Origin of the sequence: Mycobacterium sp. NPDC050041 (genome assembly GCF_049541695.1) — a bacterium.
Lineage (GTDB): Bacteria > Actinomycetota > Actinomycetes > Mycobacteriales > Mycobacteriaceae > Mycobacterium.
The window spans coordinates 729339-843491 of sequence record NZ_JBMVDG010000001.1; the positions used below are offsets into that span (position 1 = coordinate 729339).

Consider the following 114153-nt stretch of genomic DNA (forward strand, 5'->3'; position numbering starts at 1 on the left):
GTGGATCTTGTGACCATCGAAGGTGTCCAGTCCGCGGATGTCCGGCAGGCTCGCATTCGCCAGCGGCCCACTGGCCATCACTGCGGTGCGCGCCGTGAACTGCGAGCCGTCAGCTGTCTGCGCCGTCCACAGTGCGCTTTCCTCGTCGAACTCCAGACCGGTGACGTTCACTCCGAACCGGATGAAACGCGACAGCGAGTATTTGTCCACCATCGCCTTGATGTAGCCGAGGATCTCGGCGCTGCCCGAATAGGCGCGGGACCAGTCCGGATTCTGCTCGAACCCGTAGGAATAGAGCAGCGACGGGATGTCGCACGCCGCGCCGGGATAGGTGTTGTCCCGCCAGGTACCACCCACCTCGTCGGCACGTTCAAGGACAACGAAATCGTCAATACCCTGTTTTAGCAACTGGATTGCGGTTCCCAGGCCGGCGAAACCCGCACCGACGATCAAGACGGTCGTGGTGTCGCTCATCTGGCTACCGGTTCGTAGGTCAGCTCTTCTGTCCACGTCGGTGACTTACCGAGCACCTCGGTGGGGAAGTGGTCGATGGCGGTACCCAGCCGCTGCGAAATGAAATGCAATGGCTGAGAACGCTTGATGCTGGCGGACATGTGAGCCTTCAAGATGTGGTAACCCGGAACGCGGCGCGTGAACTCACTACGATCTCCGACGTTCTCGTACCGCATCACCGCGTTGTACAGCTTCTCCTCCGACAATCCCATGGCGTTGAGATTGGTCAACATCCTGGTGAGCAACGGCACGTAGAGTACGCCGCCGAGAAGGATTCTCGGGTCGATGAGCGCCCCCATCGTCTGAATCGCATGAATGCGCATGGGGCTGGCGCCGAGGTCGTTCAGAACTTGGAATCCGACTGCCAAGTGCCGCGATTCGTCGTTGTTGACCTTGTTGAAGACCTCGGCGCAGAGCGGATCCTGCACCTCGTCGAGAAGGAACTTGAGCAATGCTCCGTCGAGCGCAGTCTCCAAGGCGGGGATCGCCGCTCCGATCACCGTCAGCGGGAGGGCCTCGGCGTATCGGTCGATCCACTCGATGACCAGTCGAATGTTCTTGTTCGGCACCGGGATTTCCCCTTCCTCGAGCATCCCCCACCGCTGCATGAGCGCCAGCTCCGCGTTGGCGTGCCGCTGCTCCTCGGCATGGAAATACCGGTAGATTTCACCTAGAGCCTCGAACGGCGCTTTCGGCGCCATGGCGGCGAACGCGCGTGCACCGACGTGTTCTATCCACACCACGTCAGCCATGAACTGCTTCAGTTCGGGCCGCTGCTCATCAGTGATTTTATCGGCGCCCGGCGCATCCCAATCGATGTCGGCCAGCGCCCACTGCCGGTTCTTGATCGTCTCGAGCATATCGCTGTATTTGAATGCCATTGGAGTCTCCTTTGTCCTTGTCTTTTATGACTTAGCGTGCAATTCGCTCGACTAAACCGAGCGCACGGGTATATGTGGCAGGCACTGCCCGCTTGAATAACCAGAGAATCTTCGCGTCGACTTGGGGTAGGACGTGCAACTGACCGCGATCGTTCGCGTCCAACGTTTTGCGCGCCACCGATTCCGCCGACACGCCCGTCCACTTCATCAAATTCGTTGCCAGCTTGGCGGCCGACTCCTCAATACCAGGGTTATCGACGATGTTGGTCTTGACGAATGTCGGGCACAGCACTGTCACCCCCACACCGGTACCACTCAGTTCGGCCGCCAAAGTCTCGGATAGCGAGAGCACGCCGGCCTTGCTGACGTTGTAGGCACCCATCCGGGGCGCCGCCCCGAAACTTGCAGCCGATGCGACGTTGATTATTCCCCCGCTGCCCTTCGCGCGAAGTCGCGGTACGAAGATCTCGCAGCCGTAGATCACTCCCCACAAGTTGATCGAGAGCGTCGTCTCCCAGTCCCGCTTGGGCGTCGCGCCGATGACATTGCCACCGATTCCGATGCCCGCGTTGTTGATCACCAGGCTGGCTGCCGCGCCGAACCACTTCTCGGCGCTGTCGGCGAGTTCGCGGACCTGCTCTTCGTCCGAGACATCGCATGCGATGTCGAGCCCCTCGCCGCCGGCTTGGACGACGAGCCCGACCGTCTCCTTGGCACGCACGGGGTCGATGTCGGCGCATACCACCCGTCCCGATCTGCGGGCGAGCTCTACCGCAAAAGCGCGACCAATTCCGCTGCCAGCCCCTGTAACAACCGCGTTCGCGCGGTCACTTCTGCGAGGCGACTTGCCCCACCACAAGAAATCCATCAGTACTGAGCCCTTTGCAAATTGGACCATGCTGAACCGGTGAACCAAGCCAATCTGCTGCCGCTTGGTGGCAGTGAACACAATTGTGGTCGCATGCCACCAGTTTGGCGGGGGTGGTAAGTCTTTGTCAAGATGTATGCGTGCGGACGAAGGCAGCAAGGTGGGGCGGGCGTACAGGCGCCGAACGGCGGGCTGACCGGCGGCAGCGCCTAGTCGCCGCGGCAACAGATATCTGGACGGAGAGCGGATGGGCTGCGGTTACCATGCGTGGGGTCTGCTCCAGAGCCGCGTTGAACGATCGCTATTATTACGAGGAGTTCAAGACCCGCGATGAGCTGCTGGTGGCGGCGTGGGACGGTGTCCGAAACGAGATGCTCGGCGAGGTTTCAGCAACATTTGCCGAACGTGTCGGTCAACCACCTGTCGAGATAATTCGCGCCGCGATCTCGATCGTCGTCCTCCGCATTTCGCAGGATGCTGGCCGAGCCCAGATACTGCTGACGCAACACGTCGGCAGTTCAACATTGCAAGATCGTCGTGCGGCGGCCTTGCAGGAAGCCACCCAGCTCGTCATGGCGGCCAGCCGACCACATCTGAGGCCTGACGCAGACGAAATGGCTTTGCGCATGGACACTTTCGTAGCGGTCGGCGGTTTCGTCGAACTTATCAGCGCCTGGCAAGCAGGACTTCTGGTCGATGTAAGTCAGGTCGACATCGTCGAACATACGAGCAGACTTGCTGAAACGCTGGCTCGCCGCTACGTGGTTGATATGTCTGGCTAGATGGCACTTGGGCGGAATTTCCCATTCGCAAAGGCTGCATTCGCCGCAGCGGTTCGTGACACACGTTGACTTACCTTGGAAACGGTGGAAGGTCCGTCTCGTCGACCTGCCAAGCCGACGCTCCTGCTGTCGAATGGCGGCTTCACTCAGAGGCCAATCCGCTTGGCGATGATCTCCTTCATGATTTCGGTGGTGCCGCCCCCGATACCCAGGATGCGCGAATCGCGATAGTGCCTTTCGACCTCGGTCTCGCGTAGGTAGCCCATGCCACCGTATAATTGGACGGCGGTGTCAACGGCGAGCGCGCAGGCCTCTACGGCTTGTTCTTGGCCATCGAGACCATCCGCACGTCGGTGTCTCCGGCGACTATGCGGTCCACAGCGGCACGGGTGTACGTACGGGCCACGTCGACGGCCGTCGCGATATCGACGATCTTGTGCCGCACCACCTGTCGGGTGGATAGCGGTCGACCGAAGGTTTCGCGCTTCTTCACCCAATCCAGCGTCAGGTCGAGGCAGCGCTGGGCCGTGGCGTAACACTGGACGGCGATGAAAGCACGTTCGACCTGGAACTGTTGCATGATCTGCAGAAATCCGCTGCCTTCGGGGCCAACCAGATTAACTACCGGCACGCGCACGTCGGTGAATCCGAGTTCGGCAGTGTCGGAGCACAGCCAGCCCATCTTCATCAGTGCCCGCGAGACCGAGAAACCCGTGGCGCCACGCTCCACCACGAGCAGAGAAATCCCCGATGGGCCCGGGCCGCCGGTACGCACGGCGGTGGTCACGAAATCGGCGCGGGCACCCGAGGTGATGAAGAGCTTCGCACCATTGACCACGTAGTGGTCCCCGTCGCGCCGTGCGGTAGTGCGGATGCCGGCGACGTCAGAACCGGTGTCGGGTTCGGTGATGCCAAGGCTGCCGATCTTCTCCCCGGCCAGGGTCGGCGCCACGAAGCTGCGGATCTGCTCGGGATCGCCCTGCGCGGCCATATGGGGCACTGCGATGTGATGCGTAAGTAGGCTGGCCAGTAAGCCCGACGAGCCGCCGGCCTCCATCACGGCCTCGGTGAGCAGCACCAGGTCGCGCAGGTCACCGCCGGAGCCGCCGATCTCTTCGGCGAACCCGATGCCCAGCAACCCCGCTGCGGCTGCTCGGCGGTGGAGTTCTCTAGGGAGCTCTCCGGCGTCCTCCCAGAATTGCAAGTGAGGAACGATCTCCTTCTGGGTGAACGACATGGCGAGGTTGCGCAACGAGATGCGCTCGGGCGTCATCCACGGGTCGGCTGCGGCCGCCTCCGCTTCCCGCTGATCCGGCTGTTTCATGTGAGTTGCTCCTGCCGTGATCGCGGGGACGGGACGATCGCCCCGTCGACCCCATTGTCGTCGAATGTTAATGACCGATAACGTAGCCTGTCAGGAGATCGACGTTGATGTCACCTGGAGGAAAAGTTGGTTGACGTCCTGCCCGACCGGGTCGACACCCGCGCGCCGGTATACCTCGAGAATCGCGAGGGACTCATCGCGCAGCTCCATGGGCTCGCCGAACAGCTAGCGCTGGCCAACGGTGGCGGCGGCGAGAAATACGTCGCCCGGCACCGTAGCCGCGGTAAGACGCTGGCCCGCGAGCGTGTCGAGCTGCTCATCGACCCCGACACGGCCTTCCTGGAACTCTGCCCGTTCGCGGCGTGGGGCACGGAGTTTCCGGTGGGCGGCAGCGTTGTGGTCGGCATCGGCATCGTCGAAGGCGTCGAGTCGATGATCATCGCGCACGACCCGACCGTGCGCGGCGGAGCCTCGAACCCCTACACCTTCCGAAAAGTGTTCCGGGGCATGGCAGTCGCCCGCGAGAACCGGCTGCCCATCATCAACGTCGTCGAGTCGGGCGGGGCGGACCTGCCCACGCAGGCCGAGATCTTCGTGCCCGGGGGCCAGCTATTCCACGACCTCACCCAGCACAGCGCGCTGGGGCTGCCGACGCTCGCACTGGTATTCGGCAACTCGACGGCAGGCGGCGCCTACATCCCCGGCATGTGTGATTACGTGGTGATGGTCCGCAACCGGTCCAAGGTCTTCCTCGGCGGTCCGCCGCTGGTGAAGATGGCGACCGGCGAAGTGTCCGACGATGAGTCGCTCGGCGGCGCCGACATGCACGCCCGCACCTCCGGGCTGGCCGACTACATGGCCGAGGACGAGCAGGACGCCATCCGGATCGGGCGGCGCATCATGGCCAGACTGAACTGGCGCAAGCTCGGGCCGGGCCCGACACAGTCGCCGGCCCCCCCGCTGCGAGACCCCGACCAGCTCCTCGGGATCGCTTCGGTGGACCCCAAGGTTCCCTTCGACCCACGTGATGTCATCGCCCGCATCGTGGACGGATCGGCCTTCGACGAGTTCAAGCCGCTTTACGGCACCTCGCTGGTCACCGGTTGGGCCTCGATCCACGGATACCCGGTAGGGATCCTGGCCAACGCGCGCGGAATCCTGTTCAGTGAGGATGCGGAGAAGGCCGCCCAGTTCATCCAGCTGGCGAACCAGATCGACACGCCGCTGGTGTTCCTGCAGAACACCACCGGCTACATGGTCGGCGCGGAGTACGAGCAGGGTGGCATCATCAAGGACGGCGCGAAGATGATCAACGCAGTATCCAACAGCGCTGTCCCGCACCTGACGATTGTGATGGGCGCGTCCTACGGTGCGGGCAATTACGGGATGTGCGGGCGGTCCTACTCTCCCCGGTTCCTGTTCACCTGGCCCAACTCGCGTTCGGCCGTCATGGGCCCGGCCCAGCTCGCGGGCGTGCTGTCGATCGTGGCGCGGGAGTCGGCCGCCGACCGGGGCCTTCCGTTCGACGAGGAGGCCGACACCCAGATGCGCGCTGCCGTCGAGAGCCAGATCGAGCGTGAGTCGTTGGCGCTGGCAAACAGCGGCAGGCTCTACGACGACGGGATAATCGACCCGCGCGACACCCGTACCGTTCTCGGGTTCTGCCTGTCCGTGGTCCACAACAGCGAGATCCGTGGCCAGCGTGGCTACGGCGTGTTCCGGATGTGATGGCGATGCCCGTGATCAAGAAGCTGCTGGTGGCCAACCGGGGAGAGATCGCCCGGCGCGTGTTTCGCACCTGTCGCGAACTCGGCATCGCCACCGTCGCCGTGTACTCCGACGCCGACGCCGACGCCTGGCACGTCGACGACGCCGACGAGGCCGTCCGGCTGCCGGGTTCCTCGCCGGCGGAGACCTACCTCGACGGTGACCGGGTGATCGCCGCCGCCCTGCTCACCGGCGCCGACGCCGTGCATCCCGGCTACGGCTTCATGTCGGAGAACGCCGGCTTCGCGCGGGCCTGCGCCGACGCCGGGCTCGTGTTCGTCGGCCCACCGCCGGATGCCATCGATGCGATGGGTTCCAAGCTGACGGCCAAGGCGATGATGGCCGATGCGGGCGTGCCGGTTCTCCCGGGCGGCGACGCCACCGGCCTGGACCCCGACAAGCTGCGCAAGCTCGGCGCCGAGATCGGCTACCCGCTGCTGGTCAAGGCGAGCGCGGGTGGCGGCGGGCGCGGCATGCGGGTTGTCGAGTCGGCCGACGACCTCGACGGAGCCGTGGCCTCGGCGTCGCGCGAGGCGATGTCGGCGTTCTCGGACGGCACGGTGTTCCTCGAGCGGTACGTGCAGCGTCCCCGCCACGTTGAGATCCAGCTGATGGCCGACATGCACGGCACGGTTGTCTCGCTGTTCGAGCGGGAGTGCTCGGTGCAGCGCCGCCACCAGAAGGTCATCGAGGAGGCGCCCTCCCCCGTCGTCGACGACGACCTGCGCGCCCGGATGGGCGCGGCGGCGGTCGCGGCGGCACAGGCCGTGGGTTACGTCGGGGCCGGAACGGTCGAGTTCGTCCTCGATGCGAACGGCGGCGATGACGACGGGACGTTCGCCTTCCTGGAGATGAACACCCGGCTGCAGGTCGAGCACCCGGTCACCGAACTCGTCACCGGGCTCGACCTCGTGCGCCTGCAGCTGCTGGTGGCGATGGGTCGGCCACTGCCCGCCGAGGTGAGCGAGCCGCGGATCACCGGCCACGCGGTCGAGGCCCGGCTCTACGCCGAGGACCCCACGAAGGGATACCTGCCGCAGACCGGGACGCTGCGCACGATGCAGATCCCCGACCACGTCGGGGTCCGGGTGGACTCCGGCGTGCGCGACGGCTCGGTGGTCAGCCACCACTATGACGCCATGCTGGCCAAGGTGATCGCCTGGGCGCCCACCCGGGCCGAGGCGCTCGGCGCGCTGTCCGCCGCGCTCGCCGGCGCCCGGATCCACGGACTCACCACCAACCGGGATCTGCTGGTTCGCGTTCTGCGCCACGACGAGTTCGCCGGACGCGGCACCGACACCGGGTTCCTCGACCGCCACGACGTGGCCGGCCTCGGCGCAGCCCTCATCGACAGCGACGGGGAGGGCTTGCACGCCATCGCGGCGACATTCGCCCAGGTCGCGGGACGCCGCGCGGCGGCCCCCGTCCAGCCGACGCTGCCTGCCGGGTGGCGCAACAACCCGTCCCAGCTGCAGTCCACCGGATGGCTGACCGCCGACGGCCGGGAGCGACGGGTGAGCTATGCGCTGCTCCGCGACGGCGTCGAGGTGGAAGTCGACGGCAAGCCGGTCGAGGACGTCAGCGTGCTCGTGCAGCGGCCGAACCGGGTGGTCCTGGAGACCGGCGGGGTACGGCGCGGCTACGACGTCGTCCTCGACGCCGACATCGCCTATGTTGACAGCCCTGCCGGGTCCACTGCGTTTACGCAGGTACCACGGTTCCTGGACCCGAGCGCGCTAAAGCCGGCGGGCTCGCTGACGGCGCCTATGCCGGGTTCGGTGATCCGGCTGCCCGTCGCCGCGGGCGACGTCGTGACGGCCGGGCAGGCGCTGGTCGTGGTGGAGGCGATGAAGATGGAACACACCATCGTCAGCCCGATCGACGGGATCGTCGCCGAGCTTTCGGTCGAGGTGGGTCAGCAGGTGTCCACCGGCGATGCCCTCGCGGTGGTCGGAGCGGCCGCCGGTGCAGACCAGGATTGAGCACCACCCGACCTGTCACCGGCCCGGTGGCCGGTGACTTCAAAGTAGGAGAGCGGTATGGAGCTGCATGAGACCGAGGAGCGGCGAGCGCTGCGCAAGGCCGTGTCCGAGATCGCCAAGGACTTCGGGCACGACTACTACGTGGCCAAGTCGCTCGGCGGGGAAAAGAGCTCGGAACTCTGGCACGCCGTCGGGAAACAGGGGTTCCTCGGGGTCAACATCGCCGAGCAGTACGGCGGCGGTGGCGGCGGCATCTACGACATGCAGATCGTCGGTGAGGAACTGGCCGCGGCCGGCTGCCCGCTGCTGATGACGGTGGTGTCCCCCACCATCTGCGGCACGATCATCGAGGCTTTCGGCAGCGACGAACTCAAGTCGCGCTGGCTGCCGGGCATCGCCAGCGGCGAGGTCATCATGGCGTTCGCGATCACCGAGCCGGATGCGGGCTCGAACTCTCACAACATCTCCACCCACGCCAAGCGCGTCGGTGGGGATTGGGTGCTCAACGGCACCAAGTATTACATTTCCGGCGTCGACGAGGCGGAGGCCATCCTGGTCGTCACCCGCACCGCGACCGACGACCGCGGACGCGGACGGCTGAGCCTGCTCGTGGTCCCGACCGACGCGCCCGGGCTGACCAAAACCCTCATCCCGGTCCAAGCCGTGACGCCGGAGAAGCAGTTCACTCTGTTCTTCGACGACGTGCGAGTGCCGGCCGAGAACCTGATCGGTGCGGAGAACGACGGCCTGCGCCAGGTGTTCATGGGCCTCAACCCCGAACGCATCATGGGCGCCGCACTGGGCAACGGCATCGGCCGCTATGCGCTGGACAAGGCATCCGCCTATGCGCGCGAGCGCACGGTCTGGGACGTGCCGATCGGAGCCCACCAGGGCCTGTCGCACCCACTCGCGCACGCTAAAATCCAGCTGGAGCTGGCCCGACTGATGACTCAACGGGCGGCCTCACTGCACGACGCCGGAGACCCCGGCTCGGGCGAGGCATCGAACATGGCCAAATACGCTGCGGCCGAGGCCGGCATCCTGGCCCTCGACCAGGCGATCCAGACGCACGGCGGCAACGGGATGGCCACCGAGTACGGGCTGGCCACTCTCTGGGGCCCGGCACGGCTGATGCGCACCGCGCCGATCAGCCGCGAGATGATCCTCAACTACGTGGCACAGCACAGCCTCAACCTGCCCCGCTCATACTGAGCATCCTTCATCCGTTCGTGTCCGCTTCGGTCTACAAGACGGACGGTGGTGATCGGTCGCCCGCCGGGGCCGGGTCCTGCCTTAACGAGCATTTGTCAACCAAAACTGCCGAGGAGGCAAATCAACATGGATCGCGGTATCGGTCAGTGGGTCACCAAACGGGCCTTCCTCAACGGGCAGCGCACGGCGTTCGTCTGCGGTGACACCAGCTTCACGTACTCCGACTTCGATCGGCGCACCAACCAGGTCGCTTCGAACCTGTTGCGTCTCGGCGTCCGCAAGGGGGACCGGGTGGCCATACTGCTGGTGAACTCGGTCGAGTTCATGGAGGTCCTCCTCGGCTGCGCGAAGATCAGCGCCATCACCATCCCGATCAACGTCCGACTCGCAGGCCCGGAGATCGGCTACATCCTCGCCGACGCCGGCGCCGACGTGTTCGTGTTCCACGAGCCGCTAGCAGCGGCGGCGGTCAGCGCGCTGGCCGAGCCGGGGGTCCGGGTCCGCCACACGGTCCGCGCCGGGGGCGCCCCGGCCGACGGTGAGATCGCCTACCCAGACCTCCTCTCCGACGGTGCGCCCGCGCCACTCGACAGCGACGTCGAGGGCCGCGACGCCGCGTTCATCATGTACACCTCGGGCACCACCGGCCGCCCGAAGGGCGCCATCCTCACCCACGACAACCTACTGTGGAACGCCATCAACGTGCTGGGCGCCGAACAAGGCCTGACCGGCAGTGACGTGACTGTCGCAGTCGCCCCTATGTTCCACATCGGCGGGCTCGGGGTACATACGTTGCCGTTGCTCTACGTCGGCGGGACCAGCGTGATCCTGCCGTCGTTCGACCCGGTGGGCACGCTCAAGGCGATGGCCGAAAGCCGTGCCACCGTCCAGTTCATGGTGCCGGCGATGTGGTCAGCGCTGACTCAGGTGCCCGACTTCGACTCCTACGACCTCTCCGCGCTGCGTCTGGCCATGGGCGGCGGCGCGCCGATGCCGCTGACCGTCATCGACTTCATGCAGCAACGCGGCGTCCCCTTCACCGAGGGATTCGGGATGACCGAGACTGCACCCATGGTCTCGGTCTTGGATGCCGCCAACATCACGACGCGGGCCGGATCAATCGGCCGGGTCGCTATGCACGTCGATGCCCGCATCGTGGACGCCGACGACCGGGACGTCCCGATCGACACCGTCGGCGAACTCCTGGTGCGCGGACCCAACGTGTTCGTCGGGTACTGGATGAAGCCGGCGACCACCGCCGAGGCCTTCAGGGGCGGCTGGTTCCACACCGGCGACCTCGGCCGGATCGACGCCGACGGCTACATCACGCTGGTCGACCGCAAGAAGGACATGATCATCTCGGGCGGGGAGAATGTCTACCCGATCGAGGTCGAGCAGGTGCTGTTCCGCCACCCCGGTGTGCTCGACGCGGCGGTAGTCGGCGGTCCCGACGAGAAGTGGGGTGAACGCGTCGTCGCCGTGGTGATGGCCGACCCCGCCGCCGAACAGGAACCCGGCGCCGACGAACTGATCGCCTGGTGCCGCGAGCGGCTGGCGCATTTCAAGTGTCCGCGCGAAGTGCACCTCATTGCCGAGCTGCCCCGCAACGCCACCGGCAAGCTCCTCAAGACCGAGCTGCGCAAGCGATTCACCGGCGTCGAGGGCGGCGTCGTCCAGCGCTGAGGCACGACACCGGAGGCGGAGCGCGGGTTTGGGAAGTGTTGTCGCGACGAGTAGCCACGGTCACGCTGCAAATAGCTGAAGATGTTATTTATCGCTAACGTTTAGAGGCGCAGGTTGGGACCTGTCGGCCGAGACAACCGGGAGGTATACGACATCCGGCAAATGTTGCGGGTGGGTCTTGCCATGCGCTCGCCTGTCACCTTGCGCGATAGGTGCTTGAGCGTCCCTGACGCCGATGAGCTTCCGCGAAAGGGGTGCTTCAGTGTCGTACGGCGGCGACCGACCACTCCACCCGATCAGCCTTCCCGCAGTAGAGCCCCGTGGCAGCGTCGAAACATGAATCGAACTCGGACCACGAGGCCCGAGACATCTGGATCGCCGTCGGTCACCACACCCATCCGTCCGACATCATCGGTGTTACTACGCTGCGAGGATTACCGCGGTCGACTGCGGCCAAGCCCACGCTCTGGCGTGGCGCACCCAGCTGAGATCCACCGTCACCGATTACGCGTTGATTCACGCATCGGTTTCTCGGACAGTTTTCGTTCATCACCGCGCGGGTGTCAGCCGAATCGGCAGGTACGTGGTGCCCCGAAGTGAGCTGTTGGTTGACCAGGTGGCCGAACCGGCCGCTGCGATGGCCGAGGCTTGGGAAGTGAGTTCGCGGAGCACCGCCTGGCCCTCCATGCGACTGAGGGTTGCTCCGATGCACATGTGAACGCCGTAGCCGAATGCGATGTGGTTGCGCGGATTTCGGTCAGCGCGGTAGGTATCGGGATCCTCGAAGACCTCAGGGTCGCGATTGGCCGCGCCGAATGCCAACAAGAGGCGCGACCCGCTCGGGATAGTCACCTCACCGACCCTGTAGTCGGTGCGAGTGTAGCGGTACAGGTTTTGGATGGGCGTCGAGTACCGCAGCTGTTCCTCTACAGCGCTGGGGATCAGGTCGGGATCGTCTCGGATCATGGCGAACTGATCGGGGGCGTGGGCAAGAGTGTCGAACATCCCGCCGATGAGGTTGGTGGTGGTTTCATTCCCAGCGAATAACAGTAGCATCGCGATGAAGAAGAGCTCGTCGTCGGAGAGCTTGCCGTCCTCGTTGTTATCGACGAGCCGACCCAGTACGGTATCTGACCCCTTGAGCTTGCCCGAGGCCAACTGATCCTTGAAGTACCGGCGCAGTGCCGCGATCGCCCGAACCCCCTTGAACCCCTGCCGCAGCCCGGCGGGGCTCACGCCGGCATTGATGACGCCGACACCGTCTTCGGACCATGATCGAAAGTTCTGGACATCTTCGGGCGGAATCCCGATTATGTGCGCGATCATTCGGATGGGCAAAGGCACGGCGAGGTGCGCCATCACGTCGCAACCGGGGTTGGCGACGACGTCGGCGACGAGTTCTTTGGCGAGTTGGTCTGCCATCCCCTGCCAGTCGCTCATCGCTCCCTTGGTGAATCCGGGTTGAACCTGTTTGCGAAGCCGAATGTGGTCATCGCCGTCGGTGAGCACCAAGATCGGTGCCGAGATCTTCATTCGGGTGACGCCCTGGCTACTTGTGACGGCCTCGGTGTCGCGTAGGGCTGCTCGGATGTCTTCGTGTCGGCCCAGAATGAAGGTCGCACGTTTGGGGTTGTAGTGCACCCGCCCTCCGGCGTGCAGCGCGCGATAGGCGTCGAATGGCTGCGCCGCGGTCGCTGGATCGAGTGGATCGTAATCGGTGTTTACCGCGCCGGTCCATCCTGCATAGCCACGGCGCCGGACGCGCACGGCCGCAGCGATGTTCATTCCGATGGCCCCCACCACCGGTTTCCCGATTTGCCGCACCGCGCTATCCGAGCGCAATCTACTCACCGGTAGTCCCCGCTAACGTCGCCGGACGGTTTGTGCCTGAGCGCGCTGCGCAGTAAGTCATGGAATCAAGACTGGCCAACGGCGATCCACCGCGTCAATTGTGCGGCAACAGTTGATGGGAAATCGTCTGCCCTCGGCGGGTCTGGATTATCACTATAGAGCTGTGAAATGCTAATACTGCGGTTGGGAGAGTCTATTGATTCTCATACCGAGAAATCTCCCAAGCCGACCACGGGTGTCGAACATCGGAAGGCCTTGGAAGTGACAGGCAACGACTGGCTACTCGAGCAGCCCAGAGCGGCCGCCGCGACTGAAAGGATTCTCCAGGCGGCCGCGAGTTTGATCGGACGCCGAGGCTTCGATGATTTCTCCATCCACGAACTCGCCGCGTCGGTCCACTGTTCGCCGGCAACGATCTACCGTCACGCGGGTGGGAAAGCCGCGATTTGCGAAGCGGTCGTGGTGAGGCTGTCGTCGCGCATCGTAAACGCCGTGGACGACACAATCTGCGATTTGACAGGGCATGAGCGGATCGTCGTCGCCGTCAGCGTGGCCCTACACCACCTCCGCACGGAACACATTGTCCAACAACTGCTTCGGTCATCCAATCCGAAGACCCGGCGATGGATCGAGACCTCGCCGATCGTCACCGGCATCGCGACAAGCATGATCGGCTCAGATCGTCACGACGAGGCCGCCGCCCAGTGGTTCGTGCGCGCAGTGCTTGCGCTGTGGCACTGGCCGGAAAGCGTTCCTGGCACAGAACGTGAGATCATTGAGCGGTTCCTCGGGCCAGCTTTGAGCGCCTAAAGAGCGTGCCACTGAGCCCAGCAAGGCCTTCGCCTTCGTCTCCCCAAGCCGATCTCATTGTCGATGTTGACGACGGTTGAAAACCCGGCCAGTTGCGACGTTGATAGAACTCATCCCGGAACTACCTCCTCACCTTTTGACCGGAAATGACAGCGGGCCCTGCTGGAGGTGTGGAAGTAGAAGCTCATCTTCGTCGGTCTGGCCGTTGCCGGTCTGGCGTTGTCAGTATTTTTCGATTGGCATCGAGGCCTTCGTACCCGCGGATGTGCAACCCGCCCGAGGAATGCGTTCACGGAAGTGGTTCGTGAGGCCATGACAACCTGACGTCCGGGCCGCGGCCATCGCAGGGCCCTGAAAGACACTCAGTCCGACGAGTCGTTCAGCGTGCGGTCGAGAAAATCTGCGACTGCCAAGGTGAAAGCGTCGTTGTCGTCGCCCGCAACCATATGACCCGTACCCGAAACGTCGACAGCCTCGGCGTGCGGTACGACTTCGAGGAACTCCTCGACCGACTTCTGCGACGTCACGTCGGACTGAACGCCGCGAACGAGAAGCGTTGGTGCTCGCACGCGGCGGGCCCCTTCGATGAGAAGTTCGCTTATGGCGCCGAATTGTTCGGCACCAGTTGCTGGGTCGCCCTGCAGGAACTCGAAGTTGGAAGCTATGAACGCCGGGTCCCATCGCCAGATCCACCGACCGTCATCGCGCTGCTGCAAGACCTTTCGGAGGCCGTCCAAATTCTTGGGCCGAGCGCGATGCTTGTTGTACTCGGCAATGACGTCCGCTGCCGCGTCGAGCGTGTCGAATCCGTCGGGGTGGGCGCCCATGAACGACACGACGCGGCGTGCTCCGTGAAACTCCATTCGCGGAGTTATGTCGACCAGTACGACGGCTCCCCACAGATCGGCGGGCGCCACCAGATGCGTTCCCAACACCGTCATGCCGCCCAAGGATGCGCCAACGACCGCCGGCGGGCGGCCATCGCTGGCATATCGGCGAATGGATAGGAGGTCGGATGCGAGTCGGTCGAGATCGTATCGGCCATCGGGGTCCCACTCGCTGTCGCCGTGACCGCGAGCGTCGTAAGCGACGACGGTATACCCGCGCGCGTGTAAGCGACGCGCCGTAGTCGCCCAGGCGTGGCGGTTCTGCCCTCCGCCGTGCAGCAATATGACGACTGCACGGGCGGATTCGTGTCGGTAGACATCGGCGGCAAGGTCGGTTCCGTCTTCGTTCCGGACACGCTCGAACGTAGGGGTCATTTGGTGTGCTCGATGGTCATCTTGGGCTGCGTCTCGTTCCACGACCCGATCACGAGGCGCTCTGGCCGACGACGGTCACTGTTCCCTGTGCGGCGCATACTGGGCGCCCCATGTTAGTGATGTCGATCCTGGCGACGCCGCTACGCTTACCCAGCGCGATGATGTCGGTGACCGCAACGCAGACTCCACTGGACACCGGACGCAGGAGGTTCAGTTTGAATTCGGTTGTGGCGACCCAGGACCCAGTAGGGATGACCGGATAGAACACCACGCCCAAGCAGTGGTCCACCATCGCTGACAGACATCCGCCATGCAGAGTGCCGAAGGGAGTCAACAAATCGGCTCGGGCGTCCATTTCCACTACCAGTCTCCCGGCGGAGAACTCGATGTGGCGGAAGTCCAAGTACTTGGCGAGCCCTCCCGAGGTTCCTCCCGCTTGCTGGAGCTCCTCGGCTATTTGCATGTTGAACTGGGGGAAGTCCATGGTCAGCGCCTCGTTTCGTTCAGCGATACCGATGCCATCGTTGAGACACTACTCCGCAGTTGTCGCAGTAATGCAACTGTGAGTGTCGGCCATTAGCGCGGGAAGCAGGAATCGGCGCAAGAAAGCGTCGATTCCTTCGGGGCTGCGGTGCCGGGGGCCGCGAACCGAGAGCAAGCTGAGGATGATGCGCAGAATCCATTCGGCGGCGTCATCGACCGAAACGCCGGCTTCGAGTTGATGCCAATGTGCGGCGAACACGGGTCGCAGAAACTCGGCGACGAGTTCGAACAGCGCCACCGACGTTCCCTCGGCCAGTCCCACGCCGGCGAGTTCATCGTCGCTGGCGAAGAGCATGCCGATTATCGGTTCGCGGCGTGCCGCGCGCACCGTGACTGCAACGAAGTCCAATATGGCAGAGCCCAAGTCGGTGTGCGCCAAGATCCGTCCGCTGGTGCGGTGCAGGTAGCGTTCCGCTGCGCGGACGATGACACCGGATACGACGGATTCGCGACTCGCGAAGTAGCGATAGACCGTGGCGCGCGATACGCCCGCTTGCCTGGCGATATCCTCCATCGTGGTGCCCGACAGCCCCTTGCCTTGCAGGCACGTTTCGGCGGCGTCGAGTAGGCGATCGCGCGCCATATCGCGGTTTCGCCCAGGAGTCGCGTCGCCCCGCCGCAACGATCTCTTCGTCACGGGTACGAGTATGCCCTGTCGAGGGACTCGCTCTGTCGAACACCCGCGGTTGTCGCATGGAAACGGATGTGACAATATCGCAGTCGTGTCGCATAGAAGACCTCGACGATGAGCGTGATCTGACCGTTGGCCATCCCACCACGCACTCCGGTTGTCGTCGGCGTCGGTGAACTCACACATCGCGGTGAAGGCACCGTCGATCCCATCGATTTGGCCGCCGAGGCCGCGCGTCGAGCACTGCATGATGCTTCGGCCGCGATCGGGCATCGCATCGATACCGTGGCGACGCCCGGAATCTTGATGATCCCACGCGACGACCCCGCGTCGAGGATTGCCGAAGCGACTGGGCTGACGCCGAATCATCGCATCAGTTGTCCGGTCGGCGGCAACACCCCCCAGTATCTGGTCGAGGTCCTCGGCCGCCGCATTTGGCGCGGCGTCAGCGACGCGGCTCTGATCGTCGGAGCGGAAAGCGGCGCGTCAGCACGCAAAGTCGCATCCGGTAGCGCGCTTTTGGAGCCCAAACCCATCGCAGCACAGGACGAGTCACTCGGTGACACCCGCCCGGGACTGAGCGAAGCCGAGATGGGCGCCGGGTTACATTGGCCGCACGAGGTGTACCCGATCTTCGAATCCGCGATCGCGGCCCGATCAGGCCGCACATTCGACGAACAGCGCCGCTGGCTGGGTGACTTGATGGCTCCGTTCACGGTTGAGGCGTCCCGACATCCCGAGCAGGCCTGGTTTCCGCGTGCCCGTAGCGCAGACGAGCTCAGCACGGTCTCCCCGGCTAACCGGATGGTGTGCGAGCCGTATCCGAAGCTGCTCAACAGCATCATCGCCGTGGATATGGCTGCCGCTTTCGTGATCATGGCCGCCGAAGTCGCCGAGGAACTCGGAGTGCCCAGTGATCGTTGGGTCTTCCCGTGGTCGTCGGCCACATGCAACGACGTGTATTTCCCGGTTCAGCGGCCTGATCTGGGTCGTTCCGCCGGAATAAGGGCCGCCGGCAAGGCGATATTGGCGGCCAGTGGACTTCACATCGACGACATCAGATGGTTTGATTTCTACTCTTGCTTTCCTTCCGCGGTCGAGGCGGCGATCGACGCCTTGGATCTCGCCCCGGCGGATGACCGCGGGTTCACGGTGACCGGCGGACTGCCCTACCACGGAGGGCCGGGTAACAACTATGTCAGCCATTCGATCGTCGAGATGGTGCGACGCTGCAGGAGCGACCCGGACGCCGTCGGGCTCGTGTCCGGACTGGGCTGGTACATCACAAAGCACTCGCTGGGTCTGTGGTCGGCGACCCCACCGCCAACGGGATGGCAGACTCCGGACATGGCCGATGCGCAGTCTGCGATCGACGGTACCTCCCTGCCGGTCGCTTCTCCCGCCGACGCATCCGGAGAGGCGACCATAGATGGATACACCGTCGTGCACGACCGTGACCAAGGCCCCTCCTGGGTGCCCATTTTCGCGCGCATGACCGACGGCCGCCGCGTCGCGGCGCGCAGTGACGATGCCGAGGTGGCGGTGGCAATGTCACGAGACATGTGCGTCGGACACCAAGTCGCCGTGCGGCAGGCGGACGGACACGTCGAATTCGAACTGTCGTGAACGCCGACGCGCTCGTGCTGACCAAGCCGCGCACCCTTGAACGGCGGCATCTTCCGGTGCCGCGCATCGACGACGAGTCCGGTCTCCTGCGGATCGAGGCGTGCGGGCTCTGCGGAACCGACCACGAGCAGTTCAGCGGACACCTGCCGACAGGGTTCGCCTTCATCCCCGGACACGAGATCATCGGCGTCATCGAGGGAATCGGTGACGCCGCGCGCGAGCGTTGGGGCGTCTCGGCGGGTCAGCGAGTCGCCGTCGAGGTGTTCCGATCGTGTCGGGAGTGCGACTCGTGCGGCCGCGGCGAGTATCGCAGGTGCTCGAGCAACGGCCTCGCCACCATGTTCGGCTTCGTCGACGTGAACATCCCGCCCGGCCTGTGGGGAGGCTACGCAACCCACCTGCATCTGCCGTTCGATTCCATGTTGTTGCCGGTCCCGGACGGACTCGACCCGATCGTCGCGACGTTGTTCAATCCGCTTGGCGCAGGGATCAAATGGGCTGCCATGTTGCCCAAGACAAGCCCGGGCGACGTCGTCGCGGTCCTCGGACCAGGGATCCGCGGGATTTGTGCTGCCGTAGCCGCCAAGGAGGCCGGAGCGGCATTCGTCGCGATGACCGGGGTCGGCCCTCGCGACCGAACTCGGCTAGCCGCAGCCCACCAGTTCGGCGTGGACCTGACCATCGACGTCACCGAAGACGACCCGGCGCAGGCCCTGCAAAAGGCGACCGGCCGGCTCGCAGATGTCGTCGTCGACGTCACCGCGAAGGCGCCAGCCGCATTCGCGGACGCCGTCGCACTCGCGCAGCCCGGCGGACGCGTGGTGGTCGCGGGCACACGCGGCGGCGGAGGAGCGCCGGGCTTCGAGCCAGACCTGCTCGTATTCAAAGAACTACGCATCTTCGGTTCGTTGGGGGTCGACTACCCCGCCTACCAAAGCGCCATCGAGCTGCTGGTCTCTAGGCGTTGGCCCTTCGAAGAATTGCACCGCGAGATCACCGGTTTCGCCGGCCTGCCCGGGCTGCTCGACCTTCTGGCCGGCAACGAGCCGGACCGGGTTCCCGCTCTGCACAACGTCTTTGTGCCGATCGCCTGACAGCGCCAACTAGCGCCCAACCGGAAGGATCCACCGTGAGCAGCCAAAGCCGGGTTGACATGCTTGCCCTGCCAGATGCCCGCGAGCGCGCCGCTCAATGCGGGATTCCGGACGCCATGGCTGAACTGTCTGTTTTCAGGATCGCGCTTCATCAGCCCCCTGTGGCCGTCGCATTGCATGGAATGCTGGAGGCGTTGCTGTGGAAAGGCGCGCTGGATGCGCGTCTACGGGAGCTGATCATCATGCGAATCGGCTGGGTCACTGATTCGGTCTATGAATGGACGCAACACTGGAGGGTTGCCCGCTTGCTCGATGTGCCCGAACGCGACCTGCTCGCGGTGCGCGACTGGCAGAACGCCGGCCACTTCGGCGAAGCCGAGCGGGCGGTACTGGCGGCGACAGACGAGACGTTGCGTGACGGCACCATCTCGGATGAAACCTGGGCTGAGTGTCACCGCGCGTTGCAGGGGGACCCGGCCGTCCTCGTCGAACTCGTCGCCGCGATCGGGAATTGGAGATTGTTCTCAGCGCTGCTGCGGTCCTTGCACGTGCCGCTAGAAGACGGCCTCGAAGCATGGCCCCCTGACGGAGTTCGACCCTCCGTTGACTGAACGGTGATCGGCTCGCCATGTCGACTCCGTGCTATGACTCTGCCCCTAGCACCTGTTGGTCAGGATCTGACGATGTCGAACGGTCGGGCGGTTGCATGCAGACGGCGATTCCACCACCGAGGATTGCGCCGGGCCTGAAGACTGAGCCGGCGGAATTCCATCCGCTGCAGTCGAAGGAGAACTGGGACACCCACCAGCGGGACGATCGCACCACGGACCGCACCTCGGCGACCATTCTCCAGCAATCCGGCTACAGCACTGAGTCCCAAAATATAGAGGATAACGTTGTAAGGCAACAGGATTGGGCCGCATAGTCCTTCGCACTCGGACAGGCTTGGCACACCAAATCTCCAGCGCTTCGGCCAGTGTATGAAGTGAGCCAACACGGTCGTCAGGAACAGGCCGTTCACAACACCGAGGACAGCCTCGTGACGCTTATCGGCACGTTCCGCCATGCGAAGTACTACTGCGGTGCTCATGCCCCAACCCGTCGCTGCCGGCACCGGACCAATCACCGACGCGAACGGCATCGCAACTCCGGACAGCAATTCGTAGAAGACATGCGCGCCCGCTGACACGGCGCCAACTTGTGTCCAGATCTGCCGAGACGTCTTCGGACGCTGACGGGACGGCGGTAATGGCCCTTCCGCCCCGCATCAGCGGAATGCCTGAACGCGTGATGCGGCCACGGCGCAACGCACTTTCGTCGTGAAGAGGTCGTTCCATATGGCGGCTTTCACCACAAAAGTACTTGTCGACTACACATTACTCCGTAGCTGTTGGCCGCCATCGGCGTCGAAGAGTTCCTTGGTCCAACGTTCGAGGATTTCTGCGCTATCCCAGTCGTCGGGATGGAACCCGGCGTGGGTGTAGGAACGGAAGCGCTCAATCGCTGCTCGGCTGAACAGCGGGTTATGACGGAAGGCTCGAAGGCTGCGCAGCAACCGCACCGGGTTGTAGGCGGCACGATCGCCGGCCAGAGAGCGGGTGGTCTGGATGACCAACTCGGTGAACAATAGGAGACTGGCGATCCGCATTCCCCAGACCCTGGTGCGTTCGCTTCCACCGACCGTCTCGTAGACATCGAAAGCGACGGCCTTGTGCTCGCATTCCTCCAGTGCGTGCCAAAGCAGAATCGGCCGCACCTCGGTGTAGCCGATCAGTTCTTGAGCTTCGTCGCTGGTGAGAATGATCTCGGCGAATGTCGCCGTGTAGTGCTCGAGGGCTGCCGTCACAGCCAGGCGCATCTTGGGAGAAAAACGCTTCTCGAGTCGGCCAACCAACTTCTTGATATGCCGATCGATCCCCTCGGTGGGATAGCCCATCGCTTGAAGGCGATCGTTGAGCAGCCGATGCTGGTGCCGGTGGGTGGCCTCTTGAGCGATGAATCCCTTGACCGCCTCCTTCAGGTCAGCGTCGCTGATGTGGTCCCGGTACTCGCGGACTGACCGGATGAAGAAGTCTTCGCCTTCGGGGAACGTGGCCGACAAAGTGGACACAAAGTGGCTCATCACCAAGTCGCCATCGACGAAGTGCTGCCGACTGGTCCCAGCAGGCATGTCGAATCGGACACGGCGGGGCTTCGGGACGACCCGCGTGGTGGGCCGTGTGGACGAATCGTCGCTCATGTTGTTCTCCTGTTGTCATGGGCACTGGTTATCTGACTTTACGCCTAGTCAGAATTAGATGGCAAGCTATGCGTTGTGCGATCGGTGCGGGTGTACAGCGGGATGTCCGCCGAGGAGCGTCACCGGAACAGGCGCACGCGTCTCATCGAGGCCGCGATGGAGTTGATCGGCACGCACGGCGTTGCCGCCGCCACGGTGACTGCCGTATGCGCTGAGTCCGGTGTGACGTCACGTTACTTCTATCAGCATTTCCCTGACAGAGACGCCCTCTTGCGAGCTGTCTACCAGCAGCTCTACGCAACCTTCCAGGAGGTGATAGTTAACGCGATCCTTGATGCCGGCGCCCCACCCGAGGTGCTCGCGTACGCGCCGATCCGCGGGCTGGTCAGCATGATCGAAAACGATCCTCGACTGGGTCGGATCTTGTTCGTGGAATCTGCAACGGAGCCGCTGCTTCGGGAGTTACGCAGCGACATGATGACCGGTTTCACCGACCTCGTATTGCGTGAGGCCAGACTTCACCTTGACATCGCCGACTCCGCAGTGGGCGTTGCCCATTTGGCCTCGACATTGGGCGTGGGTGGGTTATTCGAAGTCTTGCGCCGCTGGCTCGACGGAGAACTCGAGTTCACCACCGATGAACTCGTTCAGCACTGCGCAGGTTTCCTGGGCAGCCTCGGCAGCTATGTGCTGCTGCAGAACGCAGTCGAGTCGGCCACGACCAAAGCTAAACCTCAGAGTTAGCTTCTGGCGCCTCCCGGCCGCGCTTCGCGAATGTCGAGGTGCCTCCGCTTGCTTCATTCCGGACTGAACACGTGAACGCCGCTGTACAACATTAGAGGCCAGCGTCGTCGACCAAATAACGTTCGGCGAGCGTCTCGGCAAGCCGACTCGTGTGCTCCACGATCTCCCCCTGGATGTTGTCAAGCAAACCTGCATGCCATGCGGTGATCAATTCGACGAAGCCACCAACGGCCACCAGTGTGTCCATCCGAAGGGCGGTTTCATCGGCTTCCGGCCTCAGGTGTGGCTCACTGGCTGCGATCATCAGGTGTGTCGCCTCCTGCAGTGCGACAGCGCGCCGATCCTGAAGCGGGGAACTGCCCACGTGTTGAGCCAGTAGAATTTTCGCCCTGCCCGGATCCTCTGCAATCCGGTCGACCACCGCGGCGATGGTCACGCGGATGGTCTCCATCGGCGGCTGCCCGATGCTTTCTGCGAGCGTCGCAGAAACCTCACCGAGCATCTCGTTGCGCACGCCGTCCCATGCAGCGACAAGTAACTCGTCGCGGGTCTTGAAGTCTTCGTAGAAGTAACGGTCGTTCAGGCCGGTTTTGGCGCACACTCCTCTCATCGTGACTGCTGCCCAACCGCTCTCACTCCAGATTTCCGTCGCGGCATCAATGAGGCGCTGACGGCGCTCCGCCCGGCGTTCAGCACCGGTACGCCCGCCCCATCTCTTCGACCGCGTCCGCACATGTCCACCCTGGCAACCCACAGTAGGTCGCAACAATCTGGTGGCATCCGCCCCCAGTGGTGGCGCGTGCCACCTTAGGACTTCGCGGACTACAGCGATTGACGATCAGAACGCTCGGACTTCGAGTTCTCAGAGACGTGGCAGCGGCTGTCGTCATTCCTGCCCCCAGCAGTGATCGTGCGGCATTGGCGAGGGTGGCGGTAGGAGGCGCCCTGCACGCCGTGCAGGTATTCGTGGCCGACTGGCCCGCTGCAATCCCGTGGGGAGTCGACTCATGACGCTCTTGAGCGAGGCCACCCCCGGCGCCTACGACGAGGTCACCACTTGCACTACGTGCGGTAGCGTACCGATACCGGCAGTATCGCTACCAGTGGAGGCCAAGTGACCGACGGCAGTGCAGATGCCCCAAGCCAGGCCAAGCGGCCTGGTCGGCGCGCCAACGGATCCACCGACCCGGCCGACACTCGCGAGTACAGCGAACGGTTGGCGACCCTGGCCCGGTTCACCCTCCGACACAAAGCGCTCGTCATTGGGGTATGGCTGGGCGCCGCGGTGGTTCTCGCGCTGCTGTTCCCACAGCTGGAAACCGTGGTTCGCCAACAGTCGGTGGACCTCATTCCTCGCGACGCCCCGTCCTTGCAGACGGTTGACCGCATGAGCGCCGCGTTCGGCGAAGAAGGCTCGAAAACCATGGTGTTCGTCGCCATGGAAGACCCCACTGGCTTGACTCCAACTGCACGGCAGCGCTACGGCGAACTCGTGCGCCGGTTGCAGGCCGAGGGCGACCACGTCCTGCTGGTGCAGGACCTGCTGGCCGATCCGATTACCGAAGCTCAGGCAGTCAGCGCCGACCGCAAAGCCTGGTATCTGCCCGTCGGTGTCACCGGCACCCTCGGAGACCCCACGGCAGCCGAATCCTTGAACGCGGTGCGCGACATCGCCGCGGAGGTGTTCACCGGATCGACCACGACCGTCCAAGTGACGGGACCACCGGCGACCTTCAGCGACATGATCGCCTCCGCCGAGCACGACCTGCTGCTGATCTCAATCGCTACCGCCGGCGTGATCGCCCTGATCTTGCTGATCGTCTACCGGTCAGTGTTCACCGCGCTGTTGCCACTGCTGGTAATTGGGTTGAGCCTGGCGGTTGGGCGCGGCGTGCTATCCGCCCTCGGCGAGATGGGCATGCCGGTCTCCCAGTTCACCGTCGCATTCATGACGGCGATCCTGCTCGGCGCCGGAACTGATTACACAGTTTTTCTGATCAGCCGGTACCACGAGCAGCGCCGCGCCCAAGTACCCGCCGATCAGGCGATCATCCACGCCACCGCCAGCATCGGGCGCGTCATCCTGGCGTCCGCCGCCACCGTGGCACTCGCGTTCTTGGCCATGGTCTTCGCGCGGCTCAGCGTCTTCGCCGCCCTGGGCCCCGCGTGTGCCATCGCCGTGCTGTTCGGATTTCTGGCGACCGTCACCCTGCTGCCACCCGTGCTGTCGCTAGCCGCCAAACGCGGCATCGGTGAACCCAAATCCGATCGCACCCGCCGCTACTGGAACAGCGTCGCCGTCGCCGTGGTCCGCCGTCCGGTGCCACTGCTGATCGTCAGCCTGGCCATCCTGCTCGCCCTATCGGCAGCCGCTGCGACCATCAAAATCAGCTACGACGACCGCAAGGGACAACCAGACACCACGGCCAGCAACCAGGGCTACCAACTTCTGGACCGCCACTTCCGCAAGGACGTCGTCATCAACGAGTTCCTCGTCGTAGAGAACCCGACCGACATGCGGACCGGGAGGGGGCTGGCCGATCTCGACGAGATGGCCTCTCGCGTCTCCCAGATCCCTGGCGTCACCAGGGTCTCCGGAGCCACCCGCCCCACCGGGGAGCGCCTCGACCAAGCCGAACTGGCCTGGCAGAACGGCCAGATCGGCGACAAAATGGCCGGCGCGGTCGCCGAGGGCAACTCACGCAAAGACGACCTCGCCAAACTCACCGGCGGCGCCGACCAGCTCGCCGACGGCCTCGCCCAACTCGATGGCACAGTGCGCACCGCCCTCGCGCCACTGGCCGGAATCCTCACCCAAGCTCAATCCGCGGGAACTCAGGTCGACCAGTTCCGCCCACTGCTGCAACAACTTTCCGCCACTGCCCCCGCCGTCGACCAAGCCATCCAATCCGGCCCAGGACTGCGACCGCTGGCCAACCAGGCGCAGAACGCGATCACCCAGCTCGATCCACTCGTGGGCGCGCTCAACACCTCACCGTGGTGTGCCGCCACCCCGCAGTGCGCCCAAATTCGTGACCAGGTGAAGATTTTGGTCAGCCTGCGCGACAGCGGATTCTTCGACCAGATCGCCGACCTCGGGGACCGCTACGATCCCGCGACCAATGCCACCGTTGGTGGCACCCTCGCCAACGCCCAGAACGCAGTCGCCTCGCTGGACAAGGCATTCGGAGCCCTGGGTGATCCCGACGACCTGGCCACCAATCTCCGCCGACTACAGGAGGGAATCGGACAGCTGGCCTCCGGCGCTCAAGCACTCGCGACCGGTGTCCGCACCCTGGCCGACAGCAACATCGAAATGCTGTCCGGCATGAGCCAGATCGCCACCCAACTACAGAATTCCTCACGCGCAGCGGCGGACTCCGACTCCTCGAGCGGTTTCTACTTGCCCGCTAATGCATTCGAGAACCGGCAATTCACCGACGTTGCCAAGCAATTCCTCTCACCGGACGGCAAGACCGCGCGGTTCATGATCGAAAGCAGCCACGACCCCTACAGCGTCGAAGCCATGGAGCTCGCCAGCCGCATCACCGACACCGCCAACACCGCACGACCCAACACGTCGCTCGCCGACGCCACCGTATCCGTCGCCGGCTTCCCCGCCGTCAACTCCGATATCCAACGATTCCTATGGGCCGACTTCGCACAACTGGCCGTCGCCACCATAATCATCGTCGGCGTCATCCTGGTCCTACTGCTGCGCGCACTCCTGGCACCGCTCTACCTACTAGGCACCGTCGTGCTCAACTACCTCGCTTCGCTCGGCATCGGCGTTGTGGTATTCCAATGGGGACTGGGCTACGAAATCGCTTGGCCCGTACCATTACTGGCATTCATCATCCTCGTCGCCGTCGGCGCCGACTACAACATGCTGCTCGTCTCACGGCTCCGCGAAGAATCCGGGACCAACATCCGCGTCGGCGTCCTGCGCACCGTGGCAAACACCGGAGCCGTCATCACCTCAGCTGGCCTGATATTCGCCGCCAGCATGTTCGGCCTCATCGTCGGCTCAGTCGCCATCATGATCCAAGCCGGCCTCATCATCGGCTTCGGATTGCTGCTCGACACCTTCCTCGTGCGCACCCTCACCGTGCCCGCCATCGCCACACTGTTACGCGAAGCCAGCTGGTGGCCCACCAAAGCAACAGCCCCGCGACGTGGAGACCCCAAGCAGAAAGCATGAACGACGAGACTCACACTGACCCCGGATCGGTAGGAACGAGCACCGAGACGTCGAAATCCGCCATCAACAGCGACGACAGTTCCAACCGTGACTCGTAGATCACATGGTTGTCCTCGGTGGCGGCCCAATAGCAACACGAGTAATGACGCTGCCCTTTGTACCAAAAAAACGTACGCCACGGAATCGCGCCGAGCAGTGCTGCCTCCGACACCTCGGCCGCCGCGAAACGCTCAATTTCACCGTTTGCGAGAGGCAGATCGATGATCGCCGTCGTGATATCCACCTCTACGGAACCGGGCATTTTCCAGTGTTGCGGGGTCAGTCCGTCTGTCGACGACTGCTCAGGGGCCGTGGCTGCGATAGCTGCACCGTCCCACGCCAACATTTGATTGCTCCGCCACCAGGGCGTTCAAGCAGCCTGCGCCTCGAAGCCGGGGACAAAGCAAGAGGCAACAAGGATTCCGGCCGCACAGCCCTGCCTCGCCGCCGCACTCGCAGGCTCAAAAGCCATACGATTGCCATACAGATGGCGGATCCGCCAACTCCCGCCATCTCAAATGGCAAGCCGCCATCGAGAATGGCAATTTACCAAGAACGGCGGCACACTGTAGGTTGCCAAACTTCCCGTCATATGGCGATGGCCCTGCTTGCGGGTGGCCTGTCTTGCCACTGAGAGGACCATGACGAGCATCTCGGTGAACGCATTTGCTGGCGTTCCCGCGTTTTGAGCTACCATTAACGGGATGAACTTTGTCATGTCATCGATGTGAACACCGTTGCGGTCCACCCTTTTGACTGGAGCTGCGTGATCGTCGATTTCAACTGTTCGAATTCGGTGGCGGCGAACATGTTCGAATCTCTTCGTCCGAATCGGAACCCGACGCAGTTCGCTCGGCGAACTCGCGTGGGAGGTTCCGATTGTTGGCGTCGATGGACGATGCACTCTTTTCGCTGGGCGTACACGAAGTCGCAGATCTTTTTGTTCTGCCCTTTCTTTGCCCAAGCGGCTTTCATTGCGGGATGATCGATGATCTCCGCGCCACCAAAACCGGGTCTCGCGCTGGGCGATTCTTGCGAGTACCTCTCCGACGCGGTGTTCGAAGATGTCGTTCATGGCGGCCTTGAAGCGTGAAGCCCTTCCCGTGTCGAATGCCTTAACCGCGTCGCGAAGCTTCAAAGCCAGAGGTCGCCGAATACCCGCTGTACGGCGTACTGCAGCCTGAGCATGACGAAGCTGCGTCGCTAAGTTCCACGAACGGCGTGTTCCGCAGCGTGTAGCGCATCCAAGTCTTTGAGATCTCGCTTGTTCGTTCGGCGACGATCTCGCCTCGAAGCGCTCCCAGAGGGACAGTGCACGTCTCGACGAAGAGGTCGACGACCTTCCCATTCGGTACAGTGTCCACCAGCGCATCTCGAGTGAAGCTGACACCGCCACCACCACGAACCTGTGCCCACAATGCCCAGCCGAACGCTAGAAAGTCGTCGAGATCGACGCCGTAGGTCGCCGCAAACAGGTCGGCGGGCCCACCACCAAGACCCTGTACTGTCCCCGCTCCGGTTCGCGGGCTCCAACCGCGGCGCCACGTTTCGTCGGCAGAACCTGCCCCAGGAAGGCCTGGTATCTCGTTGGCGCGGTCCTGGTGCTCCTCGGCCTCGTCGGGGTTGCGGTGGGGCCCCCGGGTTCTATCCGCCGCCGCCGGGCAAGCGCCCGCCGCCACGACCAGTGCCGCAAGGGCGATCACCGTCGCCACCGTCACCAGGGTCAGCGTCGCCCCCACCACCGCTCCCCCGCACATCGTCAACACCACCGTGTACCGCAGCTTCTCCCGCTCACCGGTGCCACCGGCCAGTCTGCTGTCGAAGCCGAGCCCGACGATCGTCGACGTCAGCACCGTGGTGCTGAGTTCCTGGATACCGAACAGCCGGGCGGTGGCGTTCTGGCTGCCGAACACCACCCCGAGGCCGGCGATCAGGACGAGTTTCCCGCCGTCGTGATACTCGAGGACACCGGCCCGGCGAGCACCGAGAGAATGAGCAGAGCAACGACTTCCACGCCGAGCGCCACCGTCAGCCAGCGACGCACCGCACTGTCGAGGTGACGCGCCAGCCGGCCACCGACGACGGTGCCCGCCACGAAGCTCACGAACGCCACGATCGCCGCGGTCAGGTCCACCCCGGAATCGGGGACGAACCAGAAGCCCAGGAAGATGACGTTCCCGGTCATGTTGGCGACGAACACATGGCCGAGCACCAGGACGCTGACCGCGTCGACCAGTCCGGTGGCGAACGTCAACAACAGGAGCGCGGCGACCGTCGCCCGCTGCGAGACAGGTGACGCGACGGCCATGACGCCCAACCTCTGTCGGGCTAGATCTGAGGTGTCAGATCCAGCTTGGTGACGGCGTTCATCCGGGTGATCATCCAGTGCGCATCCTGGCGCTCCAGGGTGAGCCGGTAGGACAGGTACCGCAGCGAGGGGATGTTCTTGCTCACCGGACTCGTCGACACCGAGTTGGTGTACACGAGCGCGGTCGCCTCCGTCGGGGTCAGCGTCTCCACCGCCGCGCCCATCACCTCGGTGGTGTTGGTGACCTGCGCCTGCTTGTTGGTGGCCACGATGGCGTCGATGTAGCGGCGGTACTCCGACGCGAATTCACCTGTGAGGTAACGCGACGACCGGTCCGGCAACGTCTCCATGTCGTCCGGCGTGTAGGTCCACAGCGTGGTGACCGCCTCGGTCGCGGTGCGGGCGATGTCGACCTTGACGTCCACCGACGCACGGTCGGCCAGATAGGGCTGCAGCTGCGATGCCGCGAAGGCCGTGGCGCCGACGAACAGTACGCCGGCTGCGGCGGCCGCCGCGATCAGCCGCCGCCCGGCCGGCCGGTGCGGCGCCAGGATCGGTTCAGGCTCGGGTTCCTCGAGTGCCTCGTCCGCATCGCCGGCCGCTGCCTCGTCGGCGAACTCGTCAGCGTCCTCGTCACGCTCCTCGTCAGCGTCGTCGTCGGACACACCGGCGGCCTCCTCGGCGGCCTTCTCGTCCGGCTCGACGGGGTCGACCGGGTTCGTGGCGGCCGGTTCGCCGGTCACGACGGCCGGTTCGGCCGGCGGCGCGTCGGGCTCGGCGGCCACCCGCGTGCGCCGCGACTTCCCGACCGGCGTGCGCGGCACGGCGGTATCTTCGGATTCCGTTGTCTCGACGACAGTTTCGTCGCTGGACGGGTCCGTCTTGCGGCCACGGCCGAACGGCCACCACCGTCGTCGTCCTGCGGGCCCGGTGTCCGCCACGGTCTGCGTGCCGGTGTCGACGTCGCCGTCCCGGTCGGGATCCGTGGTCAGATCACCTGGATCAGGTTGCTGATCTTCCACTCTTGTCCTTCCTGGGATGCGGTCGCCACCCACCGGCTGCCGCTCTCGATCGTGGACTTGCCGTCCGGCGACTTGGTGCTGATCTTGGTGGCCACGAGGACGTCGGCGCTGCCGTCGGTGTTCCAGCGTTGCACGCCGGCCTCCAGCACCGTGCCCGTCGTCGGTTCACCGCGGGCGACCTGGATGACGATCTCGTTGAGCTTCTCGCGGAACGTCTTGGCGAACTCGCCGGTGCCCTGGGCAAGGATGCGGTCCGCGTAGGCGTTGGCGTTGAACGGATCGAGCGTCGTGTACGACGTCATGAAGCTGCGCACGTAGCCGAGCGCCGCGGCGTCATCGGTCTGCGCGCGGTGGCTCCGCTCATGGCTGACCAGCATCAGCGTGCTCGCCGTGATCGCGGTCGCGACGAGGAGCGTGGCGATCGCCGCCACGATCGGCAGCCCCCACCGGATCGGCGGCTTCGGTTCGATGCGGAAGAAGTAGTCGGGCTCCCCCGACTCCACCCTGCGCCGGGGGCTCACTGGGTGGCCCCGTTGATGAGTGGCCGTTTGAGCACCGCGAGGTTGGACACCCGCCACTGGTCGCCGGACTTCTCGAAGTCGACCCGCAGGGTGGCGGTGATGAACTTCAGGTCCTTCGGGTCGGTGCCCCGCTGGCCCTGCATCGCGAGCAGCATCGCCGCCCGGTCCTTGGTCACGCCGGGCAGCACCGCGCTGCTGACGGCCCAGTACTCGTTGGTGCTGGCACCGGACTTCTTTGCCGCATCCTGCTGCTCGGTGAGCTGCGCGCGGTACGAGTCGGTGGCCAGGCCCTGCGCCCTGGCGAAGTCGTCGGCCATGGTGTCCAGGCCGTAGCTCAGCATCTGCTCGACGATCCGCGGGCCCTGCTCGGCGATCTGCTGGTGCGCCTGGTCGACGGCCCGCTCCTGGCGGTACACCACGAGGTAGCTCAGTCCGACGGCGAGTGCGCAGACCACCACGGCGGCCAGCAGCACCTTGCCCGCGGTGCGGCGGACGTCGCGTTCGGGGCGATCGGACACCCGGACCTCGGTGCCCGTCAGCAGGTCGGCGAAGGTGCGGTTCCTGCCGTCCCACAGCGGCCACAACCAGCCGACCAGCAGTGCGGCCGTGTCCAGCAGGTGCGCGAGGTCGCGCACCAGCAGCCGCCACACCCCCGCGGCGGTCCCGTCCCGGCGTACGACGCGGATACCTGCCACCGCGCGCCCGACCGACCAACCCGTCGTCGCGGGCAGCAGCCAGCGGTTGGCCATCGTCGCCAGCACCGCCGCGGCTCCGGCGACGGTGAATACCCAGAACAGCCATCCCGTCTCGAGTGCGGTGAACGCGCACAGCGCCATCGTCGCCGCCACCGCGACCCCCGGCAGCACGTCCAGCGCGATCGCCGCCGCCCGCGCCTGCCACGACGCCGGCCGGCCGTCGGGAGTGCCGGCGGCGGTCGCTTCGTGCGGTGGGGCGTCGAGGACAGCCGTCACGATGCGACCGTGTCGAGCTTGGCCACCTTGTACGTGCCGTCGTCGGGGGCCATCTGCACACGCAGCCGGTAACCCTGCTCCTGATCGGAGGCCTCTGAGTTGGTCACCTTGGTCCGCACCGCGACGAGCACGTTGATCGAACCGTCGTCGTTGTGCTTCTCCACCGCGGCCCGGATGTCGGACACCTGCACTGCAACGTTCGCCGCCCGGTAGGCGTCGACGAGCATCCCGCCGTAGAGGCCCGCCTGCACGGCGAAGTCACCGGTCGAGCACTCCAGGATCTTCGCCTGACTTGCGCTCATCGCGGCGGCGTCGGGCGCATGGGTGGCCGCCACGCACTCCTTGGCCGACTGCAGCGCGATGGCCTCGTTGCGCGCCAGCGTCTGGCTCTCGTCGTTCGACCGAAGCGTGAGGTATCCGCCGACGCCCGCGCCGACCGCGAGCACCACCAGCGTCGCGCAGATCCCGCCCACCCAGCCGCGGCCGAGCCGCGTCGGGCGACGATCATCCACGGGAGTGGGCGGTGCCGTTTCCACATCGACGGCTCCCTGCTCAGGGCCGTCCGCGGTGGTGTCTTCGTTGGGTTCTTCGGTTGTCGTCTCGGTTGATACTGCTAACGACTGTTCCGGCGTTTGGTCAGCATCGGTGGGGTTCAGCTGGCGGGTGCCAGCATCTCCTTCCATCCGTCGTCTCCTGGGTTATTCGAGTTGCTGACGTTGTACCTGACGCCGTCAGGTCCGACCACCTCACCGCTGGACGGGTTGTACACCGCGGCACCGGGAGGTCCTGCTGCCGGAGTGTAGACGCAGGGGTTGGGCTGCTGTCCACTGCACTCGACGCGCCCCTGTCCGGGCGGGCTGATCGGATCGCTGATCGGCGCAGGTGGCGACGGCAGTTGGTCGGCGGGCAGCGGGTTCATGCCGTTGTTGATCGACGGCGCCGGGATGACGCCGGGGCGGCCCGGATGCACGGGCTGGTCGCATCGAGCGGCAGGCGCCGGGCAGCTGAGGATCTGGTTCGGGTCGCCGTACCACGGGTTGGTGCCCAGCGGCACGTACGGTTCGTCGCTGCGGCACTCCCGAGGCGTCGCGGCTCGCTTGCCCGGGACGTCGGCACACGGATAATTACGTGCGCCACGAACGGCGTTGGCCTGGAAGTCCTTCGGGATCTTGCAGTACGTGCCCGACGGCAGCGGCGCTGTCGACGTGTCGGCAGGCGATCGCCACTCCGAAGCCGGCAGGAAGCCGGTCAGACACCCCGGTGGCTGGTTGATCGACAGGCCGAAGTGCAGCAGGGCCTCACCCTCGAGGATGGTGCCTGCCTGGGCAATCGCCGCGCCCTGAGGCAGCACCACCAGCCCCTGCTCCAGGCCTTTGTTGTAGCGCTTGAGCATGTCGATGACGACGGCGAGGTTCGCGAGCGTCTGCGGCAGGGACTCGCGGACGTCGCCGAACACCGACTCGAGCTGCTGGGCGGTCGGCGCCGCCTGCTGCAGGCCGCTGCGCAGCGCCGCGTCCTGCTCAGCCGACTGCGCGGCCAGAGTGTTCAGGTTGCGCGACCACTGGGCGATGTTGTCTCGGGACTGCGCCTGGCTCTCCAGGATCGGCGCCGAGTTGGCGATGATGTCGTTCACCGGGTCGAGGTTGTCCTTGAAGCCCTGGGCGATGTTCGTCGTCGAGTCGACCAACCGTTGCAGCGCCGGGCCGAGTCCACCGACCGCCTCCGACGTCTCCGTCAGCAGCGAGTCGATCTTCTCTTTGGGCAGCACCTGAAGGCCGTTGTTCGCGGCGTCCAGGGCGGGGCCGACCTCACTGGGAACCGTGCTGTCGGTGATGGTCTGACCGTCGGCGAAGAACTGGTTCGACTCCCCTGCGGGCACCAGGTCCAGGTACTGCTCGCCGATCGCCGAGACCGAGTGCACGTTGGCCACTGTGTCGCGCGGGATTTTGTACCGGTTGTCGATGCTCATCGTCGCCCTGGCGCCGTCCTCGGTGGGCTCGACGGCGGTCACCTTGCCGATCGTGGTGCCGCGGTAGGTGACGTTCGCCGTCGAGTACAGCCCGCCCGACCGTGGCAGGTCGGCGTGCAGCGTGTACTGCCCGATGCCGGCCAGGCTCGGAATGCGCAGGTAATACCAGCCCAACGCCACCAATGCGAGCAGCGTCAGGATGGCGAAGAGCACCAACTGGATCTTGATGAAGCGAGTTAGCACAGCTCACTCACCCCTTTCGACCAGTGGTCCGTTCGGCGCGTTGTGCGCGTTCGGCGTGAACCGCACATCCGGGATCATCGTCGCCGGGTCGCGGCCCCATGACTGCTCGAGTGCGCGCAGCATGCCCGATACACCCGTACCCGTGAGGAAGCCGTTGTCGACCGCCGACAGCGTCAGGTCGACCAGCAGCGACACGTTGATGTAGTCACCGCGCACCACCTTCGGAACGTTGTCGATGCTGAACGGCGCGGTGAGCATCAGCTTCAGCGCTCCGATCAGGTACGGAGCCGACTTGGCGAGCTGCTTGAGCGGCCGCTGCAGGTTGTTCAGGTTGGTGTTCAGCGGATCACTGGCCTGACCGAGGTACGTGTCGGCCGCGCTGCTGATCCGGCCGACCGCCTGCACGGCGTCGGCGAACAGGTCCCTGGTGTCCGCGAAGTGCTGGATGAGCGGCGGGAACTCGGTGAGCACCCGGTCCAGCGTCTCGTTGCGGCTCGCGACGATGTTCAACAGCCGGTTGGTCGAGTCGATCGCCCTCGTCAGGTCCTCGCGCTGCTGGTTCAGCTCGTCGGTGAACACGTCGAGCCGGTTGAGGAACTCACGGATCTGATCGCCGCGACCGGTCAACACATTGTTGATCTCGGTCTGGATCACCTCGAGGTTCGGGATACCGCCGCCGGTGAGGATGTTGCCGATGCTGGCCAGCACGCGCTCGGTGGTGGGGAACGCCGAGGCGTTGCGGAGCTCGATGGTGTCGCCGCTGCGCAGCTCACCCTGCGGGTCCTCCGGCGCTGCCAGCTCCACGTGCTGCGAACCCAGCAGGCTGGTCTGGCCGATCTTCGCCGTCGCGTTGCGTGGAAGCTTGACGTCGGACTGGACCTTCAGCGTCAGCGTCGCGACCCAGTTCTTCAGCTCGATCGCCTGCACGCTGCCGACGTAGACGTCGGCCACCCGGACGCGACTGTTCACGTTGAGCGCCAGGGTGTCCGGCATCTGCACGTAGATCGTCATGCTGTCCCCGCTGGAGCCGGGACCACTGGGCAGCGGCACATTGGCGATGCCCTTCCACGACCCGCAGGACGTGAGCACCACAGCCGCGACGGCCAGCGCAGCCGTGCGGAATGCGACGCGGCGGGCCGAAACGGACCGACCCGGGAATCGCATACTGCGCATCCTCATCGCTTTCACTTATCCACCTGCCTCGGCGGGTAGGGGCGGACCGGCCGGTGCGGCCGGGGCGGGGCCGGGTGCCGGTCCCGCTGCGGGACCCGACATCGGCGACGGACCACCCGGATCACCCGGGATCACACCCGGCGCGGGGGCCGGCGGCGGGCCTGGCTGCGGGTACCACGGCGGCGGCAGCGGCTGGTTCTCCTGGTAGGCGTTCGGCGGCCCCGGCAGCTTGCCGTTCGCGCCGACACCGAAGGCGGGCGGCGCGGTAGGCGGTGGAATGTCAGGCCCACCGAGCAGTGCGGCCAGTGAGTCCGGCGTCAGCATGTTCGCGGTGAAGGGCTGCACGTCGACACCCTGCATCCCGGGCGCCACGACCCAACCGGGCTCGTGGTTGCCGTGCGAGAACAAGGTGTCGCGGGAGAAGATGCCGGGCACCGTCGTGTCCTTGTAGCCGGGCGGCGGCTGCAGCCGCGGCTCGGAGTAGGCGACCATCTTCGGCAGCGTCATCGCCGTGTTCACCTGGTTCAGGCCGAACGGCGGGGAGTTGAACTTGATCGCGTCGAGGATCGGCGCGAGGTATTGCGCGCACAGCTCGGCCGACTCCTGGTAACCCAGGCGGCTGCCCGCCTGGATCGCACTGCAAATGAACTGCATGGGGTTGGCCATGTTGTTGATCACCGGCAGACCCACGATGCCGCCGTTGACCGGCGAGCTGATGTTGACGATGTTCGCGCCGAGGTTCGGGAGCACGTGCAGACCGGTCTCGAGCCCGTCGAGCGGCTCCGGCTGCAGGATCGCGTTCGTCGCCTCGGCGAGGTTGTTCACGTCATGGGTCAGCACCTCGGCGTTCTCGTCGAGGAAGCCGCGGGTGGTGGACAGCAGCTGGTTCAGGTCCTGCAGCGCGTTGGCCAGTTCCCTGTCGGTGTTGGTGAACGCGTTCGTGAACTGCGCCAGGTCGTCGTTGAGCGCGACGAACTGCTGGTCGCTCTGATAAAGCGCGTTCACGAACATGGCTAGGCTCTTGACAATGCTGAAGAAGTCGTCGCGCCCTTCGTTGAGTGTGGTCAGCGCCTCCGACAGGCTGTTGAGCGTGGTGTTGATCTGCTTGCCCTTGCCCGCGAGGCCGTCGGCGAAGGATTCGATGACCTCACCGAACGGGCCCTTCGGATCCTCCTTCGAGGGACCGAGGTCGGTCAGGATCTTGTCGAGCGAGTCACGCAGTTCGTCCCACTCGACGGGCACCTGCGTCCGGTTGAGCGGGATGACCGCCCCGTCCTCCATCACGTCACCCCCGGTGTAAGCCGGGGTGAGCTGGATGGTGCGTGACGCGACCAGGCTCGGGTTCAGGATCGAGGCCGACGCGTCCTTCGGCACCTTGTACTTCGACTCGTAGGTGAAGGTGACCTTCATCTTGTCGCCGTCGGGGTCGATCGAGTCGATCCTGCCGACCTGGACACCCATGATCTGGACCTTGTCGCCGGGATACAGCGCCAGGGTGTCGGTGAAGTAGGCGGTGACGGTGTTGGTGGTCAGCTTCTTGTAGAGCTGCCAGCCCACGAACGCGGCCACCAACGCCACGATCACCAGAAGCGTTCCGATGATGACCGTGGCTCGGGACATCGCCGGCAACTTCATGTTGCGGATGTTGAAGATCGTCGACATCTGTCAGGCCCCCGTCATTCTTGTGCTCCGGGCGGGAGGAAGGGCGGGTTACCGGGCAGCGGCGCCGTGTTGACGGGCGGCAACTGCTGGCCGGGTCCCGGCGGTGGCGGCGGACCGTTCAGCGCAGGAGGCAGCGGCGACGTGCCGTCACCCTGCAGCGAACCGGGCGCGATGTACGGGTCGGCCGGACCAGTCGTCGGCGGGGCCAAGCGGGCTCCGGGCGGACCGGGCGCGAAGGGGCCTGGCGGTTCACCCGGGACCCCCGGCGAGAACTGACCGGGGAAGGCAGCGCCCGGCACCCCCGGCGCCGGAGCGGGGCCGTTCGGGTTCGGGTCCGACGTCGCCACGTTCGGCGGTCCGTAATTCGGGCCGTACGGGTTGTCCCCGAACGGTCCGACCGTCAGATCGGCACACGGCAGCGGGTTGCCCGGCGTGGGCAGGCCGTCGGCCGGCGGCGTGTACGAGCACGGGCTGCCCTTGACCACTGCGGGTCCAGGGAACTCCGGGGTGCCCTGCAGCGTCGCGGGCGCCGGCGGTGGAGCGCCGTTGTCCTGACGCTGGCCGTTCGGGTCCGGGAACTGGTAGGCGGGCAGGCCGGCGTCGCGCCAGAACTTCTGCGGATCGATGCCGCGCTTCTGGAAGGCGGCGTCCACCCACGGCTGCAGGATCCAGAACGGGGCCAGGTTGACCAGCATCACCTTGAAGTACGGACCGGACGCGAAGCCCTCGGCCAGCGATGCGGTGAACTTGCTCAGTGTGGTCAGCACGTCGACCAGGTCGAACTTGCGCTCCACCAGGATGTCGCTGATGGTGCGGAGCTGCTCGAGCACCTTGTTCAGGTTCGGGTTGTCGTCGATGAAGCCCTTCACCTGCTCGGAGAACGCCGACACCCGCTCCAGCAGCATGCTGACGGCGTACTGGCGCTCGTTGATCGCCCCCAGCAGCGTCTGCGCGTTCACCAGCAGCTGGTTGACCTGCTCGCTGCGCGATCCGAGCACGCCGGCGATCTTGTTGGCGTTGGCCAGCAGTTCCTTGAGCTGGTCGTCGCGCTTGCCGAGGGTGTCGGAGAACCGGGCCACCCCGTCGAGTGCGGCACTCAGGTGCGGGTAGGTCTGGTCGATCGTCTCCGACAGCACGTTCAGCGACCGCTTCACCGTGTCGGTGTCCCAGCCGGACGCCGCCTTCGTGACGTCGAAGAACGCGTCGTACACCTGGTACGGCGTGGTGGTCTGTCCGAGCGGGAGGACGCCGTTGACCTGTAGCGCCTTCGAGCCGCGGGGAATGATCTCCAGGTTCTTGCGGCCCAGGATGGTGTCGGTGCGGATGGCGGCGCGGCTGTCGCTGCCGATCTCCACGCCGCCGAGAGTGTAGCCGATGCGGATCTTGTCGCCGTCGATCTCGGTCCTTTTGACCTCGCCGACGTCCACGCCGGCGATGCGGACCTTGTCACCGGGGGTCAGACCCGCGGTGTCGGTGAACTGCGCGTAGTACACCGGCTGCGCGAAGAGCATCGGCACGCTGGCGAAGCTCTGCCCGACCCCGATGACCAGGACCAGGATGACCATGCCCATCAGGCCGTTGCGGACCCGGTTGCTTCCTTCGAGCGTCCTCATTGCGGCGTGCACCTACCCGACGGCTGCGACCAGACCTTGACCGTGCGCACCGGGCCACCGGGCTGCAGGCCGTTGAGCTTGAGGGTCACGTCGCACGCATAGAAGTTGAAGAAGTCGCCGTAGACGCCGCCCGCGCGGCCGAGGATCTTCAACGCGTTCGGCAGCCGGACCAGGATGTCATTGAGCTGCTCCTTGTCATCGATCAGCGGCTGCTGGGTGGCCTCGAGATAACCGACGGTGTCCTGCAGCAGCGGCCGGTTGTCGGCCAGCAGGTCGGCGACCGTGCCCGCGGCGTCGCTGATGTCGCCGACCGACGTGGCGATCGGATCGGCGCGGTTCTTCAGGCCGGTGATGAGCTTCTCGAAGTTCACCAGCGTCTCGTCGAACTGCTTCTGGTGCTTGACCGTGGTGTCGAGGACCGTGTTGAGGTTTCGGATGACCTCGCCGATCGCCTGGTCGCGGTCGGCCAGCGCCGACGTCAGAGACGCCGTCTGGTCGAGGATGTCGTTGATGGTGCCGCCCTGTCCCTGGAAGATCGTGATGATCGATTGGGCGATGTTGTTGACCTTGTCCGGGTCGAGCGCCCGGAACAGCGGCCGGAATCCGCCGACCAGCGCGTCGAGGTCCAGTGCCGGTTCAGTCCGCTCGATCGGGATCGTGCCGCCCGACGGCATCCGCCGGTCGCTGTCGCCGCGCTTGAGCTCCAGGTACCGGTCACCGATCAGGTTTAGGTAGCGGACCGAGGCGGTGGAACCCTCGAACAGCGGCAGCGAGCGGTCGACGGCGAAGGCCACCTCGACGCGGCTGCCCTCGTCGATGATCTTGACGTCCTTGACCTTGCCGACCTCGACGCCGGAGGCCCGGACGAACTGGCCGGGGCGCAGGCCGCTGGCGTTGGAGAAGATCGCCGTGTATCCCGAGGTGCGGTCGAACCGCATCTGCCCGAACACCACGATGATGATCGCGGTGAACAGCAGCAGCACCAGGGAGAAGGCGCCCAGCTTGATGGCGGTACCGGTGATTTTCATGGGTTGATCGTGTTCTCCCCGATCTGGCGTCCCCAGACGTACTCGATGGCGATGGGCTGGCCGAGCTCAATGTGGTTGTAGGGAGCGATGGAGGCACCGGTGTCCATCACCAGGTACGGCGCGGGCCACAGGTCGCGGGTGACCGGCTGCCAGCAGCCCGGCCTGCCCTCGGGGCCGCCCTTGGCGTTCACCCGCGGCAGGTTGTCCGGGTACACGTAGGGGTTGCCGGCGCCGAGCACCTCGGAGTGGGTCTGCAGGGAGTAGCCGTTGCCACCGAGCGAGGCGGAGATCTTCGGCCCCACGTCGTGGAAGTTGCGGATGGTGCAGAACAGTGCCGGGCTGTACTCGTCGAGGGTCTCGCTCGTCGGGACCAGATCCTCCGCGCCGCGCACGAGGTACGGGCCGCCCTTCTCGAACACCTCGCCGCCGGTGTTGCCGAACCCCACCGCGGCCATCAGCGCCGCATCGAGGTTGCCGCGCTCCTGGTTCAGGGTGCGCGCGGTGGTCACGGCGTTCTCCAGCCCGTCGAACAGGTCGGGCGACGCGTCGGCGTACACCTCACCCAGTTCGCCCAGCAGTTGAACGTCGCGGCGGATCTGGGGCATCTTCGGGTTGATGTCGGCGAGGATCTCGTTGCCGTTGATCACCGACTCACCGAACCGGTCGCCAAGTCCATCGAGCGCTTCGGCCGCCGCGGTCAGCGTCTGGTTCAGCTTGATCGGGTCGACCTGCTGGGCGACGTCGACCACCGTCTCGAACAGCGTGTTGAACTCGGTGGTCACCTTCGTCACGTCGATCACGTCGGAGCTGCTGATGCGCTGCTTCGACGGATTCTCCGGCGTCGAGAACGACACGTACTTGTTGCCGAACACCGTCGTCGCGGAGATGTCGGCCTTGACGTTCTGCGGGATCAGGTCGATGTACTTGGGCTCGACCTCGAGCAGGATCTTGGCGCGGGGTTCCTCGCCGACACTCTCGGCCTCGACCTCGGCGACCCGGCCGATCTCGACGCCGTTGTACGTCACCTTGTTGCCGGGGTCGAGGTTGAGGCCGGCGCGCGAGGACATCATGGTGAGCTGCTCGCGGGGGGCGAAGTCACCGCGGAACTGGAACCAGACCAGCGTGACCACCACCGCGGCGATCAGCACCAGCACCAGGCCGGCGAGCTTGTACGGCGGTGTCTTGGGCGTGTTGATGGGAGCGGTCATGGCTACACCGTCAGGTTGAAGTTCGGGTCGGTGCCGTACAGCGCCAACGAAGCAAACAGGACCACCAGCACGATCGCGATCAGGGAGGCCCGCATGGACCGGCCGACCGCCTCTCCGACGCCCACCGGGCCGCCGCTGGCGAAGTAGCCGTAGTAGCAGTGGTTCAGCATGACGATCACCGAGATGATGATCGCCTGCACGAACGACCACATCACGTCGTCCGGCCGCAGGAAGGTGCGGAAGTAGTGCTCGTAGGTGCCGGTCGACTGGCCGTAGAACAACGTCGTGGTGATCTGCGCGGACAGGAAGCTCATGATGATCGCCATCGCGTACAGCGGGATGATCACCACGAAGCCGGCCATGATCCGGGTGGACACCAGGTAGGAGATGGACTTGATGCCCATCACCTCGAGGGCGTCGATCTCCTCGGCGATGCGCATGGCGCCCAGTTCGGCGGTGGCGCCCGCGCCCACGGTCGCGGCCAGTGCCTGGCCGGACACCACGGGTGCGGCGATGCGGACGTTGACCAGTGCGGCGAAGAACCCGGTGAACGCCTCGACGCCGATGTTGCCGAGCGACGCGAAACCCTGGATGGCGATCAGCGAGCCGCCGGACAGGGTCACGAAACCGACGATCGCCACCGTTCCGCCGATCACGGCCATCGCGCCGGTGCCCATGCCGATCTCGGCGATCAGGCGCAGCATCTCCTTGCGGTAGAACCGCAGCGCGTGACCGATGGAGCCGACCGAGGTGACGACGAACCACGCGACGTGCCCGATGCTGTCGAGTCCGCGCGCCGGTGCGCTGGCGATCCTCTCGGCCCGGGCGACGCCCCGCGGGAAGCGCTGCCGCAGAACGGTTCCGGTCTCCGAATGTCCCTGAGTCTTGGTGGCCATGTCAGCGCCCCGTTCCAAAACGCACGCCGATGGTGGTCATCACGACGTTGACGGCGAAGAGGGCGATCACGCAGAGCACCAGCGTCTCGTTGACGGCCGTGCCCACGCCCTTGGCGCCGCCGGACACCGTGAGTCCGCGGTAGCAGCCCACCAGACCGGCGATCAGGCCGAAGGTAAGCGCCTTGACGATCGAGATGAGCACCTCGGGCAGTCCGGTGACCAGCGTCAGCGTCGACACGTAGGCGCCCGCCGAGATGTTCTGGATGTACACGCCGAAGATGAAGCCGCCCACCAGGCCGATGGTGATGACGGCGCCGTTGAGCAGGAACGCCACGAAGGTCGAGGCGAGCACCCGGGGCACGACGAGCCGGTGGATCGGGTCGATGCCGAGGACCTCGAGGGCGTCGATCTCCTCGCGGATGGTGCGGGCGCCGATGTCGGCGCAGATGGCCGTGGAACCCGCGCCCGCGACCACCAGCACGGTCACCAGCGGCCCGAGCTGCGTGACGGCGCCGAGCGCGGCGCCGGCACCCGAGATGTCCGCGGCGCCGAACTCGGCCAGCAGGATGTTCAGCGTGAAGATGATGAGCACGGTCAGCGGGATGGCGACCGCGATGGTGGGCAGGAACGCCACCCGCATCAGGAACCAGCCCTGCAGGACGAACTCGCGTCCCTGGAACGGCGTCTTGAAGGTTGCCCGGGCGGTGAGCACGCACATGCGGACGAAGCCGCCGACCGCTTCCAGAACCGGCCTGGCCTGGTCACGTACGTAACCCGTCAGACTGCCGGAACTGGCCGTCACCAGTGCACTCCCACGACGGAACCCGCTTCGTCATGGCGCAACGGCAATTCCTGTCGCACGCCCCCTCCTTGTCCCGTCCCCGCACGTGTGACGTCGATCTCCCTACCCAACGGTAGTAAGCAAGACCACCGGACTGTACCCGATGAATTCCTGGTCGCGGACCGCATCGGCCGGATTGAGCCTTCAACTGTTAGCAAACGCATCACCTTTGGCTAGCTCTCTCCAGAGGCGGCAGAAACTGTTGTCGCAGAAGAACTTTCGCCCGCGTCAGTAGATTGCTGGCCGGCGAACCGGGCGCGCAGTTCTGTCTTGAGCACTTTGCCGGCGGGGTTGCGAGGGAGCGCGTCGACGATCTCCAGGGCCTTCGGGTGCTTGTAACGCGCCAGCCGTTCGGTGAGGAAACCGTCGAGATCCGCGAGCGTGGGACCCTGCTCGGTCACCGCCGCCCCGACCGCCACGATGGCCACCGGCACCTCACCCCACTTCTCGTGTGCCCGCCCGATCACGGCCACCTCGGCGATGGCGGGGTGGGCGGCGAGCGCGTTCTCCACCTCGGCGCAGTAGATGTTCTCGCCGCCGGAGATGATCATGTCCTTCTTGCGGTCGACCACCCAGATGTAGCCCTCGTCGTCCTGGCGCACGAGATCGCCGGAGTGGAACCAGCCGCCCTCGAACGCCTCGGCGGTGGCCTTCGGGTTGTTCCAGTAGCCGGCCATCAGGGTCGGCGCGCGGTAGACGATCTCACCCACCTGCCCGGTCGGGACGTCGTTCATGTCCTCGTCGACCACGCGGGCGGCGACGGTGGGGATCACCTTGCCGACCGAACCGAGCTTGCGCAGCGCGTCCTGCGCCAGCAGCATGCACGTCACCGGCGACATCTCGGTCTGACCGAAAGCCGCGTAGATCTGGGTGCCCGGGAACATCTCTGACATGTCGCGCAGGAGAGTATCCGACGCCGGGGCGGCTCCCCAGGACAGCACCCGCAGCTTCACCGTCCGTGGCCTGGACCGCTGTTCGGCGCACACCGCCTGCCACTGGGCGGGCACCAGGAAGATGGACGTGACCTTCTCCGCCGCGAGCACGTCGAGCAGCGCGCCGGGATCGAAGGCGCCCAGCGGGTAGATCACGGTCGGCAGGCCGAGCAGCAGGCCGCTGCTCATGTTTCCCACCCCGGCGATGTGGAACAGCGGGACACCGATGAAGCCGACGTCGTTGTTGATGTCCGGGCTGACCGTGAAGAGGTTGGTCATCGCCTGGCCGGTGATGTTGTTGTGGGTCAGCACCGCGCCCTTCGGCCTGCCCGTGGTGCCCGAGGTGTACATGATCAGGGCGGGTGAATCGTTGGGGATGTCGACCGGCGCAGGCGGATCACCGGCGTCGTCGAGCAGGTCGTCGTAGCCGAGCACGGTGTCGGCGTCAGTGCTGCCGCCCGCCACGATCACCGTCGTCAGTGTCGGGTCGAGGTCGCGCACCGCGGTGGCGACCGGAGCGAGCACCGATTCGGTGACGACGACGCGGGCCTGGCAGTCGCCGACCAGGAACGCGATCTCGGGCGGCGTCATCCGGAAGTTGACCGGCACGGCGATCGCGCCGAGCTTGTTGGCCGCGAGCACCGACTCCATGAACTCGGTGCGGTTGAGCATCAGCACCAGCACCCGGTCGCCGAACCCGATGCCGCGGCGGCCGAGTGCGCCCGCGAGTGCGGTCACCCGCCGATCGAGCTCACTCCACGTCGTCGTGTGACCGAGGAACCGCAGCGCGGTCCCCTCCGGCTGCATGGCCGCATGCCGGGAGAGCTGGTTGACCCAGTTCTGCCGGCGGGCCAGATAGGGCTGCTCGGTGAGGGCGGGATGGTCGAGCTGGTTCAACGGCGGTGCTCCGGCGATCGTGGGTTGCGCACGGCTGATATTTGATCAAACATGGTGTAGCCCCGGTCACACTATGGCCTCGGTGGCTCGGGGACAACCCCATGCCAGACGGACACTCCCGCCATGGAGACCGACGTGAACGCACCTGCGACACCCCGGCTCGCGCCGACGCGACGGGTCCGCCGCGAACAACTCTCCGACGAGGTGGCCGCCCACCTGCGGTACGCGATCATGTCCGGTTCGCTGCGTCCTGGCGTGTTCATCCGGCTCGACGAGACGGCCGCTTCGCTGGGCGTCAGCATCACCCCGGTACGCGAGGCGCTGCGGACGTTGCGGGGCGAGGGCATGGTGCAGCTGGAACCGCACCGCGGCCACGTCGTCGTCCCGCTCAGCCGTGCCGACGTCGAGGACATCTTCTGGCTGCAGTCCACTATCGCCAAGGAACTGGCGGCGAGTGCGACCGCGCGCATCACCGACGCGCAGATCGACGAACTGGACCGGCTCATCGACGCGCTGGCCGTTGCCGTCGACGAGCGCGAGCCCGACCTGGTGGCGCAGGCCGTCTTCGACTTCCACCGGACGCTCAACCGGTCCACGGGACGGATCAAGCTGGCGTGGTTCCTGCTTCATGCGGCCCGCAATCTGCCGCCGCTGTTCTACGCCAACGACCCGCAGTGGGGCGAGCGGGCGGTGGCCAACCACCGGGCGGTGACCGCGGCGCTGCGCCGGCGCGACGCCGAGACCGTCGTGCGCCTGACCGACGCGCAGTTCACCGACGGCGCCCGGCGGCTGATGGCGCGGCTCGAGGAGATCGGGCTGTGGAGCTGAGTCAGGCGGCGCTGATCCGGCGCCGAGTGGCGATCACTTGAGGGCCACTTTGAGAACGCGATTGCGCTCATCGCTGACGTAGACGCTGCCCTGATTGTCGACGGCCAGAGCCGAGGGCTTGACCAGGTCGGTGAAGGGGAGCTCGGACTGCACGTTGGTCCTCGCGTCGAGCCTGAGGACCTTCCCCCCGAGGTAGTCGCTGACGTAGACGTTGTTCTGGCCGTCGACCGCAACTCCGAACGGCGCCACGAGACCCGGGAACGGCAGCACCTCCTGCCTGTCGGAGTCGGCGTACAGCTTGATGACGCCGATCCCTCCTCCCTGGGACACGTAGACGTTGCGCGCCTTGTCGACCGCCACATATGAAGCAGCCCGAACGTCGCGGAAGGGCAGCCGGATCTGACCGCCGCCAGGGGCAGGCAGCTCCACCACCTGGTTGCCCAGATGATCGGTGACGTAGACCGATCCGGCTCTGTCGACGGCCACCCCGGTCGGCATGCGCAGATCGGTGATCGGCAGCTTCTCCACCGCGGCGGACCCCGGGGCGAGTCTAACCACCTCGCCGGCAGACGGATCCGCGTCGGCGACGTACAGACGATTCGCCGTGTCCACGGCGATGCCCTGTCCGAACGTCACATCGCTGGCCGCGACGCGGGTCGGTGCGCCGGCGCCGGGAGGCAACATCCAGATCCCCCCTTCGACGAACAGGGTCACGTAGACGGTTCGATCGGGGCCGACGGCGATACCCGACGGAGACTCCTCGAGGCTGCCGAAAGGAAGCTCGACCGGTTCTCCGTATGGCGATGCCGCATTCGGTTCGGGCTGGGCAGTGGTGGCGTTGCCGACGACGGACCGTTCGGTCGCTCCCGCGAACCCCGCGATGACCCCGGCAGCGATGAGCACGACGGCACTGACGACGCACGCCATCACGGTGGCGCGTCGACCGCCTCGGCTCTGGACCGGCGAGATTCTGATCTGCGGGCGCAGCACAGTCGGCTGGGTGGGTGCGCGTGGGGGCCGCGGCGCCCACGGTGCGGTCGGCGGGACGGACTGCCGAGGCGCGATCGCCGCCCGGGCCGCCGCGGCGAGCGCGGACGCCGTGGGAAAGCGCCGCTCCACGTCGCGGGCCATCCCGAGCTCGATGACCGCGTCGAGCGCCCGCGGAAGGCCCGGCATCACATCGGTGACTCGGGGCGGCGTGCCTGCCGGGCGGTCCGGCTGCTGTCCGGTCAGGCACTCGAACAGAACGCACGTCAGCGAGTAGACGTCGGATCTCGCATCGGCTGCGGCGTCGGTGAGCAGCTCCGGCGCGGTGTACGCCGGGGTACCCCAGGCATGCGTGCCCGCACTCCCCTGTGCGCCGGCCGAGCCGAAGTCGACGAGATATACGAAGCCGTCCGGTGTGACGAGGATGTTCGACGGCTTGAGGTCTTTGTGCACCAGACCGATGTGATGGGCGGCGTCCAGAGCCAGAGCGGCCTGCTCCACGATGGCGACGGATCGAGCCGGATCGAGCCGCCCCGCGTCCCGGAGCAGGGTGCCGAGGTCGTGTCCCTCGATCAGCCGCATGTCGACGTACAGCTGCCCGTCGATCTCCCCGAAGCCGTGGATGGGCACGATGTGGGGGTCGTTGAGCCGGGCGGCAGCCAGGCCCTCGCGGCGAAATCGGTCGCGGAAGTCCGGATCGGCGGCCGCACGGGGCGAGAGGACCTTCAGCGCGACGAAACGTCCGGTCGAGGTGTCGTAGGCCCGGAACACGTGCCCCACCTGTCCGGCGCCCAACGACTCCAGCAGCCGGTAGCCCCCGAGAACGGTCGGCTCACTCCTCGTCACACCGAGAAACTCTGCCACCGCGCGCCGCCGGTCACCGACGCGTGTTTCACCGCACCGGCAGCTTCACCACCCGATCGCGAACGTCGGAGACGTAGACGTTGCCGTCCCCGTCGACGGCCACCGCATTTGGTTTGACCAGATCGACGAACGGCAGTTCCTCCTGGTCGCCGGTCCCCGCGTCGAGTTTCCACACCTTGCCGGTGCCCAGATCGGTGATGTACACGGCGCCGTCCCCGTCGACGGCGATTCCGGAGGGGTCGACCAGTCCCGTGAACGGCACCACCTCCTGCCCACCGGACGTGCTGGTTCCCATCTTGAGGACATCCCCGCGGACCTGCGTGGCGTACACGGTGCCGGTCGCGTCGACGGCGATGTGGCCGGAGCTCCGCAGGTCGCGGAACGGCATCTCGACCTGGTTGGACGAGCCGGCGGACAGCCGCACTACCCGACGGGTCTGATCCACCACGTACACATCTCCGGCGGGATCGACCGCGACCCCCTGGGGCGACTCGAGGCCCGTGAACGGCAGATCGATCTGCGGCGTCGCTCCTGCGCCCAACCGCACGACGCGCGCGGGAGTGAGATAGGAGGCGACATACACCGCACCGGCATCGTCGACGGCCACTCCCGACGGCGCCATCACGTTGCTGAGCGGCAGCTTCGTCGGTGTGTCGGAGCCGGCCGGGAGCTTGATCACACCGTCGAGACCGGTGGCGTAGACGCTGCCCTCGTCGTCCACCGCGAGTTCGTCCGTACCGACCTGTCTGATGGGGAGTTCGATCGGCTCGCCGTAGGACGCAGGGGGCGGGTCCTGCGATTGCGTGGCCGCCGGTGACGTGGCCCGGTCCTGCGTCGCGACGATGACGCCGCCTGCCGTCAGCGTCGCCACCGCGGTGATCGCCGCCGCGACGAGCGGTGCCCGCCGGCGCCACCACGGCCGGCGCACCCCCGGGGGCAGCCCAGGCTGCGGGGCGAGCGGGGCGAATCCGCCCGCCGGTGCAGGGTGTGGCCCCGACATCGGAGCGTGTCCGGGACCCGCGGATGCGAAGCCACCGAAGTGGGCCGGAGGTGGTTGCGGCGCGACCTGGACGGTGCCGTCGAGAACGCCACGGGCGGCGCGCGCGAACTCCGACACCGTCGCGAACCGGTCCGCCGGGTCCTTGGCCAGTCCGCGCCCGATCACCCCGTCGAACAGCGCGGGGAGCCCCGGCTTGACCGTGCCGGTCCGGGGCGGCGGCGAGAACATGTGCCCGGCCATGACGCGCTGCGGGTTCCCGCCGCCGTACGGCTTCTTCCCAGTCAGGCATTCGAACAGCACGCACGCCAGAGAGTAGACGTCGCTGCGCGGATCGAGAGTGTCGCTGCTGAACCGCTCGGGCGCCATGTAGGCCAACGTCCCGAACGTCATGCCGGTCGCCGTCAGCCGGCTGTCGTGCGTCGCGCGGGCGATGCCGAAGTCGATGAGGTAGGCGAAGTCGCGCGCGCCGATCAGCACGTTCGACGGTTTGACGTCACGGTGCACCAGCCCGACCCGGTGCGCGGCCTCCAGCGCCGAGGCGATCTGCTCGACGATCGCGACGGCGCGGAACGGTTCGAGACCGCCGGGGCTCTCGCGCAGGACGAGGTCCAGATCGCGGCCCTCCACGAGGCGCATGTCGACGAACAACCGCCCGTCGATCTCCCCGAACCGGTGGATGGGGATGACGTGCGGATCACTCAGCTGCGCAGCGAGATGCGCCTCGCGACGGAACCGCGCCTGGAAGTCGGTGTCCGCCGCCATGTGCGGCGCGAGCACTTTGACGGCGACCACCCGCTGGGTCTGCGTGTCGTATGCGCGGAAGACCTGTCCCATCGCGCCGCTGCCCAGCAGGCGCTCCAGCCGGTACCACCCGAACGTGGTCGCGCCGCCCACCCCCTGGCCCCCGTCCATGCGGTCAGGCGGAGAGCTGCTCGGCGCGCGCCTTGAGATTGTCGGCCAGGTAGTCGATGGTGTCGCCGATCGCCTTCTTCACCATCGGCTTCGGGATGGCCAGCTTGGTCTCCACGTCGAGGTCGACGGTGAGCAGTGACGTCGGCCCCATCGGCACCACGGAGAACTTCTGCTCCTGCTTGTCGAAGTGGTCGCCCTGCTGCAGCATCGTGAAGATCTCGTTCTCGCCGGGGTAGTACACGGCGGTGATGAACGTGCCCGCCTGGCCCTGCACCTCGACATCGAGCCGGAGCTGACTCGGCCGGCCGTCGTCGTAGCGGGCCAGGATCCAGCAGCCCTTGATCTCGGGGTTCCACTCCGGGTACTTCTCGAAGTCGCGGACGATCCCCAGGATCGCCTCGGCGGGGGCCGACACCTCGACGGTCTTGCTCACCAGCGGCATCGGCCGAGCATAGCGAGCGTCAGTCCGACGCCACGCGAGCAGATTCGAGCAGTTCCCGGATCGGATCGGGGATCGGCACCGGGCGTCTGGTCCCGCGGTCGACGTAGACGTGCACCCAGTGCCCGACGGCCGAGACCGGCACGTCGCCCTCCGACGCCGGGAAGACCGAGAGCCGGTAGGTGACGCTGCTGGTGCCGATCCGGGTGACGGCCAGGCCCACCGCGAGCGGGTCGGGGAACTTGAGCTCCGCGTAGTACTGGCAGCCTGACTCGGCGACCACCCCCAGCCACGGCGCCTCGAGCGGATCCACCTCGATCGTGGTGGTGATCCACGCGTTGATCGCGGTGTCGAACAGCGCGTAGTACACCGCATTGTTGAGGTGGCCGAACATGTCGTTGTCCGTCCATCGGGTCAGCACCGGCCAGTGCACGGGGAAGTCGCGACTGGTGAGGTCGGTCGGCATGGGTAGCAGTCTCGCAGTCGGGCAGTCTGGAGGTCATGACAGTGCGCATCCGCGGCGCGGTGCTCGAGGAGATCGGGCGCCCCAGGCCCTACACCGAGTCGACTCCCCTGACCGTCAGCGACCTCGACCTCGCGCCGCCGGGCCCCGACGAGCTGCTCATCGCCATCGAGGCCGCCGGGCTCTGCCACTCCGATCTGTCGGTGGTCGACGGCAACCGGGTGCGCCCGGTGCCGATGCTGCTCGGCCACGAGGCCGCGGGCGTGGTGGAGCAGATCGGGCCCGGTGGATCGGACCTCGCCGTGGGCCAGCGCGTGGTGATGACGTTCCTGCCGCGCTGCGGGCACTGCCCCGCCTGCGCGAGCGACGGCCTCACCCCGTGCGAACCGGGCAGCGCCGCCAACGCCGCGGGCACGTTGATGCACGGCGACATCCGCCTGAGCCGCGACGGCCGGCCCGTGCACCACCACCTCGGCGTCTCCGGCTTCGCCACCCACGCCGTCGTCGACCGGCACTCGGTGGTCCCGGTCGATGCCGACGTCCCGCCGGTGGTCGCGTCACTGCTGGGATGCGCCGTGCTCACCGGCGGCGGCGCCGTGCTCAACGTCGGGCGGCCGCAGCCCGGTCAGACCGTCGCGGTGGTCGGCCTCGGCGGTGTGGGCATGGCCGCGGTGATCACCGCGCTGGCCCACGACGATGTCCGGGTGGTCGGCATCGACCAACTCGACGACAAGCTGGACCGGGCCCGCGCGATGGGCATCCACGGGGCCTACACCCCGGAGCAGGCCGCCGAGCAGAACCTCAAGGCGGCGGTGGTGATCGAGGCGGTCGGCCACCCCGCGGCGCTGGAGACCGCGGTCGCGCTCACCGCGCCGGGCGGCCGCACCGTGACCGTCGGCCTGCCCCGGCCCGACGCGCGGATTACGTTGTCGCCGTTGGGTTTCGTCGCCGAGGGCAGGTCGCTGATCGGCAGCTACCTCGGTTCGGCGGTGCCGGCCCGCGACATCCCGGTGTTCGTCGACCTGTGGCGGTCGGGTCGGCTGCCGGTGGAGTCGCTGGTGTCGTCCACCATCACCCTCGACGAGATCAACTCCGGTATGGATCGTCTCGCCGAGGGCGAGGCGGTGCGTCAGGTGATCAGTTTCGGCTAGCGCCGGCGCCGACCGGAACCTTCGTCGCGATGCCCTCGCGGCGGAGCGCGTCCACGATCAGCGACCGCAGCCTGCGGCTCACCTCGAACTGCTTGCCCGGCAGCGTGCGGGCCACCATCTGCAGGTTGACCGTGTCGAGTTCGATGCTGTCAACGCCCATCAGTGACGGCTCGTCGAGCAGCAGGTCCGGGAGGCCGTCGTCCTTCATCGCCGCGCTCGAGACGCTGCGGAGCACCTCGTTCACATGGTTGAGATCCGCCGAGGCGGGCACCGGCACGTCGACGACGGCGCGCGCCCAGTCCTTGGACAGGTTCAGCGCCTTGACGATCTGACCATTGGGCACGGTGTACATCTCGCCGTCGGCCGTGCGCAGCTTCGTCACCCGCAGGGTGACGTCCTCGACCGTGCCCTGCGCCGTCCCGCCGCCGTTCACGGTGAGCTCGACGAGGTCACCGAAGCCGTACTGCTTCTCGGTGATGACGAAGAAGCCGGACAGCAGATCCTGCACGATGCGCTGGGCGCCGAAACCGAGCGCGGCGCCGAGCACCGCGGCCGGTGCCACCAGCGACCCGACCGGCAGGCCCAACTGGTTGGCGATGTCGACCGCGACCATCACGTACAGCACCGCGATCGCCACCGACGAGATCACCGACGCCAGCGCCTGCCGGTGCTTGACGCTCTCCGAGCGCACGACGGCGTCGCTGTCGTCGACGCGGCTCAGGCGGTTGCTGATCCGCTTGGCGACGTAGCGGATCACCCGGGTCGCGATCACCACGAACACCAGGACCAGCAGGATGTGCAGGCCTTTGGTGGCGAGCCAGTGGCCCAGGCTGTTCTGCCAGAAGCCGTACCAGGAGTCGCCGAACGCCGCGAGGTTGCGGATGTCTGGGGTCTCGGTGTCTGAAGTCATCGCCCGGGAGCCTTCCCACTGCCCGCGGGGGGCCAAACACCGCTGTTACCCGGCGCACACAACATGTATGATGAGTTGGCAACTCATCATATGTCTATCAGCGCCCCCAGGAGTCCCGATGTCCGACCGCATCCGCCACCTCACGCTCTCCCACGTCGTCCTGCCGCTCGACAACCCGGTCAGCGACGCCAAGGTGCTCACCGGGCGGCAGAAGCCGCTCACCGAGACCGTGCTGCTGTTCGTCGAGGTCGTCACCGAGGACGGGCACGAGGGGATGGGCTTCAGCTACTCGAAGCGGGCGGGCGGGCGGGCGCAGTACGCGCACCTGGCCGAGATCGCCGACACGGTCCTCGGCCAGGACCCGTCCGACATCGAACGCATCTACCAGTCGCTGCTGTGGGCGGGCGCATCGGTGGGCCGCTCGGGCGTCGCCACCCAGGCGATCGCGGCGCTCGACGTCGCACTGTGGGACCTCAAGGCCCGCCGGGCCGGCCTGCCGCTGGCCAAGCTGCTCGGTGCGCACCGCGATTCGTGCCGGGTGTACAACACCTCCGGCGGCTTCCTGCAGGCCTCGATCGACGAGATCAAGGAGAAGGCCACCGCATCGCTCGAGTCGGGCATCGGCGGCATCAAGATCAAGGTGGGTCAGCCCGACTGGCAGACCGATCTGGACCGGGTCGCCGCCATGCGCGAACACCTCGGTGACGCGCCCCTGATGGTGGACGCCAACCAGCAGTGGGACCGGGCCCGCGCCCGCCGGATGTGCCGCGAGCTCGAACGCTTCGACCTGATCTGGATCGAGGAGCCGCTCGACGCCTGGGACGCCGTCGGCCACGCCGACCTCAGCCACACCTTCGACACCCCGATCGCCACCGGCGAGATGCTCACCTCCGTGCCCGAGCACCTGGCGCTGCTCGACGCCGGTTACCGCGGGATCGTGCAGCCCGACGCCCCGCGGATCGGCGGCATCACGCCGTTCCTGCGCTTCGCGACGCTGGCCTCCCAGGCCGGGCTGGCGCTGGCGCCGCACTACGCGATGGAGATCCACCTGCACCTGGCCGCGGCCTATCCCACCGAGCCGTGGGTCGAGCACTTCGAATGGCTGAACCCGCTGTTCGACGAGCGCATCGAGATCCGGGACGGCCGGATGTGGCTGCCGGAGCGGCCGGGCCTCGGCTTCACCCTGAGCGACCGGATGCGCGCGCTGACCAAGGAGTCCGCGTCGTTCGGTACGCGATGATCTATCCGTGACGACGACATTGGCGGCGGGGGTGGTCGCCGGGCTGAAGGACAAGATCTTCACCGGCGCCCTGCTGCCCGGCCACAAGCTGCCCTCCGAAGCCGAGCTGATCGAGGAATTCGGGGTGTCGCGCACGGTGGTCCGCGAGGCCGTCACCCGCCTGCGCGCCGAGGGTCTGGTGGAAACGTTCCAGGGCCGCGGGTCGTTCGTGCTCGCGGTGCCCGAGCCCACGTCGTTCACCGTCGAGTCGGCCGCGCTGCGCACCCACCGCGACGTGCTCGACATGGTGGACTTCCGGCTCGGCGTGGAGTCCGAGACGGCCGCGCTGGCCGCCGCCCGCATCGACGCCGCCGGCCGCGACATCATCCGGTCGGCGCTGGCGGCGTTCGTGGCGGCCGCGCCGGAGGACGCCGTGGAGGCCGATTTCCGCTTCCACCGGGCCGTCGCGGCGGTCAGCGCGAACCGCTTCTGCCTCGAGCTGCTCGACTCGCTGGGCCCGATGATGATCATGCTGCCGCGCGCCCGGCTGGGCGCCGAGTACTCGATCACCGACGCCGGCCATGCCGCGCGGGTGCAGCGCGAACACGACGACATCGCGGCCGCGGTGCTGGCCGGAGAACCCGACACCGCCCGCGCCGCGATGCGGCTGCATCTGGGCAACACCCGAAGGCGGCTGGCCGCCGGGCGGTAGCTCAGACGCGGCGAGTGTGAAACGTGGGCGGGAATCCGGTCGGATCTCCGCCCACGTTTCACACTCGTGAGGGCTAGACGCCCACTTTGTCTGCGGGGTCGGCGGATTCGACCTTGGCCTTGCGCGCCGACATCACGTGCCGGATCACGGGCAGCGCGATCAGCAGGAAGAAGATGGCCAGGATGACCCCTGAGATGGGCCGGGTGAAGAAGCCCGTCGCGTCGCCGCCGAAGATGAGCAGCGAACGGCGCGTGCTGGATTCGATGATGGATCCGAGCACGAATGCCAGCACCATGGGGCCGGGATCGAAGCCGGCCTTCTTCATCAGGTAGCCGATCACACCGAAGGCCACCATCAGGTAGATGTCGAAGACCGAGTTGTTGATCGTGTACACGCCGAGGATGGTGATGAGTGCGGTGATCGGCGCCAGGATCGCCGGGCGGACCCGCAGGATGCGCACGAACAGCCCGACCAGCGGGATCGACAGGATCAGCAGCAGGATGTTGCCGATGTACATCGAATTGATGACGCCCCAGAACACGTCGGGGTGCTCGCTGACGAGCTGCGGGCCGGGCGAGACGCCCAGGATCAGCAAGGCGCCGAACAGCATCGCCATCGTGGCGTTGGCCGGCAGGCCGATGGTCAGCAGCGGGATGAACGACGACGTGGCCGCCGCATTGTTCGCGGTCTCGGGGGCTGCGACGCCTTCGATCGCGCCGCGGCCGAACCGCTCGGGCGTCTTGGAGCGGCGCTTCTCCGTGGCGTAGGCCACGATCGAGGACAGCACCGCACCGCCGCCGGGCAGCACGCCGAGCACGAAGCCGATGATCGACCCGCGGCCGATGGCGCCCGAGGACTGCTTGAGCTCCGCCTTCGACGGCCAGACGTTGCCGACCTTGGTGGGCGGCTGCACCTTGCGGTGCCGCTGCTCGAGGTTGTAGAGGATCTCACCGACACCGAACAGGCCCATGGCCACCACGACGAAGTCGATGCCGTCGGCGAGCTGCAGGCTGTCGAACGTGAAACGGCTTGCGCCGCTGAAGCTGTCGCGGCCCACGGTGGCCAGCAGCAGGCCGATCGTGCCTGCGATCAGCGCTTTGAGCTTGTTGCCGCTGCCGATCGTGGCGACCAGCAGGACGCCGAGCAGGGCGAGCGCCGCATACTCCGGCGGGCCGAAGTCCAGTGCGACGCTGGCGACCACCGGCGCCAGCAGCGTCAGGCCGACGATCGAGATCGTCGCGCCGACGAACGATCCGATGGCCGCGATGCCCAGAGCGGTGCCGGCCTTGCCCTGTTTCGCCAGCGCGAACCCGTCGAACACGGTGACCACCGAGGACGCCTCACCGGGCAGCCGCAGCAGCACCGAGGTGATGGTGCCGCCGTACTGGGCGCCGTAGTAGATGCCGGCCAGCATGATGATCGCCGACACCGGGTCGATGGTGTAGGTGATCGGCAGCAGGATGGCGATGGTCGCCGCGGGGCCCAGGCCCGGCAGCACGCCGATGATCATCCCGATCAGCACGCCGGCCAGGCAGTACAGCAGGTTCTTCGGCTCGACGACGAGGGCGAACCCGTCGAGAAACGCGGTGAAATCCATGGATTCAGTCGATTCTCAGAAGGAGATCAAGTGGGGCAACGGGATTCGTAGCCCGTAGAGGAACAGGAAGTAGAAGACGGCGACGGTCACCACACTGATCACCAGGGTGTTGCGCCAGCTCTCCCCGCCGAGGAACCGCAGCCAGATGACCGACAGCACCAGCGCGGGGATCTCGAAGCCGGTGAGCGGCAGCAGCAGACCGAACGCGATGAAGGTGACGATGCCCGCCACCGGCAGCCAGCTGCTGCGGGTGAACGCCTCGCTGTCACCGAGGCCACGCCCCACCACCAGCAGGATCGCCGACAGCACGGCGATCACCACGCTGACGAGGAACGGCCACAGGCCCGGACCCGGCTCGGCCGGCGACCCCAGCCCGTAGCCCCAGGCCAGCACCGCCCCGCCGACGCCGATCGCGATCCCGACCAGCGCGCCGACGGTCTGGTAGAGCGGACCGCCCTCGGGCGGGCGGTCCTCCTCCATCTCGTGGGCGACCTCGGCCTCGATCTCGGCGAGGATGTCGCGGGTGTGCAGGTGCTCGGGGTGGGGCGCCTCGACGGCGCCGCCGTCCTCGGCGGGTCCCTTGGCTGTGGAGGTCATGGCTAGCCCTCGTTGCGGAGATTGATGTCGTACTGCTTGACCAGGTCGGCGTACCGCTGCTGGTCCTCCTTGAGCTGTGCGAGCACCTCGTCACCGGACAGTTCCATCGGGGTGAGGCTGTTCTGCTTGTTGAAGTCCCTGTAGCCCTCGGCCCCGAAGGTGGCCTTCATGCCCTCGACGAGCTTGTCGCGGACGTCCTGCGGGGTCCCCTTGGGCACCGTCATGAACCGTTACTGCGTCACCTCGACGTCGAGGCCCTGCTCCTTGGCGGTCGGCACCTCGGGCAGGTACTCGATGCGGTCGGGCCCGAACACGGCCAGCGGGGTCAGCTTGCCGGACTGGATGTTCTCGATCGCCTCGCCGACCTGGATGCTCGCCACGTCGACCTGGTTGCCGAGCACCGCGGCCAGCGCCGGGGCGCCGCCGTCGAAGGGGACGGCCTGGGCGTTGACGTTGGAGGTCTTGAACAGCAGCGCGGCCGACAGCTGGGCGCCGGTGCCGACGCCGGTGGTGCCGTAGCGGACGGTCTTGGTGGCGCGCTTGATGTCCTCGAGGTTGCGCAACCCGCTCTGCGGGTTGGTCACCAGGACGTAGTCGTCGCGCGACACGCCCTGCACGACGTCGAAGTCGTCGATGTTGGTCACCTCGTCGGGCGCCACGGCCAGCGGGGTGATGGTGAACAGAGACGCGTTCTGGATGGCGATCTTCGAGCCGTCCGGCTTGGCCTTGGCGACCTCGGCGGCCGCGAGCGCGCCATTGGCGCCCTCCCGGTTGATGACGGGGAAGGACGCGCCGAGGTCGTCGGACAGGCCCTTGGAGATCGCGCGGCTGATCAGGTCGCTCGACCCGCCGGCCGAGGCGCCGACGTACATCTCGACGGTGCCGGAGGGCCAGGAATCGCCGGATCCGCCCCCGGTGGAACTCTGCACACCGCTGCAGGCGGTGAGAAGCAGTCCGGCGGCTGCGGTGACGGCCACACCGGCGCGGCGGACGCGGCGGGCGCGGGAGGCGGTGGTGAGCGGCATGGGTACTACTCCTGTGTGATCTGAGGTCGACGCCGACGGTGAATGTGGTCGCCGTCACGTACACGGTAGAAACACTCAGTGATACCTGTCCAACGCCTTTCTGGCATCGTTTGATACTTTGCGTGCATGACGGTGACGTTGGACCAGGTCCGCTGCTTCATCGCGGTGGCCGAGGAGCTCCATTTCGGCCGGGCGGCGGACCGGCTGGCGATGACACAGCCGCCGCTGAGCCGCCAGATCCAGAAACTCGAGCGCGCGGTCGGCGCCGGCCTGCTCGACCGGGACAACCGCCGGGTGCTGCTCACCCCGGCGGGCGCGGCGTTCCTGGAGGACTGCTACCGGATGCTCAACACGCTCGACGCGGCGACCGCGCACGCACAACGGGTGGAGCGCGGCTCGGCGGGCACGCTGCACCTCGGCTTCACCGCGGTGTCGGCGATCGCCATCCTCGGCCCGCTGCTCAACCTGCTGGGCACGGAGCTGCCCGACATCGAGGTGGTGCTGCACGAGCGGGTGACCGGCGCCCAGGTCGACGGCATCCGCCGCGGTGAACTCGACCTCGGGCTGGCGCGGCCGCCGTTCGACACCGCGCTGCTCGCCTCACAGATCGTGGCGCGCGAACCGCTGCGCGCGGTGGTGCCGGTCGGCCATCCCCTCGCCGAGATCACCCGGCCACTGGAACCGCAGGACTTCGACGGCCTGCCGGTGATCAGCTACCACCCGATCCAGGCGCGCTACTTCCACGAGCTGACCGTGCGGTTCCTCTTCAACGGCCACCCCCGCATCACGCAACGGGTGCAGCAGATCCTCACCGCGGTGCTGCTGGTGGCCGCGGGCGAAGGGGTGGCGCTCGTCCCGGCCAGCGCCACCGCACTCAAGGTCGACGGCGTGGTCTACCGGGCACTCACCGACGTGTTCGGCGGTCACCCCGACAGCGATCCCGCCCGGCCGGTCGAACTGCACGCGATCTATCCGCGGCAGGGCCTCACCCCGCTGCTGCGTGAGGTGCTGCGGCTGGTGGCGCGCTCGGCCGAGCATCTCGACGAGGTGTTCGGCGCGCACTGACCGTGCGTGGCGGGAGACCCGGCTCAGCCGGCGGCCAGTCCGAGCACCCGCTCGGCATTGCCCGAGGCGATCTTGCGTAGATCGGCCGCCGCGACCGGTGCGGTCCGGAGCAGTTCTGCGCCCGCGGTGTTCGCGCGATACGGGTAGTCCACCGAGTACAGCACCCGGTCGACGCCCAGGACGTCGAGCGCACATTGCAGCGGCGGCGCGGTGAAGTAGCCGCTCGTCGTCACGACGAAGTGATCGAGGAAGTACTCCGCCACCGACCGCTGCAGACCGGTGACCGCCGGGGACAACCCGTCCTGCGCACGGATCACCGAGAACGGCAGATTCTCACCCATGTGGCCCACGATGAACCGGAGCCCGGGGAAGCGGTCGAAGACGCCGGCCAGGATCAGCCGCAGGCAGTGCATGCCCAGCTCCGCATGCCATCCCCAGGCCGCCGTGGACAGGAAGTACGCGCTGCGTTCGGGGAGTCCGCTGAAGTAGGCCTGCTGCACGGCGGGTGGCGGCGGTGTCGGGTGCAGGTACAGCGGCACGTCGAGGTGCTGCGCGGCTTCGAGGATCGGGCTGAAGCGCGGATCGTCGAGGAAGGCGCCACCCTCGGTGCCGTTCACGAAACCGCCGACGCAGCCGAGTTCGCGCACGCCGCGCTCCAGCTCGGTCGCCGCGGCGTCGGCGTCCTTCAGTGCGAGGCTGGCGAACATGCCCAGCCGTCCGGGGTGCCGCCGTGTCGCGGCGAACGCCGCGTCGTTGGCGTCGCGGACCAGCGCCGTGGCATCGGCCGGCGCCAATGACTCCTGCCCGCCCGCGGCCAGCGACATGACCTGCAGGTCGACTCCCCCGGCGTCCATCGCACTCAACCGGCCGTCGTCCAGGTCGAGCAGCCGGCTCTCCAGCACGTCGGACCGCGCGACGTCCGGCATGAACGCCGCGGTGGCAGCGAGGAACTCGGGCGTGGTGAAGTGCTCCTCGAGGGTGATCACACGAAGGTCGGTGTGGACGTCGCCGACGGGTGAGACAGGTATCCGCAACGTCATGAGGCGCGCACCCCGGCGGCGAGGGTCAGTGCCCGGACCACAGCGTGCCGGCCGAGGTCGACCTTGAACGCGTTCTGCGTCAGTGGCTGCGCACCCTCCATCGCCATCGCTGCGGCGGCGTGAAACGCCTCCTCGTCGGGAGGACGCCCGACGAGGCTCTGCCCTGCCTGGTGCAGCCGCCACGGCGTGGCGGCCACCGCACCCAGAGCGATTGCGGCAGAGGCGATCACACCGTCGACGAGGTGCAGTCCCGCCGCAACCGACACCAGCGCGAAGGCGTAGCTGTGCCGGTCGCGCACCTTGAGGTACCAGGAGTGATCGGCGAAGTTCGACGGCGGCAGCTCGATCCCGACGACGAGTTCACCCGGCCGCAGCACGTTGTCGACCTCCGGCGTGCTGCCCGGCAGGGTGAAGAATTCGTTGATCGCAATCGTGCGCCCGCCCTGCGGCGTCCGGACATGCACGACTGCATCGAGGATGGCCAGTGCGACGGCCATGTCCGACGGGTGGATGGCCACACAGTCGTCGCTCGCGCCGAAGATGGCGTGCTCGCGGTGGAAGCCGTGGCGTGCCGCGCATCCGCTGCCGGGATCGCGTTTGTTGCACGACGCAAAGGTCGTCTGCATGAAGTACGGACATCGCGTGCGCTGCAAGAGGTTTCCACCGGCGGTCGCCATGTTGCGCAGCTGCGTGGTGGCGCCGCTGAGGATGGCGTGGGACAGCACGGGGTAGCGGGTGCGGATCAGCGGATGGTTGGCGACCGCGCTGTTGGTGACGCCGGCATCGACGAACACGCCGCCGTCGGGGGTGGCGGTGATCGTGGTCAGGCCGAGCCGCCGGAGATCGATCAGCGAGTTCGGTTCCTCGACCCCGCCCTTCATCAGGTCGAGCAGATTGGTGCCGCCGGCGAGGTACTTCGCGCCGGGCGCCGCACCGGCGGCGACGGCGTCCTCGACGCTGGCGGCGTGCCGGAACTCGAAGGTCTTCACGCGGTCCCCTTCGCGACGGCCTCGATGGCGGCGACGATGTTGGCGTAGGCGCCGCACCGGCAGATGTTGCCCGCCATGCGTTCCCGGATCTCCCCTGCGGTCAGTCGCACCCGCCCGGTGACGACGTCGTCGCGGCTGCCCTCGAAGGACGCCGTGCTCAGATCGCCGCGGGCGTGCTCGGCGAGCATCGCGTGGGCCGACGAGATCTGCCCGGGTGTGCAGAAGCCGCACTGGAATCCGTCACAGTCCATGAAGGACCGCTGGAGCGGATGCAGTTCTCCCCCTTCGGCGATGCCCTCGATGGTGAGGACGTCCGATCCGTCGATCGACGCGGCGAGGGTCAGGCAGCTCAGCACCCGCTCACCGTCGACGGCCACGGTGCACGCGCCGCACAGCCCGTGGTCGCAGCCCTTCTTGGTGCCGGTCATGTGCAGGCGCTCGCGCAGCAGGTCGAGCAGCGTGGTGCGGATGTCGGCGGCGACGCGGTGGGTCTCGCCGTTGATGCGGAGTTCCACCGCGTGGTCGGTGCTCATCACGCCTCCTGCACGGGTGAATAGGGCGTCATCAGGTCCTCCAGGGTGATCGGTAGGTCCCGCAGCCGCTTCCCGGTGGCGTGGAAGACGGCATTGGCGATCGCGGCCGGCACGCCGCAGGTGCCGATCTCGCCGATTCCACGCACCCCGATCGGGTCGAGCCCGAAGTCGGCGCTCTCGACGAACGAGATGTCGAACTCGGGCCGGTCGGCGTGTGTGGGCAGGTAGTACTCGCCGATCATCTGCGCGGTGTCGGCGTCGTAGGGCACCTGTTCGAGCAGCGCCATGCCCAGGCCGAACGTGATGCCGCCCATCACCTGGTTGCGCGCGAGCTTCGGATTGAGGACGCGGCCGCAGTCCATCACCGCAACCCACCGGGTGACGGTCGCGCGACCGATCTGCTCGTCGACCTCCACCTCGCAGAAGTGGGCGCCGAACGACTGAAAGGCGCTTCCGCTCTGGTCGCCGGCGTCGCTGTCCGCGGTGAAGCTGAGCTGATCGGCCAGTCCGCTCAGGTCGACGCCCGCGGGGTCGGCATGGGCGCCGGCGATTTCGCGCAGCCGCCGCTTCCACTCGGTGGCCGCCGCATGGACGGCCGACCCGACCGTCGCGGTGGTCTGCGAGGCGCCGCTGTAGGGGGCGGTGGGGAAATCGGAGTCGCCGGAGTCGAAGGCGATCCGGGACAGCGGAAGCCCGGTGACATCGGCAGCCACCTGTGTCATGACGGTGCGCACGCCGTTGCCGACTTCGTGGGTGGCCGAGGCGAACCGGACGGTCCCGTCCACGGCGGTGACCACCCGGCAGCCCGCAGGCATCCGACGGCCCGGATACGTCGCCGTCGCCATCCCCCAGCCGACCTGAATGCCGTTGCGCTCCAGCGTCCGCGGTGTGAGGGGCCGTGCCTCCCAGCCGAAGCGTCGGGCGCCGGTGTGGTAGCAGTCGAGCAGGTGCTTGCCCGACCACGGCTTGCCGCTCGCCTGGTCGTCGGCCGCGTGGTTGCGGATCCGCAACTCCAGCGGATCGATCCCCAGCTGGTGGGCGAGTTCGTCGATCGCCGACTCGAGGGCGAACAGGCCCGGCGCTTCACCCGGTCCGCGCATGAAGCAGGGGGTGGGCGCGTGCACCCGGGCGGTGCGGTGAGACACCTCGAGGTGCGGCGAGGAGTAGAGGAATCGCGTCGACAGTCCGGCGGGCTCGCAGAAGTGCGCGACCGTGGAGGTCTCGGTCAGTGTGTGGTGCTCGGTGCCGAGGAGGTGGCCGTCGGCGTCGGCGACGAGGACGAGGTCCTGGACGGTGCGGGGCCGGTGCCCGGTGGAGGAGAACATCTGGTCGCGCGTCAGGACCAGCTTGACCGGCCGCCCCACCTCGCGGGCGGCGACCGCGCACAGCGCCACGTGCATCCACAGGAAGCTCTTGGACCCGAACGCACCGCCCACCAGCGGGGAGAGCACCCGCACACGCTCCTCGGGGATGCCGAGGTAGGCGGCCAGCGCCGTCCGTTCGCCGGCGATCCAGCGGGTGCTGTCGTGCACCGTGAGCTGATCTCCGGACCAGGATGCGACGGTGGCGGACAGCTCGATCGGGTAGTGGGCGTTGAGCGGCGTCGTGAAGCGGGACGCCACCCGGTGGGCGCCGTCGGCCGGCGGCTCGCCGCGGCGGTCCTGCAGCTTCTCCTCGGAGAGCTTGACGAAGTGGTCGGGCCGGTAGCTGCCCTGTCGGATGGGCCCGTCCTGCCCGTCCTGAGCGGGGGTGACCTCGGGGGCGTTCAGCTGCGCCGGCAGCCGCTCGTACTCGAGCTCGAACAGCGCTGCCGCGGCGGTGGCGTTCTCCAGGGTGTCGGCCACCACCAGTGCCATGTGCTGCCCGACGTGCTGCACGGTCATGTCCGACAGCGGTGGGCGCCGCTCCAGCGGCAGGTCCCAGGTCAGATCCTCGGGCACCGTGCCAAGGGCCGGGCAGTTCAGCGGTGTCAGGACGTGCAGCACCCCCGGGGCCGCCGACGCGCGATCAGCGCTCGCGCGCATCGACTCCTCGGTGACACGGCCGTGCGGGATCTCCGACTGGACGAGCACGGCGTGCACCTCGCCCGGCAGTGCGACGTCGGCGGTGTAGTGCGCGGCGCCGGTGACCTTCTCAGCGCCTTCGACGCGGTTGACCGACCGGTCCGTCCGATCCACGGTCGCCGTCATGTCTCCAGGGTCCTTTCGCGGGGTGCGCCTCCAGCGTGCGCGCCTATCCCGCCGACGTCATCAGTCGGATGACTGATGGGCGCGGCAGGCGCACCGCCCACACTGGTGGCGATGTCCGCGACCCGGGGGGAGGACGGACGTGCCGGCGAACCCGCACCGCCTGAGCCTCGACCGCACCGTGGCGCGGTTCCTGGAGTCCGTCGAGGGCCGGGTCATCACGGCCGGCCGCGATCTCAGCCTGGCGGGCCGCTTCGCGGGTCTCGGCGTCGACGAGCAGGTGGCCACCGTCGACGCAGGGGAGTTCGGATCGATCCGTACGTGCATCGTCCGGCCCGCGGGCAGCACGGCGCCACTGCCGGCGGTGGTCTACCTGCACGGGGGTGGCTGGACGGCGGAGGGTCTCTACTCTCACGAGCGGCTCATCGCGGGACTGGCGCTCGGGTCGGGTGCGGCGGTCGTCGTTCCGGAGTACTGCGTCGTCCCGCCTGCGTGCCACCCGGCCGCCGTCGAGCAGGCCCTTGCGACGGCCCGCTGGGTCACCTCCGACGGTCCGCGGTGGCGGCTCGATCCGTCGCGGATCGCCGTCGTCGGTGACTCGTCTGGTGGGAACGCGGCGATCGGTGTGGTACTGCTCTCACTGCGCCGCAGGGACTTCCGCGTCTCACAGCTGATCGCGTTCACGCCCATCACCGACACCGCGTGCGACGCGGGATCGTGCGCGCTGTTCGCCGAGGGGTACTTCCTGCGCCGCGAGGACCTGCGCTCGAGGCGCGAGCAGTACCTGCCCGGCGGACAGGACGGCGATCCGACCGTCGCACCGCTGCGTGCCGATCGATCGGAACTGGCGAGATTCCCTGCCTCCCTGGTCATCACGGCCGAGGCCGACGTGGTGCGCGACCAGGGTGAGGCGTTCGCCGCACGCCTGCGCGAGGCGGGCGCGGCGACGACGGCGGTGCGGTACGAGGGCACGGTCCACGGTTTCGCCGCACTCGACGCCCTGCGTGACACCAGCGCATCCCGGGCCGCGCTGGCGCAGGCCGTTTCGGCACTGGAGCAATCGCTCGGCACGGGGGCACGCGCGCCGCGGTGAGGTCAGGACGTGAACGCCCGCAGTTGGTGGCGGCGGCTCACACCGAGCTTCGGGTAGACGTGATACAGATGGGAGGCAACGGTTCTCGGTGAGAGCTTCAGTCGCTCGGCGATCTCCCGGTTTGTCCGGCCGGATGCCGCGAGCGCCACGATCTGGCGTTCCTGCGCGGTGAGTGCGAGCAGTGCGTCGTCGACAGGACCCGGGGTGGCGGCCGTGACCCCCGCGGCTCGCAACTCCGAGCGGGCGATCGCGGCGAGCGGTTCGGCGCCGAACCGCTCGAAGACGTCGAGCGCCGCCGCCAGCAACGGCCTCGCCTCGGCGGGACGCCGTGCCCGCCGCAGCCACTCGCCGTAGTGCAGCCGGGCACGCGCGCGCTCCAACGGCCACTGCTCGCCGGCCGGGTCGAAAACCGCGAGCTTGTGGTGTCGTTCGGCCGACTGGGTCTCGGCGGTCAGGGCGAGCGCCTGGTGTCGCAGCAGACGCAGTCGCACCGGAGGTTTCGAGCCGAGCTTGCGGCTGACCGCCGCGATGAGCGGCTGCACCTCGCCGATGCGCCCGCTGCGCGCAGCCGCCCACGCCACGTCGGCGATCGCCCGATAGGACACCACGAAGTGCCCGGGCTCCCCCTCGGCGGTGAACATCGCCCGGAACCGGCGGTACGCCTCGTCGAAGTCGCCGCCGGCCAGCGCGATCCACCCGGCGGCGCATTCGAGGTTGACCTCGGTGGCCCCGGGTGGCTGGCCGCCCGGCATGGACAGGTCGCGTGCCTCGCGCACCGCTCGCGCCGCGGCGTCCACTTCGCCCCGCGTCGCAAGCAGGCGTGCCCGGCAGGCGAGCGTCTCCCGCCGCACCAGCGCCGCGTCGGGTGACATGGCGGACAGCACCGCCGCCTCGTCGAGCACCTCTTCCAGCGTGGTCCACTGCCCGGTGTCGAGCAGCGTCCACGACAGCGGCGCCAACGCGAACGTGAACCCGCGCAGCCCACCGCCTGCCGAAAGCCGTTCTATCGCAACGCTCAGTTCGCGCGCGGACACCGCGGTGTCCTCACCGACGAACGCCATCACCCCCGCGACGAGCCTGCGGTACGGTTCGACCGCGGGTGACTGCGGTTCGAACCAGCGGCCGTCGGGCGGCGCGGGCCGCGAGTCCGAAGCGGCGGTATCGGCGTACATCGCCGCGTACGCGCGCTGCAACGCCGTCGCCTCCGCTGGGAACGGCAGTGGAAATCTGCTCGGGCTCACCGGGATGTCCGGCATCCGGTCCAGCCAGCGCCGAAGATCTCGCCGGTGCTTCAACACCCCGGTGTAGTACGAGCACCCCGCGGCCGAGTAGAGCAACGCGAGCACGAGGTGGGTGTCCCCGGGCCAGTCTGCGTCCAGCACGTCGCCGACGGCGGTGAACGCGTCGCCCGGGCGTCCGCTCTGGAGCAGGATGGACGCCCGGATCAGTGCCGCATATCCCGAGACGTCGGGGTCGTCGGACTCGCGCAGTGGCACGTCGGCGAGCGACAACGCCCACGCGACGTCACCGGCGTAGTTCGCGGCGCCGGCAGCCAGCGCGTACCGGCGGGCGGCGTCGGCGCGGTCCGGACTCAGCTCGGCCGCACGCTGAAGCGCCCGGGCGCGCTGCACTTCCGGCACCCGGCCGCTCGACTGTGCCGACGTGTCCTCCAGCGCCGCGGCGATCGTCTCGTCGGGTCCCGCCGCCGCCGAACCGAGATGCCAGGCCCGCGTACCCGCGTCGAGACCGGGCATCGCCGCCAGCGCGAGGTGCGCTGTCCTCTGCTCACCGAAGTCGCACGCCGCATAGGCCGCAGCCCGCAGTAGGGCGCCGGTGAACACCACCGTGCGGTCGTCGGCGAACTCGACCAGCCGCGCCGCGCGGGCCGGCTCCCACCCGGAGAAGTCCTGCGCGAAACCCGCTGCGGCGGTGATCATGTCGACGGTCTCCTGACCGGTCCCGGCCGCTGCGTGCGCGAGCAGCCTGCGGGTCACCTCGGGCAGGGCGGCGATCTGGTCGGCGAACAGCGGATGGGCGCCTGCGGGATCACACATCGTCGCGCCGTGGAACGTCGTCGTGCGGTTGCGCGCGTAGGCACGGGTGTACTCGATCAGCGCCAGCGGATTTCCCCGCGACCAGCGGATGATCTCCCCGCGCACGCTGGGGTCGGGTTGGTCGGGCTGGGCGTCGACGAGTTTCGCGGAGTGCTGCGGCGACAGCGGAGTGAGCTCGACGGTGCGGATCGTGCGGTCGGCGCCGCGCAGCACATCGAGGCGCCGTGAGGTCAGAACCGCGCGCACCCGGGTCGTCATGAGGTGCGCGCTCACGCCGACGAGGAGGTCGCGCAGGTCGTCGTCGAACCGGTCGACGTCGTCGACCGCCAGCAGGACCGGACGCTCGACGGCGGCCGCCTCCAGCAGTGCCGCAACGGAGTCCCGCATCAGGGCCGGCCGTGGCGAAGCAACGGCCGATTCGTCGACGAGCCCGGCGAGGCCGTCCCGTAGAGCGGGCGGGAGAGCGCTCGCGAACGGCAGCACGGGCCAGAGCAGTCGCGCCAGTGGGCCATGCGCGGATGACTCGGCGGCGCCACCCGCCGCGGTCAGCACCCGCAGGTCGTCGCCGGCGCCGCGCACGGTGTGCCGAAGGACGGCCGTCTTGCCCGACCCGGTCTCCCCGATCAGCAGGATCGCCGGCGGCGCGGTGCCCGTCCCGCTCACCACGGCGTCGGTGAGGGCGATCAGGTCGTCCCGGCCGATCAGCGGGAAGTTCTCGGTGGTGGTCACGGGTGCAGCGCCTCGGCGAGGAACCAGGCGCCCTGCGCGATGGCGGCCGTCGTGGGCGGGATGCCGGCCAGCGGACTGAGCACGACGAAGTCGTGCACCGTGCCCAGGTATCGCAGGGCGGTCACCTCGACCCCGGCGGCGCGCAGCTTCCTCGCGAACAGCGCGCCCTCGTCACGCACGACGTCCGCCTCGGCGGTGACGAGCATGGTCGGCGGCAGGCCCGCGAGGTCTTCGCGGGCGGCCCGCGACGGCGACGCGGTCGGAATCGTGCAGTCGGCGCCGCAGTAGTGATCCCAGTACCAGGCCTGCTCGTCGCTCGACAGCAGATAGCCCACACCGAAGTCGCGGTGCGAGGCCGACGCGCAGGCGGCGTCGGTCGGCGGGTAGTACAGCAGCTGTGCCCGCAGCCGCGGCCCGCCTCGCGTCTTGGCGAGCATCGCGACGGCGATGGCCAGAGTCGCCCCGGCGCAATCACCCGCTACGGCAACCGCTTTCGCGTCCAGCCCGAGGGGTTCGGCGTTGCCGTGCATCCACAGCAGGGTGGCGTAGCACTCCTCGAGCGCCACCGGGAAGCGGGCCTCGGGGGTCCTGCTGTACTCCGGCACCACCACCGCCACGCCGGCCCGCACGGCGAGCTCGCCGATGAGGTGGGCGTGGGTGTCCGCGTCGCCGAACATCCACCGGCCGCCGTGCAGATAGAACACCGCGGGTAGGGCACCCGAGGCGTCCCGGGGCCGCACCACCCAGAGCCCGGTCAGACCGGCGGGCCCGACCTCGGCGGTGTGGAACCGGGCGTCGACGCCGTCGTGCTCCGAGGTCGCCTGCTGCGCCTCCCGCAGCGCGGTGCGGCCGTCGTCCGGCCCGAGCTGGCGCAGCGTCGGGGGCGTCGCCATCGCGTCGAGCAGTCGGGTGATCGCCGGGTCCAGGACGACGGCCGAGCCGCCGCCTGCCGCCGGCCGAGATGTGCTCACCGCGCGTCCTGTCTCTCGGGTGACCGCCGACGCGGCCCGTCGTCGCCGAATGATAGGCGCGAATCCCGGCGGCGGCAGGGCGGCGGATCAGGGCCGAACCCTCAGTCACCCGACTGATGACGAGGGCGACGCGGGCACCGACACTCGATACCGGCTAGCCGGAATCGGGTGGTGCGCCGATCGGCACCACGAATGGGTGCAGGCGTCCATGACAACCGGCGGCCGACTGCGCGAGAGTCGACGGCAGCACCAGCCGGCAGCCGGCCGACCCGGCCACCCATCGCAGAGGAGCCCACCGTGACGACGTCGATCGCCCGAAGCAGCCACACCACCTCCCTTCTCGACGGTGAGATCGTGGAGGAGTCCGACCTCGGCTCGATGCGGCGGGTGACGTCCGACAACCTGCCGATCCTCGCGGGGCTGTCGATCAAGCGGGTGCTGCTCAACCCCGGCGCGATGCGGACCCCGCACTGGCACGCCAACGCCAACGAACTCACCTACTGCGTCTCCGGCACCGCCCTGGTCTCCATCCTCGACAGCGGGAGCAGGTTCTCGACGTTCCTCGTCACTGCCGGGCAGATGTTCCACGCCGAGTCCGGCTCCCTGCACCACATCGAGAACGTCGGCGACGACGTCGCGGAGTTCATCATCGCCTTCCGCCACGAACGGCCCGAGGACTTCGGGTTCGGCGCCACGCTCGGCGCTTTCAGCGACGCGGTGCTCGGCAACACCTACGACCTTCCGGCCGCCGACTTCGCCACGCTGCGGCGCAGCACCACCGATCGCAAGCTCGCCGCCCGCGTCGGCGACGTCGTGATCCCCGCCGCGGCGCGCTTCAACGACCCGCACAAGTTCGACATCGAAGCCCAGGCGCCGGGTCTGAACTACGCCAGCGGCAACGCCCGGTTCGCCCGCGACCAGTTCTGGCCCGCACTCAAGGACATCTCGATGTACTCGCTGCGCGTGACCGAGGACGGCATGCGCGAACCGCACTGGCACCCCGTCACCGCGGAGATGGGATACGTGCACCACGGCGAGGCCCGGATGACCATCATGAATCCCGATGGAGCGCTGGACACCTGGAACCTCACGACCGGCGACATGTACTTCATCCCGCGCGCGTACCCCCACCACATCGAGAACATCGGCCACGACGACTGGCACTTCCTGATCTTCTTCGACCAGCCCTTCCCCGCTGACATCGGCTACCGCGCCTCGGCGAGTGCGTACTCGCGCGAGGTGCTCGCCGCGGCGTTCGACACCCATATCGACGACCTCCCCCGGTTCCCCTTCACTCCGGCCGATCCGCTGATCGTCACCCGCACCAACGCCCTCGACTGACCCCCGTCGACATGCCCAACGCGTTCCGAGCACTCGTCGTCGGGGGTTCCCTCGGTGGACTCGCTGCGGCGCACGAACTGGCGTCTGTGGGAGCCGACGTCGCCGTGTACGAGCGGTCCGTCGACCGCACCCAGCCCCGGGGCGCCGGCATCGTGATGCAACCCGAGGTCGAATCGCTGCTGCAACGGCTGGGCCGCACGGTGCCCTCGGTGAGCGTGGAACTGGAGGAGCGCCAACAACTCCACCGCCGCGGCGATGCCACGCGGTACCGGGCGCCGCAGTGGATGTCCGCCTGGGACACACTGCACGACGCGCTGCGCGAGCCGCTGGAGTCCGTGTGCGTCCGCCTCGACAGCACGCTGGAGGCGCTGCGCCTCGACGACGGGAAGGTGATGGCCACCTTCGAAGACGGCTACGAGGCAAGCGGTGACCTGGTGGTGGGCGCCGACGGGATCGGTTCAGCCACACGACGATTGCTCACCGACCGTGACGACCTGCGCTACGCCGGGTACATCGCGCTGCGCGGGCTCGAAGAGGAATCAGCGCTGCCCGACGAGCTCCGCTGCCTGCTGGCCGAACGGTTCACCTCGTTCGCCGTTCCCGGGCTGCAGATGCTGTGCTACCTCGTCCCGGGCGCCCACGGCGAGACCGCGCCGGGCGTGCGACGGGTGAACTGGGTCTGGTACGTCAACACCGCCGAGTCGCGGTTGCCGGGCCTGCTCACGGGGCGTTCCGGGCGGCGGTTCGACCAGTTCCTGCCACCTGGCGAACTCAGCTCGGAGTCCGAGCGGGCAGTGCTGACGCTCTCCGACGGCGCGCTTCCCGAACCGTTCGCCGCGCTGGTGCGGCTGTCGGCGGTGTTCCTGCAACCGGTGTTCGACCTCAGGCCGTCCCGCATGGTCGCCGACCATGTCGTGCTGGTCGGCGATGCGGTGGGAACCGTTCGGCCGCACACCGCTTCTGGAACGTCGAAGGCGTTCGGCGACGCCGCAGGCCTCGCCAGCGCGCTCGTCGGCTGGAACGCGAGTCAGCCCCTGCCGTTGCCCGCCCTGCAGAGGTGGGAAGCGGGCAGGCTCGCCCACCTGCAAGCGGTGGCCGCCGCCGGGGTGCGACTGGCGGCGAGTTCATCGCTGGGCGCCGGCGTCGCGCCGTTGCTGTGACCGGCGCGCGTCAGAACCAGTCCGGCGACATCTCCAGCGTGGTGCGGTCCAGGCTCTCGAGCAGGTCGAGTTGCGGTGCGATGCGCGGCAGTTCGTAGCGGAAGAAGTACCGCGCGGCTTGCCGCTTGCCGTCGTAGAACTCGCCGCACTCGCTGTGTGCGGCGACGAACTGCTCCAGCCACATCCAGGCGATCACCAGATGCCCGAACGCCTCGAGGTAGACCACGCTGTTGGCCATCGCCGCCTCGACGTCACCGGAGGCGAACATGCCGGTGGTGACCTCGACCAGGCGCTGCCACATCCCGTTCAGTGCGGCGGTGAGTTCGGCGGCCTCGCCGCGGATGCTGTCGGCGGCCGCGACCGTCCCGGCGATGGCCTCGCCGAGCGCAACCAGACTGGCACCGCCGCGCTGGGTCACCTTGCGGCCCAACAGGTCCAGGCTCTGGATGCCGTGCGTGCCCTCGTGGATGGGGTTGAGCCGGTTGTCCCGGTAGTGCTGTTCGACGTCGTACTCGCGGGTGTAGCCGTAGCCGCCGTGCACCTGGATCGCCAGGCTGTTGGCCTCCAGGCACCACTGCGACGGCCAGCTCTTGGCGACCGGCGTGAGAATGTCGAGGAGCAGGGCGGCGGTGTCGCGCTCGCCGTCGGACTCCGTGCTGTGCGACACGTCGACCAGCCGGGCGCAGTACAGCGCCAGCGCCAGGGCGCCCTCGACATAGGCCTTCTGCGCCAACAGCATTCGCTTGACGTCGGCGTGCTCGATGATCGGCACCTGCGGCGTCGACGGATCCTTGGCGGTCACCGGACGGCCCTGCGGACGCTCCCTGGCGTACCGCACCGACTTGAGGTATCCGGTGTAGCCGAGCGCGACCGCGCCCATGCCGACACCCAGGCGCGCCTCGTTCATCATCCGGAACATGTAGGTGATCCCGCGGTGCGGCTCACCGACCAGGTAGCCGACCGCACCGTCGGCGCCGCCGGGGCGGTGGGTGCCGTCGCCGAAGTTCAGCACGGTGTTGGTGATGCCGCGCTGGCCCATCTTGTGGTTGAGGCCCGCCAGCGCGACGTCGTTGCGCTCGCCGATCGCGCCGTCGTCGCCGACGAGGAACTTCGGCACGATGAACAGCGAGATGCCCTTGGTGCCGGGCGGTCCGCCGGGGATCTTGGCCAGCACCAGGTTGACGATGTTGTCGGTCATCTCGTGCTCGGCGCCCGAGATCCACATCTTCGAGCCGAACAGCCGGTAGCTCCCGTCGGCCTGCGGCTCCGCCCGCATCATGATGTCGGCCAGCGACGATCCGGCCTGGGTCTCCGACAGCGCCATGGTGCCCGAGAAGCGGCCCGCCAGCATCGGTTTGACGTACGTCTCGATCTGTTGGGCGGTGCCGAACTCGGCGAGCAGATTCGCGTTGGCGACCGTGAGCATCAGGTAGCCGGAGGTGGCCAGGTTGGCCGCGGAGATCCACGCGAACGCGGCCTGCGCGACGGTCGCGGGCAGCTGTGCGCCGCCGACCTCGGCGTCCATGCCCATCGCTAGCAGGTCCGCCGCGGCGAACGCGTCCCACGCCTGCTTGACCTCGGGAATGAGAGTGACCCGCTGCCCGTCGAACGTCGGCTCGTTGGCGTCGCTCTTCTTGTTGTGCGGGGCGAAGTAGCGTTCGGCCAGCTGCTCGCACAGGTCGAGGACGCCGTCGAAGGTCTCCCTCGAGTGTTCGGCGAACCGGTCGCGCTTGGTCAGCTCCTCGACCCGCAGCCACTCGTAGAGCAGGAAGTCGAGGTCGCGCCGCGACAGCAGGGCGGACTTCATCGTATGGTGCTCACCCCGCCGTCGACGGGGATCACGGTCCCGGTGATGTACGCGCTGGCCCGGCTGGCCAGGAACACCGCGATGCCCGCCATGTCCTCCGGCGCCCCGATGCGGCCCAGCGGCAGGGCCCGGCCGACGGCGTCGGCGCCGGGGGCCAGCAGCACCTTGGTCATCCTCGACTCGAACAGCCCGGGTGCGATCGCGTTGACCAGGATCCGCGGCGCCAACTCGGTGGCCAGGTGCTTGGTCAGCATGTGCACGGCGGCCTTGCTGGCCGCGTAGGAGAAGTTGTCGCGGCCCTTCTCCGGGGTGAAGTAGCCGTCGACGCTGCCGGTGTTGACCACCCGGGCCGGATCGTCGTCCGTCGAGCCCGCGGTGAGTAGCGGCACCAGCGCGCGGGTCAGCAGGAACACGCCCTTGACGTTGACGTCGAAGACCCGGTCGAACGCCGACTCGGGGAACTCGTCGAACGGGGCGCCCCAGTTCGAGCCCGCGTTGTTGAACAGGGCGTGCACCGCGTCCTCGCGGTCGGTCAGCGCCGCGGTCAGCGTCTGCACCCCTTCGGCGGTGCCCAGGTCGGCGGGTACCGCCTCGACCGGGCCGAGCGAGGAGAGTTCCGCGGTGGCCGAGGCGAGTTCGGCCTCCTTGCGGCTGGACAGGTACACCTTCGCGCCGGCCTGCAGCAGGCCCCGCGCCATCATCACCCCGATACCGCGGCCGCCGCCGGTGACGACGGCGACCTTGCCGTCGAGGCGGAACATGTCGGTCATGCTCCGCGACCGGTGGTGACGTCCAGGCCGAGCGGCGATTCGGCGCGGATGGTCTCGTCGCGGATCAGGCCGCGCAGCAGTGCGGTGCTGAACTCCTCGGCGATCTCCTGCGCGGTGCGGCGGCCCTGCGGCCGGAGCCAGCGGTAGGCGCCGAGCGTCATGCCGATGTAGCCGAGCGCCAGCACGTGGGAGTCGCAGTCGTAGAACTCGCCGCTGGCGATCCCGCGGTCGATGACGTCGCGGACGTGTTCGTAGACCTGCGTCTCCTTCTCCCGGATGTAGGCCACCTGCTCCTCGGTGAACCACTCGGTGATGTAGGGCCCCTCCTGGAAGTACACCGCCGCGCGCTCCAGGTCGCCGGCGATGCCGACCAGCAGGCGGCGGGTGAAGTGGTAGATGGTCTCGCGCGCCGACGCCGACGGGTCGTCGTGCAGTGCGTCGACGGTGAAGTCCGCCGCGCCCTTGTAGATGTCGTAGAGGATCAGCGACTTGCTGGCGTAGTAGTGGTACACCGTCGCCTTGTTCAGGCCGACCGCGTCGGCGACGTCGTCCATCCGGGTGCCGTGGTACCCCCGCGCCGCGAACAGCTTGGTGGCCACTGCCAGCAGTTCCTGGCGCCGGGACAGCCCGTTCGGCGAGGTTGCTGGGGACGTATCGGACATGGTGACTCGCTATCGAACGTGCCCGCTGGGGCGTCAACTAACCGGTAGGTCGATCAGTCTAGGCAATGCGGGTCCGAACCCCTGCCGGTGACGGGTCCGGCGGGGCTAGACTTTCCTCAACGCCGCGTCAACTGGGAGGTACCGATGGATCCGAATCCGGACTACGACGCGAGCGACGAGATCGAGTACTTCTTCCAGTGGTTCCCCTGGGGTCTGCGCGGGGTTTACCCACCGCCGTCCTACCCGCCGGTCTAGACACTCACCGCGGCCCGCACGCCTGCCTGCCCGCAGCGCTCTGAGCTGCGGTCACAGTGCTTTGTGTTAGCTTCTCTAAGTAATGAGCCGACACACCGCACGCGACGACAACGACAGCTGGGATCTCGCCTCGAGCGTGGGGGCGACGGCGACCATGGTCGCCACCTCGAGGGCACTCGCCACCCGCAGCGCCGGGGCACTGATCGACGACCCGTATGCCGAACCGCTGGTGCGCGCCGTCGGCCTGGAGTTCTTCGTCCACCTGCTCGACGGCAAGGTCCCCGACGCCCAGCCCCGCTACGACGCCGAACGCTCCGGCGAGCACATGGCGGTGCGGACGCGGTTCTACGACGACTTCTTCCTCAACGCGGTCCGCGGCGGCATCCGTCAGGTGGTGATCCTCGCGTCCGGACTCGACACCCGCGCCTATCGACTGTCGTGGCCGTCGGACACCGTGGTCTACGAGGTCGACCTGCCCGGCGTGCTGGAGTTCAAGTCGACGACGCTGCGGGCACTCGACGCCGCACCCGCCGCCAAGCACCGGAGCGTGCCGGTCGACCTGCGTGACGACTGGCCGGCGGCGTTGCGCGCCGCGGGGTTCGACCCGGCGGCGCCGACGGCGTGGAGCGCCGAGGGCCTGCTGGTCTATCTGCCCTCGGCCGCCCAGGACCGGCTCTTCGACGACCTCACCGCCCTCAGCGCGCCGCGCAGCCAGTTGGCCTGCGAGTACGTACCCGACATGTCGGTGTTCGGCCACGAGTCGCTGCGCGAGATGTTCGAGCAGTCGGCGGTGAACGTCCGCGACCTCGTCTACCAGGACGACCGCAGCCAGGTGCCCGACTACCTGCGCGGGCTGGACTGGTGCAGCACCCTGCGCACCGCCGCACAGCTCTACACCGCCAACGGCCTGGACTATCCGGACAGCGACGAGTTCGCGATGTTCTCCGACGTCACCTACCTGCGCGCCGAACTGGACTAGCCCGGCTCGCCGATCCTGATCCGGTCGCCCGGGTCGGGACAGGCCTGCGACAGCGCCATCAGGTTCGCGGTGAACTCCGCGCCGTTGCGGCTGAACTCCGCGGCGAAGTCGGCCGTCCGCTCACGAGACACCAGCGCGGCCGTCCGGTCGGCCAGACCGGCAACGTCATGTGCCCGCCGGGCCAGGCCATCGTCGCGAATCGTGTTCGCCGCAGCGGTGATCCGCGCAACCAGGTCGCCGTACTCGGTCGACGGGGTTTGCGTCCCGCCGTTGACGTCCTTCGCGACGGCGTCGTGGAACCGCCCGGCCTCGTCGACCACCGCCCGGGCGGCGTCGCAGTCCGGCGAACCCCCGCCCGAGAGAACCACCCCGAGCCCGATCCCGACGGCAGCGACCACGACGACCACCCCGCCCGCGAACCACCATCTGCGCCGCGTCATCTCTCGATTGTCGCCCGTGCGGGACGACCACGATGGCACCGATCAGGCCGCGGCGGCCTTGACCGCCCGCCCCACCTCGGCGCGCAGGTCGGTGTACTCCGGGGACCGGCGCAGCTCGTCGGCGTCGACGCCGACGCGGGGCAGGTCCACCGGCAGGTCGAGAGCGATCTGACCGGGGCGCCGCGTCAGCACCACGATGCGTGACCCGAGGAACGCGGCTTCGTCGGCACTGTGCGTGACGAACACCGTGGTGCGGCCGGACTCCGCGCTGACCTGCCGGACGTCCTCCTGAAGCCGTTCCCTGGTCAACGCGTCGAGCGCCGCGAACGGCTCGTCGAGCAGGAACAGCGGCGTCTCGGCGGCCAGCGCCCTGGCGATCGCGACGCGCTGCTGCTGACCGCCGCTGATCTCCCAGATCTTGCGGTCCGCGGTGCCCTCGAGCCCGACGCGCTCCAGCAGCTGGTCGCGCCGCTCGGCCCGTCGGTCCCGCGGCACCTTCGCGTACTTCAACGCCAGGTCCACGTTCCCGCCGACCGTGCGCCACGGGAACAGCCGCGGCTGCTGGAACACCACACCCGCCGTCACACCCGGGGTTGGCACGGTTCCGGCCACCTGCACCGAACCCTCACTGGGCGATTCGAAGCCGGCGAGCAGCCGCAGCAGGGTGCTCTTGCCGCACCCCGATGCGCCGACCAGGACCAGGAACGAGCCGGGGTCGACGGTCAGGTCGACCGGTCCGACGGCCGTGACCTCGGCGCCCGCGCGCCCGTAGCGATGCGAGACGCCCCGCAGGCGGATGCCGTCGTCCAGCGCGGTACGGACCGCGCCGTCACTGGGTGAGGGCACCGGGCAGACCCGTGGTGTACAGCGCGTCCTGGAAGGTCTGCAGCGGCGCGGCGGCCTCGATCTGCTTCTGCTCGAACAGGAACTGCGAGGCGCTCTGCAGGTTGGCGGCGAGATTGCCGGGGCTGCCTTCGGTGCCGAGCCACTCCGGCGAGGCGATCTCGGCGGGTGTCAGGAAGCCGACCTGCTTCAGCTGGCCTTCCACATCACCCGGCGTCAGGCCGCTCTCGGCGGCGATCGCCTTGGCCGCGGCCGCGGGATCGTCCTTGATCAGGTCGAGGGCGCGGGCCTGCTGCTGCCGCCAGGTGTCGACCACCTCGGGGTGGGCGGCGGCGAACTCGTCGGCCACCACCGCCAGGTCGAGGGTCGGCTTGCCGCTGTCGGCGAGCTGCTTGCTGGTGATGAGGTCCTTACCATTGCGGCGCAGCTGGTCCAGCGTCGGCAGCCAGGAGTAGCCGGCGTCGATGTCACCCCGGTCGAACGCGGCGAGGATGGCCTGCGGCTGCAGGTCGACGAGCTGGACGTCGGCCGGCGAGAGGCCGTTCTGGTCGAGTGCGGCCAGCAGGCTGTAGTGCGCCGTCGACGCGAACGGCGTGCCGACCCGCTTGCCCTTCAGATCGGCGACGGTGTTGACGCCGCTGCCGTTGCGGGCCACCAGCGCCTCGTTCTCGCCCGCGACGTCGAGGATGAACGCCACCCGGTACGGGATGTTCAGCGGCGCCGACAGGCCGCGCGCGACGGGGCTGGACCCCAGCGCCCCGAAGTCGACCTCCTTGGCCACGAACGCGGTGTTGACGTCGGCGCCCGAGTCGAACTTCGTCCACTTGACGTTGTACTCGGGCAGCGCGTCCTCGAGCCAGCGGTTGTTCTTCACGATCAGATCGCCGCTCGGGAAGCTCTGGTACGCGATGCGGATCGTCGGCTTCTCGGCGTCCCCGCCCGAGCGGTCCACCGAGCACCCGGACAGCCCCAGTGCGGTGACCGCCAGCGCCGCGACGGCGGCTCCGAATGCCCTGCGCCTCATATTTTTCCTCTCCAGGGGACCGCGCGCCGTTCGATGGCGCGCAACAGACCGTCGATGACCAGACCCGAGATGCCGATGGCGAAGATGCCGACCAGCACGACCGGGGTGTTGTTGTAGTTGCTCGCGTCCTTGACCAGGCCGCCGACGCCGGGCAGCCCGTTGAACAGTTCGGCCGCCACCACCGACGAGTACGCCATCCCGACGGCGAGGCGCACGCCGGTGAACGTCTCGGGCAGTGCCGACGGGATCACGACGTCACGGATGACGTCGCGGCGGGACGCGCCCAGTGCCCGCGCGGCCTCGATCAGGCCGACCGGGGCGGCCATCACCGCCGCCGTGGTAGCGACCGCTGCGGGCGGCAGCGCGGCCAGCGCCAGCAGGGTGATCTTGGGCGCCTCGTCGATCCCCAGCCAGATCACCAGCAGGAAGAAGTAGGCCAGCGGCGGCAGCGCGCGCAGGAAGGTCAGCCACGGCTCGAGCACGCTGCGCACCCAGGAGATCGACCCCATCACCACGCCGAGCGCGACGCCGAGCGCGACGCCGACCACGACGCCGACGAGCACCCGCCGCAGCGTCATGTAGAGGTGTTCCCACAGCAGGTAGCCGGCGTAGCCGCGGACGCCGTCGTGGGTGGTCGACACGTCGAGCAGGGCCCGCCACACGGTGCTCGGGTAAGGCACGAAGGTCTGGTTCCAGATGCCGCTGACGGCGACGAGTTGCCAGACACCGAAGAACACGGCCACCGAGAGCAGCGGCAACGCCGCCCGCGTCAGGCGGCCGCGCCACCGGCCGGCGGGCGCGGCGGCCACCGGCGCGTCGGCCTGCGGCGCGTCGGGCACGATATCGGTGAACACTGACACCCGGACACTGTGGCGGTTGGCTCAGCTCAGGCGAATAGCTGCGCTCAGCGCGATTCGAATTCCGGCACGCTCAGGGATATCTCGTCCCCACGGCGGACGATGAGCTCCATCCGCTCGAACGCGTCCAGCCAGCCCGGCATCGGCCAGCGGTTCCAGCGGCTGCGGAAGACGCGGGCGTTGGTCACGATCTCGGCGAGGTGTTCCACCGGCGGATCGGACACCGGATGGTGCTGGTGGTAGGCGTGCGCACCGCCCACCCACACCAAGGGGACGTCATGGCGGCGGGCGACGGCGGCGAAGTCGGTGTCCTCCCCGCCGTAGCCGACGTACTCCTCGCAGAAGCCGCCGATCCGACCCCAGGTGTCCGCCGACACCGCGAACGACAACGACCAGAACAGATCGTGATCCGGCGCGCGAACCAGCGCTCCGGCCGGCGGCGAGGGCCTGGCCGGGTGCGGCCGCGTCAGCTCGTCGAGGGTGTCGAGGGGGTAGCCGTTCGGACCCGCCGGCGGCAGATAGGTGACGGGACCGCTCAGCAGGGCGGCGGCGCCGAAGGTGCGGTGCGCCTCGACGTAGCGGCCGACGAGCGAGCGGCCGGGTATGCAGTCGACGTCGAGGAAGATCAGCAGCTCGGCGCCGCGCCGCAACGCCCGCTCGGCGCCCGCGTTGCGCGCAGCGGCCAGTGGTAGCCCGGCGCCTGGGACCGGACAGTCGACGACCTCCGCGTCGTCTCCGGCGATGGCGGCGATCGCCGGATCCGCCATGGCCACCACGCACCGCACGTCGGGTCGCGCGTCGGACCGGGCCAGGCCGGCGTTCTGCGCGCGCAGGTGATGGTGCCTGCCGTGGACGACCGTGACGACGGCGGTCTTCGGCCCGGTCATGCGACGACGGCCGCCGCGGCGCGCGCGGCCGCACCCTCCACCCGCAGCCGATTCCACTGCCGAGGGTCCTGGTGGCGTGCCCGTTCCACCAGTGCCGCCCACCGGTCGGCGGAAGGCCAGCGTGGCACCGACACCGCGATGCCCGCCTCCGCGAGAGCAGCCGCGGTGGCGTGCTGTTCCCCGAACGGCCGCTGCTCGGGGATCACGACGGCGCACGCCTTGGCCATGGCCACATCGGCGATCGCGTTCTGGCCTGCGTGGGTGATCACCACCTCGGCGGCCGAGAGCAGCGGCCACAGGTCGTCGACCCAGTCGGCGCCGCCGCCCGCGGCCACCCAGCGCAGACCCGGCGCGGCGCGCGTGAGTTCCGCCGCCGCATCGCGCGGCGCCTCCGACCCCCCTGCGCCCGCGAGCAGGAGCCCGGTCGCCGCCGTCGACCGCGGCCCGGGTCGCAGCGGCGTCCCGTCGAACCGGCTGATCGAGCCGACGTAGTGAGTCCGCTCGTCATACCGACGCAGCCAGGCGGGCCGGTAGACATCGGCGGACCACGGCGCCACGATCCGGTCGGCGACGTCGTAGGCCAGCCGGTGCGCCTGGTCGGTGCGGTCCCCGGGCATCGCCATCACGGTCACCGGCACGCCGGCCAGCCGGACCAGCATCGTCACCTCCACCGAGACGTCGACGACCATGCGGCGCGGCCGCAGTTCCACGATCGCATCGAGGAGCATCGCCGACCGTTCAGCGAGCCCGTCCACCCCCACGGGCGCCCAGTGCAGCCGGCCGTTCGCGGTGGCGTCGACGGCGGCCTGGCCGGTGGGCGGCACGTCGGAGGGCAGCTGTACCCAGTCGTCGCCCGGCCGGATCGCCGCCGGCCTCGGTGCGGACGAGAAGAACACCACGTCGTCGGTCAGGTGCCGGCTGATGGCCAGCGCGCGGGTGAGGTGCCCCCGCCCGTGATGATGCACGTAGTAGCCGATCACGCCGACAGGCTCTCGGGTTCCTCGTCGAGCAGTCCGGAGTAGCAGTCGAGGTACCGGCGCACCATCACCGCCTGGGAACAGTGCGCTTCGGCGCGGGCGCGCACCCGCGACCGCGGCAGTTCGGCGGCGTCCACCATCGCGTCGGCGAGGGCGTCGCGGTCATCGGGCGGTGCGATCCGGCCGCTGGTCGCGTCCAGGATCTCGGGGATGCCGCCGCGCGCGAACGCGGCGACCGGCGTGCCGCACGCCAGCGCCTCGGCGGTGACCAGTCCGTACGGCTCTTCCCAGCGCGGCGTCACCAGGGCGACGGCGGCACCCCCGACCAGGTCGTTGAGATCTTCGCGGCACAGGTGTCCCTCGTAGCTCACCGAGCCGCCGAGCCGGGGCCGGACATGCTCGGCGAAGTAGTCCGGGGGGCCCATCGGTCCCGCGATGCGCAGCGGGATGCCGGCCCGGCGCGCCGCGGCGATCGCGTCGGGCAGGCCCTTCTCCGGCACCAGGCGCCCGCTCCACACCGCATAGTCACCACCGGGTCCGGGTCGCCAGTCGTCGAGGTTGATGCCGTTGGGAATCACCTGGACCGGACCGGTAACCGGCTCCCATTGGCGGGCGGTGAACGCACTGACCGCGACGAACTCACTCGCAACCCCGCCGGGGAGTACCACCGCCTGCTCCAGCCACTTCAGCGGAGGAGTGTGCAGCGTCGTCAGCATCGGCGCCGCGATGGTCCGCGCCATCGCCAGGGGTAGATAGTGCAGGCTGTGGTTGTGCACGATGTCGAACGAATCCCGCAGCGTGTCAGCCAGATCCAGCATCACCGACAAGTAGGCGTGGGTTTCGTGCACCACCCACTCCGGCACCGACGGATCTTCGCGGGACGCCTCGCTCATCTCGAAGGTGTGCACCGGCAACACATCCCACGGCAGATCGACGGCAGAACCGGGTGCGGCGAACATCGTCACGTGGTGGCCCGCGGCGGTGAGTGCGCGGGCCAACTCGTAGACGAAGGCCTCCAGGCCACCCGCGAACGGCTGGCGGACGGGATAGCGGGACGACGCGAGCAGCGCTATCCGAAGCGGGCGGATCATGCCGCGGCCGCCTCGGAGAGCAGCCGTCGGTAGATGCCGGTCGTCTGCCTGCGGATGCGGGTCCGTTGATTCAGCCGTGCCCGCCTGCGGCCGGCATCCTCGATCGGGCGCGGCGGGCGGATGCTGTCGACGGCGTCGCTCACCGCGGACCGCAGGCTCACCGGGTCCGGTACGCCCGCCTCGCAGCGGTAGGTCGGGACGTCGTGCTGCTCGTGGAAGTAGCCGCAGTCGGGGACGACCGCACGGACACCGGCGTCGAAGCAGGCCTCGAGCCAGCCGGAGTGGGTGCCGAACCGATAGGGCAGCACCAGGACGTCCACCTCGTGCAGATAGTCCACCAGCTCGGCGTCGGTGAAGCGCGGATGCACCCGCACGTCGACACCTCGGGTGCGCAGCTCGTCGAGCCGGGCCGCCGACAGTTCGTCCGACCTGGACGACGAGGTCGCGTCGTCGTCGACGTCGAGGCGCAGCCGCCAGTCCGGCAGGTCCGGCGCCAGCAGTCCGTCGATCACCGGAAAGGGATCGATGTTGGCGCGCAACGACTTGGCGTGCACCGCCACCACCGGTTCGGGGTGCGGTGTGCGCGGCGCGCCGATGGCCTCGATCGGCAGCACGTGCGGGTGCGGGAGTACCGTGGCGACCCGACCCCATCGCGCGAGGATGGCGTCGGCCGCTCCCGGGGTCAGGGTGATCACCTCCGCCGCGGCGGGAACGAGCACGTCGAGCCGAGCCAGGTGATCGGTGGTGTCGACGAAGTGCGGGTTGTGCAGATCGTGCACCGTCAGCACCAGCGGGACACGGTGCGCACGCAGCAGGCGCACGATGTCCCGCAGCACCTCGGGCGCCGTGGAATCGAAGCCGAAATGCACGTGCAAGAGGTCGATCCGATCGATTTGACCGATCAGATAATTCGGCTCGAGCATGCGTGGCGGCCACCACTGTCCTGGCAGCGTCGCACCCGGGGGCACCGGATCACGCAGCAGCGCAACATCTTCGGTGTCAGTGATCGCGCAGACATAGGGATGCCCAGCAGGAACTGAGGCCACGGTGATCACGATGCTCAACCTTCTTCGGACAACGACGGGCAACACCTCGCCGCCGTTCGGGCGATGTGTAGACGGTGGTCTATACCCACCCTGGAGCCATCTACCCTCGCGGAGTGAGCGAAGACACCGGGCGGGCCGCGCACTACGGCGAGTTCTACGGACGGTCCGATCCGGGGGCGGACGAACCGCTGTGGTTGATCATGGGGAACTGTCAGGCCGAGGCGCTGCGCCTGGTGCTCGACGCGGTGCCGGGCCGGCCGTATCGGACCGTGCGGACACCCCCGGTGCACGAACTGGAGCACTCCGATCTGCCTCACTTGGACGCGCTGCTCGCGCGGACCGCGGTGCTGATGAGCCAGCCGATCCGGCCCGACTACCGCGACCTGCCGATCGGCACCGGCCAGCTCGCCGCCCGTCTCCCGCGGTCGGCGGCCGTGGTGCGGTGGCCCGTGATTCGGTACGCCGGTCTGTACCCGTTCCAGGTCATCGTGCGGCACCCCGCCGACCGGTCCGTGGTCCCGCCTGCGGTCCCGTATCACGACCTGCGCACGATCGTCGCCGCGCGTGACGGACGGTCTCCGGAGGCACCGTGGGATGTCGAGGTGTCCGCAGCGCAGCTCGTCGCGGCCGCCGAGGCCAGCCTCGCCGAACTCGGCCGCCGGGAGCAACGGGACACCGATGTCGGCGTCTCCGACGTGCTGATGCGGTGCGGCGCCGACGCCGCCCACACAATCAACCATCCGGGCAACTCCGTGCTCGTCGAGCTGGGCAGGCGCATCCTCGCATCGCGAGGCGTGGCGGCGCCGGTGCCCGCACCGCCGCGCACCCTGCTGCGCTCGGTCTACGCACCGCTCGAGCAGCGGGTGCTCGAGGCGCTGCGGATCGATGCGACGCCGCGCACCTGCTGGACCACTGAGCACGGTCCGCTGTCACCGCAGGACGTGCATGCCGCGCAGATGCGCTGGTATGCGCAGAATCCCGATTACGTCGGACTCGCCCTGCAACGGCATGCTGCCACCGCCGAGCTGCTGGGCCTGACCCGACACCGGGTGCGACGGTGAGGCCGGCCGTCACCCATCTCGTCGTCGGGCCCCGTCGGCACGGCGTCGTGCGGTTCGGTCTCGATCTCACACAAGCGTTGCGCGACAACGGGTTCGATCTGAGCGCGGTGTGCGCCGCGGGGATCGCGGACGTCCTGCGGGACCACGCGTGGACCGGTGGCGCTCATCTCCAGTTCACCGACCGGCTGTTCGGCGGCACTCCGGAGGAGGCCGCCGAAGCGGTCGCCGCCGTCGCCGGCGCGGTGCGCTCGGGCGGTGTCCGCGTCACGGCGACACTGCACGACCTGCCGCAGCCGTCCGACGGGGCGAACCACCGGCGACGGCTGGCGGCATACCGGAGCGTGGTCGCCGCGGCGGACGGGATCGTCGTCAGCAGCGAACACGAGCGGTCGCTGCTGCTCGAGTCCGGCGGCCCGGCGGACCGTGTCGGCGTGGTGCCGTTGCCGATCGATATCTCCTTCGCGCCCATGCTGGCGGCCGCGGCGCCGCCGACGGTCGGCATCTTCGGCTTCGTCTACCCCGGCAAGGGCCACGCGGAGGTGATCGATGCCCTGACCGGCTCGGATCCGGGCATCGAGGTGCTGGCGATCGGGGAGCCGTCGGCCGGACACGACGACCTGGTCGAGGAACTGCGCGCACACGGTGCACGTCGTGGCCGCCGGTTCACCCTGACCGGCCATCTCCCCGACGACACGGTGACCGACGCGCTGCGCCGCGTCACGGTGCCGGTGGCACCGCACCGGCACATCTCGGCGTCGGGATCGCTGAACTCATGGCTCGCCGCAGGCCGTCGGCCGCTCGCGCCGTCGAACCGGTACACCCGTGAGATCGACGGCCGCAATCCCGGCGTGTTGTCGCTGTACCCGGACACCGTCGAAGGGTTGCGCGAGTCGCTGGCGCGGGCACTCGCCGACCCCCGGCAGACCTGGCTGACCGCCGGGACGGTGTGCACACCGACGAGGGACGAGGCCGCCGCCCGCTATGCCGAACTGCTCGCGGGATGGCATCGATGACCACACCCGACGCGGCCCTACCGCTGACCGATGGGCGCGTCACCGTTCCCGCCAACCGGTGGGATCTGGTGACCGGTCCTCCCCGCAGCCTGCCCACCGTGGCCGTGGTGATCCCGTTCTACAACCAGCAGAGCGAACTCGAACGCCTGCTCGCGGCGCTGGAGCTGCAGACCCACCCCGGTCGTCTCGTCCACGTCGTCGTCGCCGACGACGGCTCAGCCCGTCCTCCGGTGATCCCGCCGACTGAGCTGAGGGTGACCACCGTCCAGCAGGACGACCTCGGGTTCCGCGCCGCGGCAGCCCGCAACCTCGGCGCCGCCGCGACCGACGCGGAGGTGATGTGCTTCCTCGACGCCGACACCGTTCCCGAGCCGTCCTATCTGAGCGAGATCACCCGGCTTCCGGCGCGAGTCCCCGACGCGCTGGTGGTGGGGCGGCGTCGACACGCAGTGCTCGACGACGTCGGCCCTGAGGGCCTGCCGGACTGGTGGGCCGGTGCGGTCGCGCCGCCGGTGCTGCGTGAACCGGCCTGGCTGGCCGACGCGTACCGGGCCGGCGGTGACCTCCTGGACATCGACCACCGCTCCTACCGCTACGTCATCAGCTCGGTGATGTGTTGCAGCGCCGCCCTGTTCGCGGACACGGGTGGCTTCGACGAGTCCTTCGGCCGGTACGGCGGCGAGGACTGGGAGTTCGCTCACCGCGCAATGGCCAACGGCGCCGTGCTGCACCATGCCCGCAACGCCGTCGCCTGGCACGACGGCCCGGACTGGGCCGACCGTCCCGTCGCTGACCGCAGGGCGGTGAAGAACGCCGAGGCGCTCACCCTGGCGCGGCTCATCACCGATCCGGATGCCCGCAGGCCGGGACTGCGCTACGCCCTGCCCGACATCGCGGTGCAGGTCGACGCCGCCGGGCACACCGCAGCGTCGCTCGTCGGCACCGTCGCCTGCTTCCTGCACGAGGACGTCGGCGTCTGGGTCGACGGTCCGCGGGCCCGCTCCCTGCTCCGCGAGATCGGCATCGAAGACCAGCGCGTGCACACCGGGCCGGTCCCCGAGGGCGTGCGGCGACGCTGCCGCTTCGCGGTCGCTGTCACGGGTCGGGCGGTGCTGCCGCGGGATGCCGTGACGGCCGTCATCGGCGAGTGCGCGCGACCCGGAGTCGGCGCCGTGGCGTTGGAGACCGAGGGCGCGTCGGTGGTGTGCCGCGCCTCGTGGGCGGTCAACCGAGTGCGCCGGTGGAGCTCCGGCGCGGTCCGGTTCGCCGACCCGGCCGACGCCGACCGCGTGAGCAGGACGGTGACGCTGGCGGCCGCCGATCTGGACCTTCGCTGCGCAGAATCCGAGCCCGACCTCTCCTGGTGAACCCGGCCCTCGTCGAGGTGGCGGGTAAGCGCACCGCTTACCGCCCCAGGGCCGCGCGCGGGGCCCGAGAGCAAATGGGAGACTCTTCGGATGATTATCGGAATACCGCGCGAGTCCCACGCGGGTGAGACGCGTGTCGCCGGCACGCCGCAGACCGTCGGAGCGCTGATCAAGCTCGGCTACTCAGTCGTCGTCGAGTCCGGTGCCGGTGACGCCTCGAGCTTCTCCGATGAGGCGTACGTCGACGCAGGCGCCCAGGTCGGCTCGTCCGGAGAAGCGCTGTCCGCCGACGTCGTCCTCAAGGTCAACGCCCCCGCCGACGCCGAGATCGCGGCCCTGCGCGACGGAGCCACGCTGGTCAGCCTCATCTCGCCGGCGCTCAACCCCGAGCTGGTCGAGAAGATGGGCGCCCGCCCGATCACCGTGCTGGCGATGGACGCCGTCCCGCGCATCTCGCGGGCGCAGTCACTGGACGTGCTGTCGTCGATGGCCAACATCGCCGGGTACCGGGCCGTCGTCGAGGCGGCACACAGCTTCGGCAGGTTCTTCACCGGGCAGGTCACCGCGGCGGGCAAGGTGCCGCCGGCCAAGGTGCTGGTCGTCGGCGCGGGCGTGGCCGGACTGGCCGCCATCGGCGCCGCGGGCAGCATGGGCGCCATCGTGCGGGCCACCGACCCACGGCCCGAGGTCGCCGACCAGGTCAAGTCGCTCGGCGGGGAGTACCTCTACGTCGACCCGGAGGCCGCCGAGGTCTCGGCGACCGGCTACGCCAAGGAGATGGGCGACGACTACAAGGCCCGCGAGGCGGCGCTGTACGCCGAGCAGACCAAGGACGTCGACATCATCATCACCACCGCGCTCATCCCGGGCCGGCCCGCGCCGCGGATCATCACCGCGGAGATGGTCGCCTCGATGAACCCGGGCAGCGTGATCGTGGACATGGCCGCGGCCAACGGCGGCAACGTCGAGGGCACGGTGAAGGACCAGGCGGTCGTCACCGACAACGGCGTGACGATCATCGGCTACACCGATCTGGCCGGGCGGCTGCCCGCGACGGCCTCCCAGCTCTACGGCACCAACCTGGTGAACCTGCTCAAGCTGCTCACCCCGGAGAAGGACGGCCAGCTCACCCTCGACTTCGACGACGTCGTGCAGCGGTCGGTGACCGTCGTGCGCGGCGGCGAGGTGACATGGCCGCCGCCACCGGTGCAGGTGTCCGCGGCACCGGCCGCCGCCAAGACCGCGCCGGCGGAGGCGCCCAAGGCCAAGGAGCCGATGTCGACGGGACGCCGGCTGGGCATCGCCTTCGCGGCGGCCGCGGTGCTGTTCGCCCTCATCGCCTTCTCCCCTGCTGCGCTGCAGGTGCACCTGACGGTGTTCGCACTGGCGATCGTGATCGGCTACTACGTGATCGGCAATGTGCACCACGCGCTGCACACACCGCTGATGTCGGTGACCAACGCGATCTCGGGCATCATCGTGGTCGGCGCGCTGCTGCAGATCGGCCACGGGGACGTCGCCGTCACCGCCCTGGCCACCGCCGCGATCCTGCTCGCCAGCATCAACGTCTTCGGCGGCTTCGCGGTGACCCGCCGCATGCTCGCGATGTTCTCGAGGAGCTGAGACATGTTCACCATAGAAACCGCCGCCACCGCGGCCTACGTCGTCGCCGCGCTGCTGTTCATCCTGGCGCTGGCCGGCCTGTCCAAGCACGAGACGTCGCGCGCCGGCAACAGCTTCGGCATCGCAGGCATGGCGCTGGCGCTGATCGCGACCGTCGCTCTCGCGCTGGCCCGCCACATCGAACCGGTGGGCCTGGCGCTGCTGGCAGGCGCCGTGGTCATCGGCGCCGCGATCGGCCTGTGGCGCGCCAAGGTCGTGGAGATGACCGGCATGCCCGAGTTGATCGCGCTGCTGCACTCGTTCGTCGGCCTGGCCGCCGTGCTGGTCGGCTGGAACGGCTACCTGCACGTCGAGGGCGACGCGGGCGGCGCCGAAGCCGTGCAGTTGGCGGGCGAGGGAATGCTCGGCATCCACTCCGCCGAGGTCGTCATCGGCGTCTTCATCGGCGCGGTGACGTTCACCGGTTCGATCGTGGCCAACCTCAAGCTGTCGGCACGGATCAAGTCCGCCCCGATGATGCTGCCCGGCAAGAACTTCCTCAACGTCGGGGCGCTGGCGGTGTTCGCCGCGCTCACCGTCTGGTTCGTGATCGACCCGCAGCTGTGGCTGCTGGTCGTCGTCACGGTGCTGGCATTGCTGCTGGGCTGGCATCTGGTCGCCTCGATCGGCGGCGGTGACATGCCGGTGGTGGTGTCGATGCTGAACAGCTACTCGGGCTGGGCCGCCGCGGCGTCGGGCTTCCTGCTCGGCAACGACCTGTTGATCATTACCGGCGCGCTGGTCGGGTCCTCCGGTGCCTACCTGTCCTACATCATGTGCAAGGCCATGAACCGGTCGTTCATCTCCGTCATCGCCGGCGGCTTCGGTATCGAGGCGGGCCCGGCCGAGGACAAGGACTACGGCGAGCACCGCGAAATCAACGCCGAGGGCGCCGCCGAGCTGCTCAGCACCGCATCGTCGGTGATCATCACGCCCGGCTACGGCATGGCCGTAGCGCAGGCCCAGTACGGGGTGGCCGACCTGACCCGCAAGCTGCGGGAGCGCGGCGTCGACGTGCGCTTCGGCATCCACCCCGTCGCGGGCCGCCTGCCCGGCCACATGAACGTGCTGCTGGCCGAGGCGAAGGTGCCCTACGACATCGTGCTGGAGATGGACGAGATCAACGACGACTTCGACGGCACCTCCGTCGTGCTCGTCATCGGCGCCAACGACACCGTCAACCCGGCGGCCTCGGAGGATCCCAGCAGCCCGATTGCCGGCATGCCGGTGCTGACGGTGTGGAACGCCGACCACGTCATCGTCTTCAAGCGCTCGATGGCCTCGGGCTACGCGGGTGTGCAGAACCCCTTGTTCTTCCGGGAGAACACCCAGATGCTGTTCGGCGACGCCAAGGACCGGGTGGACGCGATCAACGCGGCGCTGTCGGTCAGCGAGAAGGTCTAGCCGACGTCGATTATGCGCAGAGGGTCGTGCACTCCGCGGAATCACGACCCTGCGCGCAAATTCGAGAGCAGGCAGGCAGCGCTAGTCGATCGCTCAGCGCAGATCACTAGGATGTTCGACCATGCCCGTTGACCGCCTGCTCCCCTCCGACGAGGCGCGCGATCTCATCGCGCTGACGCGTGACATCGCCGACAAGGTGCTCGAACCGATCGTCGACGAGCACGAGAAGGCGGAGACGTATCCCGACGGGGTGTTCGAGCAGTTGGGCGCCGCCGGGCTGCTGAGCCTGCCGCAGCCCGAGGAGTGGGGCGGCGGCGGCCAGCCCTACGAGGTGTACCTGCAGGTGCTCGAGGAGATCGCGGCACGGTGGGCGGCCGTCGCCGTCGCGGTCAGCGTGCACAGCCTGTCGTCGCATCCGCTGCTGGCGTTCGGCACCGACGAGCAGAAGCAGCGGTGGCTGCCCGGCATGCTGTCCGGTGAGCAGATCGGCGCGTACAGCCTGTCGGAGCCGCAGGCCGGATCCGACGCGGCGGCGTTGCGCTGCGCGGCCGTGCGGGACGACGACGGCTACGTCATCACCGGGGAGAAGTCCTGGATCACCCACGGTGGGCGGGCGGATTTCTACACGCTGTTCGTCCGCACCGGCGAGGAGGGTCGCGCCGGCGGGCAGGAGCGTAGCGACCGGGGAGGTCGTGGAAGCATCAGCAGCTTCCTGATCCCCGGCGATCTGGCGGGGCTGAGTTTCGGTGTGCCCGAGGAGAAGATGGGGCTGCACGCGGTGCCCACCACGTCGGCGTACTACGACCATGCCCGCGTCGACGCCGACCGCCGGATCGGCGCCGAGGGCCAGGGCCTGCAGATCGCGTTCTCCGCCCTGGACTCCGGGCGGCTCGGCATCGCCGCGGTGGCGGTCGGGATCGCGCAGGCCGCGCTCGATGCCGCCACCGAGTACGCCAACGAGCGAACCACGTTCGGCCGCAAGATCATCGACCACCAGGGGCTTGGCTTCCTGCTGGCCGACATGGCCGCCGCCGTGGTCAGCGCCCGGACCACGTATCTCGACGCCGCGCGCAGGCGCGATCTCGACCTGCCGTATTCGATGCAGGCCAGCATCGCCAAGCTGGTGGCCACCGACGCGGCGATGAAGGTCACCACCGACGCCGTGCAGGTGCTCGGCGGGGTGGGCTACACCCGTGACTACCGCGTGGAGCGGTTCATGCGGGAGGCCAAGATCACCCAGATCTTCGAGGGCACCAACCAGATTCAGCGACTCGTGATCTCCCGGGCGCTCACGGCGCGCTGACCGGCTGCTCTACGACCTGGCCTGAGCCGCTGCTGCGACGACGAACAGCGTGATCGAGGCGAAGAACGGTTCCGTGTCGAGGTGCTGCAGCCAGCTACGCGCTTGCTCCTCGCTCAGGTATCCGGCGGCCACAGCGCCTTCGGTGACCGACCGGATGGTGAGCACGTTCTCGGCCTCGGCGGCGGCGGTGAACACCACGGTGGCCGGGATGATCGCGTCGACCGTCAACCCGGCGTGCCGGAGCAGCCGGGGCAGCGCCCGGCCGACGGTGGCGTTGGGCGCGGTGCGCTCGACGTTGTAGCGGGTGTACGCACTGCTGGTGGCGGCGTCCGGATGGTCGATGACCAGGGTGGCCCAGTCCGGTTCGACGCAGACGATCCGCCCCGCCGGGCGCAACAGCCGGGCGGCTTCACCGATCACGGTGGCCGGCGACGACACGTGCTGCAGCATGCGGTCGATGTGCACCCGGTCCACCGAACCTGTCTCGACGGGCAGCCGGTGTGCGTCGGCGATCTCGGTCGACACGTTGGCCAGGTCGGCGGTGTCGGCCCTGGCGTGCCGGATCAGTTCGACGTCATGGTCGATGCCGATCACCCGTCCGGTCGGGCCGACCGCCTCGGCGTAGGACCTCAGATCGGCCCCCGGCCCGCATCCCACGTCGACGACCACGTGCCCGCTGCCGAGGTCGAGTTGCGCGTTCCCGATCGCCTTGAACCTGCCCGCGTCGGAATGCGCGAGCCGCAGCAGGTAGTCGCGCGAACGCGCCGCTTCGAGCGGTGTCCGTGACATCGGTCGAGCGTAGTGGCCCGGCTCGGGCGCCGGCCGTTTCGCGCCGATCGGTGCCTACTTGTCGGTGCCTACTTGTCGACGGCCATCTTCACGGCCATCCCGCCCAGCACCGTCCCCGCCACGTACCGCTGCACCCGCAGCCAGACCGGTCGCGCGGTGAGAAAGCCGGAGATGGTGGCCGCGGCGAGCACGATCGCTCCGTTGACGGTCACCGCGATCGCGATCTGCACCAGGCCGAGCAGCAGCGCCTGCAACCAGATCGACCCGCGCGCCGGATCGATGAACTGCGGGATGAGCGCCATGTACATGAGCGCGATCTTCGGGTTCAGCAGATTGGTGACCAGACCCATGCCGAACAGCCGCAGCGGCCGGTGCGCCTGTTGGTCGGCGCCGCCGAACGGCGACTTCCCGCCCGGCCGCAGCATGGTCCACGCCAGGTAGCCCAGGTAGACCGCACCGGCGATCTTGACGGCGGTGAACAGCGCGGGCACCGCCACGAAGATCGCGGTCAGGCCGAGGGTGGCCGCCGACAGGTACACCGCGAAACCCGACGCGACGCCGGCCAGTGACACCAACCCGGCGGCACGGCCCTGGCTGACGCTGCGGGAGGCGAGGTAGATCATGTTCGGACCCGGCGTCAGCACCATGAGAAGGGCGACGAGCGCGACACCGGCGACAGCGGAGAAGTCGATCACCCCCGCAATCCTCGTCCGCGACCGCGCCCGGCCGCCACCGATTTACCGGTGCTCACGAGCCGCCGGGCCCGGGTTCGGGCGGCGAGGTGACGGTGATCCGGGTGCCCTCGCCCTCCGTCGACTCGACGTGCAGGTGCCCGCCCATCGCGTCGATGCGCACCATCAGCGACGCCAGGCCGATGTGTCCCTGCGCGACCCGTTCGTCGACGATCGCGGGGTCGAATCCGGTGCCGTCGTCGGCGACGGTGAGCACCACGCGGTCGCCGTCGCGACGGAGCGACACCGTCACCTCGGTGGCGCCCGCATGCTTGCCGATGTTGGTGAGCAGTTCGCGCGCCGCCCGGTACAGCAGCGCCTGCGAGGCCGGAGCCCCGACGTCATCCAGGTCGGCCTCGAGCAGGAAGTCACTGCGGGAGCCGTGCTGGCGCAACAGTTCCCGCACCGCCTCGGTGAGCCCGAGTTGCGCCAGCACCTGCGGGTGCAGTTCGGTCACCGTCGAGCGCATCCCGGCCGCGGTGTCCTGCAGCGCGGCGTACACCGCGTCGAGGCGGGTGTCGGGATGACTCTCCCGGATCTCGTCGAGCTGCATCCGGGCGGCGAGCAGTGTCTGCAGCGGACCGTCGTGCAGATGCTCGGCCAGTTCCCGATTCTGGCGTTCCTCCGCTCGGGTCGACTCGTAGACCAGCCGGCGGCGCACCTCCTGCAGGGCCCGTACCCGCGCCGCCCGGCGGGCCAGCACGAAGCACAGCGCGGTGGTGGCGACGGCCAGCCACACCAGGAATCCGAACTGCAGATACACCATGTCCGGCATGCCGACACGGTTGTCGCGCTTGGAGTAGACGACCCACACGGCGAGATAGCCGACGGCAGAGCACAATCCGAGCACCGCCGTCAACACCGGACGGTCCTGGAATGCCACCGACAGCGGCAGCAGGAAGAAGACCGGCAGCAGCGCGGCGGTCGCGCCGCCCGACACCAGGCACAGCACCACCACCACCGCGACGTCGACCGCGGTGGGCGCCCACGTCGACCAGCTCGGCAACGGACCACGGTGGATCGCCACCAGCCACGCCGCGGCGGCCACGGCGTAGCCGCCGAGGATCGCGGCGTAGAGCGCAGGCAGCCAGTGGTCCACCTCCCACTCCATGACCAGCACGAGCATCAGGGCGATCAGCGGCAGCCGTAGCACCGCGGCCACCCGCACGGGTTCGGTGGAGTACCGCTCGACCAGCTGCCCTGTGCCGGAAAGCATGTCAGTCGAGCAGTTTTCGGCGCATCGCCTCGGCGACAGCCGCGCCGCGGTCGCTGACGCCGAGCTTCTCGTAGAGCCGCTGCACGTGGGTCTTCACCGTCGACGGCGCGAGGAACATGTCCCTGGCCATCGCCGGGATGCTGAGACCCGCAGCGATCATCGTGAGCACCTCGCGCTCGCGCGGGCTCAGCACCGGGGCGTCGGGTTCGTTGCGGCGGCGGATCTCACCGGCCAGTCCGGCGGCGAGCGCCGGGGCGATGACGTCGCGGCCCTTGGCGCAGTCGAGCACCGCCTCGACCAGTTCGCTGCGCGACGACTCCTTGGAGATGAAGCCGGCGGCGCCCTCCTGTATCGCCTTGTAGACGATCGCGGACTCGTCGTGGGCCGACAGCAGCAGCACCCGGGTGGACAGGTCGTCGCGGATCACCGCCGCGGCCACCTCCGCGCCGTCCAGTCCCGGCATGCGGTAGTCCAGCAGCGCCACCTGCGGCCGGTGCTCGCGGATCATGGCCAGCGCGGCCACTCCGTCGTCGGCCTCGGCCACCACGTCGATCGCACCGCTGGACTGCAGCGCACGCACCACTCCGTCGCGGAACAGCGGGTGGTCGTCGCCCACCACCACGCGCACCTTGCCGAGCGCCTCGTCGGCCACGCCGATCAGCTTGACACAGCGCTCGCCACCGTTCCCCCGATCGGGGGAACGGGGATTCCTCCGGTGTGACCGCCGATCGGCGGACAGACGCAGGCCCCGGTTCGCGACATAGTTGTGTCATCGCCGGAGAACACCGGCGGAAGAACTCAAAAGTCAACGAACACAGGAGAAATCATGAACACCATCGTCCGCGTCCTCGCCCTCCCGGTCCTCTCGGCCGGCATCATCGGCGGCGCTGCCCTCGGCTTGGCGGGCACCGCGTCGGCCGCCCCGCCCTCCGCTCCGCAGGACCCCGGCCACTCCTACGTCCAGCCGACCAAGGCGAAGCCGACCGCCCAGCAGATGAAGGGCTCACACCACCGCAAGAAGGTCATGCGCCACCACCGGCGACACCACTGATCCACCGACCACCGACGGCCCCGCCACCTCCACGGCGGGGCCGTCGGCCGTTCGCACCCCGGGCGGGCGTGGGCGGGAGCCGCATGCTTTTACACGTGTCATATCGTGGCCGGATGGACTTCGCGATGTCGGCCAAGGCACTGGATTACCACAAGCGGCTGACCGCTTTCATGACGGAGTTCGTCTTCCCCGCCGAAGCGGAGTACCACCGCTACCGCGAGGAGGCCGGACCCAAGGACCACACGGTCCCGCCGATCGTCGAGGAGCTCAAGGCACGTGCCAAGGAGCAGGGGCTGTGGAACCTGTTCCTGCCCTCGGAATCGGGGCTGAGCAACCTGGAGTACGCGCCGCTGGCCGAGCTGAGCGGCTGGAGCATGGAGATCGCTCCTGAAGCCCTCAACTGCGCAGCACCCGACACCGGGAACATGGAGACGCTGCACCTGTTCGCCGACGAGGAGCAGAGCAAGCAGTGGCTCGAGCCGCTGCTGTCCGGCGAGATCCGCAGCGCGTTCGCGATGACCGAGCCGGCGGTGGCGTCGTCGGATGCGCGCAACATCGAGACGACGATGCTGCGGGACGGCGACGACTACGTCATCAACGGCCGCAAGTGGTGGATCTCCGGTGCGGCCGATCCCCGCTGCAAGATCCTGATCGTGATGGGCCGGACCAACCCCGACGCGGCCAGCCATCAGCAGCAGTCGATGATCCTCGTCCCGGTGGACACGCCGGGGGTGACGATCGAGCGGTCGCTGCCCGTGTTCGGTTATCAGGATCAGCACGGACACTGTGAGATCTCGTTCGACAACGTGCGGGTGCCGATCGCGAACCTGTTGCACGAGGAGGGCAGCGGCTTCGCGATCGCCCAGGCTCGCCTGGGTCCCGGCCGGATCCACCACTGCATGCGTGCGATCGGGGTGGCCGAGCGTGCGCTCGCGCTGATGGTCGACCGGGTGCAGACGCGCATAGCGTTCGGCAAGCCACTGGCCGAGCAGGGCGTGGTTCAGCAGCAGGTCGCTTTGTCGCGCAACGAGATCGACCAGGCGCGGCTGCTCTGCCACAAGGCGGCGTGGACCATCGACCAGCACGGCAACAAGAGCAAGGAAGCCCGGATGCAGGTCGCGCAGATCAAGGCGGTGGCGCCGCAGATGGCGTGCAACGTGCTCGACCGGGCGATCCAGGTGCACGGCGCGGCGGGCATCTGCGACGACGTGCCGCTGGCCCGGCTCTACGGTTGGCACCGGGCGATGCGGCTGTTCGACGGTCCCGACGAGGTGCACATGCGCACCATCGCCCGCGCCGAACTCGGCAGGGAGAAGTCCCCGTTCGCCGCGGCGGTGACGGGCGCGTGACGCGCGGCCTCGAAGAGCTGTCGGGGGCGTGGAACTTCCGCGACATCGCCGAACACACCGCGATCCGGCCCGGCCGGTTCTTCAGGTCCAGCGAGCTGGCCGCACTCGACGACGCAGGGCGGGCGGCGCTCGCCGGGCTCGGTGTCACCGACGTCGCGGATCTGCGTTCGGACCGTGAGGTCGACCGCCGCGGTGCGAGCCTGGTGCCCGACGGTGTCGCCGTCCACCGGCTGCCGTTCCGGGAGGTCGGCACCCATGCCCCGCACGAGCAGGGCTTCGAGCAGATGCTGGCGCAGGAGACCGAGGGCGCGGAGGACGTCGCGGCGGCGGCGGGCCGCTACATGACCGAGGAGTACGCGAAGTACCCGGCGATGGCCGGGGCGCAGGCCGCCGTGCGCCGGATGGTGACGCTGCTCGCCGAGCAGCGGACGGTGCTCACGCACTGTTTCGCGGGCAAGGACCGCACGGGGTTCACCGTCTCGGTCGTGCTCGAGGCCGCCGGTGTCGGCCGCGACGCCATCGTCGCGGACTTCCTCCGCAGCAACGACGCCGTACCCCTGCTGCGCGAACAGATCATGGAGTCGATCCGTGCCCGCGCCGCCGAGCAGCCCACCGATGAGATCGTGACGTTCGCCGAGGCCCGGCTGGCCGACGAGATCCTCGGGGTGCGTGAGGAATACCTCGACGCGGCGCGGCGCACCATCCTCGGCGACTACGGCTCGCTGGAGAATTACCTGGCCGCCGTCGGCGTCACCGACGAGGACGTCGCGCGCCTGCGGCAGCAGCTACGCGACTGACCGACAGCGCTACTGCGTGACGTAGACCCCGGCCACCCACGCCGCGGTCGCCAGCAGCGCACCCGCCAACTCGACGAACATCGACAGCGCGACGCCCTTCAGCGCGTGCACCGTCGACGCCCAGGCCAGCCGCTGATCACGGCGCGCCGCGAGTTCGGCGAGGTAGATGCCGCCGATGAAGCCGATCGGCAGGCCGAGGACGGGGATCACGAAGAAGCCGATGATGCCCAGCACACCGCCCACCGCCAGGCTCGAGGTCCGCACGTCGGCCGCGCGCATCCGGCGCACCGGCCACAGGTACTTCACCAAAGTCGTCGCGCCGAGCAGTACGGACGCCACCGCCAGGGTCACCCATCCGGCCACGTCCTGCTCCACCAGCGCCCACACCAGGATCGCCGCGAAGATCAGCAACGTGCCCGGCAGCAGCGGAACCAGGATGCCGACCAGCCCGACGGCGATCGCCAGTCCGACCAGGAGGATGCCGCCCGTGCTCACGTCAGCGAGCCTACGGCGTCACGGCCGCCTGCCGCGCACCCATTGGATGGTGCCGATCGTCTTGGTCCGCACGCCGACCAGGCCGAGCGATTCGAGGGTGTCCCCGATCTCGTCCTCGTCGAAGACGCGGGCGCCCGCGTTGGGCAGCACCCCGATCAGCCGCGCAGCGGGCCCGGCCGTCGGCACCATCACGGCCATCCGGCGGCCGGACCGCAGCACCCGCACCATCTCGGCCAGCGCCACCGCCGGATCGGGGATCAACTGCAGCATCGCCATCGACACCAGCGCGTCGACCGACTCGTCGCGGAATGGCAGTCGCTGCGCGTCGGCCCGGACGAATCCGACGTTCGGCCCTGCCTCGGCGCGCACGGCACGGGCGAGCATCGGCTCGGAGATGTCGACGCCGAGCGCGAGTCCACCGGGGCCCGCCGCCCGGCCGAGCGCCGCGGTGACGTTGCCCGGTCCGCTGCCGACGTCGAGCGCCACACCACCGACGGGCAGGCTCAGCCAGTCGATCGGCAGCTGCCACGACGTGACCAGCCGCCGCACCACGATCTGGGAGTTGTCGTAGACCATCGAGCCCAGCCGCGACGCCCACATCGCCTGGATGGTTCCGGTGTTGCGTTCGGACGCGTCACCCGTGTCGCCCAGCAGGTCGAGGTAACCGCCGTCGATCCTCGGGCTCGCCGGCGGATCGGCGAGCAGCTTCTGAGCCATCCGGAGCGCGGGCGGAAGAGGTGTGGTCACGCCGTCCACGCTACGCCGCTCATGCCCCCAGTTTGTCGGCCAGATCCTGGAAATCGGCTGCCATGACGTCGAATTCGCCGTCCGGCGGCATCCGCAACACCCGGTCGGGTCCGTGTTCGAGCGGACGGAACACGAAGCCCGTCCGCAGTCCCGCCGACCGGGCCGCGCGCAGGTCACCGGGGTGGGCGGCGACCAGCATCAGCTCCTGCGGCGCGACGCCGAGCAGGTCGGCGCAGCCGAGGTAGGCCTCCGGATCCGGCTTGTAGTGCCGGAACAGCTCGGCGGAGATCACGCAGTCCCACGGCAGGCCTGCGCGCTTGGCCATGTTCGTCAGCAGCGAGACGTTGCCGTTGGACAGTGTGGTGATGACGAACCGGTCCTTGAGCCGCGTCAGCCCGGCCACCGTGTCCGGCCACGGGTCCAGACGGTGCCAGGCCCGGTTCAGCTCGTCGATCTCGTCGTCGCCGACCGCGATGCCCGCGCCGGCGAGCAGCTCCACGAGGCGGCCGCGGTGCAGGTCGTCGATCCGCGTCCACGGCAGCTCGCCTTGCCGCACCCGGTCCATCGCCGGCGCGTACCCGGCCCGCCAGTCGTCGGCGAACGCCGGCCAGTCCTGGGACAGCCCGTGCCGGCGGCCGAACGCCTCGAGTTCGGCGACGATGCTGGACCGCCAGTCGACCACCGTGCCGAACACGTCGAACGCCAGGGCGCGAATCGGCGTCACGGTGTGAGCACCAGCTTGCCGCGGATCTCACCCGCGGCCAGCGCCTCGAGTGCGGCGCGGCCCTCCGCGAGCGGGTAGGTCACCGGCGGCGGTGGGCGCAGCCCGGCCTCGACCAGCTTGCCCAGCCCGGACCCGAACAGCGACTGCGCGCCCGGATTGCGGTTGACGAACTCGCCCCAACCCACGCCGACCACCGAGACGTTGCGCAGCAGCAGCCGGTTCACCTTCACCGTCGGGATTCCACCCGCGGCGAAGCCGATCACCAGCAGCCGGCCCTCGGTGGCCAGCGCGCGGATCGCGTCGTCGAACGCCTCGCCGCCGACCGGATCGACCACCAGGTCGACGCCGCGGCCGTCGGTGGCGTCGCGGACCGCCTGCAACCAGCCGTCGGTCAGCGGCAGCACCACGTCGGCGCCCAGCGACTCGACGAAATCCCGGGCGCCGGGCCGGTGCACCATCGCGATCACCTTGGCGCCCATCGCTTTTGCGATCTGGATCGAGGCCGTGCCGATGCCGCCCGCCGATCCGAGCACCAGCACGGTCTCCCCGATGCGCAGGGCGCCGCGGCGCGCCAGCGCGAAGTACATCGTGTAGTAGTTGCCGAGCAGCGCCGCGGCGGACGCGTCGTCGACACCCGGCGGGGTCGGCACCACCGACGACGCGGGCACCGCCACCTGTTCGGCGAAGCCGCCCAGCAGCGAGAACGCCGAAACCCGTTGTCCGACGGTGAACTCGGACTCCTCGGGCACCGAGCGCACGGTGCCCGCCACCTCGACGCCCGGAATGAACGGCGGATCCAGCTTCAGCTGGTACTCGCCGCGCAGCAGCAGCAGGTCGGGGAAGTTGACCCCCGCAGCCCCGACGTCGATGACGACGGCGTCGGCACTGCGCACGTCGTCGACGTCGGTGTACTCCAGGCCGGCGGGACCCGTCAACGATTGCGCGACAAGCGCTTTCACCCGAGTTTGAAGCTGGCCTGCTGCGCCGCCGACAGGTCGGTGATCTCGCCCCACTTGGCCGCGACGTCGTCGAGTGACGGCACCCCGTCGGAGAAGGTGATGCCCTCGTTCTGGAACAGCGCGGTGCGCTGGACCTTGCCGCCGCCGACGATGAAGATCGAATCGGTGTCGGGCAGTTCCTCGGTCATCAGGTAGGCCACCACCGGCGCCACGTACTCCGGGGTGAGCTTCTCGAAGACCTCCGGCGGCAGGATGTCCTGCGTCATCCGGGTGGCCGCGATCGGCGCGACGGCGTTGGTCTTGATGTTGTACTTCGCACCCTCCTGGGCCAGGGTGTTGATCAGCCCGACCAGGCCGAGCTTGGCGGCCCCGTAGTTGGCCTGCCCGAAGTTGCCGAACAGACCGCTGGTGGACGTGGCCACCACGACCCGGCCGAAGCTCTGCTCGCGGAAGTGCGGCCACGCCGCGCGGATCACGTTGTAACCGCCGTAGAGATGGACCTTCAGCACGGCGTCCCAGTTCTCGTACGTCATCTTGTGGAAGGTGCCGTCGCGCAGGATGCCCGCGTTGCTCACCACGCCGTCGACCTTGCCGAACTCGTCGATCGCGGTCTTGATGATGTTCTCGGCGCCCTCGGACTCCGCGACGGAGTCGTAGTTGGCGACCGCGCGGCCGCCTGCCGCCTTGATCTCGTCGACCACCTGATCGGCCATCGCCGAACCCGCGCCGGTGCCGTCGCGCGAACCGCCGAGGTCGTTGACCACGACGCTGGCGCCCTCCCTGGCGAGGGTCAGCGCGTACTCACGCCCCAGACCGCCTCCGGCCCCGGTGACGACGATGACGCGATCCTGCACTCCTGGCATGGGTTTCCTATCTCTCGAGCTTCGTTGACGAGGGGTGGCGAGGGGGCGAGCTCAGAACAGCTTGCGGGCCAGCTTCCAGGCCTTCTCTGTATACGGGGGATAGATGAAGGCGCCCACGTCGGGTCGGGTGGTCTTCGTCATCACCGACTTCTTGTGGCTGAACGTCTCGAAGCCGAACCTGCCGTGGTAGGCGCCCATGCCCGATGGGCCGACGCCGCCGAACGGCAGCTTGTGGGTGGCGAAGTGGAACAGCAGGTGATTGACCACCATGCCGCCCGCGGACACCTCCTTGACCACCCGCTCGCGGATGCTCTTGGTCTTGGTGAACAGGTACGCGGCCAGCGGCTTCGGCCGTGCGTTGACGAAATCGATGGCGTCGTCCAAGGACTGGACCGTCACGATCGGCAGGATCGGGCCGAAGATCTCGTCGGTCATCAGCGGCTCGGCCGGGTCGGGATCGACGACCACCGTCGGCTGGATGCTGATCGTCGACGCGTCGGACCCGCCGCCGACGACGACCTGTCCTTTCGTCGCCGCCAGCGCCGTGGCGAGCCGGTCGAAGTGCCGCTCGTTGACGATGCGCTTGCCCTCCGGATTACCGGACTCGAACGTGGTGACGGCGGCCTTGATCTTGTCGACGAGTTCGTCGCGGATCTTGGCGTCGGCGAGCACGTAGTCGGGGGCGATGCAGATCTGACCGGAGTTGATCAGCTTGGTCCAGGCGATGCGCTTGGCGGCGACGTCGATGTCGGCGTCGGCGGTGACGATCACCGGGCTCTTGCCACCCAGCTCGAGCGTCACCGGCGTCAGGTGCGGCGCGGCGCCCTCGTAGACCTTGCGGCCGATCTCCGTGCCGCCGGTGTACAGCAGATAGTCGAAGCCCTGGGCGATGAGTTCCTGGCTGACCGTGCCGTCGCCCTCGATCACCGCGATCGCGTCGTTGTCCAGGTACTTGGGCACCAGGTCGGCCATCACCGCCGACGAGGCGGCCGCCACCTCCGACGGCTTGAGCAGCACGGTGTTGCCTGCCGCGATGGCGCCGACGGCCGGGCCCAGCGTCAGCGCGAACGGGAAGTTCCAGGCGCCGATGATCAGCACCGTGCCGAACGGCTCGTGCTCCACCCAGCCCAGGCCGGGCAGCTGCGACATCTCCAGCATCCGGTACTTGCGCCGCGTCCACTTGCGGAGGTTCTTCGCCGCGTCCTTGGCCTCGCCGGCGACGCTGGCGATGTCGGCCAGCCACGCCTCGAACGGCTTGCGGCCGAGGTCCTGTTCCAGCGCGTCGGCGATGACGGCCTCGTTCTCGAGCATCAGGCGTTCCATCGCCCTCAACTGCTGTTTGCGCCATTCGATGTCGCGGGTGCGGCCGGTGGCGAACGTCTGCCGGAGCCTGGCGACGGTCGAGTCGATGTCGTGGGTGGGAGCGCTGACGGATTCGGTGGTCATGACGGGAGTCCTTCCTGACCCGAGGATGACCCGATCCTAACCAACCGGTTGGGCCGTCAGAACCCCCGTGCTACCCGGTTCGTTCGGCCGTGACGAAGTGGGAGAACGCGTTGTCGTCGGACAGATCCGCTGGCAGTGCCCACCGCTCGAGGCGGCGCATCTCCTGCTGCGAGTCCACCGGGTGCGCAGACCAGCCGTGGCCGTCGAGCCACTGGGCGACGTCCGCCCGGTCGGGGTCCTCGTAGATCAGCTCCTGGATGTCGAGCGTCTCCTCCATGCCGAACTTCTCGGCGATCCGCTCGAAACGCGCACGCATCTCCTCGCGGCGGTCCTCCGAGGACACCCCTGCGGTCTCGGCCGCGATCCGGCTGCCCACCGCGCTGAGGGCCGTGACCTGCTCGAACAGCCGGTCCTGGGCATCGGCGGGCAGATACATCAGCAGTCCCTCGGCCAGCCAGGCGGTCGGCTGCGCCGGGTCGAAACCCGCATCGCGCAGCGCCGCGGGCCAGTCGAACCGCAGGTCGATCGGCACCTCCCGGCGGGCGGCCGACGGCTGCGCGCCGTGCCGGGCGAGCGTGTCCGCCTTGAACTCGAGCACCTTGGGCTGGTCGATCTCGTAGACGGTCGTGCCTGCCGGCCAGTCCAGCCGGTAGGCGCGCGAGTCGAGGCCCGAGGCCAGGATGACGACCTGCCGGACACCCGCGGCGCTCGCCTCGGCGAAGAACCGGTCGAAGAAGTGGGTGCGCACCGCCTGGTAGCTGCCCATGTGGGTGAAGATGGCGGCGGCCTCGGCGTCCACCTCGCCGACCTTCTCGGCGAAGTCGCCGTCGAGCATCGCGCTCCACACCCCGCTGCCCGCGGCGTCGACCAGCACGCGCGCGAACGGGTCACGGATCAGCGGGTTGTCCCGCACGGTCTCGCCGGCGCGGGCCGCGGCGACCATCACGGCCGTGGTGCCGACGCTGGTGGTGATGTCCCAGGTGTCGTCATGGGTGCGCAGAGAGCTCATCACGCCATGCTACGCGAAGAGCTTAGCCAGGCTATGCGATGGGTGTGCGGGCCGGACGGCTCAGTCGCTGAGCTGCCAGAGCTTGTTGGCCATCAGCAGCTCGAACTTGTCGATGACCCGTTCCAGCTCGTCGTGGTCGCCGACGTAGCCCGCGTAGAACCCCATCCCCCACATCACCGCGACCAGCATCTCGACGATCGAGGGGATGTCGGTGTCGGTGCTGAGCTCGCCGCGCTCGATCGCGTCGTTGACGGCCCACGCCACGAACGAGCGCGAATTCCGCAACGCATCGTGCTCGTCGTTGCGCAGGTCCGGGTGCCGCTGGGACTCCAGCACCGATGTCACGAGAAAAGCTGCCGCCGAGCGATCTTCGGAACCGGCGTCCATTGTGGCGGCGAAAAAAGCGGACAACCTGCTCAACAATGTGGTGGCGCCCTGCGCCCGGGCCATCCCCGCGCTAACAATCAACGCATTCGTCTGCTCGACCACTTCGCGGTACAGAACCCGCTTACTGGCGAAGTAATGGTTGATTGCCGGCCGGGTCAGATCCGCCCGGACCGCGATCGCCTGAAAGGTCGCTGCGTCGTAGCCGAGTTCGCTGAAGATCTCCCGTGCCGCGCGCAGGATGCGCTCCCGCGTTTCCGCGGCCTTCGCTGCGGGAGGTCGACCCGGTCCCCGACTCGCGGTATACGGCACGGTCAAATTGTGCCACACGTCACCTACGCTGCCGTCAAGAGTTGCCAGACCAGCCGCGATCACATTCGATGCCAGCAAATTCCCGCTGGTGGGGGCTCTCGATTTGCGTCCGAATGGGGGCCGGGAAACAACTAAGGTGCCACCCATGGCCAGTGTCGCCTCACGGGACGCGTACTTCGAGACCGGCCTCGATGTGCTCTCCGAACTCGGGTACGGCGGGCTGAAGCTCGCCGAGGTGTGCAACCGGCTCGGCGTCACGACCGGTTCGTTCTACCACTACTTTCCCAGCTGGCCCGCCTACACCAAGGATCTCGTCAGCCACTGGCGGCAGGCCCGCACCACCGGGGTGGTCGACGCCGTCCGCGCCGAACCCGATCCGCGCCGGCGCATCGACACCCTGGTGCAGGAGGCGCTCGTGCTGCCGCACAGCGCCGAGGCCGCCATCCGGGTGTGGAGCTCGCTCGATCCCGAGGTGCACGCCGTGCAGGCCGCGGTGGACAAGCAGCGCTACGACATCATGTTCGAGTCGGCCTACGAAGTCCTTCAGGACAAGCGTCAGGCCGAGGTGTTCGCCGCCTGGAGCGTCTACATCCTGATCGGCTACGAGCAGACCGCCCTGCCTCGGGACATCCCCGCACTGAACTGGATCGCCGACCAGCTGCTCGAGGCACTCGACTCCGGCCGCTTCGCGACGGTGCCGCCCGTCTGACCGGTCTACCATCGGCGGGCATGCTGACTCCGGGCGTTCTCTGGCGCCGGGCGGCAGACGGGATCGGTCAGCGCGACCCGGAGCGTGACGCGCTGCGGCGGGCCGCCCGCGCGGCGATCGTCCTGCCGACGGCCGCCGCGGTGAGCTTCACCGTCGGCGCCGGATCGCAGACCCCGCTGTTCACCATCTTCGGCTCGGTGGCACTGCTGATCCTCGTCGACTTCCCGGGCAACCGGCCCGCCCGGGCGCTCTCCTACGGTGGCCTGGGCTTCAACGGCGCGGTGCTCATCACCGTCGGCACCCTGGTGTCGCCACACCCGTGGCTGAGCGTGGCGATGATGTTCGTACTCGGCGTGGTGGTGACGTTCTCCGGCGTGCTCAGCGAGAGCGTCGCGGCCGGCCAGCGCGCCACCCTGATGCTGTTCGTGCTGCCCGCATGCACTCCGCCCGGACCCATCGGCGAACGGCTGCTCGGCTGGCTGATCGCACTCGCGGTGTGCGTGCCCGCGGCGTTGTTCCTCTTCCCACCGCGGCACCACGACGATCTGCGCCGCCATGCCGCCAAGGTGTGCCGGACGCTGGCCGACAGCCTCGAGGGTGCCGCGGGCACCCGCGACGTCACCCGGGCGATGAACGCGCTGTGGGACAACTTCGTCAACGCCGACTTCCGGCCCGTCGCGCTCACCGCGGGGAGCAGGGCCCTGGTCCGCGTCGTCGACGACCTCGGCTGGCTGTCCGACCGCCTGACCGCCGACACCGGCGCCCTGCTGGGCGACATGCAACCGCCGATCGTCCGGGTGCTGCGCGATGCGGCGGCGGTGCTGCGCATCGCCGACCGCGACGAGCGTGCGATCCGGACCGCCGACCTCGATGCCGCGCTCGGCGAGCTGCGGGCGGTGGCGCAGGGCCGCTACCGCGAGGACATCGAGCAGATCCTCGCGGTGCCCGACGACGCGACGGCGCTCGCTGTCGGTCAGACCCTGCTCGCGCGGCGCACCTTCTCCGCCACCGTCGGAGTCACCGGCCGGATCATCCGCAACGCCGCGCTGGCCGACGCCCGACCGGTCTGGGCGCGCGTGCTGGGCCGCCGGCTTCCCCAGACGGGCGCGGCGGACTGGGTGATGCCCGAGACGACGGCCGTCGCCGCGATCACCAAGGGCTTCCTCGCGACACGGGCGGTGGTGCTGCGCAACAGCCTGCGGACCGGGCTCGGGCTGGCGCTCGCGGTCGCCGTCACCCATGTGTTCCCCGTCGAACACGGATTCTGGGTGGTCCTCGGCGCCATGTCGGTGCTGCGCAGCAGCGCGCTGACCACCGGCACCCGGGTGCTGCGCGCGGTCGCGGGCACCGGGATCGGATTCGTCGTCGGCGTCGTCGTCATCGAACTGGTCGGGGTGGACCACGCGGTGATGTGGCTGCTGCTGCCGCTGGTCGCCTTCGGTTCTGCATGGGTGCCCGAGGTGGCGTCGTTCATCGCCGGGCAGGCCGCGTTCACGATGATGGTGCTGATCATCTTCAACCTGATCCAGCCGACGGGCTGGTCGGTCGGGCTGATCCGGGTCGAGGACGTGGTGGTGGGCGCACTCGTCGGCATCAGCGTCTCGCTGCTGCTGTGGCCGCGCGGCGCCTCGACTGCGGTGTCGATGGCGGTGCGCAAGGCCTCCATCGCCGGCGCCGACCTGCTCAAGGCCGGGGTGCTGCGGGTCACCCGCGGGGCCTCCGAGGACGCCACCGACCGGGTGATGGCGCTGAGCCACGATGCGCTTCAGGCGTCGCGCACGCTCGACGACGCTGTGCGGCAATACCTTTCCGAGAACCGCAGCGACACCGACGCGCGCGCGCCGGTCGTCGGGGCGGCGAACCGGGCGATCCGGATCCGCGCCGCCGCCGAGCTGGTCGCCGACGTCGTCCCGCCGCCGCTGGGCGTCTACCCCCGCACCCGCAAGGTCCTCGAGACCCACGCCGACCTGGTGAGTCTTCGGCTTCTCGGCCGGCCCGTCGCGCAGTCTCTCTCGCCGATCACCGACGACTTCGTCGGTGCGCTGCGGGCCGAGGCGGGCGACGACGAGCTTGCCGTGTCGGCGGCGCTGCCGCTGGTGACCGTCGCCGCCCACCTGGGCGAGCTGGAACTGCTGTACCCGAAGCAGGCGGCGCCGGTGAAGCATTAGACCCGGTGCGGCATGAGCGCACCCGGCGGGATCTCGCCGAACTTGCCGGCCTGGTAGTCCTCGACGGCCTGGATCAGTTCGGACTTCGAGCTCATCACGAACGGCCCGTAGTGGAACACCGGCTCGCGGATCGGCTTGCCGCCGAGCAGCAGCACCTCCATGGCGGGTCGGTTCGAGTCCTGGGAACTGCTCGCGGACAGCGCGATCCGGTCACCGGGGCCGAGCACGGCCAGTCGGCCCTGTTCGAGGGGATGGCCGACGGGGCCGACACTCCCGCGCCCGGATAGCACGTACACCAGCGCGTTGTAGTCCCGGTTCCACGGCAGGCTCAGCTGAGCGCCCGGCTGGATGGTCGCGTGCGCCAACGTGATCGGCGTGTGGGTGGAACCGGGGCCGTGATGGCCGTCGACGTCGCCGGCGATCACCCGCACCAGCGCACCACCGTCCTGTGACGCCAACAGCCCCACGTCAGCACCCTCGATCGACTGGTAGCGGGGCGCGGCGAACTTGTCCTGGCGCGGCAGGTTGACCCACAGCTGGACACCGTGGAACACGCCACCGCTCTCCACCAGTTCCGCCGGCGGGGTCTCGATGTGCAGGATGCCGGATCCGGCCGTCATCCACTGGGTGGCGCCGTCGGTGATCAGACCGCCGCCGCCGTGCGAATCCTGGTGGGCGAAGCGGCCGTCGATCATGTAGGTGACCGTCTCGAATCCGCGGTGCGGATGCCAGTCGGTGCCGCGGGGTTCACCGGGCTCGTACTCCACCTCCCCCATCTGGTCCATGTGGATGAAGGGGTCGAGGTCGGCGGCGCTGACTCCGGCGAAGGCGCGCACCACCGGGAATCCCTCACCTTCGTAGCCACGGGGGCCGGTGGTGATGGATCGCACGGGGCGGTCGGTGTCGGTGGGCGACGGCGGGCTCACCCTGCTCAGGGTTAGGGTGTCGGCTGTGATGGCAGGCATGTTCGGATTAACCGGACTGCAGTCCGAATCATTCCCTAATAGACATCTGCGTCAACGCCCCGCCGCGCCGGCGGTCGCGATCGGTGTTTGCCACGTCCGGTCGGCGCACCGCCTGCCGCGGAACGCGCATGCGCCGGTTGGCGCCTGCGAAAGAAAGCGCAGTCGACCCCCGTTCGGTGCCCTTAAGCTTGCGGGGGCGGCGTCCGCCGGTCGCCGTGACGTGACACGATGCGCCGCCGCCGGGCCCGCAATGGGTTTGCTGAGTGGTGATGAGCCTGCCATGAGCTGGCAGTTCGACAAGGGGGGTGTGTAGCGCGTGCGTCGCATCGGTGTGCTGCTGGTAGCGCTGTTGTTGGCATTCGTCAGCGCCCCACCCGTGTCGGCGATCGAACAGCCGACGATCGACGCCGGCGCCCTGCCGCCCGACGAGACCGGCCCTGACAGCCCCACCGAACTGCGTGCGGAGTGCGCGGCCCCGACGACATTCCCGAACTCGAACTTCGCTGACAAGCCATGGCCGAACAACTACCTCAGGCTGGCCGAGGCGCAGAAGTTCGCCACCGGCAAGGGCATCACGGTCGCCGTCATCGACACCGGCGTGATGGGTTCTCCCAGGGTGCCCGCAGAACCGGGCGGCGACTTCGTCGACGCGGGCGGCAACGGCATGAACGACTGCGACGCCCACGGCACGCTGACGGCGTCCATCATCGGCGGGCGGCCGGCGCCCACGGACGGATTCATCGGCGTCGCACCCGATGTGCGCCTGCTGTCCCTGCGCCAGACGTCGGCGGCGTGGCAGCCGGTCGGCTCCCGGCAAGACCCCAACGACCCGAACACCACCAAGACCGCGGGCTCACTGCGCAGCCTCGCCCGCGCCGTCGTGCACGCGGCCAACCTCGGCGCGCAGGTGATCAACATCAGCGAGGCCGCCTGCTACAAGGTGACCCGCCGGATCAACGAGACCAGCCTCGGCGCGGCGATCAACTACGCCGTCAACGTCAAGAACGCGGTGGTGATCGTGGCCGCAGGCAACACCGGCCAGGACTGCACGCAGAACCCACCGCCCGACCCCGCGGTCCCGGCCGACCCGCGCGGCTGGGACGAGGTGCAGACGATCGTCAGCCCCGCCTGGTACTCGCCGCTGGTGCTCACCGTCGGCGGCATCGGCGAGAGCGGGCAGCCCAGCAACTTCTCGGTGTCGGGACCGTGGGTCGGTGCGGCCGCGCCCGCCGAGAACATCATCGCCCTGGGTTACGACGGCAATCCGGTCAACGCGCTCAACGGCGACGACGGCCCGGTGCCGATCGGCGGGACGTCGTTCGCCGCCGCCTACGTGTCCGGCCTCGCGGCGATGGTCAGGCAGAAGTTCCCCGATCTCTCAGCGGCGCAGGTGATCAACCGGATCACCGCCACCTCCCGCCACCCCGGTGGCGGCGTCGACAACTATGTCGGCGCCGGCGTCATCGACCCGGTCGCGGCGCTGACCTGGGACCTGCCCGCCGGACCGGAGACCGCACCGTTCCGCGTCAAGCAGCTTCCGCCGCCGGTGTACATCCCGCCGCCGGACCGCGGCCCGATCACCTGGGTGGTGATCACCGCCGTCGGCCTCGCGCTGGTGCTCGGACTCGGCGCACTGACCCGGCGCGCACTGAGGCGGCGATGAGAAAGCTGCTCTCCGCGTTCGGCATCCGATTCAGCACCGGCCACGCGATCGCCGCGGCGGTACTGATCCCGGCGCTCTTCGCCGTGCTGCTCCCGCTGAACCAGCTGTGGACCGCGGTCGGGGTGTCGGTGCTGATCGCGCTGCTGGCCGTGCTGACGGTCCGCGGGCGGCGCATCACCGGGTGGATCGGGGCGCTGTTCTCCTGGCGGCGCCGGCACCGCACGGTGCCCCAGCAGCCGTCGGTGCCCGCGGTGGGCAGCACGGTGCTGCCCGGAGACCACGTCGCGGTCCGCTGGCAGGGCGATCACCTCGTCGCCGCAATCGAACTCGTGCCCCGGCCGTTCACCCCCACGGTCATCGTCAACGGCAGCGCCGTCACCGACGACGTCGTCGACACGCGGCTGATCGAACAGCTCGTGGTCGCGCACTGTCCCGAACTCGAAGCCGACGTGGTGTCGGCCGGCTATCGGGTGGGCCGGACGGCGCCTGCCAGCCTGGTGGCGCTGTACGAGCAGGTCATCGGCCCCTATCCGGCGCCGGCGAACCGCCGGACGTGGATCGTGCTGCGCGCCGACCCCGCCCTGACCGAGCGGCCCGCCCGCCGCCGTGACGAGGGAGTGGCCGGCCTGGCCCGCTATCTCGTCGCATCGGCGACGCGGCTCGCGGATCAACTGGCCGGCAACGGCGTCGACGCCCGCTGCGCCCGCAGCTTCGACGACTTCGACCGGGCCACCGAGATCAGCTTCGAACGCGAGACGTGGTCGACGATCAAGGGCCGCAGCACCTTCACCGCGGCCTACACCGCCCCCGGCGGCCCAAACATGTGGTGGTCGGCCCGGGCCGACCACACGATCACCCGGATGCGCATCGTGCCCGGGATGGCGCCCACCACCACGGTGCTGCTGACGACGCTGGCCAATCCGACGACACCGCGCGGGTTCTCGTGCCTGTTCGGCGGTCAGCGCGCGGCGCTGCAGGGCATCAGCCCGGTCACCGACAAGCACTACGAGCTGCCGATCGGCTCCGCGGGCGTGCTGATCGGTGAGACGAACGACCGCTACCCGGTCTACATGCCGTTCGACGACGTCGACGTCAGCATCAATCTCGGCGACGCGCGGCTGTTCACCCAGTTCGTGGTCCGCTCGGCCGCCGCGGGTGCGGTGGTGACCCTGCGCCCGCAGTTCAGCGAGTTCGCCGGGCTGATCAACGGGCGCGTCGGCCCCGAGGCCAAGGTGGCGTGGCCCAATGCGACCACCTACCTCGGCCCTCACCTCGGCATCGGCCGGGTGGTGATGCGCCACAACTTCATCGACACCCCGCGGCACCGTCAGCTGCCCATCCAGCTGATCAATCCGCGTGAGGAGAGCCGCTATCAGATGGCTCTCGAGCAGTAACGGGAGAACGCCATGACGACACTGAAGGCCGATCCGACCAGCATCCGCGCCAAGGCCACCAAGATCAACGGCGAATGGCCGGCCGTACCCGCGTCGCCCATCCCGCCCGACATGCTCCAGCTGGCCGGGCTGGCCATGAAGCAGATCGCCGCGAACCACGAGCGGCTGCAGTCCTGCGTCGCGTCCGGCAAGGCGGAGGCCGCGCGGCTGGCCGCCTGCCTGGAGGCGGCCGCGAAGGCCTACGAGCAGGTCGACCAGATCAACAAGACCGAGATCGAGTCCGGTCAACCCTCCGGCACCGATGCCGTGACGATCAATCCGGTTCTGCCGCCGCAGATTCCGGCCACCGGTGGCATGTGCTACGGCGCCCCGGGCAATCCGTACGAGGAATGGCCGACGGCGGCCGCACAGCTGGCCGCTGCCAACATGAACGTGCTGGATTACGCCGAGGAGATGTACGCCTTCGCCGATGCCATCACCACACGCGCGAAGGACTTCTCACCCGGTGACACGCATTGGGAGGGCCTCGCGGCCGAGGCCGCCGAGGGCAAGATGCGTCAGCACGAGTCGTGGCTCTACGAGGTCGCGACGAAGAGCCGGGAGATCGCCAAGCAGGCGCAGGACTTCTACAACGCCCACGAGAAGGCGAAGGCCGACCATCCCGAGCCCCTCGCGGGCGACAGCCAGGTGATGGACTTCAACGAGTACAACGAGAAGCAGGTGAAGTCCGAACAGGTGCGCGGTGTCTATTCCACCGAGGCCACCTTCACCAGCATCGACACCCCCGCGCCGCCTGAGGGCGCCTACGCGCCGACGCCCGTCTTCAAGAAGGACGTTCCGCCGCTGCCCGAGAAGGACGACGGACAGCAGCCCGACGACCCGGCTGCCGGTGATCCGGCGGCAGGCGGTGGCGGCGGGGGTGGCGGACAGCCCGGCGGAGCCCCGAGCGATAGCGCCGCCGTATCACCCGCGAGCGCGCAGATCGGGCAGCAAGCCGCGAAATCCGGTGAGCAGTCAGGTGGATCGCCCTCCGGCGGACAAGGTTCCGGCGGCTCGCCGTCGGGCGGCGGACAGGGCTCCGGCGGCTCACCCGCCGGAGGCGCGCCCACCGGCCTCCCCGAAGGTCTCACCGACATGCCGACCGACCCGGCGATCCGGCCGGCGTCGGCCGAGCCCGCGGGTGGCGGCGGTCCCGGCTCCGGCTCCGGCGGTGGCGGCGGAGGAGGCGGCGGAGGTACGCCGAATCAGCCGCTGGCGCCGGCCGCCGGTGCGAGCGCTCCCTCCTCATCGCCTGCCGCCGTCGCCGGCGGCGGCGGCGCGGCGCCCGTCGGCGCAGCAGGACCCGGCGGCGCGATGGGCGGCATGCCCATGGGCGGCGGCCACGGCATGGGCGGCCAGGGTGGCGGCGCCAAGGAGAGGCGGCGCACACCCGGGTTGTCACCGGACGAGGAGCTCTACGTCGAGGACCGCGCCTCCACCGAGCCCGTGATCGGTCTGCAGCGGCCGCGGCGCGGCAAGGACGGCGGCCAGGACAAGGAGAACACGTGACCGACGACATGCACCCCGAGGTCGCCGCGGTGCTCCAGCAGGCGCAGCGGCTGCAGTCCATCATGGACGACCAGCTGCACAAGATGAACAGCGAGACCTTCGTCGCCACCGACGAGACCGGGACGGTGGAGGTCACCCTGAACGGCCACCATCACCTGACCGGGGTCCACCTCGAGCCGGGGTTGTTGCGGCTGGGCGCCGCGACGGTGGAGCAGCGGCTGAACGAGGCGCTGCAGAACGCGACGGAAGCGGCCAGCGAGTCCATCGAGGCCGACCGGGAACGCATCGACGCCCTGGTCGCCGAGACCACCGGCGACCGGCCCTGATCGGTCAGGCAGCGCTCAGAACCGCAGGTTCCGCAACAGGTCGTACACGCTGGCGATCCACAGCAGCAGCGGGATGACCGCGGCGATCGTTGCGCCGTCCAGCAATTCGAGGATGCGCTTGGTCACCGGCGACACCCGTCGCACGTTGTCGGTGGCCCCGACGATCACCAGCGCCACCGCGCCGAGCGCGAGGTAGACGGCCAGCACCAGCCAGGCATCCTCCGGATTCCACAGGCAAAGCCGCACGGTGACGCCGGTGGGGATGACCACCGCCGCGGCGAGCAAGGCCCAGGCACACCGTCGTTCGGCGTAGAGGCGCGAGCGGAACGTGCAGATCGCCGTCACGAGTCCGGCGACGATCAGGCTGTGGACGAAGAAGTGGCCCTGTACGACGACGGTGATCGCACCGGTCGCCAGCACCAGCGCACCGGCGGTCAGGAAGCCGATCAGCAGCTTCTTGGCCAGCAGGCTGCGCTCCTGCAGTCGCGCAGCCGATTCCGGCACCGAGGCGATGATGGCCTGCCAGGTCGGCGACTCGTCGTCGCTGGGGTCCGGGGTGGTCACCGGATCGAGCAGTTCGTCGTTACTGACCGTCTCGCCGGGCGCCGGGATCGGCGGCAGGGCGATACGCGCAACGGCGACGGTGAGTTTCGCTGCGTTCGTGACCGCCATCAGGCCGAAGGCGACGGCGCCCGCGGGCACCCAGTACTGCCAGCCGTAGCCGAAGGCGATCGCCGCCAAGGCGATCGCGGTGGAGGTCACCGCGAGGAACGCGGCAAGATGTGCCCGGCCGCGCGGGCCGCCACGGGTGGCCAGCGTCAGCAGCAACACCACCGCCGCGGCGCCGGCCACCTGCGGCGCACCGAGTGAGTTGACACCGCGGGGCAGTGGAACAGCAAGTGCTGCAGCGCCCGCCAGCAGTGGCACCGACGCCACCAGCAGACTCTCGGACAGGTCGATGTTGTCGTACCGGCTGCGTGCCATCAGACTGCCGCCGAGAACACCCAGGCCCAGCACACCGAGTGCCACCGCCCACCACCAGTCGTGACCGGTGTTCGACCAGGTCAGCAGTGCCAGCACCGAGACCACCAGCGTGACGAGCGGGATGGCGATGCCGACGAAGCGGTTGAGTGCTGTGCGGTCGAACTCCGGGGACTCGTCGAGCACCGCGATCGCGTCGATCACGTCCTCCACCAGCGGCCGGTAGCGCTCGGTCCGGCTGACCGAGACCAGCGTCAGCAGCGAACCGTCGACCACGCCTGCGTCATCAAGGGATTCGCTGAAACGGATCGGCGGTGCGCCCGGCCGGGCGAATGCCCACACCCCCTGCGCCGCGAAGTCGAAACCCCCCAGCACGTCCTTGGGGGTGTCCTCGAGCATCTCGGCCAGGACGGCCACCGTCTCGTCGATGTAGCTCTCGATGGGAGCCGACGCCGGCAGCACCAGGTCGGTCATCCGCCGACCGGTGAGGATCGTCACCCGGGTGGTGGACGGCCGTCCGGGGGTGACGCTCGAGGTGCCCGACGAGGCAGCGGCGGTGGTGGTCAACGGCGTTCGAGCCTGTCGAAGTCGTCAGACAAGGCGGCCGCCAGCTCGATGATCCTCCGCTCGAAGGTGTCGTCGAGCAGGTCGAGCTGGATCTCGGTGCCCGCGGCGATGTGCTTGTCCCACGGGAGAACGATGACACGGCCGGGCGGCACGTGTCGCTCGAATTGCTGGACGAGATCGGTCACGTCGATGTTCGGTTTGCCCGGTGTCACATGGTTGATCACCACGCAGGACCGGCCCAGCAGATCCTGGTAGCCGTTCTGACGCATCCAGTCCATCGTGACGGCCGCCTGGCGGGCACCGTCGATCGAGGCGCTCGCGACGATCACCATGCCCGACACCGTGGACAGCACGCCGCGCGACGCGGGTGTGAAAAGCCCGGTGCCACAGTCGGCCAGCACCAGGTTGTAGTACCGCGAGACGACGCCGACGATGCCCTTCCAGTCCTCGTCGTTGAACTCGCGGCGGGCACCGCTGTAATCCTCCGACGACAGCACCTCGAGGTTGGAGGCGTTCATGCTCGTGTAGGCGCGGATGTCGTTGTAGCGCGCCAGTTCCTTGTCGGAGAGCAGGTCGGCGATCGTGGCCGCGGACTGCCGCCCGGCCCGGTCGGCGAGGTTGCCGCCGTCGGGGTCGGCGTCGACGGCCAGGATGCGGTCGCCGCGGATCTTGCTCAATGCCGAGCCGAGCGCGACGGTGACGGCCGTCTTGCCGACGCCGCCCTTGAGCCCGAACACGCCGATCTGGTATGAGTCCCGCGCATTTCGGCGTATCCGGGTGTGCAGATCCATCTCGTACAGCTCGTCCGGGGAGAACCCGAGATTGATGCGGGTGAGCAGGTAGAGCACGTGGCGCCAGCCGCGCTGCGACGGCATCTTGACCGCCGACTTCACGCCGACGTGCGAGAGCGCGTCGATGGCGCGGTGGTTGCCCATCGTCGCCGCCGAGGTGGGGGCCGGCTGATTGGCCGTCTGTCCCGGCCAGGCCACGCTCGGGTCGGCCTGCGGGTCGGCGAAGTGCTGGGACGGCGCCGGTCCGGCGGCCGGGCGCGGCGGCGCGGTCGGCGCCGTGCGGGGCTGTTCGAAACGGGCACCCGTAGGCGCATTCGCCTGTGGCGCACGCATCATCGAGTTCGCCTGACGCGGCGGCTGCGGCGCCGGAGCGGGGGCCGCAGGCGGGGTCGGCGGCATCTGGCTGGTGACCTCCGCCTGACGCGGCGGAGCGGGCGCCGCCTGCGCGCGCGGCTGCGCGATCGGCATCGGAGGCGGCGGGGGGCCGGCATCCGGGGCGCGCGACGGTGTCCCGGTAGCCGGCACGGGCGACGTCGAACCGCCCATCAGAGCCTCCCGGTCGACGGTCCTGGTCGCCTCTTCGGGCGGCTGACCGGTGTCGGGGGAGTTGAAGAGCCGGTCATAGTCTGCCGACATGGGTACCTCTCCTTGCGTTTGCACTCCTGAGCACACGAGATGGGCGGAGTCGGCCTGACCCTATCTTCGAGCCGGGCCGACCCGCCCACCAACGTGCTGGGGTCGGGCTAGGCGAACATCCCGGTGACGCCGGCCTCGGTGGAGGCCATCTGCTGACCGGCCTCGCTGATCGCCTGCGCGAGCTTCTGCAGGGCGTCGTTCAGTTCCGCCGACGTGGCGTCCCAGCGCATCTGCACCTGCTGGTATGCCTCGGAGCCGCCGCCACCCCACACGCTCTGCAGCGTGGCGAGCGATCCCTTGCCCTCGTCGAGCAGGCCGTTGGTCGTGGCGACCGCGCCGCTGATCTCCCCGGCGCCGCCTTCGATGCCTGCGAAGTTGTAGATCATTCCATCGGACATGTTGTCTCCCTCTTGTCTTTGTTGAAGTCGGTTGGAGTCGTGCTCGGGTCAGAGGCCCATGGTCGGGGCGATCGCCGCGGCCTGGTCGTCGTCGGTGGAGGTGTACTGCAGGCCGGACTGCTGGATGTTGTTGGCGATGTCGTCGAGCAGTCGTTCCTGGGCGTTGCCGGCCTCCTGGTAACGCAGCAGCGCGGCCTGTGCGGCCATCCCCGCGGTGCCCTTGAACGTCGGCTGCAGAGCGCCGGCGGTGGCCTCCACCGACGTGATGACGCCCTTGAGCTCGGCGGCGATCCGCGAGAAGTTACCGGCCTCGGCGGCGAGGACGGCTGGATCGGTGATCATTTCTGACATGTTGTTCCTCTTCTTCCTGTGTCCTCACCACGGGATGGCGAGTCTTCCGGCTCCCTAGCCGAAAAATCTGTGTGGCGACGACTCACCAGTCGTCGTCTTCGTCTTCGTTGAGGTCCTGGATCAGCGGCGCCGGCG

General features: G+C 68.5%; 106 protein-coding genes and 2 pseudogenes (2 of these 108 running past the window's edge). 36 read left to right on the top strand and 72 right to left on the bottom strand.

The annotated features are described in order from the left end of the window. The 3 genes in view from ACPCHZ_RS03585 to ACPCHZ_RS03595 are tightly spaced (at most 31 nt apart) and all read right to left on the bottom strand, a layout consistent with a single transcriptional unit that may run on beyond the window. A protein-coding gene (locus ACPCHZ_RS03585; RefSeq protein WP_423483475.1) for a flavin-containing monooxygenase crosses the window boundary here: on the bottom strand, positions 1–474 show its beginning. 1197 nt of this gene lie to the left of the window's left edge; 474 of the gene's 1671 nt are visible here — the first part of the coding sequence; the start codon lies at positions 472–474; its stop codon lies off the left edge, out of view. Next, the gene (locus tag ACPCHZ_RS03590) at positions 471–1394 is read right to left on the bottom strand and encodes a ferritin-like domain-containing protein (RefSeq protein ID WP_423483476.1); all 924 of its coding nucleotides are present in this window, start codon (positions 1392–1394) and stop codon (positions 471–473) included. The genes ACPCHZ_RS03585 and ACPCHZ_RS03590 overlap by 4 nt, the downstream gene beginning before the upstream one ends. 31 nt (positions 1395–1425) lie before the next feature. After that, positions 1426–2262 (bottom strand): SDR family NAD(P)-dependent oxidoreductase, encoded by an 837-nt coding sequence (locus ACPCHZ_RS03595; RefSeq protein ID WP_423483477.1) that lies wholly within the window; start codon positions 2260–2262, stop codon positions 1426–1428. A gap of 140 nt (positions 2263–2402) precedes the next feature. Between ACPCHZ_RS03595 and ACPCHZ_RS03600 the strand changes: the two genes are divergently transcribed. After that, positions 2403–3044, top strand: coding sequence for a TetR/AcrR family transcriptional regulator (locus tag ACPCHZ_RS03600; RefSeq protein WP_423483478.1), 642 nt, complete (start codon positions 2403–2405; stop codon positions 3042–3044). Between the two features lie 146 nt (positions 3045–3190). Here the strand turns inward: ACPCHZ_RS03600 and ACPCHZ_RS03605 are convergent, their stop codons facing one another. Further along, entirely contained in the window at positions 3191–3310 is a 120-nt protein-coding gene (locus ACPCHZ_RS03605) for an acyl-CoA dehydrogenase family protein (RefSeq protein WP_423483798.1), read from the bottom strand. Positions 3311–3313: 3 nt separating this feature from the next. Next, a pseudogene (locus ACPCHZ_RS03610) lies at positions 3314–4368 on the bottom strand (acyl-CoA dehydrogenase family protein); the annotation flags it as partial. A gap of 126 nt (positions 4369–4494) precedes the next feature. Here ACPCHZ_RS03610 and ACPCHZ_RS03615 point away from each other — a divergent pair. The 4 genes from ACPCHZ_RS03615 (at position 4495) to ACPCHZ_RS03630 (ending at position 11012) form a co-directional block, all read left to right on the top strand. Continuing rightward, the gene (locus ACPCHZ_RS03615) at positions 4495–6096 is read left to right on the top strand and encodes an acyl-CoA carboxylase subunit beta (protein ID WP_423483479.1); all 1602 of its coding nucleotides are present in this window, start codon (positions 4495–4497) and stop codon (positions 6094–6096) included. 5 nt (positions 6097–6101) lie between these two features. Then, positions 6102–8117 carry a biotin carboxylase N-terminal domain-containing protein gene (locus ACPCHZ_RS03620; RefSeq protein WP_423483480.1) on the top strand — a complete coding sequence of 672 codons (2016 nt, stop codon included), beginning with the start codon at positions 6102–6104 and terminating at the stop codon, positions 8115–8117. A 57-nt stretch (positions 8118–8174) separates the two neighbouring features. Further along, positions 8175–9329, top strand: a complete 1155-nt coding sequence (locus tag ACPCHZ_RS03625) for an acyl-CoA dehydrogenase family protein (RefSeq protein ID WP_423483481.1) — start codon at positions 8175–8177, stop codon at positions 9327–9329. A 126-nt stretch (positions 9330–9455) separates the two neighbouring features. Further along, on the top strand, positions 9456–11012 hold the full coding sequence (locus ACPCHZ_RS03630) for an acyl-CoA synthetase (protein WP_423483482.1): 1557 nt from the start codon (positions 9456–9458) through the stop codon (positions 11010–11012). A gap of 549 nt (positions 11013–11561) precedes the next feature. Here the strand turns inward: ACPCHZ_RS03630 and ACPCHZ_RS03635 are convergent. Continuing rightward, positions 11562–12863, bottom strand: a complete 1302-nt coding sequence (locus ACPCHZ_RS03635; protein WP_423483483.1) for a cytochrome P450 — start codon at positions 12861–12863, stop codon at positions 11562–11564. Positions 12864–13124: 261 nt separating this feature from the next. Between ACPCHZ_RS03635 and ACPCHZ_RS03640 the strand changes: the two genes are divergently transcribed. After that, a complete protein-coding gene (locus ACPCHZ_RS03640; protein ID WP_423483484.1) occupies positions 13125–13673 on the top strand; it encodes a TetR/AcrR family transcriptional regulator in 549 nt (182 codons plus the stop codon). A 362-nt stretch (positions 13674–14035) separates the two neighbouring features. Here the strand turns inward: ACPCHZ_RS03640 and ACPCHZ_RS03645 are convergent, their stop codons facing one another. Genes ACPCHZ_RS03645 through ACPCHZ_RS03655 form a run of 3 tightly spaced genes read right to left on the bottom strand, consistent with a single transcriptional unit; the run spans position 14036 to position 16061 of the window. Further along, positions 14036–14935 (bottom strand): alpha/beta fold hydrolase, encoded by a 900-nt coding sequence (locus ACPCHZ_RS03645; protein WP_423483485.1) that lies wholly within the window; start codon positions 14933–14935, stop codon positions 14036–14038. Between the two features lie 49 nt (positions 14936–14984). Beyond that, entirely contained in the window at positions 14985–15419 is a 435-nt protein-coding gene (locus ACPCHZ_RS03650; RefSeq protein ID WP_423483486.1) for a PaaI family thioesterase, read from the bottom strand. Positions 15420–15467: 48 nt separating this feature from the next. Continuing rightward, positions 15468–16061 (bottom strand): TetR/AcrR family transcriptional regulator, encoded by a 594-nt coding sequence (locus ACPCHZ_RS03655; RefSeq protein WP_423483799.1) that lies wholly within the window; start codon positions 16059–16061, stop codon positions 15468–15470. Positions 16062–16241: 180 nt separating this feature from the next. Between ACPCHZ_RS03655 and ACPCHZ_RS03660 the strand changes: the two genes are divergently transcribed. The 3 genes from ACPCHZ_RS03660 to ACPCHZ_RS03670 are packed head-to-tail and all read left to right on the top strand — an operon-like array spanning position 16242 to position 19440. Continuing rightward, a complete protein-coding gene (locus ACPCHZ_RS03660) occupies positions 16242–17735 on the top strand; it encodes an acetyl-CoA acetyltransferase (RefSeq protein WP_423483487.1) in 1494 nt (497 codons plus the stop codon). Then, positions 17732–18829: a zinc-dependent alcohol dehydrogenase gene (locus ACPCHZ_RS03665; protein ID WP_423483488.1), complete on the top strand. Its 1098-nt coding sequence runs from the start codon at positions 17732–17734 to the stop codon at positions 18827–18829. The genes ACPCHZ_RS03660 and ACPCHZ_RS03665 overlap by 4 nt, the downstream gene beginning before the upstream one ends. Positions 18830–18864: 35 nt before the next feature. After that, the gene (locus ACPCHZ_RS03670; protein ID WP_423483489.1) at positions 18865–19440 is read left to right on the top strand and encodes a carboxymuconolactone decarboxylase family protein; all 576 of its coding nucleotides are present in this window, start codon (positions 18865–18867) and stop codon (positions 19438–19440) included. Between the two features lie 59 nt (positions 19441–19499). On the opposite strand, the gene ACPCHZ_RS03675 is transcribed toward ACPCHZ_RS03670, so the two are convergent. Both ACPCHZ_RS03675 and ACPCHZ_RS03680 read right to left on the bottom strand, forming a co-directional pair. Beyond that, complete coding sequence (locus tag ACPCHZ_RS03675) at positions 19500–20018, bottom strand: hypothetical protein (RefSeq protein ID WP_423483490.1); 519 nt, start codon at positions 20016–20018, stop codon at positions 19500–19502. Between the two features lie 180 nt (positions 20019–20198). Next, on the bottom strand, positions 20199–21068 hold the full coding sequence (locus ACPCHZ_RS03680) for a metal-dependent hydrolase (protein ID WP_105387184.1): 870 nt from the start codon (positions 21066–21068) through the stop codon (positions 20199–20201). Positions 21069–21170: 102 nt separating this feature from the next. Between ACPCHZ_RS03680 and ACPCHZ_RS03685 the strand changes: the two genes are divergently transcribed. Beyond that, on the top strand, positions 21171–21812 hold the full coding sequence (locus ACPCHZ_RS03685; RefSeq protein ID WP_423483491.1) for a TetR/AcrR family transcriptional regulator: 642 nt from the start codon (positions 21171–21173) through the stop codon (positions 21810–21812). A gap of 91 nt (positions 21813–21903) precedes the next feature. Here the strand turns inward: ACPCHZ_RS03685 and ACPCHZ_RS03690 are convergent, their stop codons facing one another. After that, positions 21904–22545 (bottom strand): TetR/AcrR family transcriptional regulator, encoded by a 642-nt coding sequence (locus ACPCHZ_RS03690; RefSeq protein ID WP_423483492.1) that lies wholly within the window; start codon positions 22543–22545, stop codon positions 21904–21906. Between the two features lie 381 nt (positions 22546–22926). On the opposite strand from ACPCHZ_RS03690, the gene ACPCHZ_RS03695 reads away from it, so the two are divergent. Further along, the gene (locus ACPCHZ_RS03695; RefSeq protein ID WP_423483493.1) at positions 22927–26013 is read left to right on the top strand and encodes an RND family transporter; all 3087 of its coding nucleotides are present in this window, start codon (positions 22927–22929) and stop codon (positions 26011–26013) included. 10 nt (positions 26014–26023) lie between these two features. Here the strand turns inward: ACPCHZ_RS03695 and ACPCHZ_RS03700 are convergent, their stop codons facing one another. The 16 genes and pseudogenes from ACPCHZ_RS03700 to fadD5 all read right to left on the bottom strand — a co-directional run bounded on the left by ACPCHZ_RS03700 (position 26024) and on the right by fadD5 (position 43336). Then, complete coding sequence (locus tag ACPCHZ_RS03700) at positions 26024–26398, bottom strand: hypothetical protein (protein WP_423483494.1); 375 nt, start codon at positions 26396–26398, stop codon at positions 26024–26026. Positions 26399–26566: 168 nt separating this feature from the next. Continuing rightward, positions 26567–27127, bottom strand: a complete 561-nt coding sequence (locus tag ACPCHZ_RS03705) for a hypothetical protein (RefSeq protein ID WP_423483495.1) — start codon at positions 27125–27127, stop codon at positions 26567–26569. Positions 27128–27716: 589 nt separating this feature from the next. After that, positions 27717–28360: pseudogene (locus ACPCHZ_RS03710) on the bottom strand (YoaK family protein); the annotation flags it as partial. Positions 28361–28380: 20 nt separating this feature from the next. Continuing rightward, a complete protein-coding gene (locus ACPCHZ_RS03715) occupies positions 28381–29382 on the bottom strand; it encodes a mammalian cell entry protein (protein WP_423483496.1) in 1002 nt (333 codons plus the stop codon). Next, positions 29349–29903, bottom strand: coding sequence for a mammalian cell entry protein (locus tag ACPCHZ_RS03720; protein ID WP_423483497.1), 555 nt, complete (start codon positions 29901–29903; stop codon positions 29349–29351). Before ACPCHZ_RS03720 ends, ACPCHZ_RS03715 begins: the two co-directional genes overlap by 34 nt. Next, positions 29900–30874 (bottom strand): RDD family protein, encoded by a 975-nt coding sequence (locus ACPCHZ_RS03725; protein ID WP_423483498.1) that lies wholly within the window; start codon positions 30872–30874, stop codon positions 29900–29902. The genes ACPCHZ_RS03720 and ACPCHZ_RS03725 overlap by 4 nt, the downstream gene beginning before the upstream one ends. Next, entirely contained in the window at positions 30871–31557 is a 687-nt protein-coding gene (locus tag ACPCHZ_RS03730) for a hypothetical protein (RefSeq protein WP_423483499.1), read from the bottom strand. The genes ACPCHZ_RS03725 and ACPCHZ_RS03730 overlap by 4 nt, the downstream gene beginning before the upstream one ends. Continuing rightward, a complete protein-coding gene (locus ACPCHZ_RS03735) occupies positions 31527–33086 on the bottom strand; it encodes an MCE family protein (RefSeq protein ID WP_423483500.1) in 1560 nt (519 codons plus the stop codon). Before ACPCHZ_RS03735 ends, ACPCHZ_RS03730 begins: the two co-directional genes overlap by 31 nt. Before the next feature lie 3 nt (positions 33087–33089). Continuing rightward, on the bottom strand, positions 33090–34250 hold the full coding sequence (locus ACPCHZ_RS03740) for a virulence factor Mce family protein (protein WP_423483501.1): 1161 nt from the start codon (positions 34248–34250) through the stop codon (positions 33090–33092). A 24-nt stretch (positions 34251–34274) separates the two neighbouring features. Continuing rightward, positions 34275–35921 carry a virulence factor Mce family protein gene (locus ACPCHZ_RS03745; protein WP_302913494.1) on the bottom strand — a complete coding sequence of 549 codons (1647 nt, stop codon included), beginning with the start codon at positions 35919–35921 and terminating at the stop codon, positions 34275–34277. A gap of 14 nt (positions 35922–35935) precedes the next feature. Beyond that, on the bottom strand, positions 35936–37534 hold the full coding sequence (locus ACPCHZ_RS03750) for a virulence factor Mce family protein (RefSeq protein WP_302913493.1): 1599 nt from the start codon (positions 37532–37534) through the stop codon (positions 35936–35938). Beyond that, positions 37531–38562 carry a virulence factor Mce family protein gene (locus ACPCHZ_RS03755; protein ID WP_302913492.1) on the bottom strand — a complete coding sequence of 344 codons (1032 nt, stop codon included), beginning with the start codon at positions 38560–38562 and terminating at the stop codon, positions 37531–37533. Before ACPCHZ_RS03755 ends, ACPCHZ_RS03750 begins: the two co-directional genes overlap by 4 nt. Continuing rightward, complete coding sequence (locus ACPCHZ_RS03760) at positions 38559–39770, bottom strand: MCE family protein (protein WP_423483502.1); 1212 nt, start codon at positions 39768–39770, stop codon at positions 38559–38561. Before ACPCHZ_RS03760 ends, ACPCHZ_RS03755 begins: the two co-directional genes overlap by 4 nt. A gap of 2 nt (positions 39771–39772) precedes the next feature. Beyond that, complete coding sequence (locus tag ACPCHZ_RS03765) at positions 39773–40666, bottom strand: MlaE family ABC transporter permease (protein ID WP_423483503.1); 894 nt, start codon at positions 40664–40666, stop codon at positions 39773–39775. Between the two features lies 1 nt (position 40667). After that, positions 40668–41384 carry an MlaE family ABC transporter permease gene (locus ACPCHZ_RS03770; protein WP_408633265.1) on the bottom strand — a complete coding sequence of 239 codons (717 nt, stop codon included), beginning with the start codon at positions 41382–41384 and terminating at the stop codon, positions 40668–40670. Positions 41385–41680: 296 nt separating this feature from the next. Further along, complete coding sequence (gene fadD5 / locus ACPCHZ_RS03775; RefSeq protein WP_302913489.1) at positions 41681–43336, bottom strand: fatty-acid--CoA ligase FadD5; 1656 nt, start codon at positions 43334–43336, stop codon at positions 41681–41683. Between the two features lie 123 nt (positions 43337–43459). On the opposite strand from fadD5, the gene ACPCHZ_RS03780 reads away from it, so the two are divergent. Beyond that, a complete protein-coding gene (locus ACPCHZ_RS03780; protein WP_423483504.1) occupies positions 43460–44164 on the top strand; it encodes a GntR family transcriptional regulator in 705 nt (234 codons plus the stop codon). Positions 44165–44197: 33 nt separating this feature from the next. On the opposite strand, the gene ACPCHZ_RS03785 is transcribed toward ACPCHZ_RS03780, so the two are convergent. The 4 genes from ACPCHZ_RS03785 to ACPCHZ_RS03800 are packed head-to-tail and all read right to left on the bottom strand — an operon-like array spanning position 44198 to position 48832. After that, complete coding sequence (locus ACPCHZ_RS03785) at positions 44198–45997, bottom strand: serine/threonine-protein kinase (RefSeq protein WP_423483505.1); 1800 nt, start codon at positions 45995–45997, stop codon at positions 44198–44200. Positions 45998–46043: 46 nt separating this feature from the next. Continuing rightward, on the bottom strand, positions 46044–47927 hold the full coding sequence (locus ACPCHZ_RS03790) for a serine/threonine-protein kinase (RefSeq protein WP_423483506.1): 1884 nt from the start codon (positions 47925–47927) through the stop codon (positions 46044–46046). A gap of 4 nt (positions 47928–47931) precedes the next feature. Then, complete coding sequence (locus ACPCHZ_RS03795) at positions 47932–48369, bottom strand: SRPBCC family protein (RefSeq protein WP_264014614.1); 438 nt, start codon at positions 48367–48369, stop codon at positions 47932–47934. Between the two features lie 19 nt (positions 48370–48388). Then, positions 48389–48832 carry an acyl-CoA thioesterase gene (locus ACPCHZ_RS03800; protein ID WP_423483507.1) on the bottom strand — a complete coding sequence of 148 codons (444 nt, stop codon included), beginning with the start codon at positions 48830–48832 and terminating at the stop codon, positions 48389–48391. A gap of 35 nt (positions 48833–48867) precedes the next feature. Here ACPCHZ_RS03800 and ACPCHZ_RS03805 point away from each other — a divergent pair, with 35 nt between their 5' ends. Beyond that, a complete protein-coding gene (locus ACPCHZ_RS03805; RefSeq protein WP_423483508.1) occupies positions 48868–49980 on the top strand; it encodes an alcohol dehydrogenase catalytic domain-containing protein in 1113 nt (370 codons plus the stop codon). Here the strand turns inward: ACPCHZ_RS03805 and ACPCHZ_RS03810 are convergent. After that, a complete protein-coding gene (locus tag ACPCHZ_RS03810) occupies positions 49967–50890 on the bottom strand; it encodes a mechanosensitive ion channel family protein (protein WP_423483509.1) in 924 nt (307 codons plus the stop codon). The genes ACPCHZ_RS03805 and ACPCHZ_RS03810 overlap by 14 nt on opposite strands. Before the next feature lie 118 nt (positions 50891–51008). On the opposite strand from ACPCHZ_RS03810, the gene ACPCHZ_RS03815 reads away from it, so the two are divergent. Together ACPCHZ_RS03815 and ACPCHZ_RS03820 are read left to right on the top strand one after the other, a co-directional pair. After that, a complete protein-coding gene (locus tag ACPCHZ_RS03815; RefSeq protein ID WP_423483510.1) occupies positions 51009–52130 on the top strand; it encodes an L-talarate/galactarate dehydratase in 1122 nt (373 codons plus the stop codon). A 7-nt stretch (positions 52131–52137) separates the two neighbouring features. Next, entirely contained in the window at positions 52138–52821 is a 684-nt protein-coding gene (locus ACPCHZ_RS03820; RefSeq protein WP_423483511.1) for a FadR/GntR family transcriptional regulator, read from the top strand. Positions 52822–52894: 73 nt separating this feature from the next. Here the strand turns inward: ACPCHZ_RS03820 and ACPCHZ_RS03825 are convergent, their stop codons facing one another. From ACPCHZ_RS03825 to ACPCHZ_RS03840, 4 genes are read right to left on the bottom strand one after another with little or no spacing between them, the layout of a single operon-like run. After that, positions 52895–54418: a tripartite tricarboxylate transporter permease gene (locus tag ACPCHZ_RS03825; protein WP_423483512.1), complete on the bottom strand. Its 1524-nt coding sequence runs from the start codon at positions 54416–54418 to the stop codon at positions 52895–52897. A 15-nt stretch (positions 54419–54433) separates the two neighbouring features. After that, positions 54434–55015: a tripartite tricarboxylate transporter TctB family protein gene (locus tag ACPCHZ_RS03830; protein ID WP_423483513.1), complete on the bottom strand. Its 582-nt coding sequence runs from the start codon at positions 55013–55015 to the stop codon at positions 54434–54436. A 2-nt stretch (positions 55016–55017) separates the two neighbouring features. Then, on the bottom strand, positions 55018–55239 hold the full coding sequence (locus tag ACPCHZ_RS03835) for a hypothetical protein (protein ID WP_423483514.1): 222 nt from the start codon (positions 55237–55239) through the stop codon (positions 55018–55020). A 6-nt stretch (positions 55240–55245) separates the two neighbouring features. After that, positions 55246–56040 carry a tripartite tricarboxylate transporter substrate binding protein gene (locus ACPCHZ_RS03840; RefSeq protein ID WP_423483515.1) on the bottom strand — a complete coding sequence of 265 codons (795 nt, stop codon included), beginning with the start codon at positions 56038–56040 and terminating at the stop codon, positions 55246–55248. Positions 56041–56166: 126 nt separating this feature from the next. Here ACPCHZ_RS03840 and ACPCHZ_RS03845 point away from each other — a divergent pair, with 126 nt between their 5' ends. Further along, complete coding sequence (locus ACPCHZ_RS03845; RefSeq protein ID WP_423483516.1) at positions 56167–57105, top strand: LysR family transcriptional regulator; 939 nt, start codon at positions 56167–56169, stop codon at positions 57103–57105. Between the two features lie 23 nt (positions 57106–57128). On the opposite strand, the gene ACPCHZ_RS03850 is transcribed toward ACPCHZ_RS03845, so the two are convergent. From ACPCHZ_RS03850 to ACPCHZ_RS03865, 4 genes are read right to left on the bottom strand one after another with little or no spacing between them, the layout of a single operon-like run. Continuing rightward, complete coding sequence (locus ACPCHZ_RS03850) at positions 57129–58145, bottom strand: amidohydrolase family protein (protein ID WP_423483517.1); 1017 nt, start codon at positions 58143–58145, stop codon at positions 57129–57131. Then, a complete protein-coding gene (locus ACPCHZ_RS03855) occupies positions 58142–59134 on the bottom strand; it encodes an FAD binding domain-containing protein (protein WP_423483518.1) in 993 nt (330 codons plus the stop codon). The genes ACPCHZ_RS03850 and ACPCHZ_RS03855 overlap by 4 nt, the downstream gene beginning before the upstream one ends. Next, on the bottom strand, positions 59131–59667 hold the full coding sequence (locus ACPCHZ_RS03860) for a (2Fe-2S)-binding protein (RefSeq protein WP_423483519.1): 537 nt from the start codon (positions 59665–59667) through the stop codon (positions 59131–59133). Before ACPCHZ_RS03860 ends, ACPCHZ_RS03855 begins: the two co-directional genes overlap by 4 nt. After that, complete coding sequence (locus tag ACPCHZ_RS03865) at positions 59667–61856, bottom strand: xanthine dehydrogenase family protein molybdopterin-binding subunit (protein WP_423483520.1); 2190 nt, start codon at positions 61854–61856, stop codon at positions 59667–59669. The genes ACPCHZ_RS03860 and ACPCHZ_RS03865 overlap by 1 nt, the downstream gene beginning before the upstream one ends. A gap of 139 nt (positions 61857–61995) precedes the next feature. On the opposite strand from ACPCHZ_RS03865, the gene ACPCHZ_RS03870 reads away from it, so the two are divergent. Next, entirely contained in the window at positions 61996–62946 is a 951-nt protein-coding gene (locus ACPCHZ_RS03870; protein WP_423483521.1) for an alpha/beta hydrolase, read from the top strand. Between the two features lie 2 nt (positions 62947–62948). On the opposite strand, the gene ACPCHZ_RS03875 is transcribed toward ACPCHZ_RS03870, so the two are convergent. Next, the gene (locus ACPCHZ_RS03875) at positions 62949–65729 is read right to left on the bottom strand and encodes a LuxR C-terminal-related transcriptional regulator (RefSeq protein WP_423483522.1); all 2781 of its coding nucleotides are present in this window, start codon (positions 65727–65729) and stop codon (positions 62949–62951) included. Beyond that, entirely contained in the window at positions 65726–66700 is a 975-nt protein-coding gene (locus ACPCHZ_RS03880; protein ID WP_423483523.1) for an alpha/beta hydrolase, read from the bottom strand. Before ACPCHZ_RS03880 ends, ACPCHZ_RS03875 begins: the two co-directional genes overlap by 4 nt. A 297-nt stretch (positions 66701–66997) precedes the next feature. Here ACPCHZ_RS03880 and ACPCHZ_RS03885 point away from each other — a divergent pair, with 297 nt between their 5' ends. Beyond that, positions 66998–68041, top strand: coding sequence for a cupin domain-containing protein (locus ACPCHZ_RS03885; protein WP_423483524.1), 1044 nt, complete (start codon positions 66998–67000; stop codon positions 68039–68041). Between the two features lie 11 nt (positions 68042–68052). Then, a complete protein-coding gene (locus ACPCHZ_RS03890; protein ID WP_423483525.1) occupies positions 68053–69201 on the top strand; it encodes an FAD-dependent monooxygenase in 1149 nt (382 codons plus the stop codon). A 10-nt stretch (positions 69202–69211) separates the two neighbouring features. On the opposite strand, the gene ACPCHZ_RS03895 is transcribed toward ACPCHZ_RS03890, so the two are convergent. The 3 genes from ACPCHZ_RS03895 to ACPCHZ_RS03905 are packed head-to-tail and all read right to left on the bottom strand — an operon-like array spanning position 69212 to position 72440. After that, complete coding sequence (locus ACPCHZ_RS03895) at positions 69212–71008, bottom strand: acyl-CoA dehydrogenase (protein WP_423483526.1); 1797 nt, start codon at positions 71006–71008, stop codon at positions 69212–69214. Next, positions 71005–71778, bottom strand: a complete 774-nt coding sequence (locus tag ACPCHZ_RS03900) for an SDR family oxidoreductase (RefSeq protein ID WP_423483527.1) — start codon at positions 71776–71778, stop codon at positions 71005–71007. The genes ACPCHZ_RS03895 and ACPCHZ_RS03900 overlap by 4 nt, the downstream gene beginning before the upstream one ends. Then, a complete protein-coding gene (locus ACPCHZ_RS03905; RefSeq protein WP_423483528.1) occupies positions 71775–72440 on the bottom strand; it encodes a TetR/AcrR family transcriptional regulator in 666 nt (221 codons plus the stop codon). Before ACPCHZ_RS03905 ends, ACPCHZ_RS03900 begins: the two co-directional genes overlap by 4 nt. A gap of 144 nt (positions 72441–72584) precedes the next feature. Here ACPCHZ_RS03905 and ACPCHZ_RS03910 point away from each other — a divergent pair, with 144 nt between their 5' ends. Both ACPCHZ_RS03910 and ACPCHZ_RS03915 read left to right on the top strand, forming a co-directional pair. Beyond that, a complete protein-coding gene (locus ACPCHZ_RS03910; protein ID WP_264014633.1) occupies positions 72585–72695 on the top strand; it encodes a hypothetical protein in 111 nt (36 codons plus the stop codon). An 82-nt stretch (positions 72696–72777) separates the two neighbouring features. Next, positions 72778–73674: an SAM-dependent methyltransferase gene (locus ACPCHZ_RS03915; RefSeq protein ID WP_423483529.1), complete on the top strand. Its 897-nt coding sequence runs from the start codon at positions 72778–72780 to the stop codon at positions 73672–73674. Here the strand turns inward: ACPCHZ_RS03915 and ACPCHZ_RS03920 are convergent. From ACPCHZ_RS03920 to ACPCHZ_RS03955, 8 genes are read right to left on the bottom strand one after another with little or no spacing between them, the layout of a single operon-like run. Further along, a complete protein-coding gene (locus ACPCHZ_RS03920; RefSeq protein WP_423483530.1) occupies positions 73671–74114 on the bottom strand; it encodes a hypothetical protein in 444 nt (147 codons plus the stop codon). The two genes, ACPCHZ_RS03915 and ACPCHZ_RS03920, sit on opposite strands and share 4 nt — an antisense overlap. A gap of 42 nt (positions 74115–74156) precedes the next feature. Next, positions 74157–74960, bottom strand: coding sequence for an ABC transporter ATP-binding protein (locus tag ACPCHZ_RS03925; RefSeq protein WP_423483531.1), 804 nt, complete (start codon positions 74958–74960; stop codon positions 74157–74159). Then, positions 74944–75981 carry an ABC transporter substrate-binding protein gene (locus ACPCHZ_RS03930; RefSeq protein WP_423483532.1) on the bottom strand — a complete coding sequence of 346 codons (1038 nt, stop codon included), beginning with the start codon at positions 75979–75981 and terminating at the stop codon, positions 74944–74946. The genes ACPCHZ_RS03925 and ACPCHZ_RS03930 overlap by 17 nt, the downstream gene beginning before the upstream one ends. Next, positions 75978–76841: an ABC transporter permease gene (locus ACPCHZ_RS03935; RefSeq protein ID WP_423483533.1), complete on the bottom strand. Its 864-nt coding sequence runs from the start codon at positions 76839–76841 to the stop codon at positions 75978–75980. The genes ACPCHZ_RS03930 and ACPCHZ_RS03935 overlap by 4 nt, the downstream gene beginning before the upstream one ends. A 44-nt stretch (positions 76842–76885) precedes the next feature. Next, positions 76886–77725: a glycosyltransferase family 2 protein gene (locus ACPCHZ_RS03940; protein WP_423483534.1), complete on the bottom strand. Its 840-nt coding sequence runs from the start codon at positions 77723–77725 to the stop codon at positions 76886–76888. Further along, the gene (locus ACPCHZ_RS03945; RefSeq protein ID WP_423483535.1) at positions 77722–78705 is read right to left on the bottom strand and encodes a glycosyltransferase; all 984 of its coding nucleotides are present in this window, start codon (positions 78703–78705) and stop codon (positions 77722–77724) included. The genes ACPCHZ_RS03940 and ACPCHZ_RS03945 overlap by 4 nt, the downstream gene beginning before the upstream one ends. Then, the gene (locus ACPCHZ_RS03950; RefSeq protein WP_423483536.1) at positions 78702–79793 is read right to left on the bottom strand and encodes a glycosyltransferase; all 1092 of its coding nucleotides are present in this window, start codon (positions 79791–79793) and stop codon (positions 78702–78704) included. Before ACPCHZ_RS03950 ends, ACPCHZ_RS03945 begins: the two co-directional genes overlap by 4 nt. Beyond that, positions 79790–80839 (bottom strand): hypothetical protein, encoded by a 1050-nt coding sequence (locus ACPCHZ_RS03955; RefSeq protein WP_423483537.1) that lies wholly within the window; start codon positions 80837–80839, stop codon positions 79790–79792. Before ACPCHZ_RS03955 ends, ACPCHZ_RS03950 begins: the two co-directional genes overlap by 4 nt. Before the next feature lie 113 nt (positions 80840–80952). On the opposite strand from ACPCHZ_RS03955, the gene ACPCHZ_RS03960 reads away from it, so the two are divergent. The 6 genes from ACPCHZ_RS03960 (at position 80953) to ACPCHZ_RS03985 (ending at position 88649) form a co-directional block, all read left to right on the top strand. Further along, positions 80953–81900, top strand: a complete 948-nt coding sequence (locus ACPCHZ_RS03960; protein WP_423483538.1) for a WcbI family polysaccharide biosynthesis putative acetyltransferase — start codon at positions 80953–80955, stop codon at positions 81898–81900. Continuing rightward, complete coding sequence (locus ACPCHZ_RS03965; protein WP_423483539.1) at positions 81897–82913, top strand: glycosyltransferase; 1017 nt, start codon at positions 81897–81899, stop codon at positions 82911–82913. Before ACPCHZ_RS03960 ends, ACPCHZ_RS03965 begins: the two co-directional genes overlap by 4 nt. Beyond that, positions 82910–84280 carry a glycosyltransferase gene (locus ACPCHZ_RS03970; RefSeq protein WP_423483540.1) on the top strand — a complete coding sequence of 457 codons (1371 nt, stop codon included), beginning with the start codon at positions 82910–82912 and terminating at the stop codon, positions 84278–84280. Before ACPCHZ_RS03965 ends, ACPCHZ_RS03970 begins: the two co-directional genes overlap by 4 nt. Positions 84281–84370: 90 nt before the next feature. Beyond that, positions 84371–85903, top strand: coding sequence for a Re/Si-specific NAD(P)(+) transhydrogenase subunit alpha (locus ACPCHZ_RS03975; RefSeq protein WP_423483541.1), 1533 nt, complete (start codon positions 84371–84373; stop codon positions 85901–85903). Between the two features lie 3 nt (positions 85904–85906). Then, positions 85907–87346 carry a Re/Si-specific NAD(P)(+) transhydrogenase subunit beta gene (pntB, locus tag ACPCHZ_RS03980; protein ID WP_423483542.1) on the top strand — a complete coding sequence of 480 codons (1440 nt, stop codon included), beginning with the start codon at positions 85907–85909 and terminating at the stop codon, positions 87344–87346. A 121-nt stretch (positions 87347–87467) separates the two neighbouring features. Continuing rightward, positions 87468–88649 carry an acyl-CoA dehydrogenase family protein gene (locus tag ACPCHZ_RS03985; RefSeq protein WP_423483543.1) on the top strand — a complete coding sequence of 394 codons (1182 nt, stop codon included), beginning with the start codon at positions 87468–87470 and terminating at the stop codon, positions 88647–88649. A 9-nt stretch (positions 88650–88658) separates the two neighbouring features. On the opposite strand, the gene ACPCHZ_RS03990 is transcribed toward ACPCHZ_RS03985, so the two are convergent. The 4 genes from ACPCHZ_RS03990 to ACPCHZ_RS04005 all read right to left on the bottom strand — a co-directional run bounded on the left by ACPCHZ_RS03990 (position 88659) and on the right by ACPCHZ_RS04005 (position 92037). Further along, complete coding sequence (locus tag ACPCHZ_RS03990) at positions 88659–89438, bottom strand: methyltransferase domain-containing protein (RefSeq protein WP_423483544.1); 780 nt, start codon at positions 89436–89438, stop codon at positions 88659–88661. Between the two features lie 68 nt (positions 89439–89506). After that, complete coding sequence (locus ACPCHZ_RS03995) at positions 89507–90133, bottom strand: LysE family translocator (RefSeq protein ID WP_423483545.1); 627 nt, start codon at positions 90131–90133, stop codon at positions 89507–89509. A gap of 52 nt (positions 90134–90185) precedes the next feature. Beyond that, the gene (locus ACPCHZ_RS04000) at positions 90186–91385 is read right to left on the bottom strand and encodes a sensor histidine kinase (RefSeq protein ID WP_423483546.1); all 1200 of its coding nucleotides are present in this window, start codon (positions 91383–91385) and stop codon (positions 90186–90188) included. A 1-nt stretch (position 91386) separates the two neighbouring features. Further along, positions 91387–92037 (bottom strand): response regulator, encoded by a 651-nt coding sequence (locus tag ACPCHZ_RS04005; protein WP_423483547.1) that lies wholly within the window; start codon positions 92035–92037, stop codon positions 91387–91389. Between the two features lie 174 nt (positions 92038–92211). Between ACPCHZ_RS04005 and ACPCHZ_RS04010 the strand changes: the two genes are divergently transcribed. From ACPCHZ_RS04010 to ACPCHZ_RS04020, 3 genes are all read left to right on the top strand, one after another. Beyond that, positions 92212–92436 carry a hypothetical protein gene (locus ACPCHZ_RS04010; RefSeq protein WP_423483548.1) on the top strand — a complete coding sequence of 75 codons (225 nt, stop codon included), beginning with the start codon at positions 92212–92214 and terminating at the stop codon, positions 92434–92436. A 125-nt stretch (positions 92437–92561) separates the two neighbouring features. Next, positions 92562–93785, top strand: a complete 1224-nt coding sequence (locus ACPCHZ_RS04015) for an acyl-CoA dehydrogenase family protein (RefSeq protein WP_423483800.1) — start codon at positions 92562–92564, stop codon at positions 93783–93785. Continuing rightward, a complete protein-coding gene (locus ACPCHZ_RS04020; RefSeq protein WP_423483549.1) occupies positions 93782–94582 on the top strand; it encodes a tyrosine-protein phosphatase in 801 nt (266 codons plus the stop codon). Before ACPCHZ_RS04015 ends, ACPCHZ_RS04020 begins: the two co-directional genes overlap by 4 nt. A 9-nt stretch (positions 94583–94591) precedes the next feature. Here ACPCHZ_RS04020 and ACPCHZ_RS04025 read toward each other — a convergent pair whose 3' ends face one another. The 8 genes from ACPCHZ_RS04025 to ACPCHZ_RS04060 all read right to left on the bottom strand — a co-directional run bounded on the left by ACPCHZ_RS04025 (position 94592) and on the right by ACPCHZ_RS04060 (position 101521). Then, entirely contained in the window at positions 94592–95077 is a 486-nt protein-coding gene (locus tag ACPCHZ_RS04025) for a DUF456 domain-containing protein (protein WP_423483550.1), read from the bottom strand. Between the two features lie 18 nt (positions 95078–95095). Then, positions 95096–95794, bottom strand: a complete 699-nt coding sequence (locus ACPCHZ_RS04030) for a methyltransferase domain-containing protein (protein WP_423483801.1) — start codon at positions 95792–95794, stop codon at positions 95096–95098. Positions 95795–95843: 49 nt separating this feature from the next. Then, positions 95844–96548: a haloacid dehalogenase type II gene (locus tag ACPCHZ_RS04035; protein ID WP_423483551.1), complete on the bottom strand. Its 705-nt coding sequence runs from the start codon at positions 96546–96548 to the stop codon at positions 95844–95846. After that, entirely contained in the window at positions 96545–97507 is a 963-nt protein-coding gene (locus ACPCHZ_RS04040) for an NADPH:quinone oxidoreductase family protein (RefSeq protein WP_423483552.1), read from the bottom strand. Before ACPCHZ_RS04040 ends, ACPCHZ_RS04035 begins: the two co-directional genes overlap by 4 nt. Beyond that, positions 97504–98370: an SDR family oxidoreductase gene (locus tag ACPCHZ_RS04045; protein WP_364977768.1), complete on the bottom strand. Its 867-nt coding sequence runs from the start codon at positions 98368–98370 to the stop codon at positions 97504–97506. The genes ACPCHZ_RS04040 and ACPCHZ_RS04045 overlap by 4 nt, the downstream gene beginning before the upstream one ends. 51 nt (positions 98371–98421) lie before the next feature. After that, entirely contained in the window at positions 98422–99816 is a 1395-nt protein-coding gene (locus ACPCHZ_RS04050) for an aldehyde dehydrogenase family protein (RefSeq protein ID WP_423483553.1), read from the bottom strand. A 70-nt stretch (positions 99817–99886) separates the two neighbouring features. Next, on the bottom strand, positions 99887–100825 hold the full coding sequence (locus ACPCHZ_RS04055; RefSeq protein ID WP_423483554.1) for a class I SAM-dependent methyltransferase: 939 nt from the start codon (positions 100823–100825) through the stop codon (positions 99887–99889). Positions 100826–100885: 60 nt separating this feature from the next. Then, positions 100886–101521 carry a TetR/AcrR family transcriptional regulator gene (locus tag ACPCHZ_RS04060; protein ID WP_423483802.1) on the bottom strand — a complete coding sequence of 212 codons (636 nt, stop codon included), beginning with the start codon at positions 101519–101521 and terminating at the stop codon, positions 100886–100888. A gap of 145 nt (positions 101522–101666) precedes the next feature. On the opposite strand from ACPCHZ_RS04060, the gene ACPCHZ_RS04065 reads away from it, so the two are divergent. Then, positions 101667–102230 carry a TetR/AcrR family transcriptional regulator gene (locus ACPCHZ_RS04065; RefSeq protein WP_423483555.1) on the top strand — a complete coding sequence of 188 codons (564 nt, stop codon included), beginning with the start codon at positions 101667–101669 and terminating at the stop codon, positions 102228–102230. 20 nt (positions 102231–102250) lie between these two features. Then, positions 102251–104398, top strand: a complete 2148-nt coding sequence (locus ACPCHZ_RS04070; protein ID WP_423483556.1) for an FUSC family protein — start codon at positions 102251–102253, stop codon at positions 104396–104398. Here the strand turns inward: ACPCHZ_RS04070 and ACPCHZ_RS04075 are convergent. Continuing rightward, positions 104395–105363, bottom strand: a complete 969-nt coding sequence (locus ACPCHZ_RS04075) for a pirin family protein (RefSeq protein WP_423483557.1) — start codon at positions 105361–105363, stop codon at positions 104395–104397. The two genes, ACPCHZ_RS04070 and ACPCHZ_RS04075, sit on opposite strands and share 4 nt — an antisense overlap. Positions 105364–105679: 316 nt before the next feature. Between ACPCHZ_RS04075 and mycP the strand changes: the two genes are divergently transcribed. From mycP to ACPCHZ_RS04095, 4 genes are read left to right on the top strand one after another with little or no spacing between them, the layout of a single operon-like run. Then, positions 105680–107026 (top strand): type VII secretion-associated serine protease mycosin, encoded by a 1347-nt coding sequence (gene mycP, locus ACPCHZ_RS04080; RefSeq protein WP_423483558.1) that lies wholly within the window; start codon positions 105680–105682, stop codon positions 107024–107026. Further along, on the top strand, positions 107023–108420 hold the full coding sequence (eccE, locus tag ACPCHZ_RS04085; RefSeq protein ID WP_423483559.1) for a type VII secretion protein EccE: 1398 nt from the start codon (positions 107023–107025) through the stop codon (positions 108418–108420). The genes mycP and eccE overlap by 4 nt, the downstream gene beginning before the upstream one ends. A 12-nt stretch (positions 108421–108432) precedes the next feature. Next, positions 108433–109968 (top strand): PPE domain-containing protein, encoded by a 1536-nt coding sequence (locus ACPCHZ_RS04090; RefSeq protein ID WP_423483560.1) that lies wholly within the window; start codon positions 108433–108435, stop codon positions 109966–109968. Next, positions 109965–110294 (top strand): YbaB/EbfC family nucleoid-associated protein, encoded by a 330-nt coding sequence (locus tag ACPCHZ_RS04095; protein ID WP_364977786.1) that lies wholly within the window; start codon positions 109965–109967, stop codon positions 110292–110294. Before ACPCHZ_RS04090 ends, ACPCHZ_RS04095 begins: the two co-directional genes overlap by 4 nt. Positions 110295–110309: 15 nt before the next feature. Here the strand turns inward: ACPCHZ_RS04095 and eccD are convergent, their stop codons facing one another. The 5 genes from eccD to ACPCHZ_RS04120 form a co-directional block, all read right to left on the bottom strand. Next, entirely contained in the window at positions 110310–111842 is a 1533-nt protein-coding gene (gene eccD, locus ACPCHZ_RS04100) for a type VII secretion integral membrane protein EccD (protein WP_423483561.1), read from the bottom strand. Continuing rightward, positions 111839–113269, bottom strand: coding sequence for a MinD/ParA family ATP-binding protein (locus ACPCHZ_RS04105; RefSeq protein ID WP_423483562.1), 1431 nt, complete (start codon positions 113267–113269; stop codon positions 111839–111841). Before ACPCHZ_RS04105 ends, eccD begins: the two co-directional genes overlap by 4 nt. Positions 113270–113376: 107 nt before the next feature. Further along, on the bottom strand, positions 113377–113667 hold the full coding sequence (locus tag ACPCHZ_RS04110; protein ID WP_364977792.1) for a WXG100 family type VII secretion target: 291 nt from the start codon (positions 113665–113667) through the stop codon (positions 113377–113379). Between the two features lie 48 nt (positions 113668–113715). Continuing rightward, a complete protein-coding gene (locus ACPCHZ_RS04115; RefSeq protein WP_423483563.1) occupies positions 113716–114009 on the bottom strand; it encodes a WXG100 family type VII secretion target in 294 nt (97 codons plus the stop codon). Positions 114010–114100: 91 nt separating this feature from the next. Beyond that, positions 114101–114153 carry the 3' portion of a PPE family protein gene (locus ACPCHZ_RS04120; protein WP_423483564.1) on the bottom strand. The gene runs 1249 nt beyond the window's last position, so only the last 53 of its 1302 coding nucleotides appear in the window; its start codon lies off the right edge, out of view; the stop codon is at positions 114101–114103.

Excerpts from the sequence above, each read along its gene's own strand:
- ACPCHZ_RS03650 (WP_423483486.1), bottom strand. The coding sequence starts at position 15,419 with ATGGACTTCCCCCAGTTCAACATGCAAATAGCCGAGGAGCTCCAGCAA.
- ACPCHZ_RS04000 (WP_423483546.1), bottom strand. The coding sequence starts at position 91,385 with ATGCTTTCCGGCACAGGGCAGCTGGTCGAGCGGTACTCCACCGAACCC.
- ACPCHZ_RS03685 (WP_423483491.1), top strand. The coding sequence starts at position 21,171 with ATGTCCGCCGAGGAGCGTCACCGGAACAGGCGCACGCGTCTCATCGAG.
- ACPCHZ_RS03765 (WP_423483503.1), bottom strand. The coding sequence starts at position 40,666 with ATGGCCACCAAGACTCAGGGACATTCGGAGACCGGAACCGTTCTGCGG.
- ACPCHZ_RS03930 (WP_423483532.1), bottom strand. The coding sequence starts at position 75,981 with ATGAGGCGCAGGGCATTCGGAGCCGCCGTCGCGGCGCTGGCGGTCACC.
- ACPCHZ_RS03990 (WP_423483544.1), bottom strand. The coding sequence starts at position 89,438 with ATGTCACGGACACCGCTCGAAGCGGCGCGTTCGCGCGACTACCTGCTG.
- ACPCHZ_RS03890 (WP_423483525.1), top strand. The coding sequence starts at position 68,053 with ATGCCCAACGCGTTCCGAGCACTCGTCGTCGGGGGTTCCCTCGGTGGA.
- ACPCHZ_RS03705 (WP_423483495.1), bottom strand. The coding sequence starts at position 27,127 with ATGAACGACATCTTCGAACACCGCGTCGGAGAGGTACTCGCAAGAATC.
- ACPCHZ_RS04045 (WP_364977768.1), bottom strand. The coding sequence starts at position 98,370 with ATGCCAGGAGTGCAGGATCGCGTCATCGTCGTCACCGGGGCCGGAGGC.
- ACPCHZ_RS03985 (WP_423483543.1), top strand. The coding sequence starts at position 87,468 with ATGCCCGTTGACCGCCTGCTCCCCTCCGACGAGGCGCGCGATCTCATC.
- ACPCHZ_RS03860 (WP_423483519.1), bottom strand. The coding sequence starts at position 59,667 with ATGAGCACCGACCACGCGGTGGAACTCCGCATCAACGGCGAGACCCAC.
- pntB (WP_423483542.1), top strand. The coding sequence starts at position 85,907 with ATGTTCACCATAGAAACCGCCGCCACCGCGGCCTACGTCGTCGCCGCG.
- ACPCHZ_RS04115 (WP_423483563.1), bottom strand. The coding sequence starts at position 114,009 with ATGATCACCGATCCAGCCGTCCTCGCCGCCGAGGCCGGTAACTTCTCG.
- ACPCHZ_RS03760 (WP_423483502.1), bottom strand. The coding sequence starts at position 39,770 with ATGACCGCTCCCATCAACACGCCCAAGACACCGCCGTACAAGCTCGCC.
- ACPCHZ_RS03770 (WP_408633265.1), bottom strand. The coding sequence starts at position 41,384 with ATGTGCGTGCTCACCGCCCGGGCAACCTTCAAGACGCCGTTCCAGGGA.
- ACPCHZ_RS03750 (WP_302913493.1), bottom strand. The coding sequence starts at position 37,534 with ATGAGGACGCTCGAAGGAAGCAACCGGGTCCGCAACGGCCTGATGGGC.
- ACPCHZ_RS03595 (WP_423483477.1), bottom strand. The coding sequence starts at position 2,262 with ATGGATTTCTTGTGGTGGGGCAAGTCGCCTCGCAGAAGTGACCGCGCG.
- ACPCHZ_RS03590 (WP_423483476.1), bottom strand. The coding sequence starts at position 1,394 with ATGGCATTCAAATACAGCGATATGCTCGAGACGATCAAGAACCGGCAG.
- ACPCHZ_RS03920 (WP_423483530.1), bottom strand. The coding sequence starts at position 74,114 with ATGACGCGGCGCAGATGGTGGTTCGCGGGCGGGGTGGTCGTCGTGGTC.
- ACPCHZ_RS03790 (WP_423483506.1), bottom strand. The coding sequence starts at position 47,927 with ATGGACGGGGGCCAGGGGGTGGGCGGCGCGACCACGTTCGGGTGGTAC.
- ACPCHZ_RS03740 (WP_423483501.1), bottom strand. The coding sequence starts at position 34,250 with ATGCGATTCCCGGGTCGGTCCGTTTCGGCCCGCCGCGTCGCATTCCGC.
- ACPCHZ_RS03840 (WP_423483515.1), bottom strand. The coding sequence starts at position 56,040 with ATGCCGCTCACCACCGCCTCCCGCGCCCGCCGCGTCCGCCGCGCCGGT.
- ACPCHZ_RS04050 (WP_423483553.1), bottom strand. The coding sequence starts at position 99,816 with ATGACCACCGAATCCGTCAGCGCTCCCACCCACGACATCGACTCGACC.
- ACPCHZ_RS03970 (WP_423483540.1), top strand. The coding sequence starts at position 82,910 with ATGACCACACCCGACGCGGCCCTACCGCTGACCGATGGGCGCGTCACC.
- ACPCHZ_RS03630 (WP_423483482.1), top strand. The coding sequence starts at position 9,456 with ATGGATCGCGGTATCGGTCAGTGGGTCACCAAACGGGCCTTCCTCAAC.
- ACPCHZ_RS03810 (WP_423483509.1), bottom strand. The coding sequence starts at position 50,890 with ATGACTTCAGACACCGAGACCCCAGACATCCGCAACCTCGCGGCGTTC.
- ACPCHZ_RS03755 (WP_302913492.1), bottom strand. The coding sequence starts at position 38,562 with ATGAAAATCACCGGTACCGCCATCAAGCTGGGCGCCTTCTCCCTGGTG.
- ACPCHZ_RS03620 (WP_423483480.1), top strand. The coding sequence starts at position 6,102 with ATGCCCGTGATCAAGAAGCTGCTGGTGGCCAACCGGGGAGAGATCGCC.
- ACPCHZ_RS04030 (WP_423483801.1), bottom strand. The coding sequence starts at position 95,794 with ATGGCTCAGAAGCTGCTCGCCGATCCGCCGGCGAGCCCGAGGATCGAC.
- ACPCHZ_RS03835 (WP_423483514.1), bottom strand. The coding sequence starts at position 55,239 with ATGACGGTGCCCAAGGGGACCCCGCAGGACGTCCGCGACAAGCTCGTC.
- ACPCHZ_RS03825 (WP_423483512.1), bottom strand. The coding sequence starts at position 54,418 with ATGGATTTCACCGCGTTTCTCGACGGGTTCGCCCTCGTCGTCGAGCCG.
- ACPCHZ_RS03730 (WP_423483499.1), bottom strand. The coding sequence starts at position 31,557 with ATGGAAGGAGATGCTGGCACCCGCCAGCTGAACCCCACCGATGCTGAC.
- ACPCHZ_RS04055 (WP_423483554.1), bottom strand. The coding sequence starts at position 100,825 with ATGAGCTCTCTGCGCACCCATGACGACACCTGGGACATCACCACCAGC.
- ACPCHZ_RS03975 (WP_423483541.1), top strand. The coding sequence starts at position 84,371 with ATGATTATCGGAATACCGCGCGAGTCCCACGCGGGTGAGACGCGTGTC.
- ACPCHZ_RS03850 (WP_423483517.1), bottom strand. The coding sequence starts at position 58,145 with ATGACGTTGCGGATACCTGTCTCACCCGTCGGCGACGTCCACACCGAC.
- ACPCHZ_RS03700 (WP_423483494.1), bottom strand. The coding sequence starts at position 26,398 with ATGTTGGCGTGGGACGGTGCAGCTATCGCAGCCACGGCCCCTGAGCAG.
- ACPCHZ_RS04090 (WP_423483560.1), top strand. The coding sequence starts at position 108,433 with ATGACGACACTGAAGGCCGATCCGACCAGCATCCGCGCCAAGGCCACC.
- ACPCHZ_RS04105 (WP_423483562.1), bottom strand. The coding sequence starts at position 113,269 with ATGTCGGCAGACTATGACCGGCTCTTCAACTCCCCCGACACCGGTCAG.
- ACPCHZ_RS03680 (WP_105387184.1), bottom strand. The coding sequence starts at position 21,068 with ATGAGCGACGATTCGTCCACACGGCCCACCACGCGGGTCGTCCCGAAG.
- ACPCHZ_RS03865 (WP_423483520.1), bottom strand. The coding sequence starts at position 61,856 with ATGACGGCGACCGTGGATCGGACGGACCGGTCGGTCAACCGCGTCGAA.
- ACPCHZ_RS03895 (WP_423483526.1), bottom strand. The coding sequence starts at position 71,008 with ATGAAGTCCGCCCTGCTGTCGCGGCGCGACCTCGACTTCCTGCTCTAC.
- ACPCHZ_RS03800 (WP_423483507.1), bottom strand. The coding sequence starts at position 48,832 with ATGCCGACCGACCTCACCAGTCGCGACTTCCCCGTGCACTGGCCGGTG.
- ACPCHZ_RS04075 (WP_423483557.1), bottom strand. The coding sequence starts at position 105,363 with ATGCCTGCCATCACAGCCGACACCCTAACCCTGAGCAGGGTGAGCCCG.
- ACPCHZ_RS03830 (WP_423483513.1), bottom strand. The coding sequence starts at position 55,015 with ATGACCTCCACAGCCAAGGGACCCGCCGAGGACGGCGGCGCCGTCGAG.
- ACPCHZ_RS04070 (WP_423483556.1), top strand. The coding sequence starts at position 102,251 with ATGCTGACTCCGGGCGTTCTCTGGCGCCGGGCGGCAGACGGGATCGGT.
- ACPCHZ_RS03940 (WP_423483534.1), bottom strand. The coding sequence starts at position 77,725 with ATGACCGGGCCGAAGACCGCCGTCGTCACGGTCGTCCACGGCAGGCAC.
- ACPCHZ_RS03950 (WP_423483536.1), bottom strand. The coding sequence starts at position 79,793 with ATGATCCGCCCGCTTCGGATAGCGCTGCTCGCGTCGTCCCGCTATCCC.
- ACPCHZ_RS03795 (WP_264014614.1), bottom strand. The coding sequence starts at position 48,369 with ATGCCGCTGGTGAGCAAGACCGTCGAGGTGTCGGCCCCCGCCGAGGCG.
- ACPCHZ_RS03645 (WP_423483485.1), bottom strand. The coding sequence starts at position 14,935 with ATGACCCCTACGTTCGAGCGTGTCCGGAACGAAGACGGAACCGACCTT.
- eccE (WP_423483559.1), top strand. The coding sequence starts at position 107,023 with ATGAGAAAGCTGCTCTCCGCGTTCGGCATCCGATTCAGCACCGGCCAC.
- ACPCHZ_RS04065 (WP_423483555.1), top strand. The coding sequence starts at position 101,667 with ATGGCCAGTGTCGCCTCACGGGACGCGTACTTCGAGACCGGCCTCGAT.
- ACPCHZ_RS03915 (WP_423483529.1), top strand. The coding sequence starts at position 72,778 with ATGAGCCGACACACCGCACGCGACGACAACGACAGCTGGGATCTCGCC.
- ACPCHZ_RS04010 (WP_423483548.1), top strand. The coding sequence starts at position 92,212 with ATGAACACCATCGTCCGCGTCCTCGCCCTCCCGGTCCTCTCGGCCGGC.
- ACPCHZ_RS03905 (WP_423483528.1), bottom strand. The coding sequence starts at position 72,440 with ATGTCCGATACGTCCCCAGCAACCTCGCCGAACGGGCTGTCCCGGCGC.
- ACPCHZ_RS03605 (WP_423483798.1), bottom strand. The coding sequence starts at position 3,310 with ATGGGCTACCTACGCGAGACCGAGGTCGAAAGGCACTATCGCGATTCG.
- ACPCHZ_RS03910 (WP_264014633.1), top strand. The coding sequence starts at position 72,585 with ATGGATCCGAATCCGGACTACGACGCGAGCGACGAGATCGAGTACTTC.
- ACPCHZ_RS04015 (WP_423483800.1), top strand. The coding sequence starts at position 92,562 with ATGTCGGCCAAGGCACTGGATTACCACAAGCGGCTGACCGCTTTCATG.
- ACPCHZ_RS03815 (WP_423483510.1), top strand. The coding sequence starts at position 51,009 with ATGTCCGACCGCATCCGCCACCTCACGCTCTCCCACGTCGTCCTGCCG.
- ACPCHZ_RS04110 (WP_364977792.1), bottom strand. The coding sequence starts at position 113,667 with ATGTCCGATGGAATGATCTACAACTTCGCAGGCATCGAAGGCGGCGCC.
- ACPCHZ_RS03655 (WP_423483799.1), bottom strand. The coding sequence starts at position 16,061 with ATGGCGCGCGATCGCCTACTCGACGCCGCCGAAACGTGCCTGCAAGGC.
- ACPCHZ_RS03625 (WP_423483481.1), top strand. The coding sequence starts at position 8,175 with ATGGAGCTGCATGAGACCGAGGAGCGGCGAGCGCTGCGCAAGGCCGTG.
- ACPCHZ_RS03845 (WP_423483516.1), top strand. The coding sequence starts at position 56,167 with ATGACGGTGACGTTGGACCAGGTCCGCTGCTTCATCGCGGTGGCCGAG.
- ACPCHZ_RS03780 (WP_423483504.1), top strand. The coding sequence starts at position 43,460 with ATGGAGACCGACGTGAACGCACCTGCGACACCCCGGCTCGCGCCGACG.
- ACPCHZ_RS03900 (WP_423483527.1), bottom strand. The coding sequence starts at position 71,778 with ATGACCGACATGTTCCGCCTCGACGGCAAGGTCGCCGTCGTCACCGGC.
- ACPCHZ_RS03745 (WP_302913494.1), bottom strand. The coding sequence starts at position 35,921 with ATGTCGACGATCTTCAACATCCGCAACATGAAGTTGCCGGCGATGTCC.
- ACPCHZ_RS03805 (WP_423483508.1), top strand. The coding sequence starts at position 48,868 with ATGACAGTGCGCATCCGCGGCGCGGTGCTCGAGGAGATCGGGCGCCCC.